General features: G+C 36.8%; 104 protein-coding genes, 19 tRNA genes, 3 rRNA genes, 3 pseudogenes and 5 riboswitches (2 of these 134 running past the window's edge). Of the genes and pseudogenes, 94 read left to right on the forward strand and 35 right to left on the reverse strand.

Features of this window, described 5'->3' with window-relative positions; translation table 11 throughout:
• Nucleotides 1–1,292: the 3' portion of a DUF4367 domain-containing protein gene (locus tag JFU54_RS19430; RefSeq protein ID WP_201065932.1), read on the forward strand. 136 nt of this gene lie to the left of the window's left edge; 1,292 of the gene's 1,428 nt are visible here — the last part of the coding sequence; its start codon lies beyond the left edge, outside the window; it ends in the stop codon at nucleotides 1,290–1,292.
• 37 nt (nucleotides 1,293–1,329) lie between these two features.
• Here the strand turns inward: JFU54_RS19430 and JFU54_RS19435 are convergent, their stop codons facing one another.
• Nucleotides 1,330–2,325, reverse strand: a complete 996-nt coding sequence (locus tag JFU54_RS19435) for a helix-turn-helix transcriptional regulator (protein ID WP_078176717.1) — start codon at nucleotides 2,323–2,325, stop codon at nucleotides 1,330–1,332.
• Nucleotides 2,326–2,390: 65 nt separating this feature from the next.
• Between JFU54_RS19435 and JFU54_RS19440 the strand changes: the two genes are divergently transcribed.
• Nucleotides 2,391–2,915 carry a dihydrofolate reductase family protein gene (locus tag JFU54_RS19440; protein ID WP_201065934.1) on the forward strand — a complete coding sequence of 175 codons (525 nt, stop codon included), beginning with the start codon at nucleotides 2,391–2,393 and terminating at the stop codon, nucleotides 2,913–2,915.
• Between the two features lie 38 nt (nucleotides 2,916–2,953).
• On the opposite strand, the gene JFU54_RS19445 is transcribed toward JFU54_RS19440, so the two are convergent.
• A complete protein-coding gene (locus JFU54_RS19445) occupies nucleotides 2,954–4,324 on the reverse strand; it encodes a sensor histidine kinase (RefSeq protein ID WP_002167094.1) in 1,371 nt (456 codons plus the stop codon).
• 11 nt (nucleotides 4,325–4,335) lie between these two features.
• Nucleotides 4,336–5,013, reverse strand: coding sequence for a response regulator transcription factor (locus JFU54_RS19450; protein WP_002167095.1), 678 nt, complete (start codon nucleotides 5,011–5,013; stop codon nucleotides 4,336–4,338).
• Between the two features lie 174 nt (nucleotides 5,014–5,187).
• On the opposite strand from JFU54_RS19450, the gene JFU54_RS19455 reads away from it, so the two are divergent.
• The 4 genes from JFU54_RS19455 (at nucleotide 5,188) to JFU54_RS19470 (ending at nucleotide 8,965) form a co-directional block, all read left to right on the forward strand.
• The gene (locus JFU54_RS19455; RefSeq protein ID WP_201065936.1) at nucleotides 5,188–6,429 is read left to right on the forward strand and encodes a cell wall-binding repeat-containing protein; all 1,242 of its coding nucleotides are present in this window, start codon (nucleotides 5,188–5,190) and stop codon (nucleotides 6,427–6,429) included.
• Nucleotides 6,430–6,584: 155 nt separating this feature from the next.
• Complete coding sequence (locus JFU54_RS19460; protein WP_201065938.1) at nucleotides 6,585–8,036, forward strand: SulP family inorganic anion transporter; 1,452 nt, start codon at nucleotides 6,585–6,587, stop codon at nucleotides 8,034–8,036.
• Nucleotides 8,037–8,101: 65 nt separating this feature from the next.
• The gene (locus tag JFU54_RS19465; RefSeq protein ID WP_002140377.1) at nucleotides 8,102–8,524 is read left to right on the forward strand and encodes a universal stress protein; all 423 of its coding nucleotides are present in this window, start codon (nucleotides 8,102–8,104) and stop codon (nucleotides 8,522–8,524) included.
• 315 nt (nucleotides 8,525–8,839) lie between these two features.
• Nucleotides 8,840–8,965 carry a DUF4027 family protein gene (locus JFU54_RS19470; protein ID WP_000453509.1) on the forward strand — a complete coding sequence of 42 codons (126 nt, stop codon included), beginning with the start codon at nucleotides 8,840–8,842 and terminating at the stop codon, nucleotides 8,963–8,965.
• 104 nt (nucleotides 8,966–9,069) lie between these two features.
• Here the strand turns inward: JFU54_RS19470 and opp4A are convergent, their stop codons facing one another.
• From opp4A to glpT, 6 genes are all read right to left on the reverse strand, one after another.
• Nucleotides 9,070–10,851, reverse strand: coding sequence for an oligopeptide ABC transporter substrate-binding protein (opp4A, locus tag JFU54_RS19475; RefSeq protein WP_016101813.1), 1,782 nt, complete (start codon nucleotides 10,849–10,851; stop codon nucleotides 9,070–9,072).
• Nucleotides 10,852–10,865: 14 nt separating this feature from the next.
• Complete coding sequence (locus JFU54_RS19480) at nucleotides 10,866–11,771, reverse strand: ABC transporter permease (RefSeq protein WP_016101812.1); 906 nt, start codon at nucleotides 11,769–11,771, stop codon at nucleotides 10,866–10,868.
• 18 nt (nucleotides 11,772–11,789) lie between these two features.
• Nucleotides 11,790–12,758 (reverse strand): oligopeptide ABC transporter permease, encoded by a 969-nt coding sequence (gene opp4B / locus JFU54_RS19485; protein WP_002188315.1) that lies wholly within the window; start codon nucleotides 12,756–12,758, stop codon nucleotides 11,790–11,792.
• 14 nt (nucleotides 12,759–12,772) lie between these two features.
• Nucleotides 12,773–13,699: an ABC transporter ATP-binding protein gene (locus tag JFU54_RS19490; protein ID WP_002090938.1), complete on the reverse strand. Its 927-nt coding sequence runs from the start codon at nucleotides 13,697–13,699 to the stop codon at nucleotides 12,773–12,775.
• On the reverse strand, nucleotides 13,686–14,705 hold the full coding sequence (locus tag JFU54_RS19495; RefSeq protein ID WP_016126562.1) for an ABC transporter ATP-binding protein: 1,020 nt from the start codon (nucleotides 14,703–14,705) through the stop codon (nucleotides 13,686–13,688). The genes JFU54_RS19490 and JFU54_RS19495 overlap by 14 nt, the downstream gene beginning before the upstream one ends.
• 273 nt (nucleotides 14,706–14,978) lie before the next feature.
• Complete coding sequence (gene glpT / locus JFU54_RS19500; protein ID WP_201065940.1) at nucleotides 14,979–16,328, reverse strand: glycerol-3-phosphate transporter; 1,350 nt, start codon at nucleotides 16,326–16,328, stop codon at nucleotides 14,979–14,981.
• A gap of 271 nt (nucleotides 16,329–16,599) precedes the next feature.
• Here glpT and JFU54_RS19505 point away from each other — a divergent pair, with 271 nt between their 5' ends.
• From JFU54_RS19505 to JFU54_RS19560, 12 genes are all read left to right on the forward strand, one after another.
• Entirely contained in the window at nucleotides 16,600–17,076 is a 477-nt protein-coding gene (locus JFU54_RS19505) for a MarR family winged helix-turn-helix transcriptional regulator (RefSeq protein ID WP_016101809.1), read from the forward strand.
• Nucleotides 17,077–17,095: 19 nt separating this feature from the next.
• Nucleotides 17,096–18,709: an MDR family MFS transporter gene (locus JFU54_RS19510; protein ID WP_063218700.1), complete on the forward strand. Its 1,614-nt coding sequence runs from the start codon at nucleotides 17,096–17,098 to the stop codon at nucleotides 18,707–18,709.
• Nucleotides 18,710–18,846: 137 nt separating this feature from the next.
• On the forward strand, nucleotides 18,847–19,818 hold the full coding sequence (rbsR, locus tag JFU54_RS19515) for a ribose operon transcriptional repressor RbsR (RefSeq protein ID WP_061673981.1): 972 nt from the start codon (nucleotides 18,847–18,849) through the stop codon (nucleotides 19,816–19,818).
• 13 nt (nucleotides 19,819–19,831) lie between these two features.
• Nucleotides 19,832–20,728 carry a ribokinase gene (gene rbsK, locus JFU54_RS19520; RefSeq protein ID WP_063218699.1) on the forward strand — a complete coding sequence of 299 codons (897 nt, stop codon included), beginning with the start codon at nucleotides 19,832–19,834 and terminating at the stop codon, nucleotides 20,726–20,728.
• Entirely contained in the window at nucleotides 20,725–21,120 is a 396-nt protein-coding gene (rbsD, locus tag JFU54_RS19525) for a D-ribose pyranase (RefSeq protein WP_063218698.1), read from the forward strand. Before rbsK ends, rbsD begins: the two co-directional genes overlap by 4 nt.
• Nucleotides 21,121–21,138: 18 nt before the next feature.
• On the forward strand, nucleotides 21,139–22,623 hold the full coding sequence (gene rbsA, locus JFU54_RS19530; RefSeq protein ID WP_078185077.1) for a ribose ABC transporter ATP-binding protein RbsA: 1,485 nt from the start codon (nucleotides 21,139–21,141) through the stop codon (nucleotides 22,621–22,623).
• 3 nt (nucleotides 22,624–22,626) lie between these two features.
• Nucleotides 22,627–23,562: an ABC transporter permease subunit gene (locus JFU54_RS19535; RefSeq protein WP_002029798.1), complete on the forward strand. Its 936-nt coding sequence runs from the start codon at nucleotides 22,627–22,629 to the stop codon at nucleotides 23,560–23,562.
• 14 nt (nucleotides 23,563–23,576) lie between these two features.
• Nucleotides 23,577–24,500, forward strand: a complete 924-nt coding sequence (gene rbsB / locus JFU54_RS19540) for a ribose ABC transporter substrate-binding protein RbsB (RefSeq protein WP_201065942.1) — start codon at nucleotides 23,577–23,579, stop codon at nucleotides 24,498–24,500.
• A 38-nt stretch (nucleotides 24,501–24,538) separates the two neighbouring features.
• A complete protein-coding gene (fsa, locus tag JFU54_RS19545; protein WP_201065944.1) occupies nucleotides 24,539–25,186 on the forward strand; it encodes a fructose-6-phosphate aldolase in 648 nt (215 codons plus the stop codon).
• Between the two features lie 299 nt (nucleotides 25,187–25,485).
• Nucleotides 25,486–27,879: a M6 family metalloprotease immune inhibitor InhA2 gene (gene inhA2 / locus JFU54_RS19550; protein ID WP_201065950.1), complete on the forward strand. Its 2,394-nt coding sequence runs from the start codon at nucleotides 25,486–25,488 to the stop codon at nucleotides 27,877–27,879.
• A 318-nt stretch (nucleotides 27,880–28,197) separates the two neighbouring features.
• On the forward strand, nucleotides 28,198–28,539 hold the full coding sequence (locus JFU54_RS19555) for a hypothetical protein (protein WP_002125258.1): 342 nt from the start codon (nucleotides 28,198–28,200) through the stop codon (nucleotides 28,537–28,539).
• A 16-nt stretch (nucleotides 28,540–28,555) separates the two neighbouring features.
• Nucleotides 28,556–28,885 (forward strand): hypothetical protein, encoded by a 330-nt coding sequence (locus JFU54_RS19560; RefSeq protein WP_078185075.1) that lies wholly within the window; start codon nucleotides 28,556–28,558, stop codon nucleotides 28,883–28,885.
• Between the two features lie 17 nt (nucleotides 28,886–28,902).
• Here the strand turns inward: JFU54_RS19560 and JFU54_RS19565 are convergent, their stop codons facing one another.
• Entirely contained in the window at nucleotides 28,903–30,057 is a 1,155-nt protein-coding gene (locus tag JFU54_RS19565) for an MFS transporter (protein ID WP_002140391.1), read from the reverse strand.
• 226 nt (nucleotides 30,058–30,283) lie between these two features.
• On the opposite strand from JFU54_RS19565, the gene bdhA reads away from it, so the two are divergent.
• The 6 genes from bdhA to JFU54_RS19595 all read left to right on the forward strand — a co-directional run bounded on the left by bdhA (nucleotide 30,284) and on the right by JFU54_RS19595 (nucleotide 36,580).
• Nucleotides 30,284–31,336: a (R,R)-butanediol dehydrogenase gene (gene bdhA, locus JFU54_RS19570; RefSeq protein WP_000645834.1), complete on the forward strand. Its 1,053-nt coding sequence runs from the start codon at nucleotides 30,284–30,286 to the stop codon at nucleotides 31,334–31,336.
• 118 nt (nucleotides 31,337–31,454) lie between these two features.
• Entirely contained in the window at nucleotides 31,455–31,799 is a 345-nt protein-coding gene (locus tag JFU54_RS19575; RefSeq protein ID WP_000948238.1) for a potassium channel family protein, read from the forward strand.
• A gap of 264 nt (nucleotides 31,800–32,063) precedes the next feature.
• The gene (cerA, locus tag JFU54_RS19580; protein WP_002029789.1) at nucleotides 32,064–32,915 is read left to right on the forward strand and encodes a phospholipase CerA; all 852 of its coding nucleotides are present in this window, start codon (nucleotides 32,064–32,066) and stop codon (nucleotides 32,913–32,915) included.
• 76 nt (nucleotides 32,916–32,991) lie between these two features.
• Entirely contained in the window at nucleotides 32,992–33,993 is a 1,002-nt protein-coding gene (sph, locus tag JFU54_RS19585) for a sphingomyelin phosphodiesterase (protein WP_201065952.1), read from the forward strand.
• 113 nt (nucleotides 33,994–34,106) lie between these two features.
• The gene (locus tag JFU54_RS19590; protein WP_002140393.1) at nucleotides 34,107–35,279 is read left to right on the forward strand and encodes an amino acid deaminase/aldolase; all 1,173 of its coding nucleotides are present in this window, start codon (nucleotides 34,107–34,109) and stop codon (nucleotides 35,277–35,279) included.
• Nucleotides 35,267–36,580 (forward strand): D-arabinono-1,4-lactone oxidase, encoded by a 1,314-nt coding sequence (locus JFU54_RS19595; protein ID WP_193663954.1) that lies wholly within the window; start codon nucleotides 35,267–35,269, stop codon nucleotides 36,578–36,580. Before JFU54_RS19590 ends, JFU54_RS19595 begins: the two co-directional genes overlap by 13 nt.
• 4 nt (nucleotides 36,581–36,584) lie before the next feature.
• Here JFU54_RS19595 and JFU54_RS19600 read toward each other — a convergent pair whose 3' ends face one another.
• Nucleotides 36,585–37,739 carry a VanZ family protein gene (locus JFU54_RS19600; protein WP_012260320.1) on the reverse strand — a complete coding sequence of 385 codons (1,155 nt, stop codon included), beginning with the start codon at nucleotides 37,737–37,739 and terminating at the stop codon, nucleotides 36,585–36,587.
• A gap of 172 nt (nucleotides 37,740–37,911) precedes the next feature.
• Between JFU54_RS19600 and JFU54_RS19605 the strand changes: the two genes are divergently transcribed.
• On the forward strand, nucleotides 37,912–38,115 hold the full coding sequence (locus tag JFU54_RS19605; protein ID WP_002134416.1) for a hypothetical protein: 204 nt from the start codon (nucleotides 37,912–37,914) through the stop codon (nucleotides 38,113–38,115).
• A gap of 124 nt (nucleotides 38,116–38,239) precedes the next feature.
• Here JFU54_RS19605 and JFU54_RS19610 read toward each other — a convergent pair whose 3' ends face one another.
• Nucleotides 38,240–39,052: an undecaprenyl-diphosphate phosphatase gene (locus JFU54_RS19610; RefSeq protein ID WP_002010553.1), complete on the reverse strand. Its 813-nt coding sequence runs from the start codon at nucleotides 39,050–39,052 to the stop codon at nucleotides 38,240–38,242.
• Between the two features lie 132 nt (nucleotides 39,053–39,184).
• Nucleotides 39,185–39,703: pseudogene (locus JFU54_RS30390) on the reverse strand (methyl-accepting chemotaxis protein); the annotation flags it as partial.
• A gap of 645 nt (nucleotides 39,704–40,348) precedes the next feature.
• On the opposite strand from JFU54_RS30390, the gene JFU54_RS19620 reads away from it, so the two are divergent.
• The 5 genes from JFU54_RS19620 to JFU54_RS19640 all read left to right on the forward strand — a co-directional run bounded on the left by JFU54_RS19620 (nucleotide 40,349) and on the right by JFU54_RS19640 (nucleotide 44,412).
• Entirely contained in the window at nucleotides 40,349–41,599 is a 1,251-nt protein-coding gene (locus JFU54_RS19620) for a 3D domain-containing protein (protein WP_201065954.1), read from the forward strand.
• 112 nt (nucleotides 41,600–41,711) lie between these two features.
• The gene (locus JFU54_RS19625) at nucleotides 41,712–41,930 is read left to right on the forward strand and encodes a helix-turn-helix transcriptional regulator (RefSeq protein ID WP_201065956.1); all 219 of its coding nucleotides are present in this window, start codon (nucleotides 41,712–41,714) and stop codon (nucleotides 41,928–41,930) included.
• Complete coding sequence (locus JFU54_RS19630; RefSeq protein ID WP_201065958.1) at nucleotides 41,923–42,396, forward strand: DUF2178 domain-containing protein; 474 nt, start codon at nucleotides 41,923–41,925, stop codon at nucleotides 42,394–42,396. Before JFU54_RS19625 ends, JFU54_RS19630 begins: the two co-directional genes overlap by 8 nt.
• Before the next feature lie 116 nt (nucleotides 42,397–42,512).
• Entirely contained in the window at nucleotides 42,513–43,145 is a 633-nt protein-coding gene (locus tag JFU54_RS19635) for a class A sortase (RefSeq protein WP_201065960.1), read from the forward strand.
• 145 nt (nucleotides 43,146–43,290) lie between these two features.
• Entirely contained in the window at nucleotides 43,291–44,412 is a 1,122-nt protein-coding gene (locus JFU54_RS19640; RefSeq protein ID WP_063218685.1) for a YHYH domain-containing protein, read from the forward strand.
• Nucleotides 44,413–44,442: 30 nt separating this feature from the next.
• On the opposite strand, the gene JFU54_RS19645 is transcribed toward JFU54_RS19640, so the two are convergent.
• Nucleotides 44,443–45,828 (reverse strand): peptide MFS transporter, encoded by a 1,386-nt coding sequence (locus JFU54_RS19645; protein WP_201065966.1) that lies wholly within the window; start codon nucleotides 45,826–45,828, stop codon nucleotides 44,443–44,445.
• A 253-nt stretch (nucleotides 45,829–46,081) separates the two neighbouring features.
• On the opposite strand from JFU54_RS19645, the gene brnQ1 reads away from it, so the two are divergent.
• Nucleotides 46,082–47,383, forward strand: coding sequence for a branched-chain amino acid transport system II carrier protein BrnQ1 (gene brnQ1 / locus JFU54_RS19650; protein ID WP_394818271.1), 1,302 nt, complete (start codon nucleotides 46,082–46,084; stop codon nucleotides 47,381–47,383).
• Between the two features lie 133 nt (nucleotides 47,384–47,516).
• Nucleotides 47,517–49,238, forward strand: a complete 1,722-nt coding sequence (locus JFU54_RS19655; RefSeq protein ID WP_201065967.1) for a DUF2339 domain-containing protein — start codon at nucleotides 47,517–47,519, stop codon at nucleotides 49,236–49,238.
• A gap of 35 nt (nucleotides 49,239–49,273) precedes the next feature.
• Here JFU54_RS19655 and JFU54_RS19660 read toward each other — a convergent pair whose 3' ends face one another.
• Together JFU54_RS19660 and JFU54_RS19665 are read right to left on the reverse strand one after the other, a co-directional pair.
• Entirely contained in the window at nucleotides 49,274–50,821 is a 1,548-nt protein-coding gene (locus JFU54_RS19660; protein WP_201065969.1) for a DNA-binding protein, read from the reverse strand.
• 181 nt (nucleotides 50,822–51,002) lie between these two features.
• Nucleotides 51,003–52,394 carry an amino acid permease gene (locus JFU54_RS19665; protein WP_002125290.1) on the reverse strand — a complete coding sequence of 464 codons (1,392 nt, stop codon included), beginning with the start codon at nucleotides 52,392–52,394 and terminating at the stop codon, nucleotides 51,003–51,005.
• A gap of 265 nt (nucleotides 52,395–52,659) precedes the next feature.
• Here JFU54_RS19665 and JFU54_RS19670 point away from each other — a divergent pair, with 265 nt between their 5' ends.
• The 3 genes from JFU54_RS19670 (at nucleotide 52,660) to JFU54_RS19680 (ending at nucleotide 54,731) form a co-directional block, all read left to right on the forward strand.
• Entirely contained in the window at nucleotides 52,660–53,952 is a 1,293-nt protein-coding gene (locus JFU54_RS19670; RefSeq protein WP_201065971.1) for an NCS2 family permease, read from the forward strand.
• A 139-nt stretch (nucleotides 53,953–54,091) separates the two neighbouring features.
• Entirely contained in the window at nucleotides 54,092–54,292 is a 201-nt protein-coding gene (locus JFU54_RS19675; RefSeq protein WP_000301182.1) for a helix-turn-helix transcriptional regulator, read from the forward strand.
• 4 nt (nucleotides 54,293–54,296) lie between these two features.
• The gene (locus JFU54_RS19680) at nucleotides 54,297–54,731 is read left to right on the forward strand and encodes a hypothetical protein (protein WP_002140411.1); all 435 of its coding nucleotides are present in this window, start codon (nucleotides 54,297–54,299) and stop codon (nucleotides 54,729–54,731) included.
• Between the two features lie 33 nt (nucleotides 54,732–54,764).
• Here JFU54_RS19680 and JFU54_RS19685 read toward each other — a convergent pair whose 3' ends face one another.
• The 8 genes and pseudogenes from JFU54_RS19685 to JFU54_RS19720 all read right to left on the reverse strand — a co-directional run.
• Nucleotides 54,765–55,202: a GNAT family N-acetyltransferase gene (locus JFU54_RS19685; protein WP_016097249.1), complete on the reverse strand. Its 438-nt coding sequence runs from the start codon at nucleotides 55,200–55,202 to the stop codon at nucleotides 54,765–54,767.
• A gap of 14 nt (nucleotides 55,203–55,216) precedes the next feature.
• Entirely contained in the window at nucleotides 55,217–55,507 is a 291-nt protein-coding gene (locus JFU54_RS19690) for a DUF4022 family protein (RefSeq protein ID WP_201065973.1), read from the reverse strand.
• 18 nt (nucleotides 55,508–55,525) lie between these two features.
• Complete coding sequence (locus tag JFU54_RS19695; protein ID WP_201065975.1) at nucleotides 55,526–57,355, reverse strand: monovalent cation:proton antiporter family protein; 1,830 nt, start codon at nucleotides 57,353–57,355, stop codon at nucleotides 55,526–55,528.
• A gap of 269 nt (nucleotides 57,356–57,624) precedes the next feature.
• A complete protein-coding gene (gene qoxD, locus JFU54_RS19700) occupies nucleotides 57,625–57,936 on the reverse strand; it encodes a cytochrome aa3 quinol oxidase subunit IV (RefSeq protein ID WP_002029843.1) in 312 nt (103 codons plus the stop codon).
• Complete coding sequence (gene qoxC / locus JFU54_RS19705) at nucleotides 57,937–58,539, reverse strand: cytochrome aa3 quinol oxidase subunit III (protein WP_002029841.1); 603 nt, start codon at nucleotides 58,537–58,539, stop codon at nucleotides 57,937–57,939.
• A gap of 13 nt (nucleotides 58,540–58,552) precedes the next feature.
• Complete coding sequence (gene qoxB / locus JFU54_RS19710) at nucleotides 58,553–60,487, reverse strand: cytochrome aa3 quinol oxidase subunit I (protein ID WP_002063826.1); 1,935 nt, start codon at nucleotides 60,485–60,487, stop codon at nucleotides 58,553–58,555.
• A 33-nt stretch (nucleotides 60,488–60,520) separates the two neighbouring features.
• Nucleotides 60,521–61,396, reverse strand: coding sequence for a cytochrome aa3 quinol oxidase subunit II (locus JFU54_RS19715; protein WP_002010605.1), 876 nt, complete (start codon nucleotides 61,394–61,396; stop codon nucleotides 60,521–60,523).
• Between the two features lie 294 nt (nucleotides 61,397–61,690).
• A pseudogene (locus tag JFU54_RS19720) lies at nucleotides 61,691–61,898 on the reverse strand (amino acid permease); the annotation flags it as partial.
• A gap of 406 nt (nucleotides 61,899–62,304) precedes the next feature.
• Here JFU54_RS19720 and JFU54_RS19725 point away from each other — a divergent pair.
• From JFU54_RS19725 to JFU54_RS30095, 8 genes are all read left to right on the forward strand, one after another.
• Nucleotides 62,305–63,015, forward strand: a complete 711-nt coding sequence (locus tag JFU54_RS19725; protein ID WP_033708611.1) for a C39 family peptidase — start codon at nucleotides 62,305–62,307, stop codon at nucleotides 63,013–63,015.
• Between the two features lie 129 nt (nucleotides 63,016–63,144).
• Nucleotides 63,145–64,320: an amidohydrolase gene (locus tag JFU54_RS19730; protein WP_002167120.1), complete on the forward strand. Its 1,176-nt coding sequence runs from the start codon at nucleotides 63,145–63,147 to the stop codon at nucleotides 64,318–64,320.
• 1 nt (nucleotide 64,321) lies between these two features.
• Complete coding sequence (locus JFU54_RS19735) at nucleotides 64,322–64,519, forward strand: DUF3311 domain-containing protein (protein WP_002029838.1); 198 nt, start codon at nucleotides 64,322–64,324, stop codon at nucleotides 64,517–64,519.
• The gene (locus tag JFU54_RS19740) at nucleotides 64,516–65,988 is read left to right on the forward strand and encodes a sodium:solute symporter family protein (protein WP_201065977.1); all 1,473 of its coding nucleotides are present in this window, start codon (nucleotides 64,516–64,518) and stop codon (nucleotides 65,986–65,988) included. The genes JFU54_RS19735 and JFU54_RS19740 overlap by 4 nt, the downstream gene beginning before the upstream one ends.
• 101 nt (nucleotides 65,989–66,089) lie before the next feature.
• Nucleotides 66,090–67,568, forward strand: a complete 1,479-nt coding sequence (gerLA, locus tag JFU54_RS19745; RefSeq protein WP_012260327.1) for a spore germination protein GerLA — start codon at nucleotides 66,090–66,092, stop codon at nucleotides 67,566–67,568.
• Nucleotides 67,569–68,693 (forward strand): spore germination protein GerLB, encoded by a 1,125-nt coding sequence (gene gerLB, locus JFU54_RS19750; RefSeq protein WP_012260328.1) that lies wholly within the window; start codon nucleotides 67,569–67,571, stop codon nucleotides 68,691–68,693.
• Nucleotides 68,677–69,843, forward strand: a complete 1,167-nt coding sequence (locus JFU54_RS19755; RefSeq protein ID WP_201065979.1) for a Ger(x)C family spore germination protein — start codon at nucleotides 68,677–68,679, stop codon at nucleotides 69,841–69,843. Before gerLB ends, JFU54_RS19755 begins: the two co-directional genes overlap by 17 nt.
• A gap of 11 nt (nucleotides 69,844–69,854) precedes the next feature.
• A complete protein-coding gene (locus tag JFU54_RS30095) occupies nucleotides 69,855–69,983 on the forward strand; it encodes a hypothetical protein (RefSeq protein WP_012260330.1) in 129 nt (42 codons plus the stop codon).
• Nucleotides 69,984–70,046: 63 nt separating this feature from the next.
• On the opposite strand, the gene JFU54_RS19760 is transcribed toward JFU54_RS30095, so the two are convergent.
• The 3 genes from JFU54_RS19760 to JFU54_RS19770 are packed head-to-tail and all read right to left on the reverse strand — an operon-like array spanning nucleotide 70,047 to nucleotide 72,401.
• Nucleotides 70,047–71,447, reverse strand: a complete 1,401-nt coding sequence (locus JFU54_RS19760) for a nucleoside recognition domain-containing protein (protein ID WP_088038481.1) — start codon at nucleotides 71,445–71,447, stop codon at nucleotides 70,047–70,049.
• Nucleotides 71,425–72,147, reverse strand: a complete 723-nt coding sequence (locus JFU54_RS19765) for a FeoB small GTPase domain-containing protein (RefSeq protein ID WP_012260332.1) — start codon at nucleotides 72,145–72,147, stop codon at nucleotides 71,425–71,427. Before JFU54_RS19765 ends, JFU54_RS19760 begins: the two co-directional genes overlap by 23 nt.
• Entirely contained in the window at nucleotides 72,144–72,401 is a 258-nt protein-coding gene (locus JFU54_RS19770) for a FeoA family protein (RefSeq protein ID WP_002090873.1), read from the reverse strand. Before JFU54_RS19770 ends, JFU54_RS19765 begins: the two co-directional genes overlap by 4 nt.
• A 500-nt stretch (nucleotides 72,402–72,901) precedes the next feature.
• Between JFU54_RS19770 and JFU54_RS19775 the strand changes: the two genes are divergently transcribed.
• The 4 genes and pseudogenes from JFU54_RS19775 (at nucleotide 72,902) to JFU54_RS19790 (ending at nucleotide 76,352) form a co-directional block, all read left to right on the forward strand.
• Nucleotides 72,902–73,801: a phosphate ABC transporter substrate-binding protein PstS family protein gene (locus JFU54_RS19775; protein ID WP_201065987.1), complete on the forward strand. Its 900-nt coding sequence runs from the start codon at nucleotides 72,902–72,904 to the stop codon at nucleotides 73,799–73,801.
• A gap of 71 nt (nucleotides 73,802–73,872) precedes the next feature.
• Complete coding sequence (gene pstC, locus JFU54_RS19780; protein ID WP_016101789.1) at nucleotides 73,873–74,763, forward strand: phosphate ABC transporter permease subunit PstC; 891 nt, start codon at nucleotides 73,873–73,875, stop codon at nucleotides 74,761–74,763.
• A gap of 2 nt (nucleotides 74,764–74,765) precedes the next feature.
• Entirely contained in the window at nucleotides 74,766–75,686 is a 921-nt protein-coding gene (gene pstA / locus JFU54_RS19785) for a phosphate ABC transporter permease PstA (protein WP_088038486.1), read from the forward strand.
• Nucleotides 75,687–75,825: 139 nt separating this feature from the next.
• Nucleotides 75,826–76,352: pseudogene (locus JFU54_RS19790) on the forward strand (P-loop nucleotide/nucleoside kinase family protein).
• Between the two features lie 48 nt (nucleotides 76,353–76,400).
• Here the strand turns inward: JFU54_RS19790 and JFU54_RS19795 are convergent.
• Entirely contained in the window at nucleotides 76,401–79,445 is a 3,045-nt protein-coding gene (locus tag JFU54_RS19795; RefSeq protein WP_201065989.1) for an efflux RND transporter permease subunit, read from the reverse strand.
• 671 nt (nucleotides 79,446–80,116) lie between these two features.
• Between JFU54_RS19795 and JFU54_RS19800 the strand changes: the two genes are divergently transcribed.
• The 24 genes from JFU54_RS19800 to JFU54_RS19915 all read left to right on the forward strand — a co-directional run bounded on the left by JFU54_RS19800 (nucleotide 80,117) and on the right by JFU54_RS19915 (nucleotide 88,760).
• A 16S ribosomal RNA gene (locus tag JFU54_RS19800) occupies nucleotides 80,117–81,668 on the forward strand.
• Nucleotides 81,669–81,814: 146 nt separating this feature from the next.
• Nucleotides 81,815–84,737, forward strand: a 23S ribosomal RNA gene (locus JFU54_RS19805).
• Nucleotides 84,738–84,837: 100 nt separating this feature from the next.
• A 5S ribosomal RNA gene (rrf, locus tag JFU54_RS19810) occupies nucleotides 84,838–84,953 on the forward strand.
• The 16S, 23S and 5S rRNA genes sit together here with 19 tRNA genes alongside, the layout of an rRNA operon.
• A gap of 5 nt (nucleotides 84,954–84,958) precedes the next feature.
• A tRNA-Val gene (locus tag JFU54_RS19815) sits at nucleotides 84,959–85,034 on the forward strand.
• Nucleotides 85,035–85,042: 8 nt separating this feature from the next.
• A tRNA-Tyr gene (locus JFU54_RS19820) sits at nucleotides 85,043–85,126 on the forward strand.
• Between the two features lie 12 nt (nucleotides 85,127–85,138).
• Nucleotides 85,139–85,213, forward strand: a tRNA-Gln gene (locus JFU54_RS19825).
• Between the two features lie 4 nt (nucleotides 85,214–85,217).
• A tRNA-Lys gene (locus JFU54_RS19830) sits at nucleotides 85,218–85,293 on the forward strand.
• A 16-nt stretch (nucleotides 85,294–85,309) separates the two neighbouring features.
• A tRNA-Leu gene (locus tag JFU54_RS19835) sits at nucleotides 85,310–85,390 on the forward strand.
• A gap of 29 nt (nucleotides 85,391–85,419) precedes the next feature.
• Nucleotides 85,420–85,494 (forward strand) — tRNA-Gly (locus JFU54_RS19840).
• A gap of 16 nt (nucleotides 85,495–85,510) precedes the next feature.
• A tRNA-Leu gene (locus JFU54_RS19845) sits at nucleotides 85,511–85,599 on the forward strand.
• Nucleotides 85,600–85,602: 3 nt separating this feature from the next.
• Nucleotides 85,603–85,676: transfer RNA gene (locus JFU54_RS19850), tRNA-Arg, on the forward strand.
• A 10-nt stretch (nucleotides 85,677–85,686) separates the two neighbouring features.
• Nucleotides 85,687–85,760 (forward strand) — tRNA-Pro (locus tag JFU54_RS19855).
• A 15-nt stretch (nucleotides 85,761–85,775) separates the two neighbouring features.
• A tRNA-Ala gene (locus tag JFU54_RS19860) sits at nucleotides 85,776–85,848 on the forward strand.
• Nucleotides 85,849–85,866: 18 nt separating this feature from the next.
• Nucleotides 85,867–85,959 (forward strand) — tRNA-Ser (locus JFU54_RS19865).
• 24 nt (nucleotides 85,960–85,983) lie between these two features.
• Nucleotides 85,984–86,060, forward strand: a tRNA-Met gene (locus JFU54_RS19870).
• A gap of 2 nt (nucleotides 86,061–86,062) precedes the next feature.
• Nucleotides 86,063–86,138: transfer RNA gene (locus tag JFU54_RS19875), tRNA-Asp, on the forward strand.
• A gap of 9 nt (nucleotides 86,139–86,147) precedes the next feature.
• A tRNA-Phe gene (locus tag JFU54_RS19880) sits at nucleotides 86,148–86,223 on the forward strand.
• A gap of 19 nt (nucleotides 86,224–86,242) precedes the next feature.
• Nucleotides 86,243–86,318 (forward strand) — tRNA-Thr (locus tag JFU54_RS19885).
• Nucleotides 86,319–86,321: 3 nt separating this feature from the next.
• A tRNA-Trp gene (locus JFU54_RS19890) sits at nucleotides 86,322–86,392 on the forward strand.
• Nucleotides 86,393–86,402: 10 nt separating this feature from the next.
• Nucleotides 86,403–86,479: transfer RNA gene (locus JFU54_RS19895), tRNA-Ile, on the forward strand.
• 7 nt (nucleotides 86,480–86,486) lie between these two features.
• Nucleotides 86,487–86,561: transfer RNA gene (locus JFU54_RS19900), tRNA-Asn, on the forward strand.
• Between the two features lies 1 nt (nucleotide 86,562).
• Nucleotides 86,563–86,634 (forward strand) — tRNA-Glu (locus JFU54_RS19905).
• Nucleotides 86,635–86,765: 131 nt separating this feature from the next.
• A complete protein-coding gene (locus tag JFU54_RS19910) occupies nucleotides 86,766–87,185 on the forward strand; it encodes a CBS domain-containing protein (protein ID WP_088038495.1) in 420 nt (139 codons plus the stop codon).
• A 423-nt stretch (nucleotides 87,186–87,608) separates the two neighbouring features.
• Nucleotides 87,609–88,760: a DUF3965 domain-containing protein gene (locus JFU54_RS19915; protein ID WP_088038497.1), complete on the forward strand. Its 1,152-nt coding sequence runs from the start codon at nucleotides 87,609–87,611 to the stop codon at nucleotides 88,758–88,760.
• 241 nt (nucleotides 88,761–89,001) lie between these two features.
• Here the strand turns inward: JFU54_RS19915 and JFU54_RS19920 are convergent, their stop codons facing one another.
• Both JFU54_RS19920 and JFU54_RS19925 read right to left on the reverse strand, forming a co-directional pair.
• On the reverse strand, nucleotides 89,002–89,334 hold the full coding sequence (locus JFU54_RS19920) for a hypothetical protein (protein WP_002010638.1): 333 nt from the start codon (nucleotides 89,332–89,334) through the stop codon (nucleotides 89,002–89,004).
• 5 nt (nucleotides 89,335–89,339) lie between these two features.
• A complete protein-coding gene (locus JFU54_RS19925; RefSeq protein ID WP_201065990.1) occupies nucleotides 89,340–90,494 on the reverse strand; it encodes an SH3 domain-containing protein in 1,155 nt (384 codons plus the stop codon).
• A gap of 259 nt (nucleotides 90,495–90,753) precedes the next feature.
• A riboswitch (TPP riboswitch) is annotated at nucleotides 90,754–90,866 on the forward strand.
• Nucleotides 90,867–90,926: 60 nt separating this feature from the next.
• Nucleotides 90,927–91,030: riboswitch (TPP riboswitch) on the forward strand.
• Nucleotides 91,031–91,119: 89 nt separating this feature from the next.
• Between JFU54_RS19925 and tenA the strand changes: the two genes are divergently transcribed.
• The 18 genes from tenA (at nucleotide 91,120) to kdpDN (ending at nucleotide 106,091) form a co-directional block, all read left to right on the forward strand.
• Nucleotides 91,120–91,815: a thiaminase II gene (tenA, locus tag JFU54_RS19930; RefSeq protein ID WP_002140424.1), complete on the forward strand. Its 696-nt coding sequence runs from the start codon at nucleotides 91,120–91,122 to the stop codon at nucleotides 91,813–91,815.
• Complete coding sequence (locus JFU54_RS19935) at nucleotides 91,784–92,533, forward strand: ABC transporter ATP-binding protein (protein ID WP_012260337.1); 750 nt, start codon at nucleotides 91,784–91,786, stop codon at nucleotides 92,531–92,533. Before tenA ends, JFU54_RS19935 begins: the two co-directional genes overlap by 32 nt.
• Nucleotides 92,533–93,285 carry an ABC transporter permease gene (locus JFU54_RS19940; protein WP_002029858.1) on the forward strand — a complete coding sequence of 251 codons (753 nt, stop codon included), beginning with the start codon at nucleotides 92,533–92,535 and terminating at the stop codon, nucleotides 93,283–93,285. The genes JFU54_RS19935 and JFU54_RS19940 overlap by 1 nt, the downstream gene beginning before the upstream one ends.
• Nucleotides 93,282–94,283 carry an ABC transporter substrate-binding protein gene (locus JFU54_RS19945; RefSeq protein WP_201065998.1) on the forward strand — a complete coding sequence of 334 codons (1,002 nt, stop codon included), beginning with the start codon at nucleotides 93,282–93,284 and terminating at the stop codon, nucleotides 94,281–94,283. The genes JFU54_RS19940 and JFU54_RS19945 overlap by 4 nt, the downstream gene beginning before the upstream one ends.
• A gap of 10 nt (nucleotides 94,284–94,293) precedes the next feature.
• On the forward strand, nucleotides 94,294–94,914 hold the full coding sequence (gene tenI, locus JFU54_RS19950; protein ID WP_016101785.1) for a thiazole tautomerase TenI: 621 nt from the start codon (nucleotides 94,294–94,296) through the stop codon (nucleotides 94,912–94,914).
• On the forward strand, nucleotides 94,907–96,016 hold the full coding sequence (gene thiO, locus JFU54_RS19955; protein WP_002140430.1) for a glycine oxidase ThiO: 1,110 nt from the start codon (nucleotides 94,907–94,909) through the stop codon (nucleotides 96,014–96,016). The genes tenI and thiO overlap by 8 nt, the downstream gene beginning before the upstream one ends.
• 15 nt (nucleotides 96,017–96,031) lie before the next feature.
• On the forward strand, nucleotides 96,032–96,235 hold the full coding sequence (gene thiS / locus JFU54_RS19960; RefSeq protein WP_002010653.1) for a sulfur carrier protein ThiS: 204 nt from the start codon (nucleotides 96,032–96,034) through the stop codon (nucleotides 96,233–96,235).
• 2 nt (nucleotides 96,236–96,237) lie between these two features.
• Nucleotides 96,238–97,008, forward strand: a complete 771-nt coding sequence (gene thiG / locus JFU54_RS19965; protein ID WP_201066005.1) for a thiazole synthase — start codon at nucleotides 96,238–96,240, stop codon at nucleotides 97,006–97,008.
• A complete protein-coding gene (locus tag JFU54_RS19970; RefSeq protein ID WP_113710149.1) occupies nucleotides 97,001–98,020 on the forward strand; it encodes a thiazole biosynthesis adenylyltransferase ThiF in 1,020 nt (339 codons plus the stop codon). Before thiG ends, JFU54_RS19970 begins: the two co-directional genes overlap by 8 nt.
• Before the next feature lie 15 nt (nucleotides 98,021–98,035).
• Nucleotides 98,036–98,848 (forward strand): bifunctional hydroxymethylpyrimidine kinase/phosphomethylpyrimidine kinase, encoded by an 813-nt coding sequence (thiD, locus tag JFU54_RS19975; protein WP_201066007.1) that lies wholly within the window; start codon nucleotides 98,036–98,038, stop codon nucleotides 98,846–98,848.
• Between the two features lie 85 nt (nucleotides 98,849–98,933).
• A riboswitch (cyclic di-AMP (ydaO/yuaA leader) is annotated at nucleotides 98,934–99,081 on the forward strand.
• A gap of 92 nt (nucleotides 99,082–99,173) precedes the next feature.
• A complete protein-coding gene (locus JFU54_RS19980) occupies nucleotides 99,174–99,560 on the forward strand; it encodes a hypothetical protein (RefSeq protein WP_002010661.1) in 387 nt (128 codons plus the stop codon).
• Between the two features lie 16 nt (nucleotides 99,561–99,576).
• Nucleotides 99,577–99,807, forward strand: a complete 231-nt coding sequence (locus JFU54_RS19985) for a hypothetical protein (RefSeq protein ID WP_016101779.1) — start codon at nucleotides 99,577–99,579, stop codon at nucleotides 99,805–99,807.
• A 261-nt stretch (nucleotides 99,808–100,068) separates the two neighbouring features.
• Nucleotides 100,069–100,214, forward strand: a riboswitch (cyclic di-AMP (ydaO/yuaA leader).
• A gap of 94 nt (nucleotides 100,215–100,308) precedes the next feature.
• On the forward strand, nucleotides 100,309–100,413 hold the full coding sequence (locus JFU54_RS19990; RefSeq protein ID WP_000887888.1) for a SipW-dependent-type signal peptide-containing protein: 105 nt from the start codon (nucleotides 100,309–100,311) through the stop codon (nucleotides 100,411–100,413).
• Nucleotides 100,410–100,490, forward strand: a complete 81-nt coding sequence (kdpF, locus tag JFU54_RS19995; RefSeq protein ID WP_000972378.1) for a K(+)-transporting ATPase subunit F — start codon at nucleotides 100,410–100,412, stop codon at nucleotides 100,488–100,490. The genes JFU54_RS19990 and kdpF overlap by 4 nt, the downstream gene beginning before the upstream one ends.
• A gap of 19 nt (nucleotides 100,491–100,509) precedes the next feature.
• On the forward strand, nucleotides 100,510–102,177 hold the full coding sequence (gene kdpA / locus JFU54_RS20000; protein WP_201066009.1) for a potassium-transporting ATPase subunit KdpA: 1,668 nt from the start codon (nucleotides 100,510–100,512) through the stop codon (nucleotides 102,175–102,177).
• Between the two features lie 13 nt (nucleotides 102,178–102,190).
• Nucleotides 102,191–104,281, forward strand: a complete 2,091-nt coding sequence (gene kdpB, locus JFU54_RS20005; RefSeq protein WP_201066011.1) for a potassium-transporting ATPase subunit KdpB — start codon at nucleotides 102,191–102,193, stop codon at nucleotides 104,279–104,281.
• Nucleotides 104,282–104,298: 17 nt separating this feature from the next.
• A complete protein-coding gene (gene kdpC / locus JFU54_RS20010) occupies nucleotides 104,299–104,880 on the forward strand; it encodes a K(+)-transporting ATPase subunit C (RefSeq protein WP_016101775.1) in 582 nt (193 codons plus the stop codon).
• Between the two features lie 56 nt (nucleotides 104,881–104,936).
• Nucleotides 104,937–106,091, forward strand: coding sequence for a KdpD-like non-kinase potassium sensor (gene kdpDN / locus JFU54_RS20015; RefSeq protein ID WP_100248418.1), 1,155 nt, complete (start codon nucleotides 104,937–104,939; stop codon nucleotides 106,089–106,091).
• A 19-nt stretch (nucleotides 106,092–106,110) separates the two neighbouring features.
• Here the strand turns inward: kdpDN and JFU54_RS20020 are convergent, their stop codons facing one another.
• On the reverse strand, nucleotides 106,111–107,289 hold the full coding sequence (locus JFU54_RS20020; RefSeq protein ID WP_201066013.1) for an MFS transporter: 1,179 nt from the start codon (nucleotides 107,287–107,289) through the stop codon (nucleotides 106,111–106,113).
• Between the two features lie 140 nt (nucleotides 107,290–107,429).
• Here JFU54_RS20020 and JFU54_RS20025 point away from each other — a divergent pair, with 140 nt between their 5' ends.
• The 4 genes from JFU54_RS20025 to JFU54_RS20040 all read left to right on the forward strand — a co-directional run bounded on the left by JFU54_RS20025 (nucleotide 107,430) and on the right by JFU54_RS20040 (nucleotide 109,528).
• Nucleotides 107,430–107,891, forward strand: coding sequence for a MarR family transcriptional regulator (locus JFU54_RS20025; protein WP_201066015.1), 462 nt, complete (start codon nucleotides 107,430–107,432; stop codon nucleotides 107,889–107,891).
• Nucleotides 107,892–108,021: 130 nt separating this feature from the next.
• Nucleotides 108,022–108,876: a patatin-like phospholipase family protein gene (locus tag JFU54_RS20030; RefSeq protein WP_002140445.1), complete on the forward strand. Its 855-nt coding sequence runs from the start codon at nucleotides 108,022–108,024 to the stop codon at nucleotides 108,874–108,876.
• Between the two features lie 127 nt (nucleotides 108,877–109,003).
• Nucleotides 109,004–109,207, forward strand: coding sequence for a hypothetical protein (locus JFU54_RS20035; RefSeq protein WP_000432819.1), 204 nt, complete (start codon nucleotides 109,004–109,006; stop codon nucleotides 109,205–109,207).
• 48 nt (nucleotides 109,208–109,255) lie between these two features.
• Nucleotides 109,256–109,528 (forward strand): hypothetical protein, encoded by a 273-nt coding sequence (locus JFU54_RS20040; protein ID WP_000143386.1) that lies wholly within the window; start codon nucleotides 109,256–109,258, stop codon nucleotides 109,526–109,528.
• Between the two features lie 182 nt (nucleotides 109,529–109,710).
• Here JFU54_RS20040 and JFU54_RS20045 read toward each other — a convergent pair whose 3' ends face one another.
• The 4 genes from JFU54_RS20045 to JFU54_RS20060 form a co-directional block, all read right to left on the reverse strand.
• Nucleotides 109,711–110,706 (reverse strand): ABC transporter permease, encoded by a 996-nt coding sequence (locus tag JFU54_RS20045; protein WP_001054974.1) that lies wholly within the window; start codon nucleotides 110,704–110,706, stop codon nucleotides 109,711–109,713.
• Nucleotides 110,690–112,177: a sugar ABC transporter ATP-binding protein gene (locus JFU54_RS20050; RefSeq protein ID WP_002125354.1), complete on the reverse strand. Its 1,488-nt coding sequence runs from the start codon at nucleotides 112,175–112,177 to the stop codon at nucleotides 110,690–110,692. The genes JFU54_RS20045 and JFU54_RS20050 overlap by 17 nt, the downstream gene beginning before the upstream one ends.
• Nucleotides 112,174–113,286, reverse strand: a complete 1,113-nt coding sequence (locus tag JFU54_RS20055) for a sugar ABC transporter substrate-binding protein (protein WP_201066017.1) — start codon at nucleotides 113,284–113,286, stop codon at nucleotides 112,174–112,176. Before JFU54_RS20055 ends, JFU54_RS20050 begins: the two co-directional genes overlap by 4 nt.
• Before the next feature lie 87 nt (nucleotides 113,287–113,373).
• A riboswitch (SAM riboswitch) is annotated at nucleotides 113,374–113,479 on the reverse strand.
• A gap of 92 nt (nucleotides 113,480–113,571) precedes the next feature.
• A complete protein-coding gene (locus JFU54_RS20060) occupies nucleotides 113,572–114,873 on the reverse strand; it encodes an NCS2 family permease (RefSeq protein ID WP_002029878.1) in 1,302 nt (433 codons plus the stop codon).
• 224 nt (nucleotides 114,874–115,097) lie between these two features.
• Here JFU54_RS20060 and JFU54_RS20065 point away from each other — a divergent pair, with 224 nt between their 5' ends.
• A protein-coding gene (locus JFU54_RS20065) for an SDR family oxidoreductase (protein ID WP_002087502.1) crosses the window boundary here: on the forward strand, nucleotides 115,098–115,343 show its 5' end (the start). The gene runs 621 nt beyond the window's last position; only the first 246 of its 867 coding nucleotides appear in the window; it begins with the start codon at nucleotides 115,098–115,100; its stop codon lies off the right edge, out of view.

The following is a 115,343-nucleotide window of genomic DNA, read 5'->3' on the forward strand; positions in this document are numbered from 1 at the left end:
TGAAGCTGAAAGGCGAGCAACCACAGACGAAGCGTAAAAGACATCGTATGTTAATCGCTGCTGCTTGCTTATTGATTGGCATGCCTACAACTGTTTTTGGTGCAGTAAAAGTCTACAATATGATTGTCCAAAAACAAAATTACGAAGTAAATGTTTCGGTAACAAACAAGGGCTCGAAAAAGGCTGATAAGTGGTATAAGTTGAAAATCGATAAATTACCAGAAAATATGGAAGCAATTGATGACTCTGCTATGAAATATTCCTTTAAAGATAACTATGCAAAGGGGGGATTTTCATTCGCTCTTCGGAGAGTAGGGGAGAATACAGATTTTCAAACTCTGTACTCGAAAAGTTACGAAGAAAAAGAGATAAATGGTAGGAAAGCAGTAATTGTCCATAAAGAAACAGGAAACAACAATGTAATGTTTGATAGAAAGGTCTTTCTCTTTTTTGAGAAAGAAGGGATTATGTTAGAAAGTTATATTGGATCCGATGTAAACGAAGAACAAATGATGGATGTGTTAGGGAACATTTCACTTGAGCCTACGTCAAAAGAAAAGGCATCACATATAGTAGATTATGATGAAAATCGTTTTAGCAAAGCAGATGAACCTAAAAAAACTAAGGTTATTCCTTTGAAAAAAGATAGCAAACGACTATTTCATATAGGACAAAAGGTTCCAGTAACTATAATCATGGATAACAGCCAAATTGAATATGTAATAGAAAAAGTTGAAGTCTTTGATTCAATCAAAGATTTTAAACAAGAAAACTTTAATGAACTTGGCTTAGAAATACTAAGCGAGAATAAGGCTTTAAATCAGATGGGAGAATTGCTACCATACAGACGGGATGAATATAAACTCGGAAATGGTAAAGATTCAATTGATAAATTAGTAGAATCAAAATTAGTTAATCCTAAATTTGTTTACTTAACAACAACAGTGAAAAATAGTGGTAAAAAGTCGACAAAAGAAATCTATATGCATCCATCCATAAAGTTGCTTAAATCTGAAGGTAATGCATGGAACTACGCTGAAAGAGATGGAATTGAGGAAAAAAATATTATGACAGGCGAAGTTGATTATTTAGAACCTCACGGAGATGGAAAAAGCTTTTATAATATTGGCAGTATCCGACCAGGACAAACGGTAAATGTTAAATTAGGTTATTTTGTAGATGAGGATAAATTAGGTTCACTTTTCCTTGAAGCTTTCCGTTACAGTGGTTCTAGTGGAACTGAGAATATGAATGAGAAAAATCGTTGGTGGTTCGATATTCGTCAATCGTAAACATAATAGGAACAAATACACAAAAAGCTGCTTATATTTAGCAGCTTTTTTCGTCTTCATACATATGTAAAACCTCTTTTGCACGTATACGTAAACCATTTATCAATTCTTTCGGTTCTAAAACTCTTGCATCTTTTCCAAGTCTATAAAATAAAGGAGTAATAAAGTTAATTTCACCTTTATCAATTGTTGAATTTATATATCCTGTCCCATCTTCGTCTACTACAACGAATTCTTCAAGGTAAGGAACGCTTTTGCATTGGCGCACACCCTCTGTCGTTAGTAAAACATGTAACCGAGTAGGAATGTTTATTACGTTAGAGTTAGAGGCGAACCATTCTTCTAAATTCATAAACTTATCTTTATTTTCTTCGGTCGATAATATGGAAAGAATACGATCCACGCGATACAGTAATACTTTGTTTCGACTATAGTCATAGGATGGCAAGTACCATAAACCATCGTGGGCATATACACCGATAGGATGAACATGTTTTGTTTTAATCCCCGATTTAGACTCGTATTGAAAGTGTAAGTTTTTATTTTCAATAGCCGCTGTTAATACTTCGTTTAAAAAAGTTGTCTCAATTGTTCTCTTCGGATTCCAAAAAGCGATATAAGAACGTATTTTATCAACTTTAGCTTTCGCATCATTTTGTAGAGAGCTATACAGTTTATGAGTAACAGAATTGATTTCTGTATTAAAAGGCAAGTTACGATAGTAGCCTAAAGATTGGAAAGCAAAAAAGATGGAGACCGCTTCTTCTTCGGTAAATAAAATGGGGGGAAGCATGCTGCTTGTTAATACTTTATATCCCCCATTACGACCTTGTTCAGCGTAAATGGGTAATCCCATATCACTTAAATCTAAAATATATCTATGGACCGTACGAACGGAAATATTAAATTCATCAGCTATTTCTTGAGCTGTAAATGTTTTTTTCGTAGAAGCAAATATAAGAATGTCTAGTAAACGTTTTGCTTTTGACAAGGATATCACCTTTTTCTTTTTTAACATGACATAAGTTGTCATGTTTTATGGTTAGTATAGTGCTTATAAGATGATTTTATCAATAGAAGCTGTAAGGAGGAAAAGATATGTCACGTGAAATTGTTTTATTTATTGCAGCGAGTTTAGATGGATTTATCGCGAAAGAAGATGATGATTTAGAGTGGTTAATGGAAACAGAAGGTGAGGGAGACAACGGTTATACAGAAATGTACGAAACAATTGATACCATAATTATGGGAAAGAGAACGTACGATTATGTGGTAGAGCATACGGAAACATTCCCGTACCTAGATAAAAAATGTTATGTTTTTTCTAATTCAGAAAAAGGTTCAAACGAACATGTAGAGTTTGTAAATGAAGATGTATTAGAGTTTACAAAAAGGTTGAAAGAGCAGGGAGGATCCAAAATATGGATGGTCGGTGGAGGGAGTCTACTGAGAGGATTTTTTAAGAATAATTTAATTGATGAATATGTTGTTACGATTACACCTCACATATTAGGTTCTGGAGTTCCGTTATTTAAAGAAAAGAACCCGGAAATTCATTTAACTTTAACGGATACGAAACGTTTTGGCCAATTCGTAAATTTATATTATAAAGTAAAGTCCTAAAGGATAAGAAAACACGACTATTGATGATAGTCGTGTTTCTATATAGATGGCAATGAAATTGTAAAGCAAGATCCGTGATCAATTTCACTTGTGACAGTAATATTCCCGCCGTGTAGTTCTACGATTTCTTTTACGATGGAGAGCCCTAAACCAGTGCCTCCTGTAGCTCTAGAGCGCGCTTTATCAACACGGTAAAAGCGATCGAAAATGTGAGGGAGGTCTTCAGGGGGAATACCTTCTCCCTTGTCCTTAATTTTGATGGAAATATGTTTATGTTCTTCTGTAACAGAAATATTAATATGAGAATGTTCTTTTGAATGTCTATACGCGTTATTTAAAATGTTAGCCATAACTTGTTCAAAGCGTTGCTCATCTAGCTTTACTAAGAGTGAGGAAGGACATGTGAAAACAACTTTAATTTGTTTTTCTCCGTACATCACATTTATTTTTTCAGTGATGCGAGTAAGGAAGGTGTGTAAATGCACTTCCTGTACTTGAATGAAAAAGTTATGCTTTTCCATTTGAGCGAGTGAAAATAAATCTTGAACTAAGTTTGTAATATAATCAGACTCGTCTTTTATAATGGATAAGTATCGTAAACGTTGCTCTGGGGGTGTGTTTTCTTTTAATGCAATGTCAGCATAACCTCTTACGTACGTTAATGGTGTTCGTAATTCGTGAGCAACACTTGCTAGAAATTCACTTCGCTCTGTTTTCATATAATGTAAATCATTTGCGAGAGTTTGGATAGATTGTGCTAGTTCACCAATTTCGTCATTTCGAGTAGTTGTTAATGAAACGGATAAATCGCCCTTGCTCATTTTTTCAGTCGCTTGTTTCATGTGTAACAATGGTTTTGTTAACAAACGTGATAATAGAAAAATGGTGATGGCTGTTAATAGAAAAGTAATGACTCCTGCGATAATGAATTGTCTTGTTAGCCCGTTAACCATTTCTTCGATTGATTCCGTTCCGAGAAACATATATACATAGCCTTCCGTTTTTCCTGCCACTACAATTGGGCTAACTGTACATATATAATTAGATGTTTTCCAATGATTCTCTATAATTGCTCCATCATGATCTGTTCGTGTTTGCATTCCTTCAATATGTTTTTTTATAGTAGTATTTATTTCGTTGGATTTAGCTAGTATTTCCTTATTTGCATTTGTAATAATAACAGTTGTTTCAGCTTCGGATTCCATTAAAGCAACATGGGAGATTGTTTGCCTGTCAAAATATTTTTCAAGGACATCTCGGTGACTATTTCCACGCTTTAATAAAGCAGTCATTTCTTCATTCACTCTATTGTTTACAAGGCTATAATAGAGCAAGACAAATAGAACACTTTCGATTAAAAGTGTAACAATTAGAAAATAAAATCCGAGTTGAATAGAAATTCGCTTCATCGTTTTGCTCCTTAGTTTTCAATATCAATCCATCGATATCCTACTCCGTAAACAGTTTTTAAATGGTGATCAATGGGGAAATTTACTTTTCGTAATTTATCACGTAAATTACGAATATGTGAATCGACTGTTCTATCTTCTGTATTTGTATTTAATCCCCAAATTCGTTCAATGAGCTGATCACGGCTTAATACGTAGTTCACATGACGTAAAAATAATCCGAGTAAAGAGAATTCGATTGGGGTGAGAAGAAGTTCTTCATTATGGACAGAAATGAAATGCTTGGCCTCATCCCATAAAATGCCGTGATATTGGATTTGTGCATGTTGATTGGTTCGGCGTAAAACAGCTTCAATTCTTGCGAAGAGCTCCTCTTCGTGGAATGGTTTCGTCACGTAATCATCTGCTCCAAGTTTTAACCCTTGAACGACATCTACCGTTTGATCACGAGCAGTTACCATAATGATAGGAACGTTACTAAATGATCGAATTCTTTTGCAAGTTTCCCACCCATCCATCTTTGGCATCATAATATCGAGTAAAACAAATTTGAAGTTTCGATTTTCTATATGTGAAATAGCTTTTTCTCCGGATACTGCACATACGCAGTTATATCCGATTGGAGTAAGATAAAGCGTTAATAATTCAAGCATTCTCGGTTCATCATCTACGAGTAGTATATCGATCATAGAGTACCTCCGCATTTGTAGTTATTACTTAAATTGTAAGTCAAAATCATGAAGAAATGGTGCAGATTATAATGCATCTGCATAATTTCTTCAGAATTGCTTGTTATTGTAAAGTTGAAATTCCATTTTAGGTAATAATATTGGCTCGAAAACGAATAATGCGGAGGCGATATAGTGAAAAAGATGATCCGAATTCTCGGGATAACAATAATTGCGGCGGTTGGTCTTGCGGCGTGTGGACAAACGAATACAGATCATAAAAATCATGAATCTAAAGAAGAGAAGAAAACAGAGAAAAAGGAAATGAATCAGGAGGTAACTGCGCCGAAAGAAATGAATCAAGGTGCATCGAATGATTTATTAACGACAAGTTTAAAAAATGTAACGAGATTAAATACAAATGATCCTCTGCAAATGGCAGTATTAACTTCGCAAACGATATGGCCAGCAACGCATAAAGAGAATCAGCCAGGCGCTATTATTTTAGTACCAGTAAACGAGTGGCAATTAGGTATTGCGAGTGCGGATCTTATTCACCACCCGAATAACGGGCCAATTTTATTTATAGAAAAAGAAAATGTACCCGAAATGACGTTAAAAGAAATAAAACGATTAAATCCGCTCGGAACGAAAGATGGAACGCAAATTATGGTAATGGGGGATGTTGGTGCATCTACCTTAGAGCAATTAAAAGAATATAAAGTAAAGCAAATAAAAGAAACGGACCCAGCTAAATTTGCTAAAGATGTTGATAAAGAATATGCCGATATAACAGGAAATTATCCAAATAGCGTTATTATCGGTTCGTCTGAAGAAGAAGGACGTTTATATACAACACCAGCTGTAAATTGGATTTCTCATATGCCAGAACCTCTTCTATATACTGAAAAAAATAAAGTGCCAGAAGCGACAATAGAGGCATTAAAGACGAGAAAAGATAAAGCTAATATATATGTGTTAGGACCAGAAAAAATCGTTTCGAAAGAAGTAGAAAAAGAGTTAAGTAAATACGGAAAAGTAACGCGTATTAGTGGGGAGACTCCAACAGAAAATTCGGTTGCATTTGCGAAATTTAAAGATGAAAAAACGAAATTTGGCTGGGGATTCACAAAACCAGGTCACGGTTTGTCATTTGTTTCAAGCAAAACACCAGACTTAGCAATTGCGGGAGCACCGTTTTCACATATGGGTAAACATGCCCCTGTTGTTTTGCTTGAGGAAGGAAAAGCAAAACAACCAGTTTATGACTTCCTTGCTACTATTCAGCCGAAGTTTAAGGATGACCCAACACTTGGACCGTATAACCATGGTTTCCTATTAGGAAGTACTAGTGATATCTCATTTGAAACACAAGGGATATTAGATGAGAGGTTAGAGATTGTTCAGGAAAGTGGTCAAGGTCACGGTGGACATTAATGAAATGAGAAAAGACGCTGCTAAGGTAGCGTCTTTTCTTTAGGAAACTTTTACATAGCACAACATCCTTTGCTCGTTATATAATAGCCTTCGTGCAGTCGGCCTTGATTTTCTTATGGAGAAAAGCAAATGATAAAAGAGTAGAGGGTGGTAGCTTGTTTCAAAAGATAAAAAATGAATGGTTTTCTAATGTGAAAGGGGACGTACTATCAGGAATTGTCGTTGCTTTAGCATTAATTCCTGAAGCGATAGCTTTTTCTGTTATTGCAGGTGTAGATCCGACCGTTGGGTTATACGCCGCTTTTTGTATTGCGGTTACAATTTCGTTTGTCGGCGGAAGACCAGGGATGATCTCGGCGGCAACGGGTGCGATGGCATTATTAATGGTCACTCTTGTGAAGGATCACGGTTTGCAATATTTATTTGCTGTGACAATAGTAACAGGTATTGTTCAAATTATTTTTGGAGTGTTCAAGCTGAGCTCATTTATGAAGTTTGTTCCTAAATCCGTTATGAGTGGTTTTTTAAATTCACTTGGAATTTTAGTTTTTACAGCGCAATTGCCGCATTTTAAAAATGCAACTTGGGAAATGTATGCACTTGTCGCATTAGGACTTGCGATTATATATTTATTTCCACGTATTACGACGGCTGTTCCGTCTACACTTATTTCAATTATTATTGTGACAAGCATTGCACTTATGAGCGGATTACAGTTAAAAACAGTAGGGGATATGGGAAGCTTACCGAAAGAATTACCGTTCTTTAGTATTCCTGATGTTCCATTTACACTTGAGACATTAGCAATTATTTTACCGTATTCAGTTATGCTAGCGGTTATAGGTTTACTAGAGTCATTATTAACGGCGTCGGTTTTAGACGATATGACACATACGGAAAGTAATAAGCATAAAGAGGCACGTGGACAAGGGATTGCGAACGTTGTTGCTGGTTTCTTCGGAGGAATGGCAGGATGTGCAATGATTGGACAATCTGTTATTAACATTAAATCAGGTGGTCGCGGGAGATTATCGACGTTTGTAGCCGGTGGTTTTTTAATCGTATTGCTATTTGTTTTAGGTGATTACGTTGTTCATATTCCGATGGCAGCTTTAGTTGCAGTTATGATTATGGTTTCGATTGGGACGTTTGATTGGAACTCTGTAGCGACAATTCATAAAGTACCAAAAGGAAACGCATTTGTTATGATCGTAACAGTTGTGATTGTCCTAATTACACATAATTTAGGATTAGGTGTAATTATCGGAACGATAATTAGTGCAGTTTTATTTGCATTTAATATGGCAAAGATTCACGTGAAACATTTGTATATTGAAAATAAGAAAATATACGAAATTCACGGCCAACTATTCTTCGCATCTACGGCAGAGTATATAAATGCTTTTTCATACAATGAAGATGTGAAAGAAATTGAGATGAACTTTACTAACGCACACGTATGGGATGATTCAGCAGTAGCGGCAATTGATAAAGTTATCATGAAATATGAACAGAACGGTGTGAAAGTAAGGATCACAGGGTTAAATGAACGTAGCTCGAGGCTCGTTGCGAATTTAGCTACTTATAATAAGAGAATTGCTAGTTAGAAGCCTCCTTTTTAGGGGGCTTTATTATATAATACGGGTAGGATAACGAAAAGGGGATTCAGCATATGTACAAACAAATTTTATTAGCATGCGATGGTTCTGAACATGCACTTCGAGCAGCCGAGCATGCAACATATATTGCGAAATTTAGCGAAGAAACACATGTTGAAGTTGTGTACGTAGTAGATAATAGAACGGCAAAGTCAGATATTATACAAGGACAAACGGATTTAGAAACAATATCAGCTAGTCGAAAAGATAAATTAAAAGAGATTGAGGGTTTATTAAAGAAAGAGAACATTTCCTACAAAATTACGATTCTACATGGCGATCCAGGAGATACGATTGTTCAATATGTAAATACAGGAGATATAGATCTTATTATTGCTGGGAGTAGAGGGCTAAATACACTGCAAGAGATGGTGCTTGGTAGTGTAAGTCATAAAATAGCAAAGCGTGTGAAATGCCCGGTGATGATTATAAAGTGAAGCTTTAATCAGTGGGGGTTTTGTTCATCCCCGACCTAACTTCTTTGCTTTCACTGAATTTTGAGGTGGGGATCTTACTGCCCGGCGAATAGCGGGATAAAATAAGTTGAGTGAGATATTATGTAGTGTAAGCAGGACCTTGATATAATTCGAGGTCTTTTTTGATGTATAGAGGGGGGAGATTATGGAAATACTAGATATAAGTTTAAAGGGAAATCGTTAACTTACAAATTTGTAAGTTTGTTGTCAGAAAAATCGATGTTATGAAATTTTTCCCATTGGTAAAATAAGAGTATCAAAGGGGAGATAGGGAGGATGGAAGTAATGAAATCATTGCAAAATTTATCATATAGTCAAGGGGTAAGCTTAATTTGTTTAGGCGGATTTGCTGCATCTGTTACGTTAGCTATTTTAATAAAGATGGTTCATCAAATCTTTTAATTTTAGAGTAGGGAAGGAATTGGTTGTTATAAATAGTAAGAAAAGGATTGTAAATAAAAAATAGCTCTTAGCATGTATGTAGATGCTAAGAGCTATTTTTATGATTATTTTTCTACTTCTGGCTTCTCACTTGTTACAGTAACGTCTTTCCAATGTGAAGTTATTTGATTTACTTCAGTGTTGACATCATAATTTTTTACGCGCTTATTAACACCTGTTAAATCAAATGTGTAATGAATTGGAATCATCGGTGCTTCGTCATGAATTAATTTTTGCCATTTATCGTATATTTCTTTACGATATTTTTCATCAGTAGCTTTTTCTGATAATCCTGCGTCTAATAACTTCGTATTTTCATCATTTACCCAGCGCTGGTAGTTGAATCCGGCATTTTTGCCCCATAGGCCAGAAAGGTCAGGGTCAGAGCCAGTATTCCAAGCACCAGAGAAAATATCAACCTTCGGATCATCTTTTTTAATCATATCACGCATAGCATTAAATTCGTGTAAGCGTCCATCAAGAAGTTCTACTTTTAAGCCGATATCTTTCCAAGATTGAATATAGAATTTTGCAAGTGGTTCACTTGTCTCACTACCGTTACTAGCTAGGAAGTTAATTTTAAATTCATTACCTTTTGGATCCTCACGGAATCCATCACCATTCTTGTCTTTATAGCCAGCTTCATCTAATAGTTTTTTCGCTTTATCTACATCTAAGTTATATGCGCCAACACTGTTATTATGGTACTTTGGCATAGATGGTGGAATTGGAGAGTTAGCTGGAACACGAAGTCCGTGATATACTTTTTCTCCTAATTTTTCTCTATCAATTGCATATGCCATCGCTTGACGTAAACGAACGTCTTTGAACTTATCGTTATCCATTACAGCTTCATTCTTTGCTTTGTCCATATGTCCGAACTTAAATCCGATATAAGTGTAAGCAAGGTCAGTTTTACCAATTAGTTGTGTGTTTTTTAATTTACTTACGTTCGGATATTGATCAGCAGTAATTGATGCAATATCAATATCACCTTTTTTCAGAGATGCACTAACAATAGATGGATTTACAACTTTTAATGTTACATTTTTCAGCTTAGGTTTGCCACCCCAGTAATCATCAAAGCGCTCATACTCAACTGATTCACCAGGAACGATTTTCTTCACTTTAAATGGACCGAATCCAATTGGATTTTGACGGATTTTATCTGATTCAGCTAGTTTTTCAATTGGTACATCACCTAAATATTTTTTAGGTGTAGGATATGTCCAAATACCAGTTTTCAGTGAAGGGTTTACTTCTTTATAAGTAATGGAAATTGTTTTTGGATCGACTACTTTAATACCAGAAATTTTGTCAGCTTTTCCAGTGTGATATTCTTCCATACCCTCAATCATTTGCATTTGTGTATCGTAACGAATACCTGTATATTTACTATTACCGATAACTAAGTAAGAATATTCTAAATCCTCAGCCGTTAAAGGGTTACCATCATGCCATTTTACATTATCTTTAATTTTAATTGTAATTGTTTTTTTATCTTCAGAAATTGTATAAGTTGCAGCACCTTCATTTGTAATTTCCCAGTTTTTATCTGTAGCTAATAATTGTTCATCAAAGAAATCCATAATTTCTGAATCTGGAGCAACTTCATACAATACCCTACTTAAAACACCAGAGAAAGGTGAATTTGAAACGAGTCCATAAGTTAATGATCCGTCTTTAATTTCTTTACCGTCATTTTTTACAGTAGCACTAAATTTATTTGTTTCTACTTTTTTTGTATTTGCTTTTTTACTACCGCTATCAGCACCCCCACATGCAGATAGTAATAATGCTGAAGCAGCAAGTGTGCTTAATACTTTGTACAGTTTTGGTTTGTTCATAACTTCTCCACCCCTTATCCTTTTCTTTGTCTAGCATCAGCCGCACGCTTTAACGCTTGACCAATAAAATTTATACACAGCATCAACACTAAAATCATGATTGATGCGGGTAACCAAATCCACCACTTTTCTTGCAATACATCTGGGTTAGTTGCGTAACTTACAAGTGTACCAAGACTTGGTGTGCTCTCTGGTAGACCGAAGCCTAAGTAAGTTAAACTAGATTCAATTCCGATGTTACCAGCAAGATTTAATGTAATATTTACGATGATAATAGAACTTAAATTAGGTAATATTTGCTGGAAGATTATTTTCCAATTTGGTGTTCCTAACGTTTTTGATGCAGATACGTAATCAAGTTCTTTCTCAGTCAATACTTTAGAACGTATCAGCCTTGCTTTTCCGACCCATAAGAAAGCGGTCATTATGAGAATAAATGTCGTAATATTGAAAGTTGGAACGAGTGAGATAAACACGATAACAATCATTAAGAATGGTAAAATCATCATAAAGTCGATAAAACGCATAATGATGTTATCGACAACTCCTCCAAAATAGCCAGCAATTAGTCCCATAGTAAGACCGATAAGGGTTGATAAAAGAGTGATAGCTAAACCAACTGTAAAGGAGTTACGTGTACCAATAATTAATTGTCCGAAAATATCGCGACCTCCATAATCAGTTCCTAACCAATGTTCAGCAGAAGGAGGATCATAAATGGCGAACAGATCGACTCGGACGATATCTTCTTGCTTCATAATAAATGAAGTTGCATAAACGGCTATTAATATTAAAGCTAAAAAGAATAGAGAAAACATTGCTAGTTTATCTTTACGAAATTCTCGCCACATAATGGAGAAACCAGAAGGGCTCTTTTCGTAATGAATGACTTCAATTTGTTTTTCAGGATTTGCTAACATAACGTTTCTTCACCTCCATTAATCAATACGAATACGTGGATCAACGATGCTTAGAATAATATCGGAAAGAAGAGTCCCGAGTAGCGTTGCGAATCCAGTAAATAATACAAGAGCAGTTACGACACTGAAATCACGTTGAGTGATAGATTGGAAAAATAGTTGTCCAATTCCTGGGTAGCCGAAAATGTTTTCTAGAATAATAGAGCCCCCAACTAAACCTGTAATTTCATATCCTAAAAATGCTGCGATTGGTAAAAATGAATTTCGTAAAATATGTCTGGAATATACTTTAGATTCTGGTACACCTTTTGCCTTTACCGTGCGTACAAAATCTTTATGTTTCGTATCGATAATTTCACTTCGTAAATATTGGACAGTTCCTACAGTTCCAATTAATGCCCCAGATAAAGCTGGTAAAATCATATGATTTAATTTACTTAAATAGTAATCAAATGATCCGGTTGCAACTTGTGGGTCAACGCTACCACTCGTAGGGAAAATTGGATATAAAAAGCCGAATAAGAATAACATTACTAATCCGAAAATAAACAGTGGTGTACCGAATCCTAAAAAGTTATATAGCGTAATGAGTCGATCAGCCCACGTATCATTCCAACGTCCACTTATAACTCCAAGTGGAATAGCAATTAAGTAAGTAAGAATAAGAATAAAAAGAGCTAACAGTATTGTATTGCCAAGACGTTCCCCAATAATATCCGTTACTTTTATTTTATGTGCGTAAGAAATACCGAAATCCCCTTGCACGGCATTTGAAATCCACCTTACATATTGAGTGGGAATAGGATCGTTTAAACCTAGTTTTTCACGTTGTTCTTCAATCACTTTTGGATCGGCTTTTGGATTTGCTAGTTCAGCGCCACTTAATGCATCACCTGGCATTGCCTTAGCCAGTGTAAAGACGAGTACGCTTAATATGAATAATTGCGGTATCATAACTAAAACCCGGCGTAATATAAATTTCCACATGTTTTATCACTCCCTTAAGGTAATGCCACCCGGTGAGTTGGTGAGATTGGTTTTAAATCGTAAGCACGACCGTTTTCATTGAAATACTTTTCGTATGATTTTTCGTACTCAGAACTTACTTGTTGACGTAATTTACGTTGTTGTTCGCGGTTTTCTGGACGAATATCAGGAATAGCTGATATTAGGCGTTTCGTATAGATGTGCTGTGGATTATTATAAATTTCTGCACTAGTTGCTTCTTCGACAATGCGCCCGCGATACATTACACCGATGCGATCACACATATGACGAATTACGCCTAAATCGTGACTTATGAATAGGTACGTTAATCCAAGTTCAGATTGTAAATCTTGTAAGAAGTTTAAAACTTGCGCTTGTACCGACACGTCAAGTGCAGATACTGGTTCATCCGCGATAATAAGTTTTGGTTTTAATGTAAGAGCGCGTGCAATACCAATTCGCTGTCTCTGTCCACCGGAAAATTCATGTGGGTATTTATAAATAGACTCTGGATTTAACCCAACTTTATCAAGGTATTCTTGAACTGCTCGACGCTCTTCATCGGGTGAGAGCTTTTCAAAATTCCGAAGTGGTTCGGCAATAATATCGATAACACGTTTCTTGGGATTCAATGATGAATACGGATCTTGGAAAATCATTTGGATATCTTTTCGTTGTTCTCTTAACTCAGAGCGACTTAATTTCGTTAAATCTCTATTATTAAAATGAATGTTACCGCCTGTAGCTTTCGTTAAGTGCATAATTGCTTTACCAGTTGTTGATTTGCCGCTACCTGATTCACCAACGATTCCATATGTTTCACCAGGCTGCAATTCAAAACTTACGCCATCAACTGCTCGTACGTAATCTAATGTACGTCCGAAGAAACCACCCTTAATTGGAAAGTGTACTTTTAAATCTTCTACTTTAAGCAGTGCCATGAGTTACGTCATCTCCTTTCTTATGTTGGAAGTTGAAGTGCTTGTAGCAAGTACAACGTACCCAATGGTCTGGTTTTACTTCATGTAAAACAGGATTTTCCTCATGTTGATCTGGTCTAACCCAAGGGATTCGGGCTTGGAATCGACATCCAGTGCGAGGAAGCTTCGCTAACGAAGGAACCACGCCTTGAATTACATGCAATTTTTCTTTTTCCGCATACGCAGATGGAATTGAGTTTAATAGAGAACGAGTATATGGGTGAAGCGGGTTATTAAAAATCTCTTCTACTGTTCCTGTTTCTACAACTTGTCCTGCATACATAACGACAATACGATCAGCTGTTTCGGCAACAACGCTTAAATCATGTGTAATTAAAATGATGCCCATTTTCGTTTGTTCTTGAATAGATTTTAGTAAGTCTAAAATTTGTGCTTGGATGGTTACGTCAAGAGCCGTTGTTGGCTCATCCGCAATAATGAGTGCTGGGTTACAAGCAATCGCAATCGCGATAACAATTCTTTGTCTCATTCCGCCAGATAATTCGTGAGGGTATTGTTTATATGTAAGTTCTGGTTTTGGAATACCAACTTGATGGAGTAGTTCTAAGGTGCGTTCTTTCTTTTCTGCTTTCGAAAGGTTTGTGTGGTAGTCTAAGTTTTCTTCGATTTGTTTTCCAACTGTCATAAGAGGATCGAGTGCTGTAAGAGGTTCCTGGAAAATCATACCGATGTTTGATCCGCGTACTTTATTCATCTCTGCGGTCGACATAGTAAGTAAATCCTTATCTCTATAGTTAAGTTGCCCTTGTAATTTTGTATTTGCTTCATTATGCAGTCGCATAATGGAAAGGGCAAGTGCACTTTTTCCGCAACCGGATTCACCAACTATCGCGACAATTTCATTTTCATGGACAGTTAACGAAACGTTATCAACTGCTGCATGATATTGATCTTGTATGCGAAAGGAAGTCTGTAAGTTTTCAATGCGAAGAAGTGGATTCTTCATGGTTATCCCTCCATCTTTTCTGAAAAGACTAAATATTTAGTATGTTGTTGCTATTTTAATATAAAGTGACAATGTTTGACAAGAGTAAATATTCAAAAATCTTTTTATATAGAGATGAGATGCAGTAATATAAGGATAAAAACCCTTTTAAAACGCTCACAATTATGGGGTGGATTGATAAATTATTTGTAATAAAAAAGTAGTATATGTAGAAAAAGAGAGGTGTTCTGGAAAGAACTGTCTCTCTTTTTTTTGTAAGTATAATATTATTGTTTAAGCTTGTTTTTGTTTTGTAGATCCTGTATTTAAAGTAAGAGCAAGGAAGAACATTGCAAGTACGCAAGATACAAGTAATAAGATGAATCCGCCATCCCATCCGAATGCATCTACGATAAAGCCCATAGCTGCGCTAGCAAAAGTAGCTCCCCCTAGGTAACCGAAGAACCCAGTTAACCCAGCGGCAGTTCCAGCAGCTTTCTTTGGTGCTAAGTCAAGAGCGTGTAGGCCAATTAACATAACAGGTCCGTAAATTAAAAATCCAATTGCGACAAGTGCGATGCTATCAACCATTGGATTACCAGGAGGGTTTAGCCAGTAAACAAGAACTGCGATAAATACACCGACCATAAATAAAATACCAGCAGGTGCACGGCGTCCTTTAAATAGTTTATCACTCATCCATCCGCAAAGAAGCGTACCTGGAATACCAGCCCATTCATATAGAGCATAAGCTGTACGTGAGCTACTATGAGTAAAGCTTTTTTCTTCAACTAAATAAGTAGGAGCCCAGTCTACAACGCCGTAACGAACGAAATAAACAAAAACGTTAGCGATAGCGATGTACCATAAAAACTTATTGTTTAATACGTATTTGAATAAAATTTCCTTTACCGAAAGTTCGCGTTCACGGTCCGCTACTTTTTCATCTGATGGATATTCCCCAGTATGTTCTTCAATAGAAGGTAATCCGCAAGATTGAGGTGTATCTCTCATCGTAATTAATACATAAATCCCCACTAAAATTGAAAGAATACCTGGGAAGTAAAATATACTTTTCCAGTCATTTGCAAAGAAATATAAGCCTAATGTAACGAGAGAAGGCATAAGCGCGCCGCCGACATTATGAGCGACGTTCCAAATAGACATTTTTGTACCACGTTCACTAACGGAGAACCAGTGAACCATCGTACGACCACAAGGAGGCCATCCCATACCTTGTACCCATCCATTTAAAAACTGAAGTACAAACATAAGTATAATGCTCGTTGTAATGAAAGAAAATGAGCCGAAAATAATATTAATGATACCGGATAAAAATAGCCCAGCTGCTAAAAAGTAGCGAGGATTACAACGATCGGATACGATACCCATAAGAAATTTACTTAATCCGTAAGCGATAGATACTGCTGAAAGGATAACCCCAAGTTCCCCTTTACTAAAGCCTTGTTCGATTAAGTATGGCATTGCGAGTGAAAAGTTTTTTCGAACAAAGTAGTAACCCGCATAACCGATGAAGATGCCTAAGAATACTTGCAAACGCAATTTGCGGTATTCGCTATCAGTGCGATCAGCTGGTAAGCGTTCTGCGTGGGGCGCAGGTTTAAATAATTGTGTGAAAAACATAAAATGAAAATCCTCCCCTAATTAATTGGAAGCGTTTTAAGACAGAGAGAATACAAAAAGGCTATGAAATATAAAAAAGTTCCCTTTTTTATGATTCATAGCCATATACTCCGATTCTCCGTGACTGTCAATATTAACTTCGACGAAAATTATACAACTTTGTGACAAGAATGTAAACGTTTTTATAAAGAAAGTTGTTGACGTATTTTGTTTGTGGGATTAATATTTAAATACGTTAAATATTTTATTGCTTAAATAAGAGGTGGATAACATGCCAAATGATATGACTCATATTGATAAGATTCAAGCTCTTACATTCGCTATAGGAAAGAAAATGCAAACAGAGCTATTAGAACAAATGCAAGCATCAGGACTTACACCACCGCAGTTTTATATTTTAAAGATTTTAGATCATTACGGAGCTTCAAGAGCGACACAATTGGCGGAGAAAATGTACGTGAAACCGAGCGCGATTACAGTAATGACTGATCGTTTAATTGATCATGGGTTAGTAGAGCGCTATCACGACGATAATGATCGCCGCGTTGTTGTCATTGAGCTAACGAAGAAGGGGAAAACTACAGTAGAAGAAGCGATGGCGGCTCGTAATGAGCATATTGCAAAATACTTCTCACACTTAGAATTACAAGAGAGGGAAGATTTGTTGCGCCTCTTTGAAAAGCTAGAAACAATTATTTGCGGGAAACCAGAGAAAAAAGAGAAAAAAGAGAAAAAAGAGAAAAACTAAGAGGAATTGAGGAGATTACATGGAGCAACAAGAAAATCAGAATAGAAAGTTGTTGTTAATCGGTTTAGTAATCGCAATGCTATTTGCTGCATTGGACGGAACAATCGTTGGTACAGCAATGCCGCGTATCGTCGGTGAACTAGGTGGATTAAGTTTAATGACATGGTTAACAACAGCTTACATGTTAACATCAACAACGGTTGTACCGATTGCAGGTAAATTAGCGGATTTACTTGGGCGTCGTAACGTATATATAGCAGGATTAATTATCTTTATGGTTGGTTCAGCGTTATGTGGTATGGCAAACGGTATGACAGAATTAATTATTTTCCGTGGTATTCAAGGTCTTGGTGGCGGTATTATGATGCCAATGGCTATGATTATTATCGGAGATATGTTCACGGGAAAAGAACGTGCTAAATGGCAAGGTATTTTTGGAGCTCTATACGGTCTTGCCTCTGTAATTGGACCACAAGTTGGTGGTTGGATTGTAGACGCAGTGAACTGGAGATGGGTATTCTATATTAACTTACCAGTTGGTATTTTAGCGACAATCTTCATTGCAATGGGATTAAAAGCACATAAACAAACAGGACCAATTAAAATTGATATCGCTGGAATCTTCACGATGATTCTCGGTGTTGTAAGTTTATTACTTGCGTTAACGTTTGGCGGGAAAGATTATGCATGGGGTTCTTGGCAAATTATCGGGTTATTTGCACTAGCTGCCATTGGTATTGTTAGCTTTGTTATCGTTGAAACGAAGGCTGAAGAACCAATTTTACCGATGCACTTCTTTAAAAACCGTACATTTACACTACTGAATGCGATCGGTTTCTTTATGAGTATCGGAATGTTTGGAGCAATTATGTTCGTACCGTTCTTTATGCAAGGAATTGTAGGCGTAAGTGCTGCTGAATCAGGAACGATTATGACACCGATGATGATTACAATGATCGTTATGAGTATTATTGGTGGTCAGCTTGTATTAAAAATTGGTGTGAAACCACAAATTATTACAGGGATGCTTATTATGGCTAGTGGTTTCTGGTTATTAACAACGATGGATATGCACACAACTAAGCTTACTGCTACTTCTTATATGATGGTTATCGGTTTAGGAATGGGTCTTGTTATGCCGATATTAACATTAGCATTACAAGAAAGCTTCCCGAAAAAAGATCTTGGCGTTGTAACATCATCAAGTCAATTCTTCCGTCAAATCGGTGGAACATTCGGTATTACAATTTTAGGATCAATTATGAATAACACTTCAGGTACAACGTTAACAAATAAATTAGTACCTGTATTAGACACATTCCCAAAAGAAGCGGGACAAATGGTAACAAAATTTAAAGATATGATTCATACAGATCCACAAAGTTTATATTCTATGCTATTTAGTCCAGAGGCATTAAAGCAAATGCCAGAAGCATTTTCTAATAGCATCGTACCAATTTTGAAAAGCTCTTTAGTGGACTCACTTCATACTGTATTCTTAACAGGATTGGTATTTATCGTAGTAGGTGCTATCTTTACGATTTTCTTACAGAAAATTAAACTGGCTGATCGTAAAAAAGGTGCTGAAGAGCCTGCTGTAGAAGAAAAGGAAAAAACTGTATCATATTCGTAATAAAAAAGCATCGCCTTATGGCGATGCTTTTTTGAGTATAACCTTAAAAGCTTTTTAGTGAGAAATGATTGACGTATTTTTATAAATGAGTTATATTATTTTCTGTAAACGGTTACATGAAATGAGGAGAAAAGAGAATGAGTACGATTAAAGACGTTGCAAAATTAGCAGGGGTATCTGTTGCGACCGTTTCCAGAGTGTTAAATAAAAATGGATATGTTCATGAGGATACATTAAAAAAAGTAGAGCGAGCAATTGAAATGCTAGATTATAAACCTAGTACAGTAGCACGTTCTTTATACAATAAAAAATCTCGTTTAATTGGATTAGTTGTTCCAAATATCGTGAATCCATTCTTTCCAGAAGTTGCACGTGCCGTAGAAGATGTAGCACATAAGCAAGGTTACACAGTTGTACTTTGTAACTCTGATGAAAATTTAGAAAAAGAGAAGCAATACATTGATGTGCTTAGACAAAATAATGTGGACGGATTTATTGTAGCAACGAATCCACAAAATAGTGTTAATTACATGAATTTGTCTATTCCAGTTGTTGCGATTGACCGTATGTTTAATGAGCGCATTCCTACTGTATATGCAGATAACTATGCAGGGAGTCAGGCGGCGACAAAGTTATTAATAGACAAAGGGTGTAAACATATTGCACATATTCGTGGACCGCGTGATGTGAGCACAGCTAATGAACGTTTTGAAGGTTTCGTAGACGTTATTACGCAAAATAATCTTTCTTATATGATTGCAGAGAGTACATTCGATCCAGCTAATAGTGAACGGGTAGCGGTGGAATTATTAGAAGAATATCCGCATATTGATGGAATTGTTGCTGGGAATGATTTAATTGCAATTGGTATTGTAAAGGCTGCACTTCAAAAGGGAATTTCTATTCCAAACGATTTACAAATTATTGGATTCGATGGAATTTCTTTAACTGAAATGATGTATCCATCTATTACGACTGTTGCACAGCCAATTTATGAAATGGGGAAAATTGCAACAGAATTGTTGTTAGAGCAGATGGAAGGAAATCCATTAGAAGAGAAACACTATCGTTTACCGATTGAAATTATAGAACGAAATACAACGAAGTAAGGAGATGAGACAGATGCCAAATATTGCAGTAGTAGGTAGTATTTCAATGGACTTAGTGGCTGTTTCAAAAATACGGCCGAAAGCCGGAGAAACGGTAATTGGTGAAGCGTTTCATACGATCCCAGGAGGGAAAGGGGCGAACCAAGCAGTTGCTGCAGCTAGATTAGGAGCAAATGTAGCGATGGTTGGTGCAGTAGGCAATGATGATTACGGAACAGTAGTTAGAAAAAATTTAGAGAACGAACGCGTTTTTATCGACTATGTGGTACCGGTTACAGATAGAACGACAGGAATTGCTCATATCGTTTTAGCAGAAGAGGATAACAGTATTGTTGTTGTGCAAGGGGCAAATGCTCTTGTAAATGAATCGGTTGTAGATCGTTCAAAAGACCTTCTTGTAAAAGCTGATATGGTTGTTCTTCAACTAGAGATTCCGCTTGAAACAGTAAAATACGTTCTGTCTATTTGTGAGGAGCATAAAATTCCAGTTATGTTGAATCCGGCTCCAGCACAATTTTTATCAGAAGATATTTTAGAAAAAGCGACTTATATTACACCGAATGAACATGAATGTCGCATCGTATTAAATGATTTCACATCACCAATTGAAGAGTTACTTGCGAAATATCCAAATAAGCTATTGATGACGGAAGGGTCTAACGGTGTTCGATTCCATAATGGAACGGAAGTTGTTCAAGTTCCAAGTATCGCTGTAGATGTAGTAGATACGACTGGAGCAGGTGACACATTTAACGGTGCGTTAGCAGTTGCGCTTTCTGAAGGAGTAGCACTTCAAAAGGCAATTCGTTTTGCAAATATTGCTGGTGGTCTTTCCGTAACGAAACTTGGGGCACAGGGCGGTATGCCAACGAGAGATAGAGTACGTGAAGTGCAGGTGATTGTTGGATGAAAAAGCACGGTGTATTAAATAGTGAAATCGCAGCAGTCCTTGCTTCACTTGGACATACAGATACGATTGTAATTGCTGATTGTGGGTTACCTATTCCTGATGGAGTAAAACGAATTGATTTAGCAGTTGAAATCGGAAAACCTAGTTTTTTAGACGTATTACAAGTTGTTGCTGATGATATGGCAATTGAAAAAGTGACGTTAGCAGAAGACGTTATTATGAATAATGCAGAGGTAAATAAAGAAGTTGAGATGCGATTAATAGAGCCAGCATTTGAATATGTGTCTCATAAGGAATTTAAAGAGCATACAAAGAGAGCGAAGGCGATTATTCGTACAGGAGAAGCAACGCCTTATGCGAATGTTATTTTACATGCAGGCGTGATTTTTTAATAAAGGGATGTGATGAGAATGCATATTGAAATGAAGAACATTTCAAAAGCGTTCAGTGGTAATCCTGTTCTAAAAAACGCACAGTTTATGATTGAAACAGGAGAAGTCCATGCATTGATGGGGGAAAATGGAGCGGGGAAATCGACGCTCATGAAGATTCTAACAGGTGTATATAAAAAAGACAGTGGAACAGTCACAATTGATGGACAAGAACGAACTTTTAAAAATGCGAAAGAAGCGGAAGAGTACGGTATTGCATTTATCCATCAAGAGTTGAACATATTACCGAATTTAACGGTAGCTGAAAATATGTTTCTTGGAAAAGAGTTAATGTATGGGAAAACGGGCATTTTACGTACGCGTCAAATGAATGCGATTGCCCAGCAACAATTGGCAGATCTTGGTCTACATGTGAGAGGTGCTATGCTAGCAGGTGAACTATCGGTTGGACAACAGCAAATTATTGAAATTGCTAAAGCATTAATGACAAATGCAAGCGTTATTATTATGGATGAGCCTACAGCGGCATTAACAGATCGCGAAATTGAAACACTGTTTATTGTTATTAATAAATTACGTAAAGAGGGCGTTTCATTCGTTTATATTTCACACCGAATGGAAGAAATTTTTTCAATATGTGATGCCATTACGATTTTACGTGATGGAGAATATGTAGGGAAAAGGTTAATTCCGGAAACGTCATTTGATGAAGTAGTTAGCATGATGGTAGGCCGAAGTATTGGTGAACGTTATCCAGAACGAAATAGTCAAATTGGCGAAGTGATTTTTGAAATGCGTAACGGAACGAAAAAGGGGAAATTTGAAAATGTTTCGTTTCAAGTTAGAAAAGGTGAAATCCTTGGTGTTGCGGGCTTGATGGGAGCTGGTCGCACGGATATTATGAAAGCAATATTTGGATATGAACCGCTTGATTCAGGACAAATTTTTATGAATGGACAAGAAGTAAAAATTGATAGTCCAATTGATGCGATTAGACAACGAATTGCCTTTATTACAGAGGATAGAAAATCTGAAGGGCTTGTGTTAGATTTTTCGATTCGTGAAAATTTAGCTTTACCAAATTTAGAGAGTCTTTCAAAGGGAAGCGTTGTTAATAAAGGTTTAGAACAGCAATTTACAGAGGATATGATGAAGCTTCTTAATGTGAAAGCAGCAAACGGAGAGCAAGCTGTAAAATCTCTTTCTGGTGGAAATCAGCAAAAGATTGTAATTGCAAAATGGTTAGGTATTCATCCACAGTTACTCATTTTAGATGAACCAACGAGAGGTGTAGATGTTGGGGCTAAAAAAGAAATTTACTCTATTATGAATAAGCTTACCGAGCAAGGAGATGCCGTTATTATGGTATCGTCTGAGCTTCCAGAAGTTTTAGGCATGAGTGATCGAGTTCTCGTCATTCATGAAGGGAAAATCGGTGGTATTTTAGAGAAAGATCAGGCATCGCAAGAGTCTATTATGGCACTAGCTACAGGGGGAGAGTAAGATATGGCTAAGAAGGGGAATGTATTACAACAACTTGGTTCTTTAATTGGATTAGTATTAATTATCGTAGTAATTACAGCTTTAAATCCAGCATTTATTGAAATTCCAAATTTATTTAATATACTGCGCCAAGTATCGATTAATGCACTCATTGCATTTGGAATGACCTTCGTTATTTTAACAGGGGGTATTGACTTATCGGTAGGTTCTATTTTAGCATTATCAAGTGCACTTGTTGCCGGAATGATGGCAAGTGGCATGGATCCGTTCCTTGCAATGGTAGTTGGATTATTAGCAGGTCTTGCAATGGGGATTGTAAACGGTATCATTATTGCGAAGGGAAAAGTAGCTCCGTTTATTGCAACTTTAGCAACAATGACTATTTTTCGCGGGTTGACGCTTGTTTATATGGACGGACGTCCGATCACTGGTCTTGGTGATCATTTAATGTTCCAAATGTTTGGCCGTGGTTATTTCCTTGGTATTCCTGTGCCAGCCGTTACAATGATGATCGCTTTTGCAGTACTGTACTTTATTTTAAAGAAAACAACGTTTGGTCGCCGTACGTTTGCGATTGGTGGAAATGAAGAAGCGGCAGCTTTATCAGGTATTAATGTTACGAGAATTAAAGTAATGATTTACGGTCTTTCCGGAATTTTGGCAGCGCTTGCAGGTATTGTCTTAACATCAAGGTTAGATTCTGCACAGCCGACTGCTGGTACTTCTTACGAATTAGATGCAATTGCTGCAGTTGTGTTAGGCGGAACGAGTCTTTCAGGTGGAAGAGGATGGATTGTTGGTACATTCATCGGTGTGCTTATTATTGGCGTACTAAATAACGGTTTAAATTTATTAGGTGTATCTTCTTTCTTCCAACAAGTTGTAAAAGGACTTGTAATCTTACTAGCTGTACTAATTGATCGTCGAAAAGAAGCGTAATGGAGGGGCAATTCATGAAAAAATGGTTACTGATACTCGTTGCATGCATCATGGTAGTTACTGCTGGTTGTTCAATGGAACCACCAGAATGGGCAAAGGATTCTAGCGATAAAGGTCGAAATAAAACTATTAAAGTTGGATTTTCTGTTTCCACTTTAAATAATCCATTTTTCGTCACGTTGAAAAAAGGTGCAGAAAAGAAAGCAAAAGATAGTGGCATTGAACTAATTGCTGTTGATGCACAAAATGATGCAGCGAAGCAAACAAACGATGTTGAAGATTTAATTCAAAAAGGTGTCGATGTAGTTGTTATTAATCCAACTGACTCAGATGCCGTTGCTTCAGCGGTAAGTGCAGCTAATGCAGCCAATGTGCCTGTTATTACAGTAGACCGAGTTGCGAATTCAGGTAAAGTTGTTTCTCACATTGCTTCCAACAATGTAGAAGGTGGTCAAATGGCTAGTGATTACATTCGGGAAGTAGTTGGTGAAGGAACAAATGTCGCTGAGTTAGAAGGAATCCCTGGATCGTCTGCTGCTCGTGAGCGTGGGAAAGGATTCCATAACGTAGCTGATAAGTCTTTAAAAGTAGTAGCAAAACAAGCAGCTGATTTCGATCGTGCAAAAGGGTTATCCGTTATGGAAAATATTTTGCAAGCAAATAGCGATATTAAAGCGGTATTTGCTCATAATGATGAAATGGCATTAGGCGCAATTGAGGCATTAAAATCTGCTGGTAAAACGGATGTAGTCGTTGTTGGATTTGATGCAACGGATGATGCTGTAAAAGCGGTTAAAGATGGGCGTATGGCAGCAACAGTCGCTCAAAAACCGGAATTAATCGGAGAGAAGGCGATGGAAACAGCGAAAGAGATAACACAAGGTAAAAAAGTGGACAAATTTATTCCGATTGAATTAGAGCTTATTAAGAAAAAATAAATAAATATAAAATGAAAATTAGGAAGGAAGAATAACAAATGAAATTTTTTATTGATACAGCAAACATTAACGAAATTAAAGAGGCAAATGCATTAGGCGTAGTAGCTGGAGTAACGACAAACCCATCACTTGTAGCAAAAGAAGGCGTAGATTTCCATGAGCGTATTCGTGAAATTTGCAGCTTTATTGAAGGACCTGTAAGCGCAGAAGTAATTAGCTTAGAAGCTGACAAAATGATTGAAGAAGGAAAAGAGTTAGCAAAAATCGCTCCAAACGTTGTTGTAAAAGTTCCAATGACAACAGAAGGCTTAAAAGCAGTAAAAGCATTCTCAGATTTAGGAATTCGTACAAACGTTACATTAGTATTCTCAGCAGTGCAAGCATTACTTGCAGCTCGCGCTGGTGCGACATACGTTTCACCGTTCTTAGGTCGCCTAGATGATATCGGTCATAACGGTATGGACTTAATTCGCCAAATCGCAGAAATCTTTGCAATTCACGGCATTGAAACAGAAATCATTGCAGCATCTGTACGTCATAGTGTTCACGTAACAGAAGCAGCATTAAATGGTTCACATATTGCAACAATCCCAGCAAACGTAATCGCTTCATTAGTGAAGCATCCATTAACAGATCAAGGAATTGAGAAATTCTTAGCTGATTGGAAAAAAACACAAGAGAAATAATACGAAATGGAGAACCCAAGTTTAATTAACTTGGGTTCTTTTTTTTGTTTGAAAGAATTTTCATGCAATTGTGCATATTGTCTTTTAAATTTTTAATATAAGCTATTTAATATATACAAATCACTCTTTATTTTTCACATTTCGACATAAAAAGATAGAGGGTCTGACCAGAAAACTGGAGGGCATGATTCTATAACAGAAAGCTTATTTCTTATAGAATCATGTCTTTTATTATACAAGGGAGGATGGATTACATATTTTTATCTGAAGTTTAAGATTGATACAAGGGGATGAGTAAAATGAGAAAAAAAGCGCCATTTAAAGTGTTGTCATCGTTAACGATCGCGACACTCATCGGATGCTCAGCTGTAATGAGTGCTCCGTTAGCATATGCAGAAACGTCAGCAAAAGAAAGTGTGTCTACAACGCCAATTGATCATAACTTAATTCAAGAAGATCGTTTAGCGGAAGCGCTGAAAGAAAGAGGAACAATTAATCCAGCATCGTCTAAAGAACAGACAAAAAAGGCCGTAGAGCAATATATTGAAAAGAAACAAGGGGATCAGGCAAATAAAGAAATTCTTCCAGCGGATACTGCTAAAGAGGCATCTGATTTTGTGAAAAAAGTAAAAGAGAAAAAAATGGAAGAAAAGGAGAAGGTAAAGAAACCTGAAAAAAATGTTAGCCCTGAGCAAAAACCGGAACCAAATAAAAATCAATTGAATGGGCAAGTTCCAACTTCTAAAGCAAAGCAAGCGCCATATAATGGACCGGTTCGAAATGATAAAGTATTAGTATTACTCGTTGAATTTAGTGATTATAAACATAATAATATTGATCAAACTCCAGGGTATATGTATTCGAAAGACTTTAGTAGAGAGCATTATCAAAAAATGTTATTTGGTAATGAGCCGTACAAGCTATTTGATGGTTCGAAAGTAAAAACGTTTAAACAATATTATGAAGAGCAGTCTGGCGGTAGTTATACGACGGATGGATATGTAACCGAATGGCTAACTGTGCCAGGGAAAGCGTCTGACTACGGTGCTGATGGTAGTAGTGGTCACGATAATAAAGGACCAAAAGGTGCACGTGATTTAGTGAAAGAAGCTTTACATGCAGCTGCTGAGAAAGGGTTAGATTTATCTCAATTTGATCAATTTGATAGATATGATACAAATGGTGATGGAAATCCAAATGAACCTGATGGTGTAATTGATCATTTAATGGTAATCCATGCTGGTGTTGGTCAAGAAGCTGGTGGCGGTAAATTAGGTGATGATGCGATTTGGTCACATCGTTCAAAATTAGCAACAGATCCAGTAGCGATTGAAGGTACAAAATCAAAGGTAGATTACTTTGGTGGAAAAGTAGCGGCTCATGATTACACAATTGAACCAGAAGACGGTGCAGTAGGTGTGTTTGCACATGAATTTGGACATGACCTTGGCTTACCGGATGAATATGACACGAAATATACTGGAACTGGTTCACCTGTTGAAGCGTGGTCATTAATGAGTGGAGGTAGCTGGACAGGAAAAATCGCAGGAACAGAGCCAACTAGTTTTTCACCACAAAATAAAGACTTCTTACAAAAGAATATGGGTGGAAACTGGGCGAAAATTTTAGAAGTAGATTACGATAAAATTAAGAGTGGTGTAGGAGTTCCTACATATATTGATCAAAGTGTTACGAAATCCAATCGTCCAGGCGTTGTACGTGTTAACTTACCAGGTAAAAGTGTTGAAACAATTAAACCGGAGTTTGGAAAGCATGCATATTATAGTACAAGAGGAGATGATATGCATACGACATTAGAAACACCATTCTTTGATTTAACAAAAGGAACAAATGCGAAATTTGATTATAAAGCGAATTATGAACTAGAAGCAGATTGTGATTTCATCGAAGTACATGCTGTAACTGAAGATGGAACGAAAACATTAATTGATAGATTGGGAGAAAACATAGTCCAAGAAGATAAAGATACAACAGATGGAAAATGGATTGATAAATCATACGATTTAAGTCAATTTAAAGGGAAGAAAGTTAAACTACAATTCGACTATATTACAGATCCAGCTTTAACATATAAAGGTTTCGCAATGGATAATGTAAATGTAACAGTTGATGGACAAGTAGTATTTTCAGATGACGCAGAAGGAACATCTAAAATGCAGTTAAATGGATTCGTTGTTTCTGATGGGACAGAGAAGAAACAACATTATTATTATTTAGAGTGGAGAAACTATGCTGGATCAGATAATGGATTAAAAGCAGGAAAAGGTCCGGTGTATAATACTGGTCTTGTCGTTTGGTATGCAGATGATAGTTTCAAAGATAACTGGGTTGGGGTACATCCAGGTGAAGGCTTCCTTGGTGTTGTAGACTCTCATCCAGAAGCGTTTGTTGGTAATTTAAACGGGAAACCAGCGTATGGTAATACAGGCATGCAAATTGCAGACGCTGCCTTTTCATTTGATCGAACACCCGCATGGAGTGCAAATTCATTAACACGTGGACAGTTTAACTATTCTGGATTACAAGGTGTTACAACTTTTGATGATTCAAAAGTATATAGTAACAAACAAATTGCAGACGCGGGAAGAAAAGTTCCAAACCTTGGACTTAAATTCCAAGTTGTTGGACAGGCAGAGGATAAATCGGCAGGCGCTGTTTGGATTAAACGTTAATAACATAAAAGCACATTCTTCATATGAAGAGTGTGCTTTTTAATTTGTACATTAAGTTATTATTTTAGCTTATGTAATACAATTGTCTGTTCATATGTAGTGTATCAAATTATGTGGGTAAAGGAAATATTTCCGAGGAAATTGTCGAAGTATCGTCGGTATTTATACACTTTCTTTGTAGAAGAAGAAATGTAGTATTGCCTGTACAGTTTAATTTATTTACATTGTTATTTGGCTATACACAAAAGTGATATATTCGGCAATCAAAGAGCTCTATTCGATAGGGCTCTTTTTTATGGATAGAAAGGAGTGAACTAAATGAAAGAAATAATTGAATGTCCACAGTGTGAAGGGAATATTACTGCACAACATATTATTGATCTTCCGCATCCTTTTTCATTCAGGTGTCCACACTGTAAGGTGAAATTAAAAGAAATGAGGATCACACCATGTTTAATATTAGCGGCAATTTGTATAATTCCACTGTTTATCATGATTGGAGAGAGTATTAAGGAATTACTAGTAAAATATTTTTCTATTATAGATGATGTACCAACTGTACTTATTTTCTTCTTATTTTGTTATCCGTTGTATTATCTTTATGAAAAATATAATGCCATATTGTTTATTAAATACGGCTTGTTGAAAGTCAAAAGTTGAATAGGAGCTTATCATTATGTTGTGGAAAGTTTATTTAGTAATTATAGCGATATTAACTATAACTTCGCTAGTAAGAGGCATGTTTCAAACACTAATTCAAAAGTTTGATTTTGTGGTGACTATTATTACATGGATAGGACTATTTGGATTTGTTTTTGATGTACAAATATTGACGCCGATCGTTTGGCAATGCATCTTCGTATTTAGCATCATTTGGACTTTAACTGCAGTTTTTGTTTTACGTTTATATGAAGAGAAGGATGACCCGCTACCTTTTATATTCAAATTAATTGGTATTATCCCAACGCTGCCATTATATTACGGGTTATATCAATATGCATTTTAAAAAAGACAATGATGGAATTAACCCATCATTGTCTTTTTTACTTTGCTTCTTACAAAAATCATTCCAGCAAATGTTAACAAGAATGCAGTTCCGATAACGAAGCTAGCGCTAGGTGATGCTCCGATTGCTCCGACTGTAAAGGAGCCAGCAACAACTCCTAACGAGAAGAATGCATAAAACAATCCGAATGCTTTCCCTCGGTTACTATCTGTTGTATTTTCAACAAGTAAAGCATTAATTGCTGGGAAGAGGATAGCGAATCCAATTCCATAAATTATCATAACGATAAAGAGCATGCCTTTTGTTGCAAATAATCCGAGTAAAGATAACGCTAGTGCCATTACTGCAATCCCGATTAGCATTAGTTTGGAACGATTAAATCGATCGTAAATACGATTTGTTGGCAGTAAGAAGAAGAGGATAGCGGTAATTCCGAATACACTTAACATCATGCCTGTTGTAGATGCTTTAAGTGCTAATGCCTCAACTTTTACTGGTAACATATAAGTGACAATCCCTTGTGAAAACATTAGTGTGAAAGCACCAATATATGCTTGTAATAACGGTTCTGATTTCAATAGTTCAATCATATCTTCTTTGTTCATCATTTGTGTTCTTGATGTATCTTTTCTTGATACGTTATTTGGTAAGAAAAATAGAGATACGATTGTACCAAGGACCATTAAAATAGAAATAGTAATGAACACCCACTCTATACCAGCTGTTGCTTTCATAATGCCGCTGAAAGCAGGTCCTACGATTGCAGCTGTTCCAACAGCGGCACCAGATAGAGCCATTGCTTTACCTTGCCTTGCTGAATTCGTTTGCTTTGATAAAAACGTAAAGGCAGCAGGAATTAAAAATCCGTCACTAAAACCGTGCATAAAGCGCACAACTAATAGTTGTTCACCACTTTGAACAACGGTGTATAACAAGACTATGAAACTCGTAATTCCCATGCTTATATAAAGGATTTTTTTTGCACCAAATTTATCGACAGCGGCTCCAGCGATAATATTACCGATCATATTAGCGAATGAGTACATACCGATAACTAGCCCGATAACAAGAGGGGTTCCTCCAAGACTTTGAGCGAAAGTACTCATAATAGGTAATTGTGAAAATGTATCTAAAAACGCTACGATAACAATAAAGTAAATAAAATATTTCAAGCCATATTCACCTCTCCTCTGCTATTATGGCATAATGCTAATTTCAACCGCAATGAAATTAGCATTAACAGATGTGGAAAAAAGTACAAAGTGACAAAATATTGAACGTTATTTGTTAAAATTTAGTGGAAATGAGATTGTTTTTTTGAAATATATGGATGGAAGTATTATAATAGAATTGTAAACTTCACCAGGTTAAGTATATACGTAGAGAGGGATGTATAAAATGAAAGCACTACTTTGGCATAATCAACGTGATGTACGAGTAGAAGAAGTACCAGAACCAACTGTAAGACCAGGAGCAGTTAAGATTAAAGTTAAATGGTGTGGTATCTGCGGAACAGACTTGCATGAATATTTAGCAGGACCTATTTTTATTCCAACAGAAGAGCACCCATTAACACACGTAAAAGCACCGGTTATTTTAGGTCATGAGTTTAGTGGTGAGGTAGTTGAAATCGGTGAAGGCGTTACTTCTCATAAAGTGGGAGATCGCGTCGTTGTAGAACCAATTTATTCTTGTGGTAAATGTGAAGCTTGTAAACACGGACATTACAATGTTTGTGAACAACTTGTTTTCCACGGTCTTGGCGGAGAAGGCGGCGGTTTCTCTGAATATACAGTAGTACCAGAAGATATGGTCCACCATATTCCTGATGAAATGACGTATGAACAAGGTGCACTTGTAGAACCAGCAGCAGTAGCAGTTCATGCAGTACGTCAAAGTAAATTAAAAGAGGGAGAAGCTGTAGCGGTATTTGGTTGTGGTCCGATTGGGCTTCTTGTAATCCAAGCAGCAAAAGCAGCAGGAGCAACTCCTGTTATCGCAGTGGAACTTTCTAAAGAACGTCAAGAGCTAGCTAAATTAGCAGGTGCTGATTACGTATTAAATCCAGCAACTCAAGATGTACTAGCAGAAATTCGTAACTTAACAAATGGTTTAGGTGTAAATGTGAGCTTTGAAGTAACAGGTGTCGAAGTAGTACTTCGTCAAGCGATTGAAAGTACAAGTTTTGAAGGACAAACTGTAATTGTTAGTGTGTGGGAAAAAGATGCGACAATTACGCCAAACAACCTTGTACTAAAAGAAAAAGAAGTTATCGGTATTCTTGGATACCGTCATATCTTCCCAGCTGTTATTAAATTAATTAGCTCTGGCCAAATTCAAGCAGAGAAATTAATTACGAAAAAAATCACAGTGGATCAAGTTGTTGAAGAAGGATTTGAAGCACTTGTAAAAGATAAAACACAAGTGAAAATTCTTGTTTCACCTAAATAATAGAGAATAGTAAAAAGTAGCCCTTTTCTAGAAATAGAAGAGGGCTACTTTTTTTCTATACAGAAAGGTGATAGACTTTCCTTTAACTACAGGTATTTTGTTTGGAAGGGGAAGTCTAATGCTTTCATTTATGTTGACATTGAAACGGATGCTAAAAGCTTGTTTACGAGCGTGGAAAGATAAAGAATTTCAAGTATTATTCGTATTAACATTTTTAACATTAACATCTGGTACGATTTTTTATAGTACAGTTGAAGGATTACGTCCTCTTGACGCCCTATATTTTAGTGTGGTCACGTTGACGACTGTCGGTGATGGGAATTTTAGTCCGCAAACTGATTTCGGAAAGGTATTTACGATCTTATACATATTTATCGGGATTGGATTAGTGTTTGGATTTATTCATAAGTTGGCAGTTAATGTACAGCTGCCAAGTATATTATCGAAAAGAAAAAAAGAGTAAAGCATGTGGATGCTTTACTCTTTTTTTACATTAGTTTAGACAATCATTTGCAGTAGCTTAACAATACTTTATTACAATGTAAGTGTATTCATTCATTATATTCACTATGTATAAAGTTATAATGATATGAACATTTACATATTTTAATTTATTGATAGAAATTTCATGAAAGGTGGGATATTCTAGTCATAGGTTAACCAGACGATATCATAGGATCCTAACAAAAAGTTTACAATAATTCAATTAAAAAATGGAGGATTTTATATGAAAAAGAAAGTACTTGCTTTAGCAGCGGCTATTACATTAGTAGCTCCGTTACAAAGTGTTGCATTTGCTCATGAAAATGATGGGGGAAGTAGAATAAATATAGTTCACCGCTGGTCTGCTGAAGATAAGCATAAAGAAGGCGTAAACTCTCATTTATGGATTGTAAACCGTGCAATGGATATTATGTCTCGTAATACAACACTTGTAAAACAAGATCAGGTTGCACTATTAAATGAATGGCGTACGGAGTTAGAGAACGGTATTTATGCTGCTGACTATGAAAATCCTTATTATGATAATAGCACATTTGCTTCACACTTCTATGACCCTGACAATGGAAAAACTTATATTCCATTTGCAAAGCAGGCAAAGGAAACTGGAGCTAAATATTTTAAATTAGCAGGTGAGTCATACAAAAATAAAGATATGAAACAAGCATTCTTCTATTTGGGGTTATCTCTTCATTATTTAGGGGATGTAAATCAACCGATGCATGCGGCAAACTTTACAAATCTTTCTTATCCACAAGGGTTCCATTCTAAATATGAAAACTTTGTAGATACGATAAAAGATAATTATAAAGTAACAGATGGAAATGGATATTGGAACTGGAAAGGTACAAATCCAGAAGATTGGATTCATGGAGCGGCAGTAGCTGCGAAACAAGATTACTCTGGCATTGTAAATGATAATACGAAAGATTGGTTCGTGAAAGCAGCTGTATCACAAGAATATGCAGATAAATGGCGCGCTGAAGTTACACCAATGACAGGTACGAGATTAATGGATGCACAACGTGTTACTGCTGGATACATTCAGCTTTGGTTTGATACGTACGGAAATCGTTAAATATTTGAAAAAGGTCAAATCTCAGAATAGAGTATTTGGCCTTTTTATCACTACACAGTACATGGAGGTATGAAACGTGAAAGGTAAATTGCTAAAAGGTGTACTAAGCTTTGGTATTGGTTTAGGAGCTTTATATAGTGGATCTTCAGCTCAAGCAGAAATGTCTATAAATCAAAATAATACATTAAAAGTTATGACGCATAATGTATACATGCTATCAACAAACCTATATCCGAACTGGGGACAAAGTCAGCGTGCTGATTTAATTGGAGCGGCAGATTATATAAAGAATCAGGATGTTGTTATATTAAATGAAGTGTTTGATAATAGTGCTTCAAATCGCTTATTAGGAAATTTGAAGAAAGAATATCCAAATCAAACGGCAGTATTAGGTCGTAGTAGTGGAAGCGAGTGGGATAAGACGTTAGGAAACTATTCATCTTCGACTCCTGAAGATGGAGGTGTAGCGATTGTGAGTAAATGGCCAATTGTTGAAAAGATTCAATATGTATTTGAAAAAGGCTGTGGACCAGATAACTTATCAAATAAAGGATTTGTATACACAAAAGTTAAGAAAAATGATCGTTTTGTACATGTGATTGGGACTCATTTACAAGCTGAAGATAGTATGTGTGGAAATACTTCGCCAGCATCTGTACGTACAAAACAGCTACAAGAAATTCAAGAGTTTATTAAAGATAAAAATATACCAAATAACGAGTATGTGTTAATTGGTGGTGATATGAATGTAAATAAAATAAATGCTGAGAATAATAGCAATTCAGAGTATGCATCGATGTTTAAAACATTACATGCGTCTGTTCCATCTTATACAGGACATGCAGCAACTTGGGATGCGACGACAAACAGTATTGCGAAATACAATTATCCAGATGCACCTGCTGAACATTTAGATTATATTATTGCGAGTAAAGATCATGCGAATCCATCATTCGTAGAGAATAACGTATTACAAGTGAAATCTCCAAAGTGGTCTGTTACATCATGGTTCAAAAAATATACGTATGATGATTATTCTGATCATTATCCAGTAGAGGCGACTATTTCTATGAAGTAGAGTAGTCTTAAAAAAGTTTCTTCGTGAAGAAGAAACTTTTTTTATTTGAAAACAGGAAAATCATTTTTTCTTTCCAATATGTATAAGACATATATAGAAGAGGAGAGAAAAATGTGGATAGAGGAATTTTTAAGGAAGTTCCATTACCGTGTGCATTTTTAGATGAAGTGGCTTTAGAGAGGAATATTCAATCAATTATAGAGTTAAGTGGAGATAAGAAAATTCGTATAGCGAGTAAATCATTACGCTCTGTTCCAGTTATGAAAAAGATTTTAGCTGCAAATAATCGGTTTCAAGGTATTATGTGTTTTTCTCCTAGAGAAGCTTTGTTTTTAATTGAACAAGGGTTTAATGATTTATTGCTCGGATATCCTGTTTATGATGAAAGAGCTTTACATGAAATTAGTTTGCTAACAAAGCAAGGGCACATTATAACTTGTATGGTAGATTGTGAAGACCATATTACTTATTTAGAAAAGATTGCTGAGAAGTCTAAAGGGTGTTTTCGCGTTTGTTTGGATATTGATATGAGTAGTCGTTTTTTGAAATTTCATTTTGGTGTAAAAAGATCCCCGGTAAAAGATGTGCAGAGCGCTTTGAAAATAGTAGAAAAGGTGAAGGGCTCATCATATTTAATACTAGATGGTGTAATGGGATATGAAGCTCAAATTGCCGGGGTGGGGGATCATATACCGAATCAATGGATGAAAAGTAAAGCTGTTTCGTATTTAAAGAAGAAATCAGTGTTAGAGGTTAAAGAAAGAAGAGAACGTATCGTAAAAGAAATACAAAACCTTGGTATTGAACTAAGATTTGTAAATGGGGGAGGAACAGGAAGTATAAAAACAACTGAGCAAGATAACTCAGTTTCAGAGATTACTGTAGGATCCGCCTTTTACTCTCCTAAACTGTTTGACTATTATAAAGAAGTAAAATTTCAGCCAGCTGCCGGATTTGCTTTACCAGTTGTACGTAAACCGGATCCTTTTATTTATACTTGCCTAGGTGGCGGATATATTGCCTCAGGTGCAGTTGGTAAAGATAAAGAGCCTGAGGTTTGGATGCCGCATGGTGCAAAACTATTAGCTTTAGAAGGTGCTGGTGAAGTGCAAACACCAATTTTTTATAACGGCGAGGAACGAGTGGATATAGGAGATTCTATCTTGTTTCGCCATAGTAAAGCTGGGGAGTTATGTGAGCGTTTTCCTATTTTATATCGCATTAAACAAGGGGAAATTGTTGGAGAGTATTCAACATATCGGGGGGATGGACAATGCTTTCTATAAAGGGACAAAAATGGAGAAATTGGACAGGGAATGTAGAAGGAACGCCGCATTATACGATGTATCCAAAAAGTATACAAGATGTAGTAGAAGTTGTGGGGCTTGCACGAAAAAAAGGAAAGAAAATTCGTGTTGTCGGTTCAGGTCATTCGTTTACACCTCTTGTGCAAACGGAAGAAATTTTAGTTTCTTTAGATGAATTGAAGGGCATTGTGAATATTGATGCAGAGAAGATGGTTGCCGAAGTATGGGCGGGAACAAAGTTACATGATTTAGGGAAGTTACTTCAGGAAAAAGGTTATGCGCAAGAAAATTTAGGAGATATTGATTCACAATCTATTGCAGGAGCGATTAGTACGGGGACTCATGGGACGGGTGTTACATTTGGGAGTTTATCAACACAAGTTATAGAGATCACGGCAGTTTTATCAACAGGTGAGAGTATAGTTTGTTCAGAAACCGAGAACGCCGAATATTGGAAAGCATTTCAGTTGTCGCTTGGAATGCTAGGTATCATTGTAAAGATAAAATTGAAGGTTATCCCAGCGTATTCGCTTGTTTATGAAAGTGAAAAACAATCATTGTCTACTGTAATGAACAAACTAGAAGAATATAAGAAGAATCGTCATTTTGAATTTTTCGTTTTTCCTTATTCAGATGAAGTGCAAGTGAAATTTACAAACGAAACAACGAGTAAAGAAAGTGATTTGAAATGGCATAAACTAAAGGTGGAGTTACTTGAAAATAGGATGTTCTCTTTATTATCTAAAGGGTGTAAATGGTTTCCTTCTATAAGTAAAGGAGTAAGCCGATTATCAGCTAAGGCTGTACCGAACACGAAAATAATTGGACCAAGCTATGAAGTATTCGCTACATCACGTACAGTTCCATTTTATGAAATGGAGTACAGTGTCCCTTCAAAGTATATGAGGGCTGTTGTAGAAGAAATTTCAAATCTTATTGAAAAGAAAAAGTATAAGGTGCACTTCCCGATTGAATGCCGCTACGTGAGAGGTGATGATATATGGCTCAGTCCAGCATATGGAAGAGATTCAGCGTATATAGCTGTTCATATGTATAAAGGTATGAAGTATGCCGCTTATTTTGGTGAGGTGGAGAAAATTTTTCTAAAGTATGAAGGGCGCCCACATTGGGGGAAAATGCATACGTTAACGTACGAAAAATTGCAAAATATATATCCAGAATTGCATTCGTTTCTAAAAGTGAGGAAGTCACTAGATGAAACAGGAATATTTTTAAGCCCTTATACAGAAAAGTTATTTACGATTATGAAAAAAAGCTGACAAATTAGTATTTGTCAGCTTTTTTAAGTGTAATTGCATTTCTTGTATGACTAATACGCTCGTAAAATAGTAATTTATCACTACTAAATAAATGTAATAAAACATGAATAATAAATAGCCCGTTAATTACAAATTGGAATAACAGTATAACTAGTAATACTAAAGGCTCTGTATGATTTAAAATAGAGCTACTAGAAAGAATGTAATTGATTCCACCTAAAATGAAATAGAATATACCGTAACGAATGAATAATTCTTTTAGTGTAATACGCTCTGCTTGTCCTTTAATGTAAATACGAAGCAACGCTTTCCCTATTGTTCTTCCATTTGTAAAGTATGGGATGATAATAAAGTAAATTAAGATTGAACATGCGATGAAAAGGAGTTCGTATACATTTGTATAAGATTGGATGTTAGAAATAAATAGTGAGTTTCCTTTGTTTTTAATGAAAGGTACAACGATAGATAAGAAGATCCAATCAATTTGCATAGCGATGAGACGACGAACGAATCCGACTGGTTTCGTTTCCAAATCAATATGACTATCTAATTCGCTTGTTTTTGGCAGGAAGTACGTAAATATTGGTGCAATGATAAAACCGATTACGCCGCCTAGTGTGTTTAAAAACAGATCGTCGATATCGAATAAGCGATATGCACAATTATAAATACCATATAATCCAGTTACTTGTGTTAATTCAAAGAACAGTGAAAGGCAAAAAGAAATGCACACTGTTTGGAAGAAACTACGTCGGAAATAATAACGTAAGTAAATACCGAATGGAACGGTTAATAGAACGTTAAAAGCAACTTGTAAAAATGCAGATTCTTTTAATAACAAGAAATAAGTAGTAGGTTTCGTTAAAATTGCCGATGTATGATTACTAATCTCTTGTATGAAATAAAATGGTGAGAGTTGCATATGCTGTGTATTAGCGGGTTGTAGGCTACAAGTATCATACGTTTGTGGTAACGGCAAAATAACAAGAAAATAGGCATTTAATAAATAGAGTAGTAATGAATACAAAATAAATGAACGCCATTTATTTAAATAACCGTATTTTCGATAATTAAATATTAAAAAAGGGATTAAGAGAAACATTGCTAAAATAGGAAATAAAATAAATGCTGTTTTTACTGGAAATAAATATGCAGTCAAAATGAAACTCCTTTCAATGAAAATTCGTTTATCATTATAGCGCTAAAAGGAGTTTAAAACAAAGTTAAAATATTTCGAAATAGAAAGAATTACAAATTTTATCGAAATTAAGTTATACTAAATTTAATATAAGGATATTATGATTATTATAAGTTGAGAGAGGGGACAAGACATGCGATATGAGCTTTTTTCTGTAAGTGGGGATCATATTACAACTTTTGAAAGCGCGTGGCGTTTTCAAGAGGGAGAACAGATTTTTGTTCATGATGATAATACAAAACGAAATTTTATTATTATTCGCTTAACACATGATTTATTTCAAAAAAATACACATGTTATTCGCTTGTATTGTCAGGAAAAGAAAGTTTATGCATAAGGAAAAACCTCTTACTGTATGAGGGCAGTAAGAGGTTTTTTATCCCGCTATTTGTGGGAAGTAAAACTCCCACCTCAAAATTCAGTTGGAGATGAACAAAACCCCCACTGATTAAAGTTTCACTTTATAAGAAAATGATAGTTAGCACACCTACGATAATACAGTAGAAAGAGAAATATTTTAAATTTCCTTTCGCCATAATGTTCATAAACCATTTTAATGAAATATATGTCATGACAAATGTTGCGATGAAAGCAACAATATAAGGTACAAATAATGTATCTAAATTTGGATCGTTTGCAATGTCTGTAATACTTAACAATAAACCACCTAAGCTAACAGGGATGTATAGTAAGAATGAGAAACGAAGAGCTGTTTCTTGCTTCATACCAAGTAACATTGCTGCTACGATTGTAGCACCTGACCTGCTTATACCAGGAATTAGTGCGCAAGCTTGTGCTAGACCAATAATGATTGCATCTTTCATAGAAAGGTCGCCATCATTTTTACGTCCACGTAAGTTTCGAATAATCCAAAGGCCGATAGCAGTAATAAGAAGGGAAATCCCAACCATTTTAACGCCTTTTAAATAGTGGTCGATATAATCTTTAAATAAAACTCCAATTACACCTGCTGGAATGGTTGCAATAACAAGGTAAATAATAAAGAAGAAATCTGATTTTGCATCTTCTGCTCTTGTGAATATATAAGATAGACCATTCTTTGTTAGACGAATTAAGTCATTTCTATAAATAAGTAGTACAGCTAATAATGAAGCTGAATTAACAAGTAGCTCAAAGCTAAACCCTTCTATTTTTAGTCCTAGCAAATGCTGTGCTAAAACGAGATGACCGCTTGAAGAAATCGGAATTGGTTCTGTTAGTCCTTGGAATAGACCAAGAATTAAATACTTCAAAATGTAATAAAATTGTTCCATAACATCCTCCTTGTGTATTAGTCGAAAGAAATAACTTTTCCATTATAACAAAGATATAGATGAATATTGAGAAGGGATAAATATTCGAAATATAATAAAAACCCCTTATAGCGATATAAGGGGTTTTTATTGTTAATGAGAAGATACTGTTTCTTGAAGACCTTTAGTCAATTGAACATCGACTTTTTCAGCATCATGAATATGGCTCATAATAGTAGTATTTAATTTTTGGAACATTTGTTGAGTGTTTGCAAATTCTCTTAATATATCATCATTACAAGATTTTTGGTTTTCGATAGCTTTAATAACATTTGTAGCGCCACTTTGTAATGTTTGAATCATTATTAAAATATTTTCAATTCTAGCGTTAGTATCGGCGCTCATTTCTACACCTTCATCAACTAAATGTAAATTATCTTTTGTATTTTCGTACGCTTTTTCAATTTCCTCTTGGATTTTTTTCGTTAAATTGCCAATGTTTTTTGTACTCTCCGCTGTGCTTTCTGCTAGTTTTCTTACTTCATTGGCAACAACAGCGAATCCTTTTCCATGCTCTCCAGCACGTGCAGCTTCAATACTTGCATTTAACGCTAATAAATTTGTTTGCGCAGCAATGTTTTGAATTACTTCTACAATTTGCTCGATTTCTTTTGAGCGTTCACTTAAATGATTCATACTATTAGACGTGCGCTGAGATTGTTCACCTAATTTATTAATTACAATAAGTAAACGGTGAACAGATTCTTTTCCTTCATTAGAGCAATCGATAATTTCTTCAATAGACTGAATTAAGCTTTGTTCTTTTTGTAACATTTCACTATTTAATTCATTGGAATGTGTCGTACGTGTTGAAACATTTTCAAAACATGAGTTTAATTGTTGAATTAAATTTTGGAGTGTATGGTGCTGGTTATTTACAAGTTGATGCTCTTGAACAACGCTTTGTACACGGTCGTGGATAGAAGAAATAGTCTCTTGGCTTTCAATATCTTTTTGTTTTAATTCTGTTTCTAGCTCTTGTATACGATTTTCTAATTGATCAATTTTATGTTGGAGTGCTTTCTTTTGAGTAAACATGTATTTATCTCAACCGCCTTTAGAAGTTATATTTTCTCTATATTTGGATTTTAGCATCTTTTATAATTTTTAAATATAGGAATTGTTAAATATTTAAGAATCTATTACATTTTATTCATAATTCCCTTTTTTTGTCATGAAAAATAAACTGTATTTAATGGTTCTGTAAACAAACTGTAAAATAAATCATGTATAACTGTATAAGAAGGGAGTCGGATTATGAACTATTTTAAGCGAATCAGTAGTCTAGTATTAGCAGGAATTATCGTTCTTTCTAGTACAGTCGCTGTAAAAGCAGAGTCAAACGACGAGAAACTTAACAATATGCAACAGCAATTGCAGCAAAACGATGCAGATATGCAGAAGAAAGAGCAAGAGAAGCAAGCTGTTAGTAAAGAAATTCAAGGTATCGAAAATGAACTACATAATTTAAATAATACAATTGCAAAAAATAAAGAGGATCAAGCTGCTATTCAACGTAAAATCGATGAAACACATAAGCAGATTGAACAAAAAAAGAACGAAATTGTCGTTTTAGAAGATAAAGTCCTTGCTCGTAAGGATATTATGAAAAAACGTATGGTTTCTGTTCAAAATAGCTCAAATACGAGTTTAGTAGTAGAAGTTGTTGTAGAATCAAAAAACTTTGCAGATTTCATACAACGTATGAACGCAGTTACAACTATTCTAGAAGCAGATAAAGAAATTTTACGTCTACAAGAACAAGATCTTCGTCAAATTGAAGAAGATAAAAAAGAGATTGATGAAAAAGAAGCATCTTTAGTAGTAGATAAACAAAAATTAGCAAAAGCACAAGCTGATTTGCAAGATAACTTGAAAAAACGTCAAGATAACTTACAAACAGTTCAAGCTAAATATAATCAGGTTGCAAGCCAACTTAATTTAGCAGCAGAAGAAAAGGCTAAAATTGAATCAAATATGAAGGCAGTACAAGAAACAATTGCTCGTGAACAAGAAGCAGCAAGAATTGCAGCGGAAGAGCGTGCAAAAGCGGAAGCAGCTGCAAAGGCTGAGCAAGAAGAGTTGGCAAAAGCGAAGGCAGCAGCAGCTAAGCAAAAAGAAGAACAGGCAGCTAAGCCGGCAGAGCCTGTAGCTAAAGATACAACACCAGCTAAGCCGGATCCAAAACCAGCTCAAGGTGGAAAAGAATTTTATGTAACAGCAACTGCTTATACAGCTGATCCATCTGAAAATGGCTATAAACCGGGTGAAACTGTAAAGTCTAAGTTAGGACATAATTTGACTGCAAATCCAAACATGAAACTAATTGCTGTAGATCCAGCTGTGATTCCATTAGGTTCTACTGTGTATGTGGAAAATTATGGTACGGCGATTGCTGGAGATACTGGTAGTGCGATTAAAGGTCATATAATTGATTTATTAATGCCAGATTCAGCTACAGCTAATAATTGGGGCAGAAGAAGTGTTAAAGTTACAATTTTAAACTAACACGTAATCCAACTTTACAATACGTAAAGTTGGATTTTTTTGTAAAAATAATGTTAAGTTGAGTTTACATTTTGTTAATAGTAGCATACAATAATAGTGAGAGGTGGTAAATTTGACCATTTTAAATAGAGTGAAGGAATTAAGAGCCCGCTTTAATTTTACGCAAAGTGTATTAGCAGAAAAGGTTGGAGTGACGAGGCAAACAATCGCTGCAATTGAAAAAGGGGATTACGTTCCTTCGTTGTTATTAGCACTTACAATTTGTGATGTGTTCCAGTTAAAGATGGAAGATGTGTTCATTTTAAATAAGGAGGGGGAAGAGGATGAATAGAATTGGTTTTTCTTATATCGTAAATGTGCTTTATACTGGGTTAGCATGCTGGACATTTCTTGAATTTTATAATGTGGTCACAGAGCTCGCAGATATAATTAAAAACGAGAAATTCCCATTTGAAGTATGGTTTAATGGAGTCCCACTTGTTTTATTATTTATTGGAGCTATTATAGTTACAATTTTTTATAGAATTCAAAAGAAAAAATACAAGAATTTATCCTTTTGGATGTATCCATTATTATTTCCACTAGAAGATGAACGTGAAAAAGCGATTACGGAGAAAGCTTGTCGAACAACTTTTGTTTCGTTATGGTATGTGTTACCCTGTGCAGTTGGATTTTTAACTTTTTCGCCTATTATTAATGAATATCTTCCTGGATACCCACTGTATATCCTATTTTCTATTTTCTTTATTCAAATGACAGTATTCCACGTATCACTATACAGAAATAAATTAGCTTAGAAAGAAACCTTCTTGCACGTGCAAGAAGGTTTCTTTTCAGCTTACACTTGTACATATAGCAATATTGTCTTATCATTTTATATAGAGTAAGATTTTGTAACGGAAAGGAATTGTATATGAATAAGCAAAGAATTTATAGTATAGTAGCAATCCTTCTATTTGTTGTAGGTGGTGTATTAATCGGAAAGCCATTTTATGATGGATATAATGCAGAGAAGAAGCAGACAGCGAATGTACAAGCTGTTCAAAAGATGGAATATGAAAAGCATGATACAGAATTTGTAGATGCTTCAAAAATTAATCAACCAGACTTGGCAGAAGTAGCGAGTGCATCGTTAGATAAAAAACAAGTAATCGGTCGTATTTCAATTCCGAGCATCTCATTAGAACTTCCTGTTTTAAAAGCGTCGACTGAAAAGAATTTATTATCAGGTGCGGCAACTGTAAGAGAAAATCAAGTAATGGGGCAAGGGAATTATGCACTTGCAGGGCATAATATGTCAAAAAAAGGTGTTTTATTTAGTGATGTATCAACTTTAAAGAAGAACGATAAAATTTATTTGTATGACAATGCAAATGAGTATGAGTATGCTGTTACCGGTGTATCTGAAGTGACTCCTGATAAATGGGAAGTTGTAGAGGATCATGGGAAAGATGAGATAACACTTATTACATGTGTATCTGTTAAGGATAATTCTAAGCGTTTTGTTATTACGGGTGATTTAGTAGGAACAAAGGCTAAGAAATAAAGAAAAAAGAAGGTTCACTCTTTAAAGAGTGAACCTTCTTTTTTTATCCAATGTTGAGAAATAAAAGAATATTTTAGTTGGTATTTAAATATTTTTCTATTCTTATATAATAAGGTAATGATTCTAGATTTTGGGAGGAACAAAAGTGAAACAGCAAGTAAAAAGACTTCTTTTAACAACAAGTGTAGCGTTATTGGTAGCGCCAATTTCTGCTTATGCACATCCAGGACGTACAGATGCTAATGGTGGACATACGTGTCGTACAAATTGTGAAAAATGGGGATTGCAGTACGGGGAATATCATTATCACAATAAACCAGCTTCTAGCGGCGGAACAACAAGCCCTGCGCCTAGTCAAAATAATAATGGTGCTGTAGAAGCTGAAAGACAAGCAGAAGCGCAGCGCAATGCTGAGGCTGAAAAACAACGTGCTGCAGAAGCACAGCGTAAAGCAGAGGAAGAGAGACAGCGTGCTGCAGAAGAACAACGCAAAGCTGAAGAAGAGAGACAACGTGTAGCCGAAGAGCAAAGAAAAGCAGAAGAGGCACGTAAGCAAGAGGAAGCCCAGCGTCAAGCTGACATGGAAAAAGGGCAGCTTGAAGGTCAAAAAAGTGGAGAGACAGATTTTAAAGCAGGAAAGAATAATGCAGAAGGACATGTAGCTGGAAAGTCAGACGCATATAAACAAGCATTTACAACTGCGTATGCTGCGGCATGGTCTTTAGAAGAACAGAAAAAAGCACATTTTGAAAAAGGTAAAGAGCAAGGGGTAACACAAGAGGCAATGGACGATAGTCAAATTACTCCTGAGTTTAAGGGGAACTTTGCAGAAGGTTTCCAAGTAGGGAATAAAGAGAGAACAGCAAAAATTGAAAAAGAGCAAGCAGAACTCGGTGAAAATGCTGGTAAAGAATTAGCTGAAAAGAAACCTGGAAATACTGAAAAGGATACATATGTGAAAGTATATGAAACCGCGTATGAAAAGGGATATAAGTCTGCCAAAAAGGCAGCGGAAAAAGCTGGATATACATATGCATTTGAAAATTATGATTTAAAAGTTCCTGCTAAGTATGAAAAGAATGAAACATTAAAGAAATGGTTTACTGAAGGATTTAAATCAAATAAAAAGGCAGCGGAAATTCGAGAAGAAGGATATAAAAAAGGAGACAGCTGGCTTTCGTTCTTCTATAAGAGTTTCGTGCCAAGTGAATATAAAGAACATAAAGGCTTGTATGAACAAGCAATAGAAAAGGGAAAGAAAGCGTAAAAAAAGATGAGGAAAATTCCTCATCTTTTTTTAATCCATCCATTTCACTAATTTCTTAGAAATTGATAATAAAACACAACCTAAAACGATCGCCACAGCGCCAATAACTGTGAATACTTCAGCATATCCAAGTGAAGTTGTGAAGCTTGCAAGCTGTCCGCCTAAAATATTAGCAATACCTGAGCTTGCTAACCATACGCCCATTAATAAAGAGGCTAGTTTTACTGGAGCGAGAGCACTAACCATTGATAGCCCGACAGGTGATAAGAATAGCTCACCTAACGTATGGAAAAGATACGTAAAGACGATAAATAGTAAGTTTGCTTTTTCTGTAATGTTATGTTCGTCACTGCCTGTTTTTAATGTAGCGATAACAAGAACAATATAACCGATACCGAGTAAGATCATACCAAGTCCCATTTTTGTTGGGATTTTCATGTCACCATTTTTTCTAGTTGCCAGTTTCGCCCATAATGCTGAAATAGCTGGTGCAAGTAAAATAATAAATAACGGATTGACCGATTGGAACCAAGATGTTGGAACTTCCCATCCGAACACAGAGCGGTCTACAAATTTGTTTGTATATAATGTTAACGAACTACCAGCTTGTTCAAATCCAGCCCAGAAGAAGACAACGAAGCATGTTAAAATGACGATAACTGTTGTACGTTGTTTTTCTTTTTTTGTTAACGGTGTATTTCCTATTGTTTGTTGTCCAGCATCCGTTTGCAAATCGCGAGTTGGTTTTTTACCGATATCACCAAGGAAGCGATTTGATAGTGTTGTAAATAAAATTTGTCCAATGATCATTCCGATTGAAGCGGCTAAGAAACCGTAACGGAATCCGAAATGAGCAACGCCATCTACTGTTGTTTTGAATAAATTTTCTGATAAAAACCCGCAAACGAGTGGAGCTAAAAATGAACCAACGTTAATACCCATATAGAAAATTGTAAATGCACTATCACGTTTTGGATCATTTTCTTCGTATAATTCTCCAACAAGTGTAGAGATATTCGGTTTGAAGAATCCATTACCGATAATAATAAGCGCTAATCCGAGGTATAGACCGATTTGGTTTTGCAAGGCAAATAGTGTAAGGTTACCGATTGCCATTGTTATACCACCAATTGTGATGGCTTTTCGTTTGCCTAGAAAACGGTCCGTTAAGTATCCACCGATCAATGGTGTGAAGTAACAAGCACCAGTATAAAATCCGTAAATAGAGAGTGCCCAAGCGGGACTAAACCCAAGACCACCACTTACTAAAGCTGTTGTTAAATATAATGTTAATAATCCTCGTAATCCATAGTAACTAAATCTTTCCCACATTTCTGTAAAGAAGAGTAAGTATAAACCTGGAGGATGTTTCTTTTTTCTTTGTTGTTCTCTTTCTAGTTGTATCGCTGATTCCATAATATTTTCCTCCTGACACAAGCAAAAAACAAAGTTAATAGTATTATATGATTAATATTTTACCTTATTAACTATTATAAGTCAATAAAGGTTGATTTTTCAGAAGAAATTTGAAAAGGGAAATAGCTATAGAATGGGTGTTTCTTTTGTGATAGACTATGGACTATGTTTTCTTTGTAAGGAAGCGGATTACCGCATTTTTTTATTTGTGGAATTGATTTCATGTAAGGTGAAATTGAAGAAGGAGAAAGAAATGAAATTGTTACAGAAAAAAGAAATTTTGCTTATTAGTCTTATGTTATTCTCTATGTTCTTTGGGGCCGGAAATCTTATATTTCCACCTTTCCTTGGATATGAAGCAGGAGAACATGTATGGATTGCATTGTTAGGTTTTATTATATCAGCAACAGGGCTTCCTATATTAGGTGTTATCGCTATTGCGAAAGCAGGGAGTTTTCAAACGTTAGCGGGCAGGGTTCATTCTTCATTTGCAATTATTTTTCCGTGTATTGTGTACTTATTTATTGGACCAGGTCTTGGTATACCACGTGCAGGAAGTTTAGCTTTTGAAATGGGGCCAGGCCAGTTGTTCCCAGAAGCGGGTAGCGTAGTTTTGTTATTGTACACGGCTATTTTCTTTAGTATTGTTTACTGGTTAAGTTTATCACCGTCTAAATTAATGGGCTTGTTTGGAAAGGTGTTAACGCCTTTATTATTATGTATGATTGCTATTATATTTATAAAAAGTATGTTTACATCAGTAGGCGGTGTGAAAGAGCCTGCAGGAAATTATGGACAAGCTCCTATGTTCCAAGGATTTTTAGATGGATATTTAACGATGGATGCGTTAGCAGCTTTAATATTTGGGATTGTTATTGCAAATGCTCTGCGTGCAAAAGGTGTAGCGGATGATAAAGGTTTAGCGAAATATATGAGTATTGCTGGTATTGGAGCAGGGCTTTTATTATCTATTATTTATGTCATTCTTGGATATGTTGGTTCAATTAGTGGTTCATTGGGTACATTTGATAACGGTGCGAAAGTGTTAGCACAAGTTATGACGACATTATTTGGACAAGGCGGAGTAGTATTATTAGGCCTTATTTTTACTATCGCATGTTTATGTGTTTCAATTGGGCTGGTTACGTCTTGTAGTCAGTTTTTTGCAAGTGTATTTCCGAAAGTATCTTATAAAGTTTGGGCATTTATATTAAGTTTTGTTAGTATGGTTTTAGCTAATTTAGGATTAACGCAAATTTTAAAAGTATCGGTACCGATTCTTGGATTTATTTATCCAGTTGCACTAACGCTTATTATTTTAGGGTTATTCCATAAGTATATTGGAAAGTATGTATACGTATATTCGGTAACGATTGGACTCGTAGCGGTATTTAGTGCGATTGATATTTTAAACAAAAGTGTACTGATGAATAAATGGACACCACTACTAAAAATGCTTCCGTTTTATTCAGAAGGTGTAGGTTGGATTGTTCCGGCATTTGTAGGTGTCTGCCTCGGTGTAATTGTTAGTATTGCTATAAATAAGAATAAATAAGTAAGAGGTGTTTTCCTATTTCGGAAAACACCTTTCTTTTTTGGAAAAATAGTATTGAAAATGAATAGACTAAGAGTATGATAAAGGTAATTGGTAATATATAGGTTTTACATGAATGATGAGGGGGGAGCGTATGAAGGAGGATTTGAATAAGAAAATAGAAGCACTCGAAACGGCAATTGAAACGATGCAAGAGGCACTTTATGAATTGAAAGCGAAACAAAGAAAAATAGAAGTAGATAAAGTTCAACAAAATGTTAATAAGGAAAAGAAAGAATATATTGAAGCGGTAAGTAATGAAAAGTTACAAGAAGATGTAGTTAAGACGAGGAAGTCCATGCAAGAGCCAGAGGTGAAACAAGTAGATATATCTGCATTTAAACCAGAACCATTTAATATTATAAAGTTTTGTCAAACGTGGTTACCACGCATATTTGTCGGTATTATGCTACTTGGCGTTATTTGGTTATTCAAAGCAGGGGTAGATGCCGGATTATTGACACCAGCGATACGGGTTGTGTTTGGTATAGTACTATCTGTCGGTTTGTATTACGTAGGAGATATACAAATTAAAAGAGAGCGGCAAGCGTTAGGGTTAGTATTAGCTGGAGGAAGTATTACGGGAATTGTTTTAACAACGTTTGCGGCACATTATTTATATGAGTTTATTCCTGCAAGTATTGCGTTTGTTTGCAACATTATATGGGTTGTTTTAGGGATTTATTTAGCGAAAAGATATAGATCGGAATATCTCGCTATTTTCGTGGCGGTGGGAGCATTTTTTGTTCCTTTCTTGTTAAATAGTACGACTCCTAATACGTATATTTTCTTTAGTTATGAGACGATATTAACAATTAGCCTATTATGGTATGCATTGAGAAACCTTTATAAGTACTTGTATATGATTTCTTATGTTGTTGCGGCAATTGTCCTATTTGTCTTCTTTGTTGTTATGTCAATATTAGTAGAGAATGTGCAAGTACAGTTAACAGTTGTATACGGTGCAATTCATTTACTATTATTTTGGCATATGTTTTCGGAGAGAAGGTTTATACAAGAAGCACGATTGGCGATATTTAGTGCGAATGCAGTTTTCTTTATTTTAGCCATTTCTCAAATTCCTGAATTTACAACGTGGGGATTAGTTATAAGTTCATTTGTGCATGCTGTTATGTTTGTACTTGAATATAGGAAGAATAAACATTCGGTATTTTCAAATCTAATATTTGGCTTTGCAATGGGATCATTTAGTTTAGCGATTTTATACGAGTATAGTTTGGTGAATGCAGCGATCGTATTATTGTTACAAGGTTTCCTCGGTATGGTTACTGCTATTAAAGTAAAGCAAAATATTAAGTTGTATGTAGGTGCAACGATTTATGCGATTGGAATGGTACAGACGATTTTTAGCCCGTTTGATGAGTTCATTTCAGCAGGGTTTGTCGCTCATATTATTTTAATAGGAACGTTCTATTATTGCATGATACAAGCAAAAGAAGTGTTAGCGAGTTTAGGTAAATATGTTTATTCTATAGCGCTCTACTCGTTAATGGTTATTGTATTTATTACAATTACTAGAATCGGTGAAGTTCTTTCTACAGATGGAAGTATAATTAGCGTATCTGTATCGTTATTATGGATGGTATATGCGTTATTTGCAGTTTGGTTTGGCCGTTATAGACAGATGAACGAAATATTATATGCTGGCTTAGTCGTATTAGTAGTAACAGTAGGGAAGTTATTCCTTCTCGACTTACCAGAGGTGTCGATGATGATCAGGGCGGTGTTATTCTTAATCGTTGGTAGTATAGGTATCGTTATTTCAAGAATGTTTTTCTCAAAAGAAGAGAAGTGAAAAGAAGGCAATCCATATCCGGATTGCCTTTTTCATTATTTTTTATTAATCGTTACAGTTTCACTATATTTCGCTGTCGTATTTTGACGTAGACGAAGTGTTGCTTGTCCAGTTGTATTTGGATCAAGTTGTACATTCACAATTTTTTCAGCAAATCCTTGGTTATTTGTGATGAAAGAGAATGCACTGCTATATCCGAAAGAAGATGGCCAAGTGCCATTTGTATTTTGAACTTTTGCCACCTGTGTTCCGCCAGTTGTGAATATACCTAAAGAATAATTATTGTACGTTGTATTTGGTAATAAGTTATTTACTTGAATCTTCATTTGGAACACTTCATTGTTTGGTAGAATGCTAGGGTGCGTAATTACGTAATCACTCGTTGTCACTGCACCGTTATAGCCGTATGAACCTGGTTTGAAAGTATTTGTATTGAACCACTGGTAACCTTGACTTGGTGCGCTCCAAGGTTCTGGTTGTGGTTCTGTTGATAAACTTGGTTGTTCAAATGTTTGTAGAGCTGTAGGTGCATCAAGCTGTAAACCACTCACTTGATCTAAGCTTGTAAATGTTTCTTGTTTCGCTAACCAATTCACGATGTTTTCTAATAGAACAGCATCGTTTTCTTCTTTATAACCATCATAAGTTTTCTTTGTTTGACCTGAGTCTTCGCGAACATATTTTGGCGAGGCATCTTCAACAGGAGAAGAATCACCAATAAAGGCAGCTTTTCCAAGACCAACTTTCGAAATAGCAGCATAAGGCCCCTCTGCAACGCCACCACCGTTATAAACGCCGCTATCAACAGCGTTATTCCATTTTGATGGATTTTCTGGAAGATATACAAGGCCTTTCGCTAGTTTTGGATTTGTAATCGCAAGGGTAGAGCCGGCATGCATTGCTACAGATGAAACGCCAGTTGTAATTCCGAATGATTGCGCAGGTGAGACAATATTTTTAGCTGAAACATCACCAAGTGCATTGTAACGGAAGCGAATACCGAAATTATCGGATAGCCAATCAGAGCTTTCTACTCCTTGCATAGCTTGTGAAGTTGTTTCTTCATTAGACATTCCCTTTGCTGGATTATCCCATGCCCCGCGTCTATATCCATTGAACACTTCTGAGGAGTCCCAGCGGTTTTTATTACGATCTGCATTATAATGATCGGCAATGAAGAAGATACTTCCGCCATTTTTTACGTATTGTAACATTGCATCTTGTTCAGATTTTTTGTAAGGAATATTTGCCTCTGGAACGATAAACACGTTGTAATTTTTTAAGTCGTCGTATGTAATAGGTGTTGATTTACGCAGTTCTTTTACATGATATCCGTTTTGGGCAATGCCGTTTCCGAAATCAGAAAAACCGCCATCAATAACCCAATCAGCTGTCCCGGCCGTTTGACCGTGCGTATTATCAAATAATACTTTCTTCCCATTGTTTTGATTTACAACCTTTGCAGCAATTTCAGGAGCTGGGTCTACAGAGCTTTCGGCATAAGTAGACGGTATGAACGAACTCCCCATACTAAGTGTAATTGCTGTTGCTAAAGAAAATGTAATCCATTTTTTATTCTTCATAGAAGAATCCCCCTAATAATAAATATATGTGCTTTAATAATGTAATTTATTTTTCTGAAAAAATAAAGACAGAAAACGTAAAAAATATTAAAAAATTGTAAAAATACCGTGAATTTTGTTGAGAAATATTTATATAGACAATAAAAAATCCCTTCCAATTAATAAGGAAGGGATAGCTTGTTTAACTAATTTTTGAATTAGGTGTTTCATCGATCTTATGAAACCCTTTCATGTAATACACGATAGCTAAGCCGATAAGCCAAATTGGGCCAATGATTAATGCAATTCGTGTATCTTCTGAATACGCCATAATACCTAGTACAAGTGCGAGGAAGCCAAGTGAGAAGTAAGAGCTTAATGGATGTAAAGGCATTTTATACGTTAGCTTGTCTTTTTTCTCAGTTGGTAATCCTTTACGGAATTTAATTTGAGCGACTAATATTATACCCCAAGTCCAAATTGCCCCGAAAGTTGAAATACTAGTTAGCCATGTAAACACTTTTGCAGGAACGAGATAGTTTAATATAACGCCAACGAGTAAAACAATCGCAGTTGCTATAATACCTTGACTTGGAATGCCATTTTTATTTAAACGTCCAAATCGTTCAGGTGCTTTCTTTTGTTGTGCTAGTGTAAATAGCATACGCCCTGTACTAAATAAACCACCGTTACAAGAAGAAAGTGCAGCTGTTAATACAACAAAGTTAATAATACCTGCTGCTTTTGCAATGCCGATTTGTTGGAATGTTAATACGAATGGACTTCCTTTCTCGCCAAGTTCGTTCCATGGATAAATTGCCATCATAACGAATAATGCCCCGACGTAAAAGATTAGGATTCTCCAAAATACGTTATCGATAGCTTTTGCGAGTGTTTTCTTCGGGTTTTGAGCTTCACCAGCTGTAACACCAATTAGTTCAACGCCTAAATAAGCGAATAATACCATTTGTAAGGAAAGCAATAATCCAGAGAAGCCATTTGGGAACCAGCCCCCATGTTCCCAAAGATTTGAAATACCAGTTGCAACGCCGCCATTTCCAAATCCAAATAGAATAATACCAAAGCCAATCACTATCATACAGATAATTGTGACAATTTTAATGAGAGCAAACCAAAACTCAAGTTCTCCAAATACTTTTACTGATAAGAAGTTGAAAGCGCTCATTAATAATAGAGCGAGTAGTGCCCAAGTCCAGCGCGGGATATCTGGGAACCAGTACTGCATGTAAATTCCAGCCGCCGTAATTTCAGCCATACAAGTAACAACCCATAAGAACCAGTAGTTCCAACCAGTAATATAGCCAGCAAGTGGGCCGATATAATCATTAGCATATTTACTAAAAGAGCCGGCAACCGGTTGTTCAATTGCCATTTCTCCGAGCGCTCGCATAATGAAAAAAATAACGAGTCCAGCGATCATATAACCTAGTAAGATGGAAGGACCAGCTAGTTTAATAGCAGAAGCAGATCCTAAAAATAGCCCAACGCCAATAGCCGAACCGAGTGACATTAAAGTAATATGTCGTTCTTTTAAACCTCGATTTAAAGTTCCAGATTTGTTTGTGTGCTGCATAAGAAGAATCCCCCTTGTAGAATGAGCTACCTAAATATTTAACTATTTCAAATTATAAAACATTTCTATCTGTTATGCTACAAAAATAATCAAAATGAACTGTACTACATCTGAACTTGTCAGACTTAAACTTAAAATTCTCACTATTAGAGAATATATTGACTCTTCTTTTTATTGATTGTTAAGATTAAGTATTATATTTTCTCACATACTAGTAAGAAAAGAATGTGTGATAATAATTCAGGTGTAGGAAGGGTACATAGCCATGTTTCAATTACAAAAATATAACACTTCTGTGAAGCAAGAGCTTTTAGCGGGCATCACAACTTTTTTTACATTTGCGTATATTCTTGTCATCAATCCGAAAATATTATCTGATGCAGGTGTACCATTTGATCAAGCGTTTACGGCAACTATTATTGCGACAGTTATTGGGACGCTATGTATGGCGTTTTTAGCTAACTATCCAATTGTTATTGCTCCAGCTATGGGGATGAATGCATATTTTGCTTATTCTGTCGTTCAACAGGCAGAGGGGATTACGTATGTCATTGCGTTTTCGGCAGTATTTGTAACAGGTATCATTTTTCTTTTATTATCTGTCACTTCATTTAGGCAAAAGCTAATTATCGCAATTCCTGACAGTTTAAAACATGCAATTGCAGGTGGAATTGGACTATTTATTGCTTTTATTGGATTACGTCTATCTGGAATTATCGTGGATCATCCTTCTAACTTAGTTACGATTGGTGATTTTCATTCTCCAGCCGTTATTTTAACTTTAATTGGTTTAATTTTAGCGGCAGTATTAATGGTATTACGTGTGAGTGGTGCATTATTTATTAGTATGATTGTGACAGGAATTATCGCCTTCTTTACGGGGCAACTGAAGTTTGAGGATAAAATTGTAGCGATGCCTCATTTACCAGAGGGTATTATCGTTTCAAATCCAATCAATGCTTTTTCAGATGTAATTCAGTATGGATTATATGGTGTTGTATTTTCATTTTTACTTGTACTTTTATTTGATACGACAGGTGCATTACTCGGTTTAATTAAACAAGCTGGTTTAATTACAGATAATACAGAGAAACGTTTTGGCAAAGCGTTTATTGCAGATGCGATTGGCGGAACGACAGGTTCTATCTTCGGAACAAGCCCAACAGCAGCAACGATTGAATCGTCAGCTGGTATTGCTGCAGGTGGTAAAACTGGATTAACAGGTATTGTAGTTGTTGGTCTAACGATTATAACGGCATTTTTCAGCCCTGTTATCGCGTCTTTATCAAGTGTAGCTGCTATTACAGCTCCTTCATTAATTATTGTAGGTAGTTTAATGGCACAAAGCATTCGTGATATTAATTGGAATGAATTTGAAGATGCATTACCAGCATTTTTAATTTTCGTTGGTATTCCGTTAACGTCTAGTATTGCAAATGGAATTGCAATTGGATTTTTAGTGTATCCAGTATTAAAAATTGTGAAGGGGAAAGGGATGGAAGTACATCCGTTACTATATTTATTTACAATTTTATTTGGATGTCATTTATTCTTATAGTATAGAGATAGGAAAGGGGGCTTCTTATGAGAGGCTCCTTTTTTGTGTATAATAAAGTGAAAAAAACAAATCAATTACGTAAAATATAAATTACTTAATGGAATATATATGTTACAATAAAGGCGGAGGAGGAACATGAATGGCTGTAAGTAAAATAAAAGTCGCACGTGTTCAGTTAGATTTAACACAACAACAATTAGCAGAAAAAGTAGGCGTCACAAGGCAAACAATTAGTTTAATTGAGAAGGGGAAATACAATCCATCTTTAGATTTATGTTTGAAAATTTGTTATGCAGTAGATAAAACATTGAATGATTTGTTTTGGGAGGAAAAGGAGTGATAGGGTGAAAATCGTGAAAGATGAACGTTTAATGATTGAGGGATTAAAACATATTAGATTGGCTTTCATCTTACAAAATGTCGTCATACTAGGCATTGTTTTTTACCGTTACGTCTTGCAAGGGGCAGGGTATGAAAGTGTTTCGGATTTATTAATGGTATTTATGGGCGGGATAATAGTTATTAACTTTTTAAACTTAAAAAATTCGGTGGAAGTGTATGAGCATACAGGGGGAGTATCTCGTAGTTATTTCATGAAACTATTATTAATTCCAGTAGGGATTGTTATTGGGATTTTAGCTATTTGTATCATTGTAACACCGGATATTTCGATAAAGGAAATTGGTATAACAGGACTTATTATGTTTGCTTGTTTTTTAATTCCTAGTTTGTTTATATACATATATATGAAAAAAATAAAAAGTGAAAATGAAATATAAGAAAAGCTTTCTGCAATATGCAGAAAGCTTTTCTTATATTTCTTTATACATTACTTTATGTAGTCCTATTGGATCAATCTCGAAGATTTCACCATGCTCATGGAAGTCTAATCGTTTGTAATAATCCGCTACGGTAATTCGGGCATTACACCATAGAATATTTGCTTCGCGTTCTTGGAGGAATTGTTCAGCTTTACGGATTAAGGAGCTGCCAGCATGCTGGTTTCGGAAATTAGGTAATGTTGTCATTCCTCGTAGACGATAGTGGGTACCAGCTTGTAAATCAGGATGTATTTCTTTAGAGAAAGAGGCGATACTAACAAGTTCATCATATAAAAATGCACCTAAATGAAAGGCGTCTGTTTCGTAATCTGAATCGTATTTACAATCTTCTAATGATTGATTGGGACGCAAAACCTTTTGACGTAATAAGTATGTTTCAGATGCATCAATATGTTTCACTGTAATCATAATATCGCCCTTTCTTATAAGCCTTTTTCTATAAGTTGTAAGAAGAAATATGCGGGTGCAACGAGAAGTCCTAGTATGCTAGCTGTTCCGAGAAGGAGTGAAATTAAGAGACAAAAGTACTTAATTCCATTCGATTTTTTCCATCCATAACTACAAATTTCAATGCTAATACCGATGAGAATAATGGCGACGAGTACTTCTGCTAATAATAAGAGAGCTAAAGTTGAAATAGACATAATGTGATCCATCCCCATAATATGTGATAGTAACATTTTACCATATGAAATTGAAAAAATGCCCCTCATTTATGTGAGGGGCATTTTCTATTCTAATATGTTTTTCATTGTATCAATATGTTCTTTTGAACCCGTTACAAGTAAAGTATCGCCATGCTGTAACTTCGTATCACCATGTGGTATTAATGCTTTATTACCACGGTAAATTTGAATGACAAGTACATCACCTAGAAACGGAAGACGACGAAGTGCTAAGCCGTTATATTTATTACTTCGTAGTTCAACCTCACGCACCGTTTCATTTGCTGTTGTAATCAAGCGAACGAGACTCGGTTTATCAATAAGTGCACGTAATAAAATACGTGTAGAGTTAATAGTCGAGAATACAGCGATATGTTCTTGAGTCGCTTTTTCTTGTAGAAGGGGATCTTCTACACTTGCAATGACGTGTTCAACACCTAATTCTTTTGCGTGTTCTGCTAATAATAAGTTTTGTTCATCGTCACTTGTCGCAACAACAACACGGTCTGCTTCGAAAGCTTTTTGCCCCATTAAAGATTGAATAGTAATCTCATCTAATTTTACAATAGGGAAGTCATGAGATTTCGCTTCCTCATCATTTATTTTATTTTGACGTATCATATATAGTGTTACGTCATAATCTTCACGTTTTAAATCAAGTGATAAAGGAAGGGTAATTCTGCTTGCACCAATAATAGATACTTTCGGTTTTGGTGTTTCCACTTTTGGAAACATCTTTTTAAATAATATAGGTGCAAAAATACAAGTAATAACTGCACTTAAAATAAGAGATGCTGATAAACTTGGGCTAATGATGCCTAGCTTTTCACCGATTTGTGCAGCCGCAATAACTAAAGAAAGTGTTGATGTTAACAAAATAGCACTTCCGAGTACGATATTGCGTGGGTACCATTTTCGTAAGACGAGTGATGGCAACAGTTTTGAAATAAAGAGTCCCACAATTAGAATTGGGATCATTAGCATACTAGAAGGCTCGTTAAAAATAGACCATACTTCTAGATTTACACCAACCATTACGAAGAAAATAGGAATGAAGAAGCCATATCCGATGGAATCAAGTTTTTCAACCATATCTTCATTTGGTGATAATAAAGATACGAGTACACCTGCTAAAAAGGCTCCCAAAATATTTTCTGCCCCAACAGATTCAGATAATCCAACTAATATTAAGATGAGTGCAAAAACAGCTCGTGTATCAATTTGTACACTACCGGCTTTTAAGCTTTCTAGGTATGGAATATTTTTAAACCGTCTTGCGACAAAGTAAATTACAATACCAGCACCGAATAGAAGAAGTAGAAGCCACATGCTTTGGCCACTTTCGGAATTTAATCCGACGAATACAGCGAGTAAAATCATTGTAACTAAGTCTGCAATAACAGCGACTAATAAAATGATTTGCCCGATTGCGGTTTTTCCTAAGTTATTTTCTTTCAATGTTGGTACGACAACACCTAAAGAAATAGTTGAAATAATTAAAGTCATGAACATTGCATTGTCTACGAATCCTAGCCATACGAATAGTAATGATAGGGCATAAGATAAAATGAAAATAAACAAGAAGATAATGCTTGCTGCTTGGAATGTGTCCGGTTCGTTTGTCGTATTCTTTTTCCCTTTTTGTTTAAAGGTCGAAAAGTCAATTTCTAAACCACTTAAAAACATTAGGAAGATAAACCCTAGTGTTGATAAGACTTGAAGCCACATGTCTGGCTCAATGATGTTAAATCCACTTTTACCTACAAAGATTCCTGCGATAATTTCTGCAACAACGACAGGAAGTGCGTTTAATTTAAAGCGCTGTAACAAAAGGGGAACGAAAAACGCGATTGCGACGACAACCATAAGTGATAGAACAGAAGAATGATGTTCCATTGCGTTCTCTCCCTTCAAATAAATATAGTAACTATTTAGCCATATAATAGGAAGAAAAGCAACGGATATGGTTTCGATTTCATAAAGAAAGAGTTTTCTTAACATTTGTCATAATAAGTATATTTTTCATGATTTTGTTGTTAATTCCGTAATGTGGATGTAATAGGGGAGGGGATAAAGTGAAACTTTAATCAGTGGGGGTCTTACTGCTCGTTAATAGGGGATAAAAAAAGACTGCTGAGGAATCCCAGCAGTCTTTTTCATGCAAATTACATTGAGAAGAAGATCCATACAGTAAGACCAACTGTTGCAGTTGCAACGAAGAAACTGTATATCATTGTAAGAACTTGAATTCTTCCTTCTCCTTCTTTTAAGTGCATGAACATAATTAATTGTAATAACGCTTGCGCAACTGCCATTATGATGATAGTTGTTAATATCGTTGAAAGTGGCAGGTTTGTGTAAAGTGCCACGTATAACGCTAGAAACGTTAGTGCAAGCGATAAAATAAATCCGAAAACGTGTGACCATGGGAATCCGCTATGCCCATGCCCGTTTGCTTGGTTGTTATTTTGACCCATTTACGCCACCATCCCGTTCAAGTAAACTAGTGTGTAAATAAAGACCCAAACAAGATCAAGGAAATGCCAGTATAAGCTGATAATAAATACTTTACGAGCTGTAACTGGTGTTAAACCTCGTTTTAAAATTTGGATAATAACACAAGTTGCCCAGATGATACCACCTGTTACGTGGGCACCATGCGTTCCAAGAAGAACGAAGAATGCCGATAAGAAAGCACTTGTTTGAATCGTTGCACCTTCACCAACGTACAAAATGAATTCTTCAATTTCAAAGAATAGGAAGCCTGCACCTAAAAGTAAAGTCAGGATAAACCAAGCTAACATTCCTTTTTGATTGTGTTTACGCATTTCGTGAATTGCGATCCCACATGTAAAGCTACTTGTTAAAAGTAACAGTGTTTGAATTAAAAGTGTTTTAACTTCAAACAATTGCGCTGGTGTTGGGCCATCAGCCGTACGACCAGCAAGGACTAGATAAGAGGCGAAAAGTGTTGCGAACAGCATAATTTCAGCCCCAAGAAAAATCCAGAATCCTAGGATATTCAATCTGCTTTGCTCGGATTGATATTCCAAAGGTAAGCTTTTATCTAAAGCCGCCATGTCATTTCACCTCTCATGCTATATGTTCTGTTTCTTTAATTTCATCAACGCTTACGTAGTAGCCATCATCATAATCGAATGAACGATAGATTAAGCAACCTAAAATACCAATACCACCGATTGCTGCAATCCAGAACCAGCTAAATACTAATGCAAAACCTGCAAGACCGAAGAATAAAGACGCAATAATAGGCACACCAGAATTACTTGGCATGTGAATTGGTTTTAATTCATCTGCTGTTGGTGTAATTGTTTCTCCACGTTTTTTCATGAACCAGAAAGCATCAGCTTCTTTAATTTCAGGAAGTTTCGCGAAGTTGTAATGTTGTACAGGAGATTGAGTTGCCCATTCAAGTGTACGGCCGTCCCATGGATCTCCAGTTGTGTCACGCTCACCGTGACGTGCACTCCAAATTACGTTATAGCAAAGGATTAGGAAGCCGATAGCCATCATTACAGCACCAACAGATGCGATTTGGTTTAGCCAGCCCCATCCAAGACTTTCAGAGTAAGTGTACATACGACGAGTCATACCGTCTAAACCTAAGAAGTACATTGGGAAGAAACAGATGTTAAATCCGCTCATAAAGATCCAGAATGTCCATTTACCTAGGCGTTCATTTAACATATGACCTGTCATTTTTGGATACCAGTATGTGAATCCAGCAAGCATAGCGAATACTGTACCTGCGATTAATACGTAGTGGAAGTGAGCAATTAGGAAGTAGCTGTTATGGTATTGATAATCAGCTGCTGCCATTCCAAGCATAACCCCTGTAACTCCACCAACTACGAAGTTTGGAATAAATGCCAATGACCAAAGCATTGGAACTGTAAAACGAATACGTCCTTTATACAGTGTAAACAACCAGTTAAAGATCTTAACACCGGTTGGAATCGAAATCGCCATTGTCGAAATCGAGAAGAATGAGTTAACCGCTGGACCTGCACCCATAGTGAAGAAATGGTGAAGCCATACGACGAAACTTAGTAAAGAAATTGCAACCATCGAGTACACCATCGCACTGTAACCGAATAGACGTTTACGTGAGAATGTACTAATGATTTCAGAGAAAATACCGAATGCCGGTAAAATAACAATATATACTTCAGGGTGACCCCATACCCAGAATAGGTTGGCCCATAACATTGGCATACCGCCGCTCGCCATCGTAAAGAAGTGAGCATCGAATAGACGGTCAAATGTCATTAATGCAAGAGCAACTGTTAATACTGGGAAAGCGAAAATAATGATAATTGTTGTAATTAAGATTGACCAAGTAAACATTGGCATTCTCATTAATTTCATACCAGGCGTACGCATTTTTAAGATAGTAACAAGGAAGTTAATACCCGTCATCAGCGTACCGAGACCTGAAATCTGTAATGCAATTGCGTAGTAGTTATTTCCTACACCAGAAGTAAACTCTGTACCTGCCATTGGGAAGTAAGAAGTCCACCCAGCGTCTGGAGAACCACCGATTACGAAAGCGATGTTGAATAACATTGCTCCGACAAAGAATAACCAGAAACTTAAAGCATTTAAGAACGGATATGCAACGTCACGAGCACCAATTTGTAATGGTACTACAAGGTTCATTAATCCCATAACGAATGGCATTGCCATGAAAAGAATCATTACCGTACCATGTGTTGTAAAGATTCCGTTATAGTGTTCAGCGTTTAAATAAGTTGTTTCCGGGAATGTTAACTGGGCACGAATCATTAAACCATCCATACCACCACGGAATAACATTATAACGGCAGAGATAATATACATGGTCCCTATTTTTTTATGGTCAACAGTTGTCAACCACTCATCCCAAAGCCATCTCCATTTTTTGTACTTTGTTAGTACGAAAAGAATCGCTAATGTCACAAGAACGATAGAAGCGTCAGCTCCGTAAATAATCGGGTCACCTGTGACAAAAAATTCATCAAGCTTCACTGTGTTCACTCCAATCTGTTGGAATAATAGCTATTATTTTTTGTTTTTGTAGTAGTTGTAATCACAATATTCAAGTGATTTTGGATCTACATAACTTAAGTGGTGACTAGAGAACGTCATACGCCCCACTACACCAGGTTTAATAATTTCGTTATATTTCTTTTCTGATAATTTAGGGGCAGTTTCTTGTACTTCTTTTACCCACTTATCATATTTCTCTTTAGTTTTTGCTTCAACTTCGAATTCCATGTGAGTAAATCCTTCACCAGAGAAGTTCGAGCTACGACCTAGGTAAGAACCTGGTTTGTCAGCTTGTAAATATAAGTCCATGATCATGCCATCCATTGTATACTTCATACCACCAAGTTCTGGTACCCAGAAAGCATTCATTGGACCTACAGAAGTCAGTTTAAATTGAATTGGTACACCAGCTGGGATGTTTAAATAGTTAACGGTTTCAATTTTTTCCTCCGGGTAACTAAATAACCATTTCCAGTTTGCAGATGTAACATAAATTTCAACTGGTTTAATATGTTTGGACTCTTGCGGAACCTCTTCCGAAGCATAAGTTGCTTTAACTGTTGGAATCGATAATGCGATAACGATAATAACAGGAATAATTGTCCAAATGATTTCTAATAATGTGTTACCATGTTGATCAGGTGGCTCATAGTCCATATTCTCTGGTTTTTCACGATAACGAATCAAGATGACTGTAAACAAGATGAATACAATTGCGATAATTAATGACATAAGCAAGAATGACCAAACAATTAAATCATACTGTGCTTTTGCAACAGGTCCTTGCGGATTTAATACTGCGAGTTTTTTATCACAGCCACCGAGGAACAGAAGTAATGATAACGGAAGAAGCGAAGCCAACTTCCAAAATGCTTTCTTTAGTTGCACGATTGAAAATCTCCTTTCTCCTTGGATTGAAACTATGCCAATAAAACAATATAAACCTATTAATTTATAGATGGCAATAGTTTTTGTTATATTGTTAAAAAATAGACACAAATGCACGCTTTTTAAGGTGAATATCATTTGTAACTTGATAACATTGTAAACTATTTTCCAGATAAAAACGTGATTGTGGGAATTTTAAGATAAATAAAGTTATACCAACATACCCAATAAATAGAAAAAAATTATCTTATCATAAGGAAAAATACTGAATTTTTAATATATTCAGTATGTTACCTAAGTTATATTTCTTTTTTGCTCAAATGTGACAACTTTCCGAAACTTTAACTCGGTATAAAATGTAACAAATGATCATAAATGGAACCCAGCAATAAAGAGCAATTCTCTGATCTGGAATGAAAGCTAAACTAACAAATGTAAGGAAATTGAGTGAGAAAGCTACGATTTGAACTATTGGATAAAGTGGTGTGCGGTATTTTAATTCTGCTTGTTCTACTTGTTGATTCATATGTCCCTCCCCCCATATTTTTTTGTATGTTCTAACTAGATTTTATTCGGTGCTTTTAATCATTAGTGGGGGTGAAAAACATACTTGGTTTATTTTGTTGTGAACTGAGTATGTAAAGGAAAAACTAACTATGACTAAATACCTTAGAATGTTTATTAACCTAGTGAAGGAAACGCGATTCTTTCACTAGGTTAATAATTTGTTTTTCAGTAAAAAATTCTGAAAAATTATATTTTTTTCTTTCTATTTCAAACAATCGGAATTTTAAAAAGTATTTGCGAATAATAATTCACAGAATCTTTCTAGCAAACTAGTAAGAAGAAAGGTACAATGATAGGAGTTGTGCCTTTAAAATAATTGATATAATGGAGTTTGGTTTATGATGAAAAAGTTAAAATATATTTTTATTTTCGGTATTATATTTGCTGTCGTGTTCTTTTTCGAGAAAGATAAAATTATGAAAAAGGCACAAGAATTTCGGTTAGACCTTTTCTCTGAGATGAAAGAAAGTGCAATGATTACAGAGGTTCCGTTTATTAGACAGTTACCTGAATTACCTAGAGGTTGTGAAGTGACAAGTTTAACTATGCTACTACAACATAAAGGTGTACAAGTAGATAAGATGCAACTTGCTAGTGAAATTCATCGCGTTCCATTTAAACAAGATGGTTTGCATGGAAATCCGTATGAGGGATTCGTTGGAAATATTTACACGAAAGCTGAGCCGGGATACGGTGTATATAATCAACCGATTTTTAATTTAGCAGAAAAGTATGTTCCTGAAAAAGTAATTAATTTAACGGGTAGAGACGTGCAAGATCTATATAAAGTAATTAGTTCTGGTTCTCCAGTATGGGTAATTATTAATACAACGTTTAAACCATTAGCCGAAAGTAGTTTTGAAACATGGAATACGAGTTCAGGTGAAGTGAAAATTACATATTATGAGCATAGTGTTGTAGTAATTGGATATGATCAAAACTTTGTATACGTAAATGATCCTCTTGCAAACAATCCACGAAAAGCTGTTCCTCGTGCTGAATTTGAAAAGGCATGGGAGCAAATGGGGAAACAAGCAATTACTATTTTATAAAATGAAAAGTCATCTTGAGATGGCTTTTTCTTTTTAAATATTCATTATAGAAAATTCTGAAAATTCTTTCGGAAGTTAACGATTCACGCTATAATAACATTTAACTTGGTAAAGAAGGGGAGAAGAGAAATGGATGTCGCAAAGGAACTTGTTTTATCAAAGAATCAGTTGATTGAGTGGAGAAGGCATTTTCATAAGTATCCAGAGTTATCTTTTCAAGAGGAAAAAACATCTCAATTTGTATTCGACATACTTCGGGAAATCCCGTATTTAGAAGTCTCAAGGCCTACTAAATATAGTGTAATGGCAAGGTTAATTGGTAGGCAGCCTGGTAAAACTATCGCGGTTCGTGCTGATATGGATGCTCTTCCTATTCATGAAGAAAATAAGTTTGATTTTATTTCTATATATCCAGGTGTGATGCATGCGTGTGGTCACGATGGTCACATGGCAATATTGCTTGGTGTAGTACATAAGTTGGTAGAGGAAAGAGAGAAAGTTAAAGGAGAGATTCGCTTTTTATTTCAACATGCAGAAGAAAACTTTCCAGGCGGTGCAGAGGAAATGGTCGCAGCGGGAGTGATGACAGGTGTGGATTACATTATTGGTGCTCATCTTTGGGCGTCATTAGAGGTTGGAAAAGTAGGTGTAATTTATGGTCCTGCGATGGCGGCGCCGGACGTTTTTAAAATTACGATAGAGGGAAAAGGTGGGCATGCTGGAATTCCGCATGAAACAGTTGATAGTATCGCCATTGGTGCGCAAGTAGTTTCGCAAATTCAGCAAATTGTATCTCGCCTCACGAATCCGTTAGATTCTCTCGTAGTATCTGTTACGCAATTTCATTCTGGGACAACTCATAATGTTATCCCGGAACAAGCGGAGATTGAAGGGACAGTGAGAAGTTTAAGGCATGAATTAAGAGAAGAAACAAAGAAGAAGCTTGAAAGGATTGTAAAACATATTACAGAATCCTACGGTGCTAAGTATACATTTTCTTATGAATATGGATATCGCCCAGTTGTGAACGATTATGAAGTTACAGAGCTTATTGAACATACAGCATTACAGCTGTATGGAAGAGAAAGAGTTGTTCGTTTACAGCCAACGATGGCAGGGGAAGATTTTTCAGCATTTTTACAAAAGGCACCAGGGACGTTCTTTTTTATAGGGGCAGGAAATGAAGAGAAGGGAATTATATATCCGCATCATCACCCTCGTTTTACAATTGACGAAGACGCATTACCAATTGGAGTGGAAGTCTTTGTATCATCCATTATGAATTTTATAAGTAAAGGAGAATGAGATGAAAAAAATACACGTGCTAGCACTTATTCCAGTTCTTTGTTTAGTAGTTGGACCAGTATTTGCAAATTCGGTCACTCCTTACGTATGGGGGATGCCATTTTTATTATTTTGGGTACTATTATCAGTGCTCATTACGTCTCTTTGTATGGGTCTTGTGTACGTATTCGATCCTGCTAATAAGGGGGACGTAAAATGACTGCATTATTTATCATTATTATATTTTTGTTTCTCGCACTATTTTTAGGAATTCGGGCACAACATGGAAAAGATATGAATTTAGAACAATGGTCAGTTGGAGGAAGAGGATTTGGAACTATTTTCGTTTTTCTCCTTATGGCAGGGGAAATTTATACGACGTTCACATTTTTAGGAGGAAGTGGCTGGGCTTATAGTAAAGGAGCTCCTACATTTTATATTTTAGGGTATGGTGCATTAGCTTATATTTTATCGTATTTCTTATTGCCTCCAATTTGGAAGTATGCAAAAGAACATAACCTCATTTCACAATCAGATTTCTTTGCGAAGAAATATAGGAGTAAGACGCTTGGGGTAATTGTTTCAATTATTGGTGTTATTTCGATTATCCCGTATCTTGTTTTGCAATTAAAGGGATTAGGAATTATCGTTTCGGAAGCTTCCTATGGAAGAGTGACACCTGTTATTGCGGTATGGATTGGTGCTATTGTTATAACTATTTATGTAATGGTTTCAGGTATACATGGATCGGCTTGGACAGCTGCTTTGAAGGACATTATGATACTATTCATCGTTATGTTTTTAGGTATATATTTACCGTATCACTATTACGGAGGATTTCAACCGATGTTTGAAGTTGTAGAAGCTGCAAAACCAGGTTTTTTATCTTTACCTGAAAAGGGAATGAGTATTTCTTGGTTTGTTTCTACTATTATATTAACGGCTCTCGGTTTTTATATGTGGCCTCATACATTTGCCTCAGCTTTCTCAGCGAAAAGTGAAAAAGTATTTAGGAAAAATGCAGCAATTATGCCTCTCTATTCTTTAGTTTTGCTTTTTGTGTTCTTTGCAGGTTTTGCTGCTATCTTGCAAGTTCCAGGGTTAAAGGGAGCGGATGTAGATCTTTCATTATTCCGTCTGGCTCTTCAAACGTTTGATCCATGGTTTATTGGTATTATTGGTAGTGCAGGAGTGTTAACGGCATTAGTTCCAGGTTCCATGCTTGTTATGGCGGCATCTACGTTGTTAGCAAAAAATATTTACCGAACAATGGTGCCATCTGCTTCAGATAGACAAGTTGCAAAAGTAGCTAAGTTATTTGTACCTGTTGTAACGCTTGTTGCAGTATTGTTTACATTTAAAGGGGGAGAAACGATAGGGGCTCTTCTTTTAATGGGGTACAGTATAGTTACGCAACTTTTCCCTGCACTTGTATGTAGTTTGTTTCCACGTCAAATTATTACGAAGCAAGGAGCGATTGCAGGAATGGGGATTGGGTTGTTAATTGTCGCATATATTACCTTATCTGATTCAACTATAGCTACGATGTTTCCGAGTTTTCCGCAATATATAAAAGATTTAAATGTAGGTATAGTCGCATTGTTAATGAATATGATTGTGATGTTTATCGTTAGTGGATTCACAAGAAATGTATCTGTAAAGACCGACAATATAATAGTAGAAAAGTAATTCGTATGTTAGAGCTATCTTCGAAAAGAGATAGCTCTTTTTTGTATATATTTTCTTCTATTAGCGGAATCTAACTAAAAACTTGTTGAAAAGGAAGTTAGGTGGGGAAATTGTTAGAGCTAAAAGGTAACTTGTTTGAAGTTATGAAGGAAATTAGAGATGAGTTAGGTTCACCTAATGATTTAACAATTAGAGAAGTTGCTCTTGCTGGTAGTTTTACACGTTGTGCGGTTGTTTTCTTATGTGGATTGACAGATAAGGATAATGTTTATAAATATGTAGTTCGTACACTTCAATATGAAGAAATACCAAATGAAGCAGCTGTGGTTCAGATATTATTGGATCGTTTTATTTCTATTGCAGAAGTCGGTATGAAGACGACTTTTCCAGATATTATAAATGCGGTTTTAGCAGGAGATACAGTTATATTAATTGATAATATTCAAACGGCTATTGTTGTTAATAGTAGAGCTTGGGAAAAAAGAAGTCTAGAGCCGCCAGTGACAGAAGATTTAATTCGTGGACCGAGGGTTGGGTTAAATGAAGATATTAATGTGAATAAAATGTTAATTCGCCGTGGTTTACGTGATCCGAAGTTACGGTTTCAATCTTATATTATGGGGAAGCGATCGCAGAAAGAAGTAACCCTAGTATATATAGAGGATATTATTAACCCTTACATCGTAAACGAGCTAGATCGGCGTCTTCAATCCATAGTGACAGATGTCATTTTTGAGACAGGAACGATTGAACAATTAATTCAAGATAATAATTTATCGCCGTTTCCGCAGTTTTTAAATACAGAAAGACCAGATAATATAGTGGCTGCATTGGCGAAAGGGAAAGCGGCCATTTTAGTAGATGGGTCACCATTTGCTCTTATAGCTCCACTAGTGTTTGTTGATATTTTTCAATCTGTAGAAGATCATTATGAGCGTTGGATAATTGGAACGTTATTAAGAATGTTACGTATGGGATCAGGGATCGCTGCTGTTTTATTACCTGCCATGTACGTAGCGCTTGTATCGTATCATCAAGGGCTTATTCCATCTAAACTAGCTTATTCCATTGCGGGAGCGAGAGAAGGGGTACCGTTTCCTGCTTATATAGAAACGTTAATGATGGCATTAACGATGGAATTAATACGAGAAGCCGGGATTAGGCTTCCGAAACCGATGGGGCAAACAATTGGCATCGTAGGCGGTCTTGTAATTGGAGAAGCGGCAGTAAATGCGGGGATTGTAAATCCGTTTTTAGTAATTATTATTGCGGTTACCGCAATTGCTACATTTTCACTTCCTGTATATAGCATTACGATTACATTTCGAATTTTACTTTTCGTCTTCGTGTTAGCTGCAACTGCTTTTGGGTTATACGGAATCATTTTAGCTCTTATTGCACTTGCGATCCATATTACAAATTTAAAGAGTGTTGGGGTACCGTATACAACACCTATTGCCCCTGCTTTTTATAAAGATTGGGAAGAAGAATTGGTTCGTCTACCAAAATCAATGTTAAAAGAGAGGCCAGAATATTTACAAACGAAAGACTCTACACTACGTCCAAAGGAGCGAGAGTAATTGAAGCCATTTGAATATGGGGATGAAGAAATTGGATCTCGGGAACTTGGTTTTGCGGTATCGTCAACAATTATCGGTATAGGTGCATTATCTATGCCTCGAGATATTGCTGACCAAACTTTATTTTCGGATGGTTGGATTATTTTGCTTTTGGGTGGATTGATATGTGCGGTTTTAGGGTGGTTTGTAACGAGGATAGCTATTTTATTCCCAAAACAAAACTTTGTTCAATATACAAGTGCACATTTGACGAAGCCTGTTGCATACACAATTAGTAGCATTTTAGTATTAACATTTGCTGCTTTGACCGCATATGAATCGCGAATGATTGCAATTATTTCACAAACATATTTATTTAGTGATACACCAATACAGCTACTCTCTTTCTTCTTCTTATTAGTTGTTATTTATGGAGTAGCAGGATCGAGAGCGGCTTTAGTAAGGTTAAATGTTCTATTTTTACCTATCGTGTTCATTGCGATAGTGTTGCTTTCTTTATTGAATGTGAATTTAATGGAAATAAACAATTTACTACCAGCTTTTCAAACGAACGCAAGTCAATATGCTGTAGGAGTTAAAAATTCTATTTTCACATTTATCGGATTTGAGGTAGCTCTGTTTTATGCTGTGATGTTGAACGATAAGACAGCGAAAAAAGCGCCAATGGCAGTTGCAAAAGCAGTGATGGTAAATGTGCTGTCATACATTTTAATTTATGTAACTTGTATTAGCGTTTTTTCGTATATGACAACCCGTGGATTGACGTATCCAACAATTGAATTGGGTAAAGAAATTGAAATTGGTGGAGGTTTTTTAGAAAGATTTGATGCCATTTTTTTTACTACTTGGATTATTACTATTTATAACACTACAGCAATGTATTATGACGTCGCATCTTTATTATTTTGTGCTATGTTTCCGAAAGTGAAGAAACATATTTTCATTTTTGTAAGTGCCCCGATTATTTTTATGGCGAATATGATACCTAGTAATTTGAATAATTTGTCAAGTTATGGGACTTATTTAGCTTGGATAGATATGGGGTTTGTCGTGCTAGCGCCTTTGTTAGTTTTTATTGTATATAAAATAAAAAGAAGGAATGGTAGAAATGAAACACCTTCTTAAAATTATAATGGTTATGGTTTTAGCTGGATCTATAAGTGGGTGCTCTGAGCTAGAAGAAATAGAAGAAAGAGGATTTGTAGTAGGCGCAGCTTACGATATTGTGAAGGAAAAGAAATCGAATCCAATTATGAAAGGGACGTATCAGATGGTACTTCCCAGTAAGTTAGCGCAACAAGGTGGCCAAGGCGGTGGAGATAGTGAAAATTATATTAATGTTAGTGCGAAAGCAGATAGTGTCTTTGAGCAAATACGAATTATTGCTAAAAAAATTAGTCGCTCACTATTCTTTCCGCATATACAAGTGATAATTTTTTCTAAAGATTTACTAGCGAATCCATATGTTTTACAAAATACGTTAGATGTATATATTCGTGATCACGAGATGAGAAGAAATATTCGTTTGTTCGTTTCTAAGAAAAATGCAGAAGCCATTTTAAAACAGAGTGCCAAGCCTGAGAACTTACCGGCACAGTATATTGATATGTTAGCTGAGCATCCTCCGAAAAATGCTCAAATGATTGAAGCTGCAAGAATTGGTGAGGTACAGCAAAAAATGATTGCTAACCAAAGTTTCGTATTACCTATTCTCGAACTAACAAAGCAGGGGGTACAAATGAACGGGGCAGCGTTGTTTCGTGGAAAAGATAATAAGTGTGTAGGCAGTTTGAATGGAGAAGAAACATTAGGAATGAATTATGTAATAGGTAAAAAAATTGGAGGGTTCTATACTATCCGTAAACAAGGTCAGCTTGTTACATACGAAATTCATAAGATGCGCCGAAAGATTAAAGTATCTACGGAAAATGCTACAAAACCGAAGTTTGATATCCATTTATCTTTGGAAGGGACCTTAGCAGAGTTGCATTTTAGTGATCATAAACAAATTATGAATGAAAAGCGATTAAAGAAAACCATTGCGGAGGAAATGGAGAAGCGTATCCAAAAATCGATTAAGCTTGTTCAAAAAAAATATAAGGTAGATGTACTAGCGTTAGGAGAAGTATATAAGCGGCATAATTATAAAGAATGGAAGAAGATAGATAAGAATTGGGATCAAGGTGAAAATTATTTTAGTAATGCTGAGGTTACTGTTCATGTTCATCCGACAATTGAGCATTCAGGTTCAGCTTTACCGAAGAGAGTGAAATAAGGTGATTTAAGTTGTTTACTGGACTAGGAATTAGTTGCACGATATTAATGGCGATTCTTCCGGGAGCCATATACTCCATTCATAAAAAAATCACAACGTATGGAGCTCAGCCGTGGAAAGAAAAAAAGAAACCTGAATAATTTCAGGTTTCTTTCGCGCAAAGCATATGTGAAGGGGGATACCTTCTATGTATGCTTTGTTTTTTATACAAGTCCTAACCAATGTACCAATTGTGTAGAGAGGAATGTCACAACAATGGCAATAACAGTAGGGATTGCGAACGATAAGAATGTCCATTTTGCACTTTTTGTTTCTTTATATATGTTAACTAGTGTTGTTCCACACGGGAAATGAAGGAGTGAGAACAACATTGTGTTTAAAGCTGTTAACCAAGTCCAACCATTTTCTAAGAATAGATTTTTAATTTGATTAAAATCATCTATTTCAGTTAAAGCGCCAGTTGATAAGTAAGACATTAATAAAATCGGGATGACAATTTCATTAGCTGGTAGCCCAAGAATGAATGCAGCTAGAATAAAGCCGTCAAGTCCTAACATTTTAGCGAATGGATCTAGAAAGTTTACAAAATACATAAGTAAGCTTGTGTCACCGATGAAAATATTAGCAAGTAACCAAGTTAATGCAGCTGCAGGGGCAGCTACAACTACAGCTCGTTTTAAAACATATATTGATTTATCGAGTGTTGCACGTACAATTGTATTCCAAATTTTTGGTTTGCGGTATGGTGGTAACTCTAGTGTGTAGTGAGTTGGAACGCCTTTTAAAGCTGTTTTCGATAGTACCCAAGAAACAGTTAATGTCATAATAACACCAATTACAACCATTCCAACTACGACACCTGCAGTAACAAATGTTTGCATACTTCCTGTATAGCCAGCGGCCATAAATAGTGAAGCCATTAAAATTAACATAGGCCAGCGCCCATTACATGGAACGAAGTTGTTTGTTAAGATTGCAAGCATACGTTCACGTGGTGATTCAATAATACGTGTTGACATAATGGCAGCTGCATTACAACCGAATCCCATTGCCATTGTTAAAGATTGCTTGCCATGTGCACCAGATCGTTTGAATAAGCGGTCCATGTTAAATGCGACACGTGGTAAATATCCGTAGTTTTCTAATAGTGCGAACATAGGGAAAAAGATTGCCATAGGTGGTAACATAACGCTTATAACAGCACTGGTACCACGGAATAAACCAAGTATTAAAATGCCATGTAACCATTCAGGTGCATGCATTGCTTGGAACCAAGATGTTAAATATCCTTCTACCCAGCCAAAGAACTTAGCAATCATATCAGAAGGTACGTTAGCGCCTGCAATTGTAAGATAAAAAATAATAGATAAAATACCGAGCATAATTGGGAATCCCCAGATTGGAGATGTGAAAATTTTATCTAGTTTTTCAGAACGATACAATTTATCGGTATTTGTATATTGAACAGCTTCTTTACATATACTTGCGGAGGTTCGATAAATATCTCCGACAATATCATCTCGTATATCTTCTTTTGAAAGTGTTTGTGCATGTTGAACAATATAGTCCAGCGGAAGAGCTTTACTGGCTGAGTGAGATTCCATTGATTATAACCTCCCTTACAAGTGGTTCGTTATGATGTTTTTGAAGTGTAGTTAAGAAATTTTTATCTCCATCTAATATACGTAATGCAATCCAACGTGCTGGATACGTATCACCGAATACTTTATAAATTTGTGGTTCTAATTCTTGAATCATATTTTCGATTTTTTCATTATAAGTAATTTTAATTGGTGTTGGAATGAGTTTTTTATTTGCTACTTTAGCGATGACATTTAGCAAATGACCAATGCCTACTCGGTTGCGAGCAGAAATCTTCACTACAGGTACACCGAGTGATTTTGCTAACTTCTTTTCGTCAATAATGATTCCTTTTTTCTCCGCTTCATCAATTAAGTTAATACAAATGACCACATCGTTTGTCATTTCCATCACTTGGAGTGCTAAATTTAAATTTCTTTCCATTGCAGTTGCGTCAATAACAACTACAGTTACTTCTGGTTTTTCAAATATAATATAATCTCGTGCTACTTCTTCATCTGCCGAATTTGAATACAGTGAGTAAGTTCCAGGTAAATCTATTATTGTATATATATTTCCGCCATGCTTATATTCCCCTTCAGCCTTTAAAACAGTTTTCCCCGTCCAGTTTCCAGTATGTTGTTTTAAGCCTGTTAAAGTATTAAATAATGTACTTTTCCCGGTATTCGGGTTACCAGCTAACGCAATACGATGGTTACTCATCTGAAATCATCTCCTATTAATACCCCGAAAATAAGGGAGCTTTCTTCACTACGCAGTGCAATAGTTGTGTTGCTTACTTGATAAGCGACTGGGTCTCCAAGTGGGCTGCGTTGTAATACTTTAATTGTCGCTCCAGGAAAAAAGCCTAAATCTAATAAACGTCGTTTCATAGTTCCTTCTAATTGTATCTTCTCAATTTGTACAAATTCCCCTGTTCTGAATTCGGAAAGGGGTTTAGTATTAGCCGATACCATAAAAGTTACCTCATCTCTATATTTTTAGTTTTAGTTTAAAAAGTTTCCTTAGGTAAACTTTTTGATACTAATATAGTAGACTACATTTAATGATGCTGTCAATTAGTACTTTAAAAATATTCAAATATTTTTAGAATTGTTCCAATTTATTTAGTTGTACCGAAAAATATTACTGGAATTCTTCTTAAAGTAAGAGTGTAAAAGCTTAAAAATATAGGGGAATTGTAAATGTAGTTTTAACCTAAAGGGAAAAATACAGAAAATCATTTACATTGAATTTACATTGTTAAGATTAAATTTACAATACTACGTGTTTAGTGTGGGTTTTGTTGGCTTTTTCAACTGTAAATGTTGGAATGTCTAGCTTTTAGGGGGTGTTATCTCTATTTACTTAAACTTAAAAATTGCTTAACACTCACATAATATTGTTGTCCTACAATGAATTTGTGTTCGAAAGAAGATGAATTCGAAAAGTGATAATCCAAATGGGGGTACAAGACATGGTTATGAAAAAGGGTATTAAATTTTCTTTAGCGGCTTTAGTTGTTGCAGGTGCATTAGTTGGATGTGGAAAAGCAGAAAGTACGGATAATAAGGAAGCTGCTAAAGGTAGCGATGTAAAACAAGAATTATCAGGTACGATTGCAGCGGCTGGCTCTACAGCTCTTCAACCTCTTGCGGAGGAAGCTGGAAAGAAATTCATGGAGAAAAATTCAAAAGTTTCTATTCAAGTTCAAGGTGGCGGTAGTGGAACTGGGATTAACCAAGTAGCATCTGGTGCAGTACAAATTGGTAACTCAGATGTTCCAGCTGGAGATAAAATAAAAGATGCTGAAAAAGCAAAAGAATTAGTAGATAACAAAGTTGCGGGTATCGCATTCGCACTTGTCGTAAATAAAGATGTAAAAGTTGATAACTTAACAGTAAAACAAGTGCAAGATATCTTCACTGGAAAAGTAACGAACTGGAAAGAAGTAGGCGGAAAAGATGAAAAAATCAATGTAATTAACCGACCAGCTTCATCTGGTACACGTGCTACTTTTGAAAAGACAGTGATGAAAGACGCGAAGATTAATGATGGAACTGGTACAACACAAGATTCTAATGGTGCTGTAGAGCAAGCGATTAACTCTACTCCAGGTTCAGTTAGTTACTTAGCAATGTCTTACATGGTTGGTGAGAAAAAAGGTGCGTTACAAACGGTTAAAATTGATGGATCTGAACCGAAAGTTGAAAACATCTCTGCTGGTAAATATCCATTCTGGTCTTACGAGTACATGGTAACTAAAGGTGAGGCAAAAGAAGCGACAAAAGCTTACATTGATTATGTAAAAGGTAAAGATTTCGAAAAACAAGTAGAAGATATGGGTTACATCCCAATGTCTAAATTAGATAAGTAATAAAATTTTATGGGGCTGGCTGCAAGGCCAGTCCTGTTCAATGCAATCTATGAAGTGGGGTCTGTCCTGTGATGAAGGGGAAAAAACAAATTAATTACGTAAAGAGTGAATATATAGGTAGATCACTTGTTACGTTTTGCGGTATCTTTATTGTTTTTATTACATTAGCTATTATTGCGTTTATTTGCGGCAAAGGCATTCAATCTTTCACGCAAAGTGGTATCTCATTTTCTGAGGTGTTAACTTCGATGAAATGGAATCCAAATGCTGATCAAGGTACGTATGGTGCTGTCATCTTTATTGTCGGTTCGACGCTTGTGTCGTTAGGTGCTGTTGTCATTAGTGCACCAATTGCTATAGCTCTTGCTATATTCATGAATTTAATTTCGCCGAAGTTTGGGAATAAAGTATTAAAGCCTGTTTTAGAATTATTAGTTGGTATTCCATCAGTTGTATACGGATTATTAGGGGTTACGATCTTGGTTCCTCTATTACGGGATTCGTTCGGTGGAGTGGGATTTAGTTTAATTGCGGGTATTATTGTCCTGAGTATTATGATTTTACCTACTATTGCTAGTATTGCCTCTGATGCAATACGCTCTGTTCCGTTTGATTACTTGGAAGCTTCTTACGGTCTAGGATCGACGAAATGGCAAGCGATTAGCCGAGTTATTGTTCCTGCTGCAAAACAAGGAATTTTAACAGGTATAGTTTTAGGGTTAGCGCGTGCTTTTGGTGAAGCGTTAGCGGTTCAAATGGTAATCGGGAACACGATCAAATTACCGGAAGGAATATATAGTCCAACAGCAACGTTAACAGGTATTCTGACAATGGATATGACGAATACATTGAACGGAACAGCTTGGAACAATGCGCTATGGACGTTAGCAATGATTTTACTTGTTATTTCATTCCTGTTTATTTTAGTAATTCGAGCGATTGGTCAAAGAGGTGAGCGATAATAATGAATGCAAGAACGGTAAATAAAGTTTGGACAGGTATCTTTTATGGGGTTGCAGCTTTAGTTGTAGCTTTGCTAGCTTTTTTAATGTACGAAATTCTGCAAAAGGGATGGGGATTTTGGGATCCTAGTTTCTTATTCGGAGAACCAAGCAATACAAGAGCTGGTGGGGGAATTGGTCCACAGTTATTCAATTCTTTCTACATGCTTGTTATAACACTTATTATATCTATTCCTCTTGGACTAGGGGCTGGAATATATTTAGCGGAGTATGCAAAACAAGGTCGTTTTTTAAGTTTTGTTCGTTTATGTATTGAAACAATGGCGTCTTTACCTTCTATTGTTGTTGGACTATTTGGCTTATTAGTATTTGTTACCATGACAGGATGGGGATATACAGTAATGGGTGGAGCTCTTGCTTTAACTATTTTGAATTTACCTGGTTTAACACGTGTTTGTGAAAATGCGATTTCTGAAGTTCCTCATAATGTAAAAGAGGCGAGTCTTGGACTAGGTGCAACGAAATGGCAAACAATTGCCCGCATCATTATCCCGTCTTCGTTACCACAAATCATTACAGGTATTATTTTAGCGGCAGGCCGTATATTCGGTGAAGCTGCGGCGTTAATTTATACAGCGGGTTTAACATCACCTATTTTAAATTCAGCAGCGGACTTCTCGAGCCCCTCGCATCCTTTAAATCCATTTAGACCAGCTGAAACGTTAGCTGTTCACATTTGGAAATTAAACTCTGAAGGGATTATCCCGGATGCGAAGTTAATTGCAACAAAATCTGCAGCTGTATTAATTATTATGGTATTACTCTTTAATATCATTTCTCGTTTCGTAGCATCTGTATTACACAAGCGTTTTACAGGAGCGAAAAAAATTCGTAAAACGACGAAGAAGGTAAAAGCGGCATAAGTTGAAGATGAAAACTCTCTGTTTATAAAACAGGGAGTTTTTTTACGGTCATTTTGTTGCTGGAAGGAAAAGAAGGAGAGTTGTTGAATAGGTAATTTGATATGTGGATATTCGGATGAAAATAGGGAGGGGTTTGAAGGTGTTTTTTCTGCAAATGTCGGGATTTCCTGGATCAGGGAAGTCGACTCTTTCTAAGTGTATCGCTAAGTTAACAGGTGCTGTTATTGTAGATCATGACGTCGTGAAATCAGCTTTATTAAAATCATTAAAGGCAAAAGGTGTTGAACCAACAGTGGTTGGGGGAGTCTCCTATGATATTGAGTGGAAACTGATAGGTTTTTTGTTGGAACAAGAACATAGTGTTATATTAGATAGCCCATGTCTCTATGAGGGGATGCTTGAAAAGGAATAGGTTTATGTCGGAAGTATGGGGCTACATATAAATATATTGAATGTTATCTTAATAATATAGAAGAAATTAATCATAGGTTACAAACGCGTGAACGTAAGATAAGTCAAATTACAAAAGTAGAATCAGAAGTAGCATTTCAAAAATGTCTGGCTGGCAGTAAAAGGCTTTTACATGGTGAATATCTTATTGTAGATTCTGGAGAGCTGCTAGAGAAGTATGGTAAAAAAGTGATGGATTATATTATGGATAGGTAGAGGGATAAAAAGGCGTTATCTTCAATTATGAAGATAACGCCTTTTAGTTTAAATATCAGGTGTTTCTGTAGAAGTGCTTATTTTTCTGCGGGAGCGTCTTTTTCTCCCGATTTTATCTAATAGTTCATACATAACGGGAACGACTACTAATGTAAGAACGGTTGAGACTGCCAAACCACCGATTACAACGACGGCCAGACTTTTCGATACCATACTTCCTGCTTGAGATTGCCCGAAGAGGAGTGGTAGCATAGCGACGATTGTTGTTATAGCTGTCATAATAATTGGACGTAATCTAGTAGATCCTGCTTCTAGTAAGGCTTCTCTTGTTTCCATACCGTTTTCCCGATTTTGTTGCACTCTTTCTATTAATACAATAGCATTTGTAACGACAATCCCGATTAACATTAATGCGCCGATTAATGAATTTACGTCAACAGGTGTTCTTGAAATGATTAATCCTAAAATACCGCCAACAGCAGCTAATGGCAAGGAGAACAAAATTGCAAAAGGAGCGCGCGCCTGCCCGAATGTGATAACCATAATTAAATATACAATCCCGATTGCAATCCCCATAATTTTGAATAAATCTGTGAAGTTCTCTTGCATAGATTCAGTAGCACCTGCGATATTTACTTTTGCTCCGTTAGGTAAATCTAAGTCGGCTATCGCCTTGTTTACTTCTGCGCTTACTTTGCTTAAATCTTCACTTGAAGCTTCTGCAGTAATTTGAATCGTTTCTTTCCCATCTTTATGGAAGATTTCCGTTTGAAGTTGTTTTTCTGAAATAGTTGCAATGTCTTTTAAAGGAATTGGTCCGTTAATAGGTGATAGTATGTTTGTGCTTAAAATATCTTCTTGTTTGTTAATAGATGCCTTTTTATGTTCTATCATAATAGTTGTTTTTTCATTATTGATTGAGATTTCCCCAAGAGGAGATTTCTTCATAAGGAATGATACTTGTTGTGCTACTAATTCTGGTGTTAAACCATGTTGTTCCGCTTTTGTTTGATCGATATGAATTTGCCATTCTTTTTTAGAGTCTTCCATATTTGTTTTTACTTTAGAGAGATCGTCCATACCTTTTAGTTTTGTTTCGACGATGTTAGCGGCCTTTTTTAAATTTGTTTCGTTAGTAGCGGTTACGTTAAATTGTAAGTTGTTTCCGCCTCCGGAATCAGAGTAACTCGTTTTTATATAATCAAGTTCAGCTGGTTCGAAAGCTGTATGATCCTTTTTTAATTCTTTAATATATTGGTCGATGTCAGATCCTTTTTTAAAGACTACAAATATAGTTGCAAGATTGTTTTGAGTTGTCTGTCCCCATTGTGCATCTTCTGCGCTAGATCCCATTCGCAAAATAACATCTGTTACATCAGAATTAGAGAGGAGTTTCTTTTCGAAATCAAAGGCTTTTTGTTTTTTAGCTTCAGAATCATAATCACCTGGAAATGTCATGTTAACGGAAAGCATTGTATCGTCCTCAGACTTTATGTTCGCTTTCGGAAGTAGTATGTAGGCTGCAATTGATCCTGCAAATAATAAAAAAGAAGTGAGTAGAATGATAAACTTATGAGAAAGAGCCCACTTTAATGTAGCGACATATCGCGGTGAAGAATGTGAATTGCGACGTTTTGTTTTTTTGAGCAGTAAAAAAGCCATAAGTGGAACGACTGTTAATGCCACAATTAAGGAAGACAGTATAGAATACACAACTGCTAACACCATAGGTAACATTAGTTTTCCGATTACTCCCGATACGAGACCGATAGGTAAAAAAACGGCGACTGTCGTTAAAGTAGAAGAGGTAATTGCGACGGCGACCTCTTTTGTTGCATCGAGAATAATATCTTTAGAGAAAGATTCTTTTTGTAAACGACGGAAAATATTCTCGATGACAACGATACTATCATCGACGAGACGTCCAACTGCAACGGCTAAGCCACCAAGAGTTAGAATGTTAAGTGTGATGTTAGATTGATGGAGTAAAAATAGTGTTAATAAAATAGATAATGGAATACTAATGACAGCGATGAGTGTTGTTCGGAAGCTGCGTAAAAAGATTAAGATAATGAGAGTTGCAGCAATTGCCCCAAGGATTACTTCTTTTCCCATACTAGTAACAGCATTTTCAACTTGCTCATGAGTTGAAGCTAAAAGTTTAATAGAGAATTGATCTTTATATTGCTTGCTTATATCTTTAATCTTTTTATCAATCTCTTTTCCGATTGCAACCGCATTTTTACTCGGCTCTTTCATGATGATTAATCCTGTTCCTTCTTCCCCGTTTATGTGCGAGATTGTATCGTAATGTTGTTTTAATTCAATTTGAGCAACATCTTGTAATTTTACTTGAGGTGTAACGGTGATATTTTTTATGTCATTTACATTTTTTATATCCCCGATGACACGAAGATTGTATTCTGCCTTATTAACGGTAATTGCTCCGGTTGGAGTGGAAGTTTCTTTTCCTTGTAAAACTGTTAATACTTGCTGTGATGTTACATTTTTATCTTTTAGTTGGTTAGGATCAAGTACGATGGATAATTCGGAAGTTGATTTTCCGAAAAACATAACATTGGCAACACCATCAATGCTTTCGAGTTGTGGTACGATTTCTTTCTCAATTTGTTTTTCGTCAGCTTTTGAAAATCCGTTTTGCTTCTGGATGGTAATTTGAGCGAGTGGAATCATAGAAGTGTTTAATTGGCTAACAACAGGTTTAGTTACATCTTTAGGTAATTTAATCGTATTAATTGTTTTTTCGACTTCGCGTGCCGCGTCTTTCATATTTGCCTTGGATGTATATGCAATGTCGATGCGTGATAATCCTTCATGTGTGGAAGAAGTGATGCCATCGATATGTTCTAAATTACGAAATTGTTTTTCAAGGGGATCAGTTACGTCCTTGATCATCGTTTCAGCATCGAGCCCTTGAGATAATGTCGTAACAGTTATTGCAGGGTTATCGATGCTTGGTAAAAATTCCATAGGTAATTTAGAGCCGGAATAAACACCGAGTATGGAAATGAGAAAAACCATGATAATAATAGCGGCTCGGTTTTTTAATGAAAATTTTGTTAACCTATCCATAAAATAATTCCTCCATTAGTTTATTTATAGTTTTGTGGGCACTTTCTTACTATATAACAAAAATTGGATATCTTTCATTAATTAAATGTAAAAAAATTCTAACAATAGTCTTAATTTAATATTTCGAGGGGAAGTTTGTTATTTGTGGAAGCAAAATTCCTGATTGGAGAGAAAAATCAGGAATTAAAGTTTTGCTCTAGTATAGTGGCCTCGTTTTTTGTTACTCTACATTTAAATGATTATTTGTCCTTCTTAAGCAGAACTATAGTAATTATAAAATTAAAAAAGGAGAAGACTATAGGTTAGGAAGTTATTGTGAAATACTGCCTGGTTGATGATAGTGTATAGTAACTTGTATACAATCAAAATGAATGTTTTTAGTAGAAAGGATAAGGGTTCTTTTTATAGAAGAAAGTAGGATAGATAACTTTTTGTATTTTTTTATAAAAAATACTTGTTATTTAAAAACCATGATGGTATATTAATAAACGTCGCTGATGCGGAAACGCAGAAAACGACAAAAATAAATTCAAAAACATAGTTGACATCGAAAAATGAAGATGTTAATATGATGAAGTCGCTTTTGAAGCGGCAGACAAGTTCTTTGAAAACTGAACGAAACAAACAACGTGAACGTCAATTTTTATTTTTAGATGCTAGACAAACTAACTTTATTGGAGAGTTTGATCCTGGCTCAGGATGAACGCTGGCGGCGTGCCTAATACATGCAAGTCGAGCGAATGGATTAAGAGCTTGCTCTTATGAAGTTAGCGGCGGACGGGTGAGTAACACGTGGGTAACCTACCCATAAGACTGGGATAACTCCGGGAAACCGGGGCTAATACCGGATAATATTTTGAACTGCATAGTTCGAAATTGAAAGGCGGCTTCGGCTGTCACTTATGGATGGACCCGCGTCGCATTAGCTAGTTGGTGAGGTAACGGCTCACCAAGGCGACGATGCGTAGCCGACCTGAGAGGGTGATCGGCCACACTGGGACTGAGACACGGCCCAGACTCCTACGGGAGGCAGCAGTAGGGAATCTTCCGCAATGGACGAAAGTCTGACGGAGCAACGCCGCGTGAGTGATGAAGGCTTTCGGGTCGTAAAACTCTGTTGTTAGGGAAGAACAAGTGCTAGTTGAATAAGCTGGCACCTTGACGGTACCTAACCAGAAAGCCACGGCTAACTACGTGCCAGCAGCCGCGGTAATACGTAGGTGGCAAGCGTTATCCGGAATTATTGGGCGTAAAGCGCGCGCAGGTGGTTTCTTAAGTCTGATGTGAAAGCCCACGGCTCAACCGTGGAGGGTCATTGGAAACTGGGAGACTTGAGTGCAGAAGAGGAAAGTGGAATTCCATGTGTAGCGGTGAAATGCGTAGAGATATGGAGGAACACCAGTGGCGAAGGCGACTTTCTGGTCTGTAACTGACACTGAGGCGCGAAAGCGTGGGGAGCAAACAGGATTAGATACCCTGGTAGTCCACGCCGTAAACGATGAGTGCTAAGTGTTAGAGGGTTTCCGCCCTTTAGTGCTGAAGTTAACGCATTAAGCACTCCGCCTGGGGAGTACGGCCGCAAGGCTGAAACTCAAAGGAATTGACGGGGGCCCGCACAAGCGGTGGAGCATGTGGTTTAATTCGAAGCAACGCGAAGAACCTTACCAGGTCTTGACATCCTCTGAAAACTCTAGAGATAGAGCTTCTCCTTCGGGAGCAGAGTGACAGGTGGTGCATGGTTGTCGTCAGCTCGTGTCGTGAGATGTTGGGTTAAGTCCCGCAACGAGCGCAACCCTTGATCTTAGTTGCCATCATTAAGTTGGGCACTCTAAGGTGACTGCCGGTGACAAACCGGAGGAAGGTGGGGATGACGTCAAATCATCATGCCCCTTATGACCTGGGCTACACACGTGCTACAATGGACGGTACAAAGAGCTGCAAGACCGCGAGGTGGAGCTAATCTCATAAAACCGTTCTCAGTTCGGATTGTAGGCTGCAACTCGCCTACATGAAGCTGGAATCGCTAGTAATCGCGGATCAGCATGCCGCGGTGAATACGTTCCCGGGCCTTGTACACACCGCCCGTCACACCACGAGAGTTTGTAACACCCGAAGTCGGTGGGGTAACCTTTATGGAGCCAGCCGCCTAAGGTGGGACAGATGATTGGGGTGAAGTCGTAACAAGGTAGCCGTATCGGAAGGTGCGGCTGGATCACCTCCTTTCTATGGAGAATTGATGAACGCAGTTCATCAATAAACGTTGACTTGTTTTGTTTCGTTCAGTTTTGAGAGAACTATCTCTCAAGTTTAAATGTATGTTCTTTGAAAACTAGATAACAGTGTAGCTCATATTTTTTTAATTTTAGTTTGGTTAAGTTAGAAAGGGCGCACGGTGGATGCCTTGACACTAGGAGTCGATGAAGGACGGGACTAACGCCGATATGCTTCGGGGAGCTGTAAGTAAGCTTTGATCCGAAGATTTCCGAATGGGGAAACCCACTATACGTAATGGTATGGTATCCTTACCTGAATACATAGGGTATGGAAGACAGACCCAGGGAACTGAAACATCTAAGTACCTGGAGGAAGAGAAAGCAAATGCGATTTCCTGAGTAGCGGCGAGCGAAACGGAATCTAGCCCAAACCAAGAGGCTTGCCTCTTGGGGTTGTAGGACATTCTATACGGAGTTACAAAGGAACGAGGTAGACGAAGCGACCTGGAAAGGTCCGTCACAGAGGGTAATAACCCCGTAGTCGAAACTTCGTTCTCTCTTGAATGTATCCTGAGTACGGCGGAACACGTGAAATTCCGTCGGAATCTGGGAGGACCATCTCCCAAGGCTAAATACTCCCTAGTGATCGATAGTGAACCAGTACCGTGAGGGAAAGGTGAAAAGCACCCCGGAAGGGGAGTGAAAGAGATCCTGAAACCGTGTGCCTACAAATAGTCAGAGCCCGTTAATGGGTGATGGCGTGCCTTTTGTAGAATGAACCGGCGAGTTACGATCCCGTGCGAGGTTAAGCTGAAGAGGCGGAGCCGCAGCGAAAGCGAGTCTGAATAGGGCGTTTAGTACGTGGTCGTAGACCCGAAACCAGGTGATCTACCCATGTCCAGGGTGAAGTTCAGGTAACACTGAATGGAGGCCCGAACCCACGCACGTTGAAAAGTGCGGGGATGAGGTGTGGGTAGCGGAGAAATTCCAATCGAACCTGGAGATAGCTGGTTCTCCCCGAAATAGCTTTAGGGCTAGCCTTAAGTGTAAGAGTCTTGGAGGTAGAGCACTGATTGAACTAGGGGTCCTCATCGGATTACCGAATTCAGTCAAACTCCGAATGCCAATGACTTATCCTTAGGAGTCAGACTGCGAGTGATAAGATCCGTAGTCAAGAGGGAAACAGCCCAGATCGCCAGCTAAGGTCCCAAAGTGTGTATTAAGTGGAAAAGGATGTGGAGTTGCTTAGACAACTAGGATGTTGGCTCAGAAGCAGCCACCATTTAAAGAGTGCGTAATAGCTCACTAGTCGAGTGACTCTGCGCCGAAAATGTACCGGGGCTAAATACACCACCGAAGCTGCGAATTGATACCAATGGTATCAGTGGTAGGGGAGCGTTCTAAGTGCAGTGAAGTCAGACCGGAAGGACTGGTGGAGCGCTTAGAAGTGAGAATGCCGGTATGAGTAGCGAAAGACGGGTGAGAATCCCGTCCACCGAATGCCTAAGGTTTCCTGAGGAAGGCTCGTCCGCTCAGGGTTAGTCAGGACCTAAGCCGAGGCCGACAGGCGTAGGCGATGGACAACAGGTTGATATTCCTGTACCACCTCTTTATCGTTTGAGCAATGGAGGGACGCAGAAGGATAGAAGAAGCGTGCGATTGGTTGTGCACGTCCAAGCAGTTAGGCTGATAAGTAGGCAAATCCGCTTATCGTGAAGGCTGAGCTGTGATGGGGAAGCTCCTTATGGAGCGAAGTCTTTGATTCCCCGCTGCCAAGAAAAGCTTCTAGCGAGATAAAAGGTGCCTGTACCGCAAACCGACACAGGTAGGCGAGGAGAGAATCCTAAGGTGTGCGAGAGAACTCTGGTTAAGGAACTCGGCAAAATGACCCCGTAACTTCGGGAGAAGGGGTGCTTTCTTAACGGAAAGCCGCAGTGAATAGGCCCAAGCGACTGTTTAGCAAAAACACAGGTCTCTGCGAAGCCGTAAGGCGAAGTATAGGGGCTGACACCTGCCCGGTGCTGGAAGGTTAAGGAGAGGGGTTAGCGTAAGCGAAGCTCTGAACTGAAGCCCCAGTAAACGGCGGCCGTAACTATAACGGTCCTAAGGTAGCGAAATTCCTTGTCGGGTAAGTTCCGACCCGCACGAAAGGTGTAACGATTTGGGCACTGTCTCAACCAGAGACTCGGTGAAATTATAGTACCTGTGAAGATGCAGGTTACCCGCGACAGGACGGAAAGACCCCGTGGAGCTTTACTGTAGCCTGATATTGAATTTTGGTACAGTTTGTACAGGATAGGCGGGAGCCATTGAAACCGGAGCGCTAGCTTCGGTGGAGGCGCTGGTGGGATACCGCCCTGACTGTATTGAAATTCTAACCTACGGGTCTTATCGACCCGGGAGACAGTGTCAGGTGGGCAGTTTGACTGGGGCGGTCGCCTCCTAAAGTGTAACGGAGGCGCCCAAAGGTTCCCTCAGAATGGTTGGAAATCATTCGTAGAGTGCAAAGGCATAAGGGAGCTTGACTGCGAGACCTACAAGTCGAGCAGGGACGAAAAGTCGGGCTTAGTGATCCGGTGGTTCCGCATGGAAGGGCCATCGCTCAACGGATAAAAGCTACCCCGGGGATAACAGGCTTATCTCCCCCAAGAGTCCACATCGACGGGGAGGTTTGGCACCTCGATGTCGGCTCATCGCATCCTGGGGCTGTAGTCGGTCCCAAGGGTTGGGCTGTTCGCCCATTAAAGCGGTACGCGAGCTGGGTTCAGAACGTCGTGAGACAGTTCGGTCCCTATCCGTCGTGGGCGCAGGAAATTTGAGAGGAGCTGTCCTTAGTACGAGAGGACCGGGATGGACGCACCGCTGGTGTACCAGTTGTTCTGCCAAGGGCATAGCTGGGTAGCTATGTGCGGAAGGGATAAGTGCTGAAAGCATCTAAGCATGAAGCCCCCCTCAAGATGAGATTTCCCATAGCGTAAGCTAGTAAGATCCCTGAAAGATGATCAGGTTGATAGGTTCGAGGTGGAAGCATGGTGACATGTGGAGCTGACGAATACTAATAGATCGAGGACTTAACCATATAATATGAAGCAACGTTATCTAGTTTTGAGAGAATATAAAAAACTTATTGACTTTCTAAGTGAATCAAGTATAATAATGTTTGTCTCAATCGAATATAGTCTGGTAATGATGGCAGAGAGGTCACACCCGTTCCCATACCGAACACGGAAGTTAAGCTCTCTAGCGCCAATGGTAGTTGGGACCTTGTCCCTGCGAGAGTAGGACGTTGCCAGGCAAAATGGAGGATTAGCTCAGCTGGGAGAGCACCTGCCTTACAAGCAGGGGGTCGGCGGTTCGATCCCGTCATCCTCCACCATATATGTCGGAGGGGTAGCGAAGTGGCTAAACGCGGCGGACTGTAAATCCGCTCCTTCGGGTTCGGCAGTTCGAATCTGCCCCCCTCCACCATTTCTTAATTATTGGGCTATAGCCAAGCGGTAAGGCAACGGACTTTGACTCCGTCATGCGCTGGTTCGAATCCAGCTAGCCCAGCCATTAAGAGCCATTAGCTCAGTTGGTAGAGCATCTGACTTTTAATCAGAGGGTCGAAGGTTCGAATCCTTCATGGCTCACCATTTTCTTTAAAAATATGCGGGTGTGGCGGAATTGGCAGACGCACTAGACTTAGGATCTAGCGCCTTTGGCGTGGGGGTTCGACTCCCTTCACCCGCACTTTTAATAAAATAACTCAAACATGTCTTGCGGAAGTAGTTCAGTGGTAGAATACAACCTTGCCAAGGTTGGGGTCGCGGGTTCGAATCCCGTCTTCCGCTCCAATTTTCAGTATGACATGCCGGGGTGGCGGAACAGGCAGACGCACAGGACTTAAAATCCTGCGGTGGGTGACCACCGTGCGGGTTCGACCCCCGCCCTCGGCACCATATGCGCCCGTAGCTCAATTGGATAGAGCGTTTGACTACGGATCAAGAGGTTAGGGGTTCGACTCCTCTCGGGCGCGCTTTTATTAACGGGAAGTGGCTCAGCTTGGTAGAGCACCTGGTTTGGGACCAGGGGGTCGCAGGTTCAAATCCTGTCTTCCCGATTTTCCCAAAAACATGGGGCCTTAGCTCAGCTGGGAGAGCGCCTGCCTTGCACGCAGGAGGTCAGCGGTTCGATCCCGCTAGGCTCCACTTTATTTTTTATATGTCGGAGGTATACCCAAGTTCGGCTGAAGGGATCGGTCTTGAAAACCGACAGGCGGCGAGAGTCGCGCGGGGGTTCGAATCCCTCTACCTCCTCCATTTATTTTTAAAACATAATATCGTCGCGGGGTGGAGCAGTACGGTAGCTCGTCGGGCTCATAATCCGAAGGTCGCAGGTTCAAATCCTGTCCCCGCAACCAATGGTCCCGTGGTGTAGTGGTTAACATGCCTGCCTGTCACGCAGGAGATCGCCGGTTCGACCCCGGTCGGGACCGCCATTTTATGTTGGCTCGGTAGCTCAGTCGGTAGAGCAGAGGACTGAAAATCCTCGTGTCGGCGGTTCGATTCCGTCCCGAGCCACCATTTTTTTGTTTTTTTTTATGCCGGCTTAGCTCAATTGGTAGAGCAACTGACTTGTAATCAGTAGGTTGGGGGTTCAAGTCCTCTAGCCGGCACCATTTAGGGGCATAGTTTAAAGGTAGAACTGAGGTCTCCAAAACCTCCAGTGTGGGTTCAATTCCTACTGCCCCTGTAAAGTATATGGGCCTATAGCTCAGCTGGTTAGAGCGCACGCCTGATAAGCGTGAGGTCGATGGTTCGAGTCCATTTAGGCCCACCATATATATTCCGCAGTAGCTCAGTGGTAGAGCTATCGGCTGTTAACCGATCGGTCGTAGGTTCGAGTCCTACCTGCGGAGCCATGGCCCGTTGGTCAAGTGGTTAAGACACCGCCCTTTCACGGCGGTAACACGGGTTCGAATCCCGTACGGGTCATAAAAAAAGAGTCAGCATATTGCTGACTCTTTTTTATTATGTATAAGCCTCTTTTTATCACCTTATTTTCCTGAAATAAATAAAGGGATTTAGGAAAAGCTATGGTATGTATTAAAAGGAGGAGATGAAAAATGACGCAAGTTCGAGAACTTATGAGTACTCATATCGTACATTGTACACCATTAGACAATGTATATGAGGCAGCTGTAAAAATGAAGGAAGAATCGGTTGGATTGATTCCTGTTATTGAAAATAAACAAGTTGTTGGGCTTGTTACTGATCGAGACTTAGTTGTTCGTGGGATTGCTGAAAAACATCCTGGATCTAATCAAATTACAAATGTAATGACAACAAACATTGTTTCAGTTTCTCCAGACGATTCTATTGAAAAAGCTACAGAATTAATGGCACAATATCAAATTAGACGGTTACCGGTTGTTGAGAGCGGTCAACTTGTTGGGATGCTAGCACTAGGTGATTTAGCTATAAAAAAATCAGCAGATGATCAAGCAGGGTTTGCTTTAAGTGAAATCTCAGAGCATATGGAATAAATTATGTATAAAGATCAGATACATTATTCTAGTATATACGGATTAAACTAATATGTTAGCGTGATGTATCTGAGACATTATATAATAAGTATAGAGTCAATATTTTTGACAGTTTTTTTAAATTTGTCATTCCTAATTTTTAATAAGAGAAAAAATGATATACTGAGAGATATAAGTGTTATTATAGATTTTGAATATAACAATATTCGTTGTTAATGATGTAATAATGAATTAATATTTCCTACGTAGATAAAGTGAAACTTTAATTATTGGGGGGTGTCCATCCCCCAATAATTATTAGTTGAACCAATCGGGCTTTTATGGGCAGTTTTATCTCCCACCTAACTTCCTCGCATTCGCAGAATTTTGAGGTGGGAGTCTTACTGCCCGCAAATAGCGGGATAAAAAGGGAAGGGGAATTATATGAGGGCTGTACAGGGCGATCCAAATTGGAATTTGGTTACAGATACATATATAGAACCAAATGATTTCGCTGAGTTATTTTCTTTGCTTGTACCTTGTCATCCAAAAGGTGAAGGGAAAGAGCGAACTATATTAGTATGGAAAGAAAAAGAATTTTATAAAGAAGGAAATTTAGCGCCATTTATCGTATATGGCATGAATAAAGTAAAGAATTTACCGCAGTTTCATAAAGATGAAATTCCAACTCTAGTACGTATTCTTCGTTTATGTCAAGAGATTGGTTGGTATGAAGAGGCAAATGCTTTTATGATAACCCAAGGGCTAGATGAATTTGTCCGAACTTCATTGGAGTATGAAACATGGGATCTTTTGACGAAAGCAGTTGCTTTAAACTATTTAATTATTAAATATCGTATTGGTGAATTAACAGCTGAGGATGTAGAAATTTGGGATCGAGTTAAATTTAATGAGAAATGTATAACAGATTGCAAACATCTATTATCTCATAAAGAAGTATTGGAATTTACATTCTTTTATATGTGTAAGCGAGCTAAGCTACTGTCAAAAGAGCAATTAAATAGTGATATGATGAGTCTGGCAATGTATTGTAATACTTTTGTATATGATTTATATACACATGACTTATTACGAAAGTATCGTAAGTGTACAGACTTCCTATCATATTATGGGCCTAGTCAAGCAGTTTTAGCTTGTCAAAGAGCTGTACTTTCACAAATTTCCGATCGATTAGACCCTTTAAAGACAACTCATGTAGATGATTATTTATATGTGATGAAAGAAATGATGGAGCATATGACGATAGGGGTAATGGATCGGTATGGTCATTTTATTGGAAAGCTACTATCATATGTACCATTTTTCGAAATGATCCAAGTTCCACAGCATGCATATTATTGTGAAGAATTACTGTATATTTGTAAGGGAATTGAATACAAAGAAGAAATACTACGCAATTATATATTTATACAATTACATGATTGTTTACCATCATTCTTTAAACTATTTCTTAAAAATAAGCGTTATGCAACGATTCATGATATTCTTTTCTATTGGTGCGACGATGAACAAAGAATGAGCTTAGAGAAAAAATATAATCTTAGTTTCATTTATGAAAAATATGCTTGTGGATAAACCATATTTTACATATTAAAAATTAATATAAATTAAAAAGGATCTCAAGTTTATGTGAGATCCTTTTTTTGTTAGTAAAGCAAGGAGAAAGTAACTAAGATAAGAAATAACATTCCATAAAGGAGAAATTGTGCAGTATAACTTCCTTGTATACCAAAAAAAGTATTCATTTTTTCATATAAATTCAATATATATTTCATTGGATTATCTTTGAAAGATTGGTACACAGTGTCTCCTCTTTCTAAGCTTCTTGTTCATGTTTTTGGTTATTAGGAACATGAACGTATCTAGCTATGAATAATAAAACACCTATAAAGAATACAGGAAGTACGGTAGATAAATAAAAACCATTACTAATTATATTTGTTATAAGAGCACTTAAAAGAAAAATCACATTATAAATATGGGCAATTTTTTGTTTTAGCCGCATTTGTAATGCTTCCATAATGATTTCTAAAGCAACAAAAGCAATAATAATAGATAAAAATACAGTGTTCGTATTATAAATGATTAAACAACAGATTAAACCTAAAAAGGCCAGGTATTCAATAAAGAGAGGTATATTGCGTGGCATATAATTTACCTAACTAAATATGGCAGTGGGTTTACTGCATTTGTTTTTTCAAAATTCCATTCCCCATTATGTAATTCAAAATGGAGATGTTGCCCGTATGAATGACCTGTGTTTCCCATATGACCTACTAATTGTCCAGTTTGTACTTGATCACCAGCTTGTACAGTGCGATCCTTCATATGAGCATAAACTGTTGTATATAATTTCCCATTTATTTGATGGGCGATGAACACGACATTGCCGTAGCTAGCCGAATAATAAGATTTCACAACCTTACCTGCAGCAGCAGCTTGAATAGAGACATTTCCTTGTGCTGCTATATCTATACCATAATGCATTTGCTCCCAGCGCATATCAAAAGTGGAGCTGATTTTCCCTTGAGTAGGGAATTTGAAAACTGCTGGAATTGATGCAGGTGGAGCTGTTTTAGCGTGTGCTTGATTTTGCACTACATAGTGTTTTGCTACATATCCGTATCCGGTGCCAAAACGAATTTTATACCAAGTACCTACCGTTTCTACTACTTGTACTTGTGTACCATTTTGTAATGAGCCAAGTAGAGTGCCACTTGTGCTAGCATTGCTACGTACATTTAATTTTGGTGTTGCAACAGTATACGAAGGAGAACCTTGTACTGTTACACCTTTTACTAGAGGTGTGGATCCATTAGATACAAATGTTTTTTGTACGTAACCAATTTGACCGTTATGTAATATTTTGTACCAATCTCCTTGTTCACCTTGAATGGTAATGAATTGACCATTTGGTAATATATCTAGAATAGAAGACTCTGTATTAGGTTCAGAACGAACGTTTAATGCGTTTGCATTTACGATATATTGAGACTTTGGTTGAACATTTTTTTTGAATAGAATTGCATCTTTTTTCATATAGCCTGTTTTGTTGTTAACAGATACTTTATACCAATCTTGAACTGTTTCAAGAATAGTAACCGGGCTATTAAATCGAATGGTATCAATTATTGCACTGTCTGTATGGCTATTTTGATGTAGTGCAACGTTGTCAATTTTTACATATCCAGTTTTTACTGTAGATGGTTGCTTAGCAGCCGCTGTTTGTATATCGGATTCTCCCATAGAAGGAAGTAAAGAAGCAATTGCGATAGTAGTTGCTGTTAAAGCTGTGGCTTTCATATTCATGTAATAAAGACCTCCTCTAGTTGTATAGTTGTAATTTTATTATAGTATAAAGATATAATATATTGGTCGTATTCACATAAATGTAATATGAAATCAATAAAAATAATGTCAGAAGAGAGATTCGTATATAAATATTGTATATATCATTTGTGAGGTCGCATTTATATTTGTTTAACACGTTAAGATTTAATTCGCAATTAAGAAAATTAAAACAGTTGATGATGTCTTATGGCGATGTTATACTGACAGTGATAATTTTATAGTTTGCTAGGAGGGCTGGTGTTGCCAGCTGAGAGTAGGGCCATAAGCCTTTGATCCTTTTTATTACCTGATCTAGATTATGCTAGCGTAGGGAAGCAATTCGGACATTAACAATGAGTCCCCGTTTCTTTGCGTATAGAAACGGGGCTTTTTTATTTGAAAATTTCATATTAACACCACTAGGGGTGCTTTTCGTGCTGAGAGAGGAATAATCCTTAACCCTTACAACACCTGATCTAGATAATACTAGCGAAGGGAAGTGGAACAACGAATAAATTATAATTTTATTTGCTGTAACCACTTCTTATATACAGAAGTGGTTTTTTTATTGAGATAAATAGATATATAGGAAGGGGAATTATTAATGAAATTTTGTGAAAGATTATTTGATACGGTGCAGCCTGTTTGGGAGAAAAGTCATAATCATCCGTTTGTAGTAGGTATGGGGGATGGTACGTTGGAAAAAGACAAATTCCAGTACTATATTATTCAAGATTATTTATATTTGTTAGATTATGCAAAGCTATATGCAATTGGGGTTGTAAAGGCAACGAATCCACAAGTTATGGCAAAATTTGCAGAGCAAATTGATGGGATTTTAAATGGAGAAATGACGATCCATAAACAGTATGCAAACAAACTTGGCATTACTGTAGAGGAGATAGAATCTGCGAAACCATCTGCTAAAAATTTAGCCTATACAAATTACATGATGTCTGTATCTCAAAATGGCACACTTGCAGAATTAATATCAGCTTTACTTCCATGTATGTGGAGCTATTGGGAGATCGGAAAGCGTTTAAATGATATTCCTGGAGCAAGAGATCATGAGTTCTTTGGAGAGTGGATTCAAGGATATAGTTCTGAAGAATACGGTAACCTTTGTATTTGGTTAATAGATTTATTAAATGAAATGGCAGTTGGAAAGTCAGAGAAAGAGCTAGACCGATTAGAGGAGATTTTCTTATATTCCAGCCGATTTGAATATTTATTCTGGGATATGGCTTATCGTAAGGAGATGTGGGGTTTTGAGGAGCAAGAACATACTACAGTTTCATAATGTTACCTTTCATTATGATGAGAAACCAATCATCAATGAATTAAATGCTTCTATACAAGATAAAGAGTTTGTAAGTATTATCGGGCCGAGTGGATGCGGGAAAAGTACTTTATTTCGCCTTATTACAGGCTTAGAAGAGGCAAGTACTGGACAGATAGAGCTGACAAAAACAAAGAGTCATCCTGTAGGGTATATGCCCCAAAAAGATATGCTCTTGCCGTGGAGGACGATTATTGAGAATGCGGCCCTGCCGCTAGAGTGCCAAGGTGTGCAGAAGAAAGAAGCGCAAGTAAAAGCGAAAGAACTGTTACATAAATTTGGTTTACAAGGGTACGAGAAAAAATATCCGAAAGATTTATCTGGTGGTATGAGGCAACGCGTATCTTTTATCCGAACTTTATTAACAGGAGGGGAGATATTATTGTTAGATGAACCGTTTAGCGCATTGGACGCTTTAACGAAGGCATCTTTGCAAGAATGGTTGTTTGAACAATGGAAAGAGTGGGAAAAAACAATTTTATTTATCACTCATGATGTTGAAGAAGCATTGTTTCTTTCTAATCGAATTTTGGTTGTAGAAAATCAACCGATAGCAACTTTAACTGAGCGAATTGTACCGCTTGATCGTAACCGAACAAGAAAAGATTTATATAAGCCTGAAGTGTTAGCGCTTAAAGAAGAGCTCCTTAGTATGTTACAAAGGCAGGTACTCGTATGATGAATCGCTTGAAGGAGTTATTACCTGCCCTTATATTAAGTGGAATTTTACTTGCTCTGTGGGAAGTAGGAGCAAGAATTGTAGATGAGATGTACATTTTGCCATCACCTTCTGCAATTGTAATGAAGATATGGGCGCTGAAAGATATATTATTTACGGTTCATTTACCTGCAACGTTATACGTCGTTTTAATAGGCGTTGTTATTTCTATCGTACTGGGCGTAGGGCTAGCAATGTTAATGAATGCGAGTACGTGGATGGAAAGAGCATTTTATCCGTTATTAGTTGCTTCACAAACAATCCCGATCACTGCGCTTGCACCGCTCTTCGTTTTATGGTTTGGATATACCATCTGGAGTAAGGTTGTTGTTACCGTTTTAATTACGTTTTTCCCAATTGCGGTCAATACGTATGATGGACTGCGCAGTACGAAAAAAGAATGGGAGGAGCTATTAGTTACATATGGTGCAACGAAAAAAGATGTTTTTCTAAAGCTAAAGTTGCCATCTGCTCTTCCTTATTTTTTTTCAGCGTTAAAAATTGCGATACCACTTAGCGTTATTGGGGCAGCAATTGGTGAATGGCTCGGTGCACAAGCTGGGCTTGGATATTTCAGTAAAAGAATGATGACGCAGTTAGACGGAGCTGGTGTATTTGCACCAATTGTATTGTTATCATTATTAGCTATTTTCTTCGTCATACTTGTTTCGATATTAGAAAAGAAATTTATTAGTTGGAGGAAACATTCATGAAATTATTAAAACGCATCTTTGTGTTTACATTATTAGTTGCAATGATTGCAGGATGTTCGAGTAACTCGGCATCAGATAAGAATAAATCAGAAAAACAAATAACAGTAATGCTTGATTGGTACCCGAATGCGGTACATAGCTTTATTTATACGGCAATTGAAAAAGGATACTTTAAAGAAGAAGGAGTCAAGGTGAATATTAAATTCCCTTCTAATCCGACTGATCCATTAACGCTAGCGGCAGCAGGGAAAGTGACAGTTGGTTTGTATTATCAACCAGATGTTGTCATGGCAAAAGCAAATGAACAAATTCCAGTGAAATCAATTGGAGCTGTCGTACGTTCACCGTTAAATCATGTTGTATCACTGAAGTCAGCAGGCATTCAATCGCCAAAAGATTTAGAGGGGAAAACAGTTGGATATTCTGGAACACCTTTAAGTGAGATGTATTTAAAAACGATGGTAAAAGAAGCTGGTGGTAATCCAGATACAGTGAAAGTAGTCGATGTTGGCTTTGATTTAGTACCAGCATTAATTACGAAAAAAGTGGATGCGGTAACAGGGGCATACATTAACCATGAAGTACCTGTTATGCGTCATGAAGGTCATGAACCAGCATACTTTAATCCAGCAGATTATGGTGTACCAAACTATCATGAGCTTGTGTTTGTAACGGGTGATAAAACGTTGAAAAAAGATAAAGAAGCATTGCAAGCCTTTTTACGTGGGGCACAAAAAGGGTATGACTTTATGAAGAAAAACCCCGATGAAGCATTAAATATTTTATTAGATCATCAAGAAAAAGAAAACTTCCCACTTGTACCAGAAGTTGAAAAAGAAAGTATGAAAATTTTATTAGAGAAGATGGAAACGAAAGATGAGCCATTCTTATCGGATTCAAAAGAGTCATGGGAGAAACAAAATAAATGGTTGAAAGACAAAGGAATGACGAAAGAAATCGTTCCAGCCGATGAATTATTTGAAAATATTTTAAAGTAGGCGAATGAATATGAAAAATGAGCTCCATGTAATCTCAAATGGCCATATGCCATTCGAAGAGTTAGTGAATGTAGCGATGCAAATTGAGAGTGAGATCGATTATTTGCATATTCGTGAGCGTGAGAAAAGTACGAAGGAATTGTATGAAGGTGTGGAAAGTCTTTTGGGGAAAGGCTTTCCAGCATCGAAGATAGTGATAAATGATCGAATTGATATTGCTATTCTATTAAATATTCCGCGTGTTCAGCTAGGATATCGAAGCGCAGATGTAAGGTTAGTAAAAGAAAAGTTTTCTTATTTGCATGTCGGTTATTCAGTACATTCGCTAGATGAAGCGATAGTAGCATTTAAAAATGGAGCAGATTCACTCGTTTATGGTCATGTATTTCCGACAGATTGTAAAAAAGGTGTGCCAGCGAGAGGATTAGAAGAAATTGCTCATATGGCAAGTTGTTTATCCATACCAATAACTGCAATTGGTGGGATTACCCCTGAAAATACAGGTGATGTTCTTGCAAATGGTGTAAGTGGCATTGCTGTTATGTCCGGGATTATAAGCAGTAGTAATCCGTATAGCAAGGCGAAATCTTATAAGGAATCAATAAGAAAGTGGGCGGAAAAACATGTGTAAGAAGTATGATGTAGCGATTATTGGCGGAGGTGTAATTGGTAGTTCAGTTGCACACTTTCTAGCAGAAAGAGGGCATAAAGTAGCGATTGTAGAGAAGCAAAGAATCGCATCTGAAGCTTCGAAAGCAGCTGCTGGTTTGCTCGGTGTTCAGGCAGAATGGGATGCATATGATCCGTTGTTTGAGCTTGCTAGAGAAAGCCGTGCTATATTTCCACAACTTGCAGCAGTTTTACGTGAAAAAACAGGCATCGATATTGGGTATGAAGAAAAGGGCATTTATCGCATCGCTCAAAATGAAGATGAGAAGAAAAGAATTCTTCATATTATGGATTGGCAGCAGAAAACAGGTGAAGATTCCCGATTTCTAACGGGGGACCATTTACGGGAAAAAGAGCCGTTTCTTTCCGAGTCAATTATAGGGGCGGTATATTATCCGAAAGATGGTCAAGTTATTGCACCAGAGCTTACGAAAGCATTCGCACATTCTGCAGCAATTTCCGGTGCTGATATATATGAACAAACAGAAGTGTTTGATATTCGTATTGAAAATAATAAAGTGACTGGAATTGTTACGAGTGAAGGTGTAATCACATGTGAAAAAGTCGTTATCGCTGGAGGCTCATGGAGTACGAAATTACTACATTATTTCCATAGTGATTGGGGCACGTATCCTGTGAAGGGTGAAGTTGTTGCAGTAAGAAGCAAGAAACCGCTCTTGAAAGCTCCTATTTTCCAAGAACGTTTTTATATTACACCGAAACGTGGTGGCCGTTACGTAATTGGGGCAACAATGAAGCCTCATACGTTTAATAAGTCTGTACAACCAGAAAGTATTACTTCCATATTAGAGCGTGCCTACACAATATTGCCTGCTTTAAAAGAAGCAGAATGGGAAAGTACGTGGGCTGGGTTAAGACCGCAGTCTAATCATGAAGCTCCTTATATGGGAGAGCATGAAGAAATAAAAGGTTTATATGCTTGTACGGGCCATTATCGAAACGGCATTTTATTAAGTCCTGTTTCTGGTCAGTATATGGCTGATTTAATAGAAGGGAAGCAGGAGAATCACTTGCTAGATTCATTGCTTTCTAAAACGGTTTAGAAAGGGGATGGAAGTTTGAATTTGAAAATTAATGGTAACCAAATTGAAGTACCAGAGAGTATAAAAACAGTAGCTGGGCTACTTACACATTTAGAGTTAGATAACAGAATTGTTGTAGTAGAACGTAATAAAGATATTTTACAAAAAGATGATCATAACGATACATCTGTTTTTGATGGGGACCAAATTGAGATTGTAACTTTCGTAGGAGGCGGTTGATTATGTTAAACATTGGACAATTTTCATTTCATTCTAGACTTTTATTAGGAACAGGGAAATTCCCTGATTTTGATGTGCAGCAAAAGGCAATTGATGTTTCTGAGGCTGAGATTTTAACATTCGCAGTACGTCGTATGGATATATTTGATGCGAAGCAGCCTAATTTATTAGAGAAACTTGATGTGAAAAAATATACGTTATTACCGAATACAGCAGGAGCAAAAAATGCTGAAGAAGCTGTTCGTATTGCAAAATTAGCAAAAGCTTCTGGACTTTGTGACATGATAAAAGTAGAAGTTATTGGTGATGATAGAACGTTATTACCTGATCCAGTAGAAACGTTAAAGGCATCTGAAATGTTACTAGAAGAAGGATTTATCGTTCTACCATACACATCTGATGATGTTGTATTAGCTCGTAAATTACAAGAACTTGGTGTACACGCGATTATGCCAGGAGCATCACCGATTGGTTCAGGGCTTGGTATTGTAAATCCATTAAATTTAAGTTTCATTATTGAACAAGCGACAGTACCAGTTATCGTTGACGCTGGTATTGGTAGTCCAGCTGACGCAGCATTTGCAATGGAATTAGGAGCAGATGGTGTGTTATTAAATACTGCAGTATCTGGAGCGAACGATCCTATTAAAATGGCATACGCAATGAAATTAGGTATTGAGGCAGGACGATTAGGGTTTGAAGCAGGTCGTATTGCACGTAAGCGCTGCGCGACAGCAAGTAGTCCTTTAGAAGGAATGAGCATAGTTGAATAATCGATATTCTCGCCAAGAACTATTTTCTCCAATTGGGGAAGAAGGGCAACAAAAGCTAGGAGAAAAGCATGTACTTATTATCGGTGCAGGTGCATTAGGTAGTGCAAATGCAGAGATGTTTGTAAGAGCAGGCGTTGGTCAAGTAACAATTGTTGACCGTGATTATGTCGATTGGAGTAATTTGCAAAGACAACAATTGTATGCAGAGAGTGATGTAGAGAATAATCTTCCGAAGGCTGTAGCGGCAAAAAAACGTCTAGAAGAGGTTAATAGTGAAGTAAGAGTAGAAGCTCTCGTTCAGGATGTAACGGCTGAAGAGTTGGAAGAACTCGTTACAAATGTTGATGTAATCATCGATGCGACTGACAATTTCGAAACACGTTTCATTGTGAATGATATATCGCAAAAATATTCTATTCCATGGGTTTATGGGGCATGTGTAGGGAGTTACGGTCTTTCTTATACTATTCTTCCAGGAAAAACGCCATGTTTATCTTGTTTATTACAATCGATTCCACTTGGCGGAGCGACATGTGACACAGCGGGGATTATATCACCTGCTGTATCTCTCGTCGTTTCTCATCAAGTAACGGAAACGCTTAAACTGTTAGTAGAAGATTATGACTCGCTTCGAGATGGGCTTGTGTCATTTGATGTATGGAAAAATGAGTATTCATGTATGAATGTGCAAAAGCTTCGTAAACATAATTGTCTATCGTGTGGTGAGCAAGCATTATATCCGTATTTAAATAAGGAAAATACTTCAAAGACAGCGGTGTTATGCGGGAGAAATACAGTTCAAATTAGACCACCTCATAAAGAGAAAATGGATTTTGAACAATATAAAAGATTGCTGAATGATCGTGTGACTGATTTGAATGTAAATCCATATTTATTATCCTTTTCTGTTGGAGAAAAGAGATTAGTTGCCTTCAAAGATGGTCGTGTACTTGTGCATGGAACGAAAGATATAAGTGAAGCGAAAACAATTTATCATCGCTATTTTGGATAGAAAAGGATGAGTGAGATGAAAGTAAATAAAGCTTTAACGATTGCAGGATCTGATAGCGGAGGCGGCGCTGGAATTCAAGCAGATTTAAAAACTTTCCAAGAGCTTGGTGTGTACGGAATGACGGCTATTACAGCAATTACTGCTCAAAATACGCTTGGCGTTCAAGGGGTATATCCTGTTTCTTTAGAAGGGATTACGGAGCAGCTGAATTCAATTGGTACGGATTTAACGCCAGATGCTGTGAAACTGGGAATGTTATTTAGTAGTGAAATTATTCAAATTGTGGCAGAGCATATTAAGAAATTTGGCTGGAATAATATTGTGCTAGATCCTGTTATGATTGCTAAAGGCGGTGCGTCATTATTACAACAAGAAGCAGTACAAGCATTAAAAGAATATTTGTTGCCAGTAGCAACTGTTGTCACATCGAATGTTCCTGAAGCAGAAGTGTTAACTGGAATGGAGATTCATAATGTAGAAGATAGTAAGGAAGCTGCAAAAGTATTGCATGAATTAGGGGCTAAATATGTGCTTATGAAGGGCGGACATGCAGAATATCAAGGTAATGAAGTAATTGATTTACTCTTTGATGGTGAGCAGTTTATTGAATTTAGAAGTGAACGAATTCCTTCGAAGCAAACGCACGGAAGTGGTTGTACATTTGCTTCAGCGGTTACAGCAGGACTTGCGAAAGGCTACTTGATGGAAGAGGCAGTTCAAGAAGCAAAACGATTTATTAGTATAGCAATTGAAGAGCCATTGAATATTGGAAGTGGTCATGGGCCGACGAATCATTTTGCATATAAATTGAATAAGACGCATGTATAAAGACACGAGAAGCCAGTTTGTTAACTGGCTTTTTTTGTGTTTACTTTTTCCAAATACAGGAGTAATATATCAGCCAGAATACATTTTTTGTAATACGCTGAGTCCAAATGTATGGAGCGGAGGAACCAATTTGTGCGTCGTCACTAGGGGTGAATCTTTCAATGTTGAAAGTAGGGCTACTCTCAAAGTCCGAATCCGACAGCTAACTTCGTAAGCGTCTTGAGAGAGGACGGTGCCATGATGGATACATCACTTCATCGGTCTGATTAGTATAGGAGAATATCAATCTATGTTTGAGTTCTTTTATGCTAAGGAGGTGAGGTACATGGAACTAACACTTATTTGTGTTGGAGAAAAAAACAAGGTAAAGAGTTTAAGAGAGCTAGTAGCATTTCAGCATGAGTTAATTATTTTTACAGCCAATGAAGAGATAGCGGCTGAAGTTAGAGAGTATGGGTTTGAATCAGCTTATAGCTGTAATAAGGAGAAGGATTTTACTAGTATTTGCACACGTATTAAGAAGGTGATTTTACTAGGGGATGAGCTTCCGATAGTTAGCTTTTTCACAGAACACATTCGTTTTTCTTTTCAAGCGCCTATTACTGTTGTTACAAAGAATAAACGCTATCCGGCCAGGCTCTATGAAACAATTGGAGCTAAATTTGTAGTGTTTACGAACTGTGATAATATTTCTTTTTTATTTTTTGAATAAGGTGGGGGAAATGAAGATGAAAGTGTTGTTACTAGGAGATATAGCGAATCGTTGGGCGATATCGGTAGAGAGAGTTCACGAATTGGTAGTGCTCGATCCTCTTTTTCCAGGTCCATATATTATATTACCATCAAAAGATGTTTTGTATTTAGAGGCGGATATTACCGAATATGAGCAGTTACATGCGGAATTATCACAAGTTTATATTCGAGGGAGAAATTTGCGTGCTTTTTTGCGTGGAGAATAAAGGTTGAATGAAAAAAGAGCGAATGCTGAGTGCAACAAGCTATGCACTTCATGTAATCCGCTCTTTTTATTTCGTATTTAAAAGATCATTTCTGTGAAAAAGAAAGGAAAGACGAGAAAACAGATGAAAAAATATTAATAACAGCTAATGTAAACGCTTAAATAGATGGATATTTTCTTATTTTCAGTAATTTACCCCTTTACAAGTTAAATTTAGAGGAGTATATTTACTCTCATAAATCATTCATAAAATTTCCAAAAAAACCTAAAATCGCTGAGTTCCAGAAATGGAGCGGGGGAACCAATTTTGTGCATTGTCACTTGGGGTGAATCTTTCAATTTTGAAAGTAGGGCTACTCTTTAGGCCCGAATCCGACAGCTAACCTCGTAAGCGTTTAGAGAGGAGGTTTACTTTGTGTTGTTCGTTTCGAACACTAAGTAGAGCTTAGTGTTCTTTTTTTGATAATAAGATGGTAAATTTTAACAGAAGTGAGGGGTAGTTATGTTAGATGTTGTAATGATCGGGATTTTTGTTGGGTTAGTCGCATCAATGGCAAGTCTTGCAAGTTGGTCAGATAAAGTTGTGAAAGAAGGGAAGCAATCATGATGATTGCCTTATCGGTTATTGTTGCAGCGATTACGGTGTACTTAGTATACGCATTATTAAATCCAGAAAAGTTTTAATTAGGGGGAATCATTCATTATGATTTGGGTTGCAGTCATTATTACAATGCTCTTGTTTATTTTAGTAGCAAAGCCAACGGGAGTTTATTTAGAGAAAGCCTTTCAAGGTAGTAAAAAGCTAGATAAAGTATTCGGGCCTTTTGAAAAACTTATTTTTAAAATTACGGGTGTAAAAGAATACAATCAAACGTGGAAACAGTACGCATTGTCATTAGTTTTATTAAATGGATTTATGATTGTTGTCGTATATTTCATTTTCAGATTACAAGGCGTATTGCCATTAAATCCAGCGCATATTGAAGGGATGGAGCCTACGCTCGCTTTTAATACAGCAATTAGTTTTATGGCTGATACAAATTTACAGCATTATAGCGGTGAAAATGGTTTGTCTTATTTATCACAATTAATCGGGATTACATTTTTAATGTTTGCAGCACCAGCAACGACGTTAGCGCTCGTTATGGCATTTATAAGAGGGCTCGCTGGAAAAGAACTTGGTAACTTTTTCGTTGATTTTACGAGAGCTTTAACGAGAGTATTTCTTCCTATTGCGTTTGTTGCAGCGCTAATCTTTGTCGCACTTGGTGTACCACAAACGTTAGATGGAGCAGTTACAGCACAAACAATTGATGGTGCAAAACAAAGTATTTTACGTGGTCCAGTTGCATCATTCGTTTCAATTAAGGAACTTGGAAATAACGGCGGTGGATTTTTCGGGGCAAACTCTACACATCCTTTCGAAAATCCAGGGCAAATGAGTAATATTTTGCAAATGATGCTTATGATGTTATTGCCAACAGCACTTCCATTTACGTACGGAAGAATGGTAGGAAATAAAAAACAAGGACGTATCCTTTTCGTTTCACTATTTATGGTGTTTTTACTCGGATTTATAACGATTACTACATCTGAATTAAATGGTAATCCGGCATTAAATGGAATGGGTATCGAACATGTACAAGGAAGTACAGAAGGAAAAGAAGTGCGATTTGGAACAGTATTTTCTTCACTATACGCAACAGTAACGACAGCTGCTGAAACAGGGGCCGTTAATACGATGCATGATACGTTAACACCAATTGGCGGATTAGTACCACTCGTAAATATGATGTTGAATACAGTATACGGTGGCGTTGGAGCGGGCTTTATTAATATTATTATGTATGCAATTATTGCAGTCTTTATATCTGGATTAATGGTCGGAAGGACACCAGAGTTTTTAGGTAAAAAGATTGAAGGTAAGGAAATGAAATTAATTGCAGTAACGATTCTATTTCATCCATTACTTATCTTAGGATTTTCAGCATTAGCTCTTTCAACAAGTTTAGGAACGGATGCAATTTCTCATTCAGGTTTCCACGGTTTAACGCAAGTTGTATATGAATACACATCGTCAGCTGCGAATAACGGATCTGGATTTGAAGGATTAGCAGATAATACACCGTTTTGGAATATTACGACTGGTTTAGTTATGTTTTTAGGACGCTATTTCAGTTTAATTACGATGCTAGCTGTGGCAGCTTCATTGAAAGAGAAGACGGTAGTACCAGAAACAGTCGGAACGTTCCGTACGGATAATGGTTTATTTGGAGGAATCTTTATTGGAACGATTGTAATTGTTGGTGCGTTAACATTTTTCCCGATGTTAGTACTCGGCCCAATTGCAGAATTTCTTACATTGAAGTAATGGAGGGTAAATGATGAGACCGGTAGTAGTAAAAGAAAAACAAGTAAATCAGTCACAAATACATGCTGTAGAAGATGAAGTTAGACAAGCGAAAACGATGGATCGTGATATCGTGACACATGCGATGAAACAATCCTTTGCGAAATTGAACCCGAAAGTAATGATAAAGAATCCGATTATGTTTGTTGTGGAAATTGGATTTATCATTACGTTCATTTTATCCTTTCTTCCAAGTAGTTCTAGTAGTGTACCAGGATGGTTTAATATAACAGTTTCTCTTATTCTTTTATTTACAGTTTTATTTGCTAACTTTGCAGAAGCGTTAGCTGAAGGTCGTGGTAAAGCGCAAGCCGATTCTTTAAAACAATCGAAGAAAGATGTGTTTGCAAACGTTGTAAAAGAAAATGGAGACATTGTACAAGTTTCAGCAACTGATCTGAGAAAAGGTGACGTTGTTATTGTAAAACAAGGAGAAATGATTCCGAATGATGGTGAAGTAATTAAAGGATTAGCGTCTGTAGATGAATCTGCAATAACAGGAGAATCAGCTCCTGTTATAAAAGAGGCGGGTGGTGATTTTTGTTCCGTAACAGGCGGTACGATGGTCGTAAGTGATGAAATTACAATTGTAATTACGAGTAATCCTGGTGAATCATTTATTGATAAAATGATTTCTTTAGTAGAAGGGGCTGCACGTCAAAAAACACCGAATGAGATTGCTTTAAATACAGTATTAACGAGTTTAACGCTTATTTTCTTAATCGTTGTTGTGACGTTGCCGATTTTCACAAATTATCTAGGGTTTCAAATTGATACTGCTGTACTTGTAGCGTTGTTAGTTTGTTTAATTCCAACAACAATTGGCGGGTTATTATCAGCGATTGGTATTGCCGGGATGGACCGTGTGACAAAGTTTAATGTGCTAGCAATGTCAGGGAAAGCAGTAGAAGCTGCGGGTGATATTAATACAATTATTTTAGACAAAACGGGTACGATTACTTTCGGGAACCGTATGGCACATACACTACTCCCTGTGGGAAATGAAACGATTGAGCAAGTAGGAAAATGGGCTGCGATTAGCTCAGTTTTAGATGAAACACCAGAAGGTCGATCTGTTATTGAGTATGTGAAAGGGAAATCAATATCATATAATAGAGAACTTGCAGAACAAGGTGAGTTTGTTCCGTTTAAAGCAGAAACGAGAATGAGTGGTGTTGATTTAAAAGACGGAACGAAAGTGAGAAAAGGTGCTGTAGGTAGCGTGATTGAATGGGTTCAATCACAAGGCGGAACGATTCCGAAAGATGTGAATCAAAAAGCAGATTTAATTTCAAAAGAGGGCGGGACACCACTTGTAGTTGCAGTAGATGATCGTATTTACGGTTTAATATATTTAAAGGATACAGTAAAACCTGGTATGCGTGAACGCTTTGAACAATTACGTCAAATGGGAATTAAAACAGTTATGTGTACAGGTGATAATCCATTAACAGCAGCGACAATTGCAAAAGAAGCAGGGGTAGATGAATTCGTTGCTGAGTGTAAACCAGAAGATAAAATTGCGGTTATTAAAGCAGAGCAAGATAAAGGGAAACTTGTAGCGATGACAGGTGATGGTACAAATGATGCTCCGGCATTAGCACAAGCTGACGTTGGGTTAGCGATGAATAGTGGTACGACAGCTGCGAAAGAAGCAGCAAATATGATCGATTTAGATTCGAATCCAACTAAAATTATTGAGGTTGTAGGAATCGGTAAGCAATTGTTAATGACACGAGGTGCGTTAACGACGTTTAGTATTGCGAACGATATTGCAAAATATTTTGCAATCATTCCAGCGATGTTTACATTAGCAATTCCGCAAATGGAAGCATTGAACATTATGAAATTAACATCACCGCTTTCAGCAATCTTATCAGCATTAATATTTAATGCGGTTATTATTCCATTACTCATTCCGTTGGCGATGAAGGGGATTGCATATAAGCCGATGAGCTCGAATGCATTGCTTAGCCGAAACTTACTCATTTACGGGCTTGGCGGAGTTATCGTTCCGTTCATTGGAATTAAAGTAATTGATATGATTGTCGGCTTGTTCATATAAGGAAGAGGGGAAAAAAGATGGCGAAAAAACAAAGTATACTTTCACCAATTATTCGTATTACTTTTACATTTCTAGTTTTGTGCGGCCTCGTATACCCGCTTATTGTAACTGGTATTGCGCAAGCGGTAATGAAGGATAATGCGGATGGAAGTCTTATATATAATGATAAAGATGAAGTAGTTGGTTCAAAATTAATCGGTCAAAATTTCACAGATCCACGTTATTTTCATGGACGTGTCTCTAGTATAGAATATAAAGCAGAAGCATCTGGTTCAAATAACTATGCACCGTCTAATCCAGATTTAGCAAAACGAGTTGAGAAAAGTATTGATGACTGGAAGAAACAAAACCGAGCCGTTCCAGTTACAGAAGTACCGATAGATTTAGTGACGAATTCAGGTTCAGGGCTTGATCCTGACATTAGTCCGAAGGCGGCTTCCGTACAGGTAGATCGCATCTCGAAATTAACGAATATTCCGAAAGAAAAGCTAGATCAATTGATTAAGGATCAAACAGAAGGAGCTGCACTCGGTTTATTTGGAGAGGATCGTGTAAACGTCTTAAAGCTAAATTTAGAATTGCAGAAATTAATGAAATAGTAACAGTGCTACCTCAATCTAACGGATTGAGGTAGCGTTGTTTCGAAAGAAAGGTTGTGAGTGTTTTGTATGCGGATGACTATAAACCGACGTTTCAAAGGCGAACGCCAGAAGAGTATTTAGAATATATTCGGCAGCAAAATCGCGGAAAGTTAAAGCTATACGTAGGGGCTGCACCTGGAGTTGGGAAAAGTTATAAAATGCTATTTGATGCAAGAGAGATGAAAAAAGACGGTATTGATATTGTAGTTGGTTTAATTGAAACACACGGTAGAAAAGAGACGGAAGAAGCAATTGCTGATTTAGAAAAAGTTCCTTTAAAAGAAATAGATTATAAAGGGAAAGTATTTTATGAACTTGATGTAGAAGGAATTATAAAGCGGGCACCACAAATTGTTGTTGTGGATGAACTTGCGCATAGTAATATTCCCGGGTCGAAAAATAAGAAACGGTACATGGATGTGCAGGAATTGTTAGATGCCGGTATATCTGTATTATCAGCGTTTAATATTCAACATTTAGAAAGCGTTCATGATATTGTAGCTCAAATTACGAATGTAAAAGTAAGAGAGCGTATTCCAGATTTTATTTTACAAAAAGCAAATGAAATTCAGCTTGTTGATGCAACACCTGAGGTACTCCGGAAGAGATTAATAGATGGAAAGATATATAAGGAGGAAAAAATTCAACAAAGCTTACAAAACTTCTTTACGATAAATAATTTAGGGGCATTAAGAGAGTTATCACTTCGAGAAGTTGCAGATGATATGGATGAGAAAATTAGCCAAACAGTAATAGAACCGATCGGTGTGAAAGAGAAAATTCTCGTTTGTGTACAATACAGTTCAACAGCAGAGAAATTAATAAGACGGGGATGGCGCATGGCTGATCGGCTAAATGCTGAATTGTATGTGTTAAACGTTGAAAGAGAAAATATAGATTCTATTTCAGCAGGCAAAAAGCAAACGATTGAAGAATGGAAATCGCTAACGAATCAATTTGATGCGAGCTTTGTATTAGAAGAAGCAAAGGGAAGAAAGCCCGCTGATGTTATTATTGAAGTTGCAAAAAGACTACAGGTGACACAAGTTTTACTTGGGCAATCGGCGAGAACACGGTGGGAAGAAATACGAAAAGGTTCTATTGTAAATGAAATTATGAGACAAACGAAGTATATTGATATTCATATCGTTGCTGATCAAAGAGCTTAAGAGACCATCTATAGGTCTCTTAAGCTCTTTGTGCAGCATGGGAATGTAGCATTTTCATTGCGTGTAAAACTATAAGTAGAAATATAATTGCCCCTAGGAAGAAAATCCAAAAGTAATTTTGATTAAATAAAAGAAACCCACCTACAATAGGCTCTGTACCCATACCAAGATAGCGAATGAAGTTGTACATACCGATGGCAGTTGCGCGTTCTTGTACGAATTCTTCCGTTAATAAAGTAGTGTGAGTCGGCATAGAAAGTCCCATACTAAAACCGTATAAAGAGGTAACGATAATTACGGATGGGATATTGATGCTATATGTGAAAGAGAATAAAGTGACACATATAATGTTGAAGAAACTAGTGATGAATAAAGCCTGCTTTGTTGTGAAATGTTTTTGCGAAAATTTGTAGCAATAGCTTCCTAACATAAGAGAAAGGGACATCGGTACAAACATAAGACCAATTTCGCTTGCGCTTAGATGAAATATATTTGTTAATATGCTAGGTAAAAAAACGAGGAAACAGAAATATATACAAAATTGAATAAAGCCAATAAGTGTAATGGAAAATCCAGTTTTATTTTTTAAGATAAGCCAGTAATTCTTTTTTGCTTTAGGTTTCTCAATTACATTTGGTTTTGTTTCTGGAAGTAGTGAAATGTTTATAATTAATAAGATGATGCCAATTGTAGATAAAAAAAGAAATACAGATAAGTGGCCATTTATACTGCCGAGATAGCCACCTATGAGAGGACCGATTGCAGGTGCGAGAGCAAGTAACATTTGATAAAGGCTCATCGCTTCTCCGCGTTCTTTTCCTTCAAATAAATCACCGATAATCGTTGCTGCAACTACAGGTATAGCCGCTATTCCTATAGCTTGAACAGCTCTAAAAAATAGAAATAAGTAAATGTTTGGTGAGAAAGCACAACCAATTGAGCCGATTGTACTAATGATTAAACTAGGGATAAGGACAGATTTTCTTCCCTTTGTATCAATTAAAGGTCCGTATATGAGCTGCATAACCGCAAGAACGAATGTGAAAAGTGAAACGGTTAAATTTACAAGATAAAGAGAAGTATGAAACGAATTTTGAATCATCGGCAAGATAGGTGTATAAATATTTTGAGCGAAGGAACCGAGTAAGGCACTCATACAGACAACATATAAAATGAAATTCAGTTTGGTTTTTTCCATAATGTTAACCTCCTTGTCATTTGGTTTCCTTGGAAACTAAAATAATTTTAACATGATTTTCTCACTTGTAAAGATGAAAAAATGATTTTAAAATGGTATATAGTTAAATTGTTTCTTTGGAAACTTAGGAGGCGAATGGATTGGAACATACAGCGAAACAAATGGAAATACTTTCGGATATTCGTACACTTTTTCATAAAAAAGAAGAGCATTTGAAAGAAAATAATGAGAAGTTTCTTCGTGAGACAGGTGTAAGTGGTATGTCTTTATCTGAGTTACATGTTATCGAGTGTATCGGAAAAAATGATCTGATGAATGTAACTGCTATTGCAACAGAAATGGGAATGACGAAAGGCGCAATCTCTAAAATTTGTACAAAGTTGTTTCAAAAGCAATTCGTTGAGAAAATGCAAATGTTAGATAATCAAAAAGAAATTTTCTTCCGCTTAACGGAAAGAGGAAATGAAATATATAAAGCTCATGAAAAATTGCATAAACAAGCTGAAGAAAAGTGGCTGTTACTTTTAGATGGATATACGAAAGAAGAGCAAGATCTTATTCAAAGGTTTATAAAGGATGTCTCTGGTCATTTGGAAATATAATTGGAAGAAAAAACCCCTCCATTTCAAGCCTTTTCAATATAATTTCTGAAAGAACTCATATATAATAGAAAAAGATACTTAACATAGTGAATAATTAAAGAGTCAATATATATAAAGAGGAGAGAATAACATGCTTGAAAATACGGGGTTAGTATTAGAAGGCGGCGGTATGCGTGGTGTATATACGGGCGGGATATTAGAATATTTTATGGAACAAGATTTATATTTTCCATATGTAATTGGTGTATCAGCTGGTGCTTGTCATGCAGCGTCGTATCTTTCCAGACAAAGAAATAGAAATAAAACAGTAAATATTGATTATGCATCACATCCGCAGTATTTATCGTATAAAAACTTGTGGAAAAAACGTCAGCTATTTGATATGGAATTCATTTTTCATGAAATTCCAGAAAAGCATGTACCGTTTGATTTTGAAACATACTTTAATAGTCCAGAGCGTTTCCTTGTAGGAACAACTGATTGTGAAACAGGACAGTCTGTTTATTTTGAAAAAGAGGGAACGAATGATGATGCACTAAATTTATTGCAAGCATCTAGTTCATTACCTTTCATTGCACCGGCAGTAAACTACCGAGGTAAGCAATTGTTAGATGGCGGGATTTCAGATCCGATTCCAGTTCGTAAAGCACAGGAAGATGGATTTAAAAAATCAGTCGTTATTTTGACGAGAAATCATGGTTACGCGAAGAAAAAATCAAAATTTGGTTGGATTGCAGCAAAGGCTTATAAGAAGTATCCAAACCTTGTAAATACGATGCTGAATCGTTATGAAGTGTATAATGAAACACTTCACTACATTGAAAAAGAAGAGCAAGCTGGTAATTTATTTGTTATTCGCCCAGAAGTGCCACTTCAAGTAGATCGTATGGAAAAGGATACGGCTAAATTACAAAGTTTATATGAGCAAGGCTATGAAGATGCAAAGAGACAATTTGCAGATTTACAGGCGTTTTTGCAAAAATAATAATTAGGCTGTGGAGAAGGAGTTCTCTGCAGCCTTTTTTATTATTGGTTTCAATACCGAATGTTGGTTATATACATTTTTGGATTATGGTATAATATGGATAAAAGTATGTGGAGAGGTGATACATATGGAAAATGTATATAAAGGGCTTAGACATACTGGATTTACAATGTTGCTTATTTTTGGTGGCGTATTTCTACTGCGCTGGTTCATTCATGATGAAATGTTATTAGATCAGCTTATTGGTTTTAGTATAGGAATGGTAATGGTTATTTCATCAGTGTTCATTCAAAAGTATAGTAAAGAATTGCAGGTAAATGAGAAATATTAAAGGTTTCTAACCTCTTTTAAGTAGTTTGGTCGTAGAGGAGGCTTTCATATGACTTTTTTATTTGCGGTATATTTTGTTTTTATTATGACATTGTTAATTACATTTCTTCTTTCTAAAAGATCATTTGAGAAGCCTTTTATTAAATATATACCAGCGTTCATATTGTTTATTTTGGCTTTCATTTCTTCTATTATTTTTATATTTAATAACGGAATGGGAGAGCTTATGATAGCAATCTTCTTAGGTGTTACAGCAATAGCGAACGGTCTTTTGCTTTTTGCGTTGAAAGTAGTTCGTGTGATTGTTGCAAAAGGAAAGTAGCGCATCGGAATTCGATGCGCTACTTTTTTATCCCGCATTAACGGGCAGTAAGACCCTCACCTCAAAATTCGGCGAAAGCAAAGAAGTTAGGTGGGGGATCAACTGCCCGTAAAAGCCCGATTGGTTCAACTAATAATCAGTGGGGGGGGGGAAGAAAACCCCCCACTGATTAAAGTTTCACTTTATTTACGCTTCTTTTTAATAAATGAAAAGGCTAAAGCTGCAATTAAAATACTGCCTTTAATGATATCTTGCGCATAATAAGGAACGTTCATCATTGTAAGGCCGTTTAATATGATTCCAATTAATACGGAACCAAGAAATGTTCCGATGACATTTGGTTTCTTAGCACCGAACATTGCATAACCGATATAGGCAGCTGCAACTGCATCCATTAATAATGGGGCGCCAGCTGAAACTTGTCCTGTTCCAACGCGGCTACATAGAATAATACCGCCAATAGAGGCAAGTAAACCGCTAATCATATAAGCATATACACGGTAACGATCAGTAGGAATACCAGCTAGTCTAGCAGCTTCTCGATTCCCACCTGTCATATAAAAGAAACGACCGTACGTTGTTTTTTCTAAAAATACATATGCAATTAAAACGACGATAAGCATGATAATGACAGGGACTGGAATTCCTAACACAGAACCTTGACCGATAAATAAAAAGGATGGAATAAAATGTCCTTTGGCACCAGACATTCCTTCATAAATAGAAGATCCTTTTGAAAATGTTAAGTGTAGTCCATTCACGATATACATGATACTTAATGTAGCTAGTAAATCTGGTAGTTTAATTCGGATAACGAGTAGTGCATTTAATAATCCAACTAATAGCCCACAAAGAATAGGAACAAGGAGTGTGACTAATAGTTCTTGTCGATATAAAATGAGACAGGAAGCAGCGGCAATGGTTGCTAAACTAGCGGTAGAGCCGACTGATAAATCAAATCCATCTACAATTAATGTAAAGGTAACACCAATTGCAAGTAACGTTACGATAGAAATGGAACGTAAAATATCACTAATATTGTTGTATGTTAAAAAAGAATCGTTGACGATAGAGAAGAAAATTGTAACACCTATAATGATAGCAATCGTACTAAATTGATAAAAAAGATGAGTAGGTAAATATAGTTTCTTGGTTTTTGTTTTATGAACGAGATTCAATGGAATAACTCCCTTCAGATAAATGTAAAAGCTGTTCAGGAGATAGTTCGTCTGGTAAGTATTCACCTACAAATTCTCCGTTTGCGAGTATAAGAATGCGATCAGCGATATGTAGTGCTTCATCTTGTTCTCCTGTGAAGTAAATTACGGAACTTCCGTTTTCAGTAATGTTACGAATGAATTGAAAAATGTCTTGTTTTGCAGCTATGTCTACACCTTTAGTTGGCTCGTCCAAAAGAAATAGATTCGGTTTGAATCCATGCCACTTTGCAATGGAGACTTTTTGCTGGTTTCCACCGCTAAGTGAATGAATAAATGCTTTTGGGTCATTGGGTGAAATGCTGAAAGAAGAAATTGCTGTAGTAGCATTATTTACTTCGGTTTGCTTTCGTCTCCAACCTGATTGGTGTAAATTAGTGTGGCTTATAATATCTTCCGAAAGAAATACGCCTTGTTTTCTTCTTTCCTCTGGTACAAGTGCGATCTTTGCTTTAATCGCATCTCGCGGTGTTTTAATTGTTATTGTTTGACCATCTATTTCTGCGTGATAAGTATGACGAGTACCAAATAACGTTTCAGCAAGTGTTGTTTTGCCACTGCCAATTAATCCGTATATCACAACAGTTTCACCTTTCCGTACGGTGAGAGAAAGGGGAGAATGGTCTTTGTGTAATGGAAGTTCTTGTACTTTAAATAATTCTTCGCTCCCTCGTTTTGGCGCTGTATTAATAGGAAGTGTAAGTTGTTTTCCAGTCATCGCTTCCACAATTTGTTGATCTGTAACCTTTGTGATCGCTTCAGAAAGTGCAACTTTACCGTTATGTAATACGGTTACATCATCCGCGAAATTTCGAATCTCTGATAAACGATGAGAAATTAAGATGATGCCAATTCCTTTCAATGTTAAATCTTTTAATAGTTGCCCGAAGGTTTCAACTTCTTTCGGTCCAAGAGAAGAAGTAGGCTCATCTAATAAAAGATAATTTGTATTGTTGGATAAAGCTCTTGCGATAAGAAGTAATTGTTTTTCATGTAATGAGCAGTTTGAAACATCTTCCGAAACATTTAAATCAGCCTGTACAGTTTGCAAATGTTGTTTAGCGAGTGAGACTAATTTTGACTTTGAAAATAGTACTTTATTTTGCATTGCTAAATGATCGATTAGTACATTTTCTAATACAGATAATCCAGGAATAAGTCCGTGATCCACTTCTTGTGTTACGAAAGAAATACCATGTTTTTTTGCATCGCGTGGTGAAGTAAAGGAAATAGACTGATTATCAATTTTTATATTCCCAGCAACTGGTTGAATTTCACCAGTTGCTATTTTTAGTAAAGTACTTTTTCCTGCACCATTCATTCCTAGTAAAGCGTGAACTTTTCCTTTTTGTATGTTAATAGAAACATTTTCTAGTACAGGGGTAGAGATGTGATAAGAATGTGTAATGTTTTGAAGAGAGAATGTCATCATTTTTTCTCCTTCTCTAATTTTTTCATCCAAGGTGAATATGCATCTTTCGAGTCTCCCCAACCGTTTATATGTTTTGATAATTGATCCATCGTTATATTTTCTTGTGGCAAACTATTTTTCTTTACTAAATAAGGTTCTAGTGAATAAATATCTGGCGTTTGTTCACCAACGATTTTCTTGTATAAGAAACGCACTTGAACTTTACCGACTTCAGCTGGATCGGTTGCAGCCGTAGCAGTCCAAGGTGAATTTTCTTTTTGCATGAGTTGTAAATCTTCATTACTTAAGTCAATGCTGTATACTTTTATATCTGTACGACCAGCTTGTTCGAGTGCTTTGACGGCCCCCTTAGCAAACTCATCCCACGAAGCGAAAATAGCTTGTAAATCACCTTTTTTCGGATATTTTTTTAGTAAAGCCTCTACTTGTGTTTGCGTATCAAGTGGTGTGTTATTACTAGCGGTACCAAAGCGTGCAACTTCTTTTATATTTGGATAACGTTTATAAAAAGCATCAATGATAACATTGCGACGTTCCATTGGAGCAAATCCGCCAACCCATACGACGGCGATATTCCCTTGTCCATTCAGATCTTCCGCTAACGTTTTTAATGATTTCCATGCAAGACTATAGTCATCTTGATCAATAATCGTTACGCCTGGTAAGCGTAGGTCGTTATCAAATGCAACTACAGGAATATTCGCTTGTAATGCTTTTTCTACTCCGGGTTTTAGTGCTTCAGAGCGACCGTGATCAATTAAAATACCATCAACTTTTGAATTAATAGCAGTATCTAGATTTGCTGCCATTTTTGCTAAATCATTATCAGAATTGTAGACTTGCACACTGCCGCCGAATAGCTCGACTTGTTTTTTGACACCCTCAATATATTGAGAGGAAAAAGTTCCGATGGACATTTGCATAATTAATGCGATTTTTAATGGCTTTTTTACTTGGCTTGGAATTTCTGTTTGTAAATGATTTGCTGCTGTAGTAGTTTCTTTCTTCACCGTTTGTTGCTTTTGTGAAGAGATAGCATCTTGTTCATTTGTGCAAGCTGTTAATGCGAGTAAGAGAATAATGAGTACGGTGGAACATAATTTTTTCATAAAAAAATCCCTCCTAAATTAAGAAAAGAGAGGAGGGAGTGAAAATAAAAACGTCTTTTCATATAGAAAAGACGTCTTATCATATTACTCTTATCTTTCAACACAATGTGTTGTAAGAATTAGCACCGTGCCCATAAATGGGTCGGTTGCCGGGCTTCGTAGGGCTCATCCCTCCACCTGCTCTTGATAAGACATCGAATATTTAACTATTTCGAATTATTCCATAAGTGTATGCTGTTGTCAAATGTTTTTTTGTAAATAAAAAATCCCTCACAACGAGGGATTTTAATGTGGTAAGAAAACTAATTGATAAGCGAACAAGATCCCGAATAAATACACAAGTGGGTGAACAGCACGGAATTGTCCTTTTGCCACTTTCATAAGTGGGTATGAAATAAATCCAAGTGCAATACCTGTTGAGATACTTGATGTAAGTGGCATGCTTAAGATTACTAAAAATGCTGGGAATGCTTCATCGAATGTATCCCAATCGATGTGGCGAACTGAGCCCATCATAAGACTACCAACGATAATTAGTGATGGTGCTGTAATAGCTGAAACGCCAGAAACAGCGCTCACTAACGGTCCGAAGAATGCTGCTAATGCAAATAGAACAGCTACTGTAACAGTTGTTAAACCAGTACGACCACCAGCTGCAACACCAGCAGATGATTCAATGTAAGCTGTTGATGGTGTTGTTCCGAACATAGCTCCAATTGTTGCTGAGAATGAGTCAGATAGAAGAGCTCGTCCTGCTTTTGGAAGCTTTCCATCTTTCATAAATCCACCTTGTTGTGCAACGCCAAGTAGTGTACCTGTTGTATCAAATAGTGTAACAAGGAAGAATGAGAAGACAACGCCGTATAATCCGTAGTTAATTACATCAGATACAGCAGTAATTGGATTTGAAACGATAATTCCTTCTGGTAATCCAGGCATTGATGTAACGCCGCTTGAGAATGTTAATTGACCTGTGAAGTAAGCGATAATACCAGTTAATAACATTCCGATAAATAGTGCCCCGTTTATATTTAAAGACATAAGGATAATTGTAATTCCAAGGCCAGCTAATGCTAGTAGAACTGGAGCAGAGTGAAGATCGCCAAGCCCAACTAAGTTTGCATCATTTTTTGTAACAATTCCCGTTAAGCGCAAACCGATAAAAGCAATAAAAAGACCGATACCAGCAGTAAGTGCATGTTTTAAGTTCTCAGGAATTACTTCCATTAATTTCGTACGGAAAGATGTGAATGATAACAAAATTAAAATCATACCTGCTACGAATACAGCAGAGAATGCAATTGCGAAAGTCATGCCTTCATGGGCTTTTACAACAGAATAAGAGAAGTAAGCATTTAATCCCATACCTGGTGCAATTGCGATTGGTAAATTAGTAAAGATCGCCATAAATAATGTTCCGACAACAGCAGCGATAATTGTAGCTGTAAATGCTTGTTCAAACGGAACACCTGCATCCCCAAGGATGACAGGGTTTACGACAATGATATATGCCATTGTTAAAAAGGTAATAATACCTGCCATAATTTCAGTTTTAATAGAAGTTTTATGTTTTGAAAGGTTAAACATATAAACATCCTTTCTTTTTACGAATAATTTTCACAACAGTTATATATAATATTCGTTTTTTAACTATTTTGCAATAGTTTTGCATAAAAACTTTAGAACAACTCATATTTTATGTCGTAAATTCGAATATTAATCGTAAAACTGTGTGTGCATTGCGGTTCTTTAATGTGTAAGTAGTTTTTTTTATTGTGCGCATTATAAGGGGAAAGGAGTTGAAGGAAGTTATGCCGCAGCAAAAAAACTTTTTAACAATGCCAGCACAACATCAAAATAAACAACCTGGTATTGAATCGTTAATGAATCCTCTTCCAAAGTTTGAAGATCCAAATTATAAAGGAAGTGAAAAGTTAAAAGGAAAGAATGTATTAATTACAGGAGGAGATAGCGGGATTGGAAGAGCTGTTTCTATCGCTTTTGCAAAAGAGGGAGCAAATATTGCGATTGCTTATTTAGATGAGGACGAAGATGCA

Source organism: Bacillus sp. TH19 (genome assembly GCF_016651075.1).
GTDB lineage: Bacteria > Bacillota > Bacilli > Bacillales > Bacillaceae_G > Bacillus_A > Bacillus_A mycoides.

Excerpts from the sequence above, each read along its gene's own strand:
- JFU54_RS19735 (WP_002029838.1), top strand. The coding sequence starts at position 64,322 with ATGAAAAAAATACACGTGCTAGCACTTATTCCAGTTCTTTGTTTAGTA.
- JFU54_RS19665 (WP_002125290.1), bottom strand. The coding sequence starts at position 52,394 with ATGCAGCACACAAACAAATCTGGAACTTTAAATCGAGGTTTAAAAGAA.
- JFU54_RS19740 (WP_201065977.1), top strand. The coding sequence starts at position 64,516 with ATGACTGCATTATTTATCATTATTATATTTTTGTTTCTCGCACTATTT.
- JFU54_RS19925 (WP_201065990.1), bottom strand. The coding sequence starts at position 90,494 with ATGAATATGAAAGCCACAGCTTTAACAGCAACTACTATCGCAATTGCT.
- JFU54_RS19655 (WP_201065967.1), top strand. The coding sequence starts at position 47,517 with ATGAAGGAGGATTTGAATAAGAAAATAGAAGCACTCGAAACGGCAATT.
- JFU54_RS19495 (WP_016126562.1), bottom strand. The coding sequence starts at position 14,705 with ATGAAGAATCCACTTCTTCGCATTGAAAACTTACAGACTTCCTTTCGC.
- JFU54_RS19610 (WP_002010553.1), bottom strand. The coding sequence starts at position 39,052 with ATGGAACAATTTTATTACATTTTGAAGTATTTAATTCTTGGTCTATTC.
- JFU54_RS19675 (WP_000301182.1), top strand. The coding sequence starts at position 54,092 with ATGGCTGTAAGTAAAATAAAAGTCGCACGTGTTCAGTTAGATTTAACA.
- pstA (WP_088038486.1), top strand. The coding sequence starts at position 74,766 with ATGAATGCAAGAACGGTAAATAAAGTTTGGACAGGTATCTTTTATGGG.
- glpT (WP_201065940.1), bottom strand. The coding sequence starts at position 16,328 with ATGTTTTTCACACAATTATTTAAACCTGCGCCCCACGCAGAACGCTTA.
- JFU54_RS19695 (WP_201065975.1), bottom strand. The coding sequence starts at position 57,355 with ATGGAACATCATTCTTCTGTTCTATCACTTATGGTTGTCGTCGCAATC.
- JFU54_RS19795 (WP_201065989.1), bottom strand. The coding sequence starts at position 79,445 with ATGGATAGGTTAACAAAATTTTCATTAAAAAACCGAGCCGCTATTATT.
- JFU54_RS19605 (WP_002134416.1), top strand. The coding sequence starts at position 37,912 with ATGCGATATGAGCTTTTTTCTGTAAGTGGGGATCATATTACAACTTTT.
- JFU54_RS19910 (WP_088038495.1), top strand. The coding sequence starts at position 86,766 with ATGACGCAAGTTCGAGAACTTATGAGTACTCATATCGTACATTGTACA.
- JFU54_RS19555 (WP_002125258.1), top strand. The coding sequence starts at position 28,198 with ATGAAAGAAATAATTGAATGTCCACAGTGTGAAGGGAATATTACTGCA.
- JFU54_RS19920 (WP_002010638.1), bottom strand. The coding sequence starts at position 89,334 with ATGCCACGCAATATACCTCTCTTTATTGAATACCTGGCCTTTTTAGGT.
- kdpB (WP_201066011.1), top strand. The coding sequence starts at position 102,191 with ATGAGACCGGTAGTAGTAAAAGAAAAACAAGTAAATCAGTCACAAATA.
- JFU54_RS19480 (WP_016101812.1), bottom strand. The coding sequence starts at position 11,771 with ATGTTAGCAAATCCTGAAAAACAAATTGAAGTCATTCATTACGAAAAG.
- JFU54_RS19940 (WP_002029858.1), top strand. The coding sequence starts at position 92,533 with ATGAATCGCTTGAAGGAGTTATTACCTGCCCTTATATTAAGTGGAATT.
- kdpF (WP_000972378.1), top strand. The coding sequence starts at position 100,410 with ATGATGATTGCCTTATCGGTTATTGTTGCAGCGATTACGGTGTACTTA.
- JFU54_RS19990 (WP_000887888.1), top strand. The coding sequence starts at position 100,309 with ATGTTAGATGTTGTAATGATCGGGATTTTTGTTGGGTTAGTCGCATCA.
- rbsK (WP_063218699.1), top strand. The coding sequence starts at position 19,832 with ATGCCAAATATTGCAGTAGTAGGTAGTATTTCAATGGACTTAGTGGCT.
- JFU54_RS19505 (WP_016101809.1), top strand. The coding sequence starts at position 16,600 with ATGCCAAATGATATGACTCATATTGATAAGATTCAAGCTCTTACATTC.
- brnQ1 (WP_394818271.1), top strand. The coding sequence starts at position 46,082 with ATGAAATTGTTACAGAAAAAAGAAATTTTGCTTATTAGTCTTATGTTA.
- JFU54_RS19725 (WP_033708611.1), top strand. The coding sequence starts at position 62,305 with ATGAAAAAGTTAAAATATATTTTTATTTTCGGTATTATATTTGCTGTC.
- JFU54_RS19445 (WP_002167094.1), bottom strand. The coding sequence starts at position 4,324 with ATGAAGCGAATTTCTATTCAACTCGGATTTTATTTTCTAATTGTTACA.
- tenA (WP_002140424.1), top strand. The coding sequence starts at position 91,120 with ATGAAATTTTGTGAAAGATTATTTGATACGGTGCAGCCTGTTTGGGAG.
- JFU54_RS19575 (WP_000948238.1), top strand. The coding sequence starts at position 31,455 with ATGCTTTCATTTATGTTGACATTGAAACGGATGCTAAAAGCTTGTTTA.
- fsa (WP_201065944.1), top strand. The coding sequence starts at position 24,539 with ATGAAATTTTTTATTGATACAGCAAACATTAACGAAATTAAAGAGGCA.
- JFU54_RS20030 (WP_002140445.1), top strand. The coding sequence starts at position 108,022 with ATGCTTGAAAATACGGGGTTAGTATTAGAAGGCGGCGGTATGCGTGGT.
- JFU54_RS19770 (WP_002090873.1), bottom strand. The coding sequence starts at position 72,401 with ATGGTATCGGCTAATACTAAACCCCTTTCCGAATTCAGAACAGGGGAA.
- JFU54_RS19765 (WP_012260332.1), bottom strand. The coding sequence starts at position 72,147 with ATGAGTAACCATCGTATTGCGTTAGCTGGTAACCCGAATACCGGGAAA.
- JFU54_RS19760 (WP_088038481.1), bottom strand. The coding sequence starts at position 71,447 with ATGGAATCTCACTCAGCCAGTAAAGCTCTTCCGCTGGACTATATTGTT.
- JFU54_RS19470 (WP_000453509.1), top strand. The coding sequence starts at position 8,840 with ATGGAAGTAATGAAATCATTGCAAAATTTATCATATAGTCAAGGGGTA.
- JFU54_RS20020 (WP_201066013.1), bottom strand. The coding sequence starts at position 107,289 with ATGGAAAAAACCAAACTGAATTTCATTTTATATGTTGTCTGTATGAGT.
- JFU54_RS19730 (WP_002167120.1), top strand. The coding sequence starts at position 63,145 with ATGGATGTCGCAAAGGAACTTGTTTTATCAAAGAATCAGTTGATTGAG.
- rbsA (WP_078185077.1), top strand. The coding sequence starts at position 21,139 with ATGCATATTGAAATGAAGAACATTTCAAAAGCGTTCAGTGGTAATCCT.
- JFU54_RS19985 (WP_016101779.1), top strand. The coding sequence starts at position 99,577 with ATGAAAGTGTTGTTACTAGGAGATATAGCGAATCGTTGGGCGATATCG.
- thiD (WP_201066007.1), top strand. The coding sequence starts at position 98,036 with ATGAAAGTAAATAAAGCTTTAACGATTGCAGGATCTGATAGCGGAGGC.
- JFU54_RS19775 (WP_201065987.1), top strand. The coding sequence starts at position 72,902 with ATGGTTATGAAAAAGGGTATTAAATTTTCTTTAGCGGCTTTAGTTGTT.
- JFU54_RS19755 (WP_201065979.1), top strand. The coding sequence starts at position 68,677 with ATGAAACACCTTCTTAAAATTATAATGGTTATGGTTTTAGCTGGATCT.
- JFU54_RS20055 (WP_201066017.1), bottom strand. The coding sequence starts at position 113,286 with ATGAAAAAATTATGTTCCACCGTACTCATTATTCTCTTACTCGCATTA.
- rbsD (WP_063218698.1), top strand. The coding sequence starts at position 20,725 with ATGAAAAAGCACGGTGTATTAAATAGTGAAATCGCAGCAGTCCTTGCT.
- kdpC (WP_016101775.1), top strand. The coding sequence starts at position 104,299 with ATGGCGAAAAAACAAAGTATACTTTCACCAATTATTCGTATTACTTTT.
- JFU54_RS19620 (WP_201065954.1), top strand. The coding sequence starts at position 40,349 with ATGAACTATTTTAAGCGAATCAGTAGTCTAGTATTAGCAGGAATTATC.
- qoxC (WP_002029841.1), bottom strand. The coding sequence starts at position 58,539 with ATGGCGGCTTTAGATAAAAGCTTACCTTTGGAATATCAATCCGAGCAA.
- thiO (WP_002140430.1), top strand. The coding sequence starts at position 94,907 with ATGTGTAAGAAGTATGATGTAGCGATTATTGGCGGAGGTGTAATTGGT.
- JFU54_RS20040 (WP_000143386.1), top strand. The coding sequence starts at position 109,256 with ATGACTTTTTTATTTGCGGTATATTTTGTTTTTATTATGACATTGTTA.
- JFU54_RS20060 (WP_002029878.1), bottom strand. The coding sequence starts at position 114,873 with ATGTTTAACCTTTCAAAACATAAAACTTCTATTAAAACTGAAATTATG.
- JFU54_RS20035 (WP_000432819.1), top strand. The coding sequence starts at position 109,004 with ATGGAAAATGTATATAAAGGGCTTAGACATACTGGATTTACAATGTTG.
- JFU54_RS19980 (WP_002010661.1), top strand. The coding sequence starts at position 99,174 with ATGGAACTAACACTTATTTGTGTTGGAGAAAAAAACAAGGTAAAGAGT.
- inhA2 (WP_201065950.1), top strand. The coding sequence starts at position 25,486 with ATGAGAAAAAAAGCGCCATTTAAAGTGTTGTCATCGTTAACGATCGCG.
- JFU54_RS19490 (WP_002090938.1), bottom strand. The coding sequence starts at position 13,699 with ATGGCACTGCTTAAAGTAGAAGATTTAAAAGTACACTTTCCAATTAAG.
- JFU54_RS19535 (WP_002029798.1), top strand. The coding sequence starts at position 22,627 with ATGGCTAAGAAGGGGAATGTATTACAACAACTTGGTTCTTTAATTGGA.
- JFU54_RS19660 (WP_201065969.1), bottom strand. The coding sequence starts at position 50,821 with ATGAAGAATAAAAAATGGATTACATTTTCTTTAGCAACAGCAATTACA.
- JFU54_RS19450 (WP_002167095.1), bottom strand. The coding sequence starts at position 5,013 with ATGATCGATATACTACTCGTAGATGATGAACCGAGAATGCTTGAATTA.
- JFU54_RS19440 (WP_201065934.1), top strand. The coding sequence starts at position 2,391 with ATGTCACGTGAAATTGTTTTATTTATTGCAGCGAGTTTAGATGGATTT.
- JFU54_RS19510 (WP_063218700.1), top strand. The coding sequence starts at position 17,096 with ATGGAGCAACAAGAAAATCAGAATAGAAAGTTGTTGTTAATCGGTTTA.
- JFU54_RS19635 (WP_201065960.1), top strand. The coding sequence starts at position 42,513 with ATGAATAAGCAAAGAATTTATAGTATAGTAGCAATCCTTCTATTTGTT.
- cerA (WP_002029789.1), top strand. The coding sequence starts at position 32,064 with ATGAAAAAGAAAGTACTTGCTTTAGCAGCGGCTATTACATTAGTAGCT.
- JFU54_RS19690 (WP_201065973.1), bottom strand. The coding sequence starts at position 55,507 with ATGAGGGGCATTTTTTCAATTTCATATGGTAAAATGTTACTATCACAT.
- JFU54_RS19945 (WP_201065998.1), top strand. The coding sequence starts at position 93,282 with ATGAAATTATTAAAACGCATCTTTGTGTTTACATTATTAGTTGCAATG.
- pstC (WP_016101789.1), top strand. The coding sequence starts at position 73,873 with ATGAAGGGGAAAAAACAAATTAATTACGTAAAGAGTGAATATATAGGT.
- qoxD (WP_002029843.1), bottom strand. The coding sequence starts at position 57,936 with ATGGGTCAAAATAACAACCAAGCAAACGGGCATGGGCATAGCGGATTC.
- JFU54_RS19670 (WP_201065971.1), top strand. The coding sequence starts at position 52,660 with ATGTTTCAATTACAAAAATATAACACTTCTGTGAAGCAAGAGCTTTTA.
- kdpA (WP_201066009.1), top strand. The coding sequence starts at position 100,510 with ATGATTTGGGTTGCAGTCATTATTACAATGCTCTTGTTTATTTTAGTA.
- JFU54_RS19595 (WP_193663954.1), top strand. The coding sequence starts at position 35,267 with ATGCTTTCTATAAAGGGACAAAAATGGAGAAATTGGACAGGGAATGTA.
- JFU54_RS20050 (WP_002125354.1), bottom strand. The coding sequence starts at position 112,177 with ATGATGACATTCTCTCTTCAAAACATTACACATTCTTATCACATCTCT.
- JFU54_RS19560 (WP_078185075.1), top strand. The coding sequence starts at position 28,556 with ATGTTGTGGAAAGTTTATTTAGTAATTATAGCGATATTAACTATAACT.
- JFU54_RS19915 (WP_088038497.1), top strand. The coding sequence starts at position 87,609 with ATGAGGGCTGTACAGGGCGATCCAAATTGGAATTTGGTTACAGATACA.
- JFU54_RS19645 (WP_201065966.1), bottom strand. The coding sequence starts at position 45,828 with ATGGAATCAGCGATACAACTAGAAAGAGAACAACAAAGAAAAAAGAAA.
- tenI (WP_016101785.1), top strand. The coding sequence starts at position 94,294 with ATGAAAAATGAGCTCCATGTAATCTCAAATGGCCATATGCCATTCGAA.
- rbsB (WP_201065942.1), top strand. The coding sequence starts at position 23,577 with ATGAAAAAATGGTTACTGATACTCGTTGCATGCATCATGGTAGTTACT.
- bdhA (WP_000645834.1), top strand. The coding sequence starts at position 30,284 with ATGAAAGCACTACTTTGGCATAATCAACGTGATGTACGAGTAGAAGAA.
- rbsR (WP_061673981.1), top strand. The coding sequence starts at position 18,847 with ATGAGTACGATTAAAGACGTTGCAAAATTAGCAGGGGTATCTGTTGCG.
- thiG (WP_201066005.1), top strand. The coding sequence starts at position 96,238 with ATGTTAAACATTGGACAATTTTCATTTCATTCTAGACTTTTATTAGGA.
- JFU54_RS19435 (WP_078176717.1), bottom strand. The coding sequence starts at position 2,325 with ATGACAACTTATGTCATGTTAAAAAAGAAAAAGGTGATATCCTTGTCA.
- opp4B (WP_002188315.1), bottom strand. The coding sequence starts at position 12,758 with ATGTGGAAATTTATATTACGCCGGGTTTTAGTTATGATACCGCAATTA.
- opp4A (WP_016101813.1), bottom strand. The coding sequence starts at position 10,851 with ATGAACAAACCAAAACTGTACAAAGTATTAAGCACACTTGCTGCTTCA.
- JFU54_RS19630 (WP_201065958.1), top strand. The coding sequence starts at position 41,923 with ATGAATAGAATTGGTTTTTCTTATATCGTAAATGTGCTTTATACTGGG.
- JFU54_RS19465 (WP_002140377.1), top strand. The coding sequence starts at position 8,102 with ATGTACAAACAAATTTTATTAGCATGCGATGGTTCTGAACATGCACTT.
- JFU54_RS19685 (WP_016097249.1), bottom strand. The coding sequence starts at position 55,202 with ATGATTACAGTGAAACATATTGATGCATCTGAAACATACTTATTACGT.